The sequence below is a fragment of the Halobacteriovorax sp. DA5 genome, assembly GCF_002903145.1.
Classification (GTDB): domain Bacteria; phylum Bdellovibrionota; class Bacteriovoracia; order Bacteriovoracales; family Bacteriovoracaceae; genus Halobacteriovorax_A.
In genome coordinates, this window is sequence record NZ_PPDJ01000007.1 from 230,687 (window position 1) to 313,749 (window position 83,063).

The 83,063-nt window shown below is 35.2% G+C and carries 81 protein-coding genes (1 of these 81 cut by a window edge); 21 read left to right on the forward strand and 60 right to left on the reverse strand.

From position 1 onward, the window contains the following. Positions 1-16, reverse strand: the 5' portion of a protein-coding gene (locus C0Z22_RS10360; protein WP_103218299.1) for an SAM-dependent methyltransferase. It extends 962 nt beyond the left edge of the window; the window shows 16 of its 978 coding nt (coding positions 1-16); its start codon is at positions 14-16; its stop codon lies beyond the left edge, outside the window. 293 nt (positions 17-309) lie between these two features. Between C0Z22_RS10360 and C0Z22_RS10365 the strand changes: the two genes are divergently transcribed. Then, positions 310-1,542, forward strand: a complete 1,233-nt coding sequence (locus tag C0Z22_RS10365; protein WP_103218300.1) for a hypothetical protein — start codon at positions 310-312, stop codon at positions 1,540-1,542. A gap of 166 nt (positions 1,543-1,708) precedes the next feature. On the opposite strand, the gene C0Z22_RS10370 is transcribed toward C0Z22_RS10365, so the two are convergent. After that, positions 1,709-2,410, reverse strand: coding sequence for a hypothetical protein (locus C0Z22_RS10370; RefSeq protein WP_103218301.1), 702 nt, complete (start codon positions 2,408-2,410; stop codon positions 1,709-1,711). 67 nt (positions 2,411-2,477) lie between these two features. On the opposite strand from C0Z22_RS10370, the gene C0Z22_RS10375 reads away from it, so the two are divergent. Beyond that, complete coding sequence (locus tag C0Z22_RS10375) at positions 2,478-3,377, forward strand: helix-turn-helix domain-containing protein (RefSeq protein WP_103218302.1); 900 nt, start codon at positions 2,478-2,480, stop codon at positions 3,375-3,377. Positions 3,378-3,697: 320 nt separating this feature from the next. Here the strand turns inward: C0Z22_RS10375 and C0Z22_RS10385 are convergent, their stop codons facing one another. The 6 genes from C0Z22_RS10385 to C0Z22_RS10410 all read right to left on the reverse strand — a co-directional run bounded on the left by C0Z22_RS10385 (position 3,698) and on the right by C0Z22_RS10410 (position 12,780). Beyond that, positions 3,698-7,825: a hypothetical protein gene (locus C0Z22_RS10385; protein ID WP_103218304.1), complete on the reverse strand. Its 4,128-nt coding sequence runs from the start codon at positions 7,823-7,825 to the stop codon at positions 3,698-3,700. Beyond that, positions 7,822-9,534: an ankyrin repeat domain-containing protein gene (locus C0Z22_RS10390; protein WP_103218305.1), complete on the reverse strand. Its 1,713-nt coding sequence runs from the start codon at positions 9,532-9,534 to the stop codon at positions 7,822-7,824. Before C0Z22_RS10390 ends, C0Z22_RS10385 begins: the two co-directional genes overlap by 4 nt. Beyond that, complete coding sequence (locus C0Z22_RS10395; protein WP_146037866.1) at positions 9,531-10,373, reverse strand: hypothetical protein; 843 nt, start codon at positions 10,371-10,373, stop codon at positions 9,531-9,533. The genes C0Z22_RS10390 and C0Z22_RS10395 overlap by 4 nt, the downstream gene beginning before the upstream one ends. Positions 10,374-10,447: 74 nt before the next feature. Then, positions 10,448-11,104 (reverse strand): hypothetical protein, encoded by a 657-nt coding sequence (locus C0Z22_RS10400; protein WP_103218307.1) that lies wholly within the window; start codon positions 11,102-11,104, stop codon positions 10,448-10,450. An 18-nt stretch (positions 11,105-11,122) separates the two neighbouring features. Beyond that, complete coding sequence (locus C0Z22_RS10405) at positions 11,123-12,121, reverse strand: hypothetical protein (protein ID WP_103218308.1); 999 nt, start codon at positions 12,119-12,121, stop codon at positions 11,123-11,125. Positions 12,122-12,213: 92 nt separating this feature from the next. Beyond that, on the reverse strand, positions 12,214-12,780 hold the full coding sequence (locus C0Z22_RS10410; protein WP_103218309.1) for an NAD(P)H-dependent oxidoreductase: 567 nt from the start codon (positions 12,778-12,780) through the stop codon (positions 12,214-12,216). An 84-nt stretch (positions 12,781-12,864) separates the two neighbouring features. Between C0Z22_RS10410 and C0Z22_RS10415 the strand changes: the two genes are divergently transcribed. After that, positions 12,865-13,416, forward strand: coding sequence for a TetR/AcrR family transcriptional regulator (locus tag C0Z22_RS10415; RefSeq protein ID WP_103218310.1), 552 nt, complete (start codon positions 12,865-12,867; stop codon positions 13,414-13,416). Between the two features lie 36 nt (positions 13,417-13,452). On the opposite strand, the gene C0Z22_RS16035 is transcribed toward C0Z22_RS10415, so the two are convergent. From C0Z22_RS16035 to C0Z22_RS10425, 3 genes are read right to left on the reverse strand one after another with little or no spacing between them, the layout of a single operon-like run. After that, complete coding sequence (locus C0Z22_RS16035) at positions 13,453-13,605, reverse strand: hypothetical protein (RefSeq protein ID WP_158246893.1); 153 nt, start codon at positions 13,603-13,605, stop codon at positions 13,453-13,455. Next, on the reverse strand, positions 13,605-14,243 hold the full coding sequence (locus C0Z22_RS10420; protein ID WP_103218311.1) for an HD domain-containing protein: 639 nt from the start codon (positions 14,241-14,243) through the stop codon (positions 13,605-13,607). The genes C0Z22_RS16035 and C0Z22_RS10420 overlap by 1 nt, the downstream gene beginning before the upstream one ends. 14 nt (positions 14,244-14,257) lie before the next feature. Further along, positions 14,258-15,421: a LanC-like protein gene (locus C0Z22_RS10425; protein WP_103218312.1), complete on the reverse strand. Its 1,164-nt coding sequence runs from the start codon at positions 15,419-15,421 to the stop codon at positions 14,258-14,260. A 132-nt stretch (positions 15,422-15,553) separates the two neighbouring features. On the opposite strand from C0Z22_RS10425, the gene C0Z22_RS10430 reads away from it, so the two are divergent. Continuing rightward, a complete protein-coding gene (locus tag C0Z22_RS10430) occupies positions 15,554-17,287 on the forward strand; it encodes a PLP-dependent transferase (protein ID WP_103218313.1) in 1,734 nt (577 codons plus the stop codon). 26 nt (positions 17,288-17,313) lie between these two features. On the opposite strand, the gene C0Z22_RS10435 is transcribed toward C0Z22_RS10430, so the two are convergent. Then, entirely contained in the window at positions 17,314-17,691 is a 378-nt protein-coding gene (locus C0Z22_RS10435; protein WP_103218314.1) for a MerR family DNA-binding protein, read from the reverse strand. Between the two features lie 74 nt (positions 17,692-17,765). On the opposite strand from C0Z22_RS10435, the gene C0Z22_RS10440 reads away from it, so the two are divergent. Continuing rightward, positions 17,766-18,233 (forward strand): DUF2938 domain-containing protein, encoded by a 468-nt coding sequence (locus C0Z22_RS10440; protein WP_103218315.1) that lies wholly within the window; start codon positions 17,766-17,768, stop codon positions 18,231-18,233. Between the two features lie 111 nt (positions 18,234-18,344). Here C0Z22_RS10440 and C0Z22_RS10445 read toward each other — a convergent pair whose 3' ends face one another. The 5 genes from C0Z22_RS10445 to C0Z22_RS10465 form a co-directional block, all read right to left on the reverse strand. Further along, the gene (locus tag C0Z22_RS10445; RefSeq protein ID WP_103218316.1) at positions 18,345-18,845 is read right to left on the reverse strand and encodes a hypothetical protein; all 501 of its coding nucleotides are present in this window, start codon (positions 18,843-18,845) and stop codon (positions 18,345-18,347) included. Between the two features lie 176 nt (positions 18,846-19,021). Continuing rightward, entirely contained in the window at positions 19,022-19,444 is a 423-nt protein-coding gene (locus tag C0Z22_RS10450; RefSeq protein ID WP_103218317.1) for a cytochrome b/b6 domain-containing protein, read from the reverse strand. Beyond that, a complete protein-coding gene (locus tag C0Z22_RS10455) occupies positions 19,444-19,713 on the reverse strand; it encodes a PepSY domain-containing protein (RefSeq protein ID WP_103218318.1) in 270 nt (89 codons plus the stop codon). The genes C0Z22_RS10450 and C0Z22_RS10455 overlap by 1 nt, the downstream gene beginning before the upstream one ends. A 410-nt stretch (positions 19,714-20,123) precedes the next feature. Further along, positions 20,124-20,336, reverse strand: a complete 213-nt coding sequence (locus C0Z22_RS10460; RefSeq protein WP_103218319.1) for a hypothetical protein — start codon at positions 20,334-20,336, stop codon at positions 20,124-20,126. 59 nt (positions 20,337-20,395) lie between these two features. Beyond that, positions 20,396-20,668: an RNA-binding protein gene (locus C0Z22_RS10465; RefSeq protein ID WP_103218320.1), complete on the reverse strand. Its 273-nt coding sequence runs from the start codon at positions 20,666-20,668 to the stop codon at positions 20,396-20,398. Between the two features lie 416 nt (positions 20,669-21,084). Between C0Z22_RS10465 and C0Z22_RS10470 the strand changes: the two genes are divergently transcribed. Further along, a complete protein-coding gene (locus C0Z22_RS10470) occupies positions 21,085-21,540 on the forward strand; it encodes a hypothetical protein (protein WP_103218321.1) in 456 nt (151 codons plus the stop codon). 80 nt (positions 21,541-21,620) lie between these two features. On the opposite strand, the gene C0Z22_RS10475 is transcribed toward C0Z22_RS10470, so the two are convergent. After that, positions 21,621-22,298 carry a hypothetical protein gene (locus C0Z22_RS10475; protein ID WP_103218322.1) on the reverse strand — a complete coding sequence of 226 codons (678 nt, stop codon included), beginning with the start codon at positions 22,296-22,298 and terminating at the stop codon, positions 21,621-21,623. Between the two features lie 194 nt (positions 22,299-22,492). Here C0Z22_RS10475 and C0Z22_RS10480 point away from each other — a divergent pair, with 194 nt between their 5' ends. Continuing rightward, positions 22,493-23,506: a S8 family serine peptidase gene (locus C0Z22_RS10480; protein WP_103218323.1), complete on the forward strand. Its 1,014-nt coding sequence runs from the start codon at positions 22,493-22,495 to the stop codon at positions 23,504-23,506. A gap of 4 nt (positions 23,507-23,510) precedes the next feature. Here the strand turns inward: C0Z22_RS10480 and mnhG are convergent, their stop codons facing one another. From mnhG to C0Z22_RS10505, 5 genes are read right to left on the reverse strand one after another with little or no spacing between them, the layout of a single operon-like run. Beyond that, positions 23,511-23,795, reverse strand: coding sequence for a monovalent cation/H(+) antiporter subunit G (gene mnhG, locus C0Z22_RS10485; protein ID WP_103218324.1), 285 nt, complete (start codon positions 23,793-23,795; stop codon positions 23,511-23,513). Then, positions 23,795-24,061 carry a monovalent cation/H+ antiporter complex subunit F gene (locus C0Z22_RS10490; protein ID WP_103218325.1) on the reverse strand — a complete coding sequence of 89 codons (267 nt, stop codon included), beginning with the start codon at positions 24,059-24,061 and terminating at the stop codon, positions 23,795-23,797. The genes mnhG and C0Z22_RS10490 overlap by 1 nt, the downstream gene beginning before the upstream one ends. Continuing rightward, complete coding sequence (locus tag C0Z22_RS10495; protein WP_103218326.1) at positions 24,058-24,405, reverse strand: Na+/H+ antiporter subunit E; 348 nt, start codon at positions 24,403-24,405, stop codon at positions 24,058-24,060. Before C0Z22_RS10495 ends, C0Z22_RS10490 begins: the two co-directional genes overlap by 4 nt. A 12-nt stretch (positions 24,406-24,417) precedes the next feature. Continuing rightward, the gene (locus tag C0Z22_RS10500; protein ID WP_233189722.1) at positions 24,418-26,079 is read right to left on the reverse strand and encodes a complex I subunit 5 family protein; all 1,662 of its coding nucleotides are present in this window, start codon (positions 26,077-26,079) and stop codon (positions 24,418-24,420) included. 5 nt (positions 26,080-26,084) lie between these two features. Then, positions 26,085-26,981: a hypothetical protein gene (locus tag C0Z22_RS10505; protein WP_103218328.1), complete on the reverse strand. Its 897-nt coding sequence runs from the start codon at positions 26,979-26,981 to the stop codon at positions 26,085-26,087. Between the two features lie 420 nt (positions 26,982-27,401). On the opposite strand from C0Z22_RS10505, the gene C0Z22_RS10510 reads away from it, so the two are divergent. Further along, entirely contained in the window at positions 27,402-27,827 is a 426-nt protein-coding gene (locus C0Z22_RS10510) for a PH domain-containing protein (RefSeq protein WP_103218329.1), read from the forward strand. Between the two features lie 427 nt (positions 27,828-28,254). Here C0Z22_RS10510 and C0Z22_RS10520 read toward each other — a convergent pair whose 3' ends face one another. Continuing rightward, positions 28,255-30,735, reverse strand: coding sequence for a cation-transporting P-type ATPase (locus C0Z22_RS10520; protein ID WP_103218331.1), 2,481 nt, complete (start codon positions 30,733-30,735; stop codon positions 28,255-28,257). Between the two features lie 132 nt (positions 30,736-30,867). Here C0Z22_RS10520 and thpR point away from each other — a divergent pair, with 132 nt between their 5' ends. Then, positions 30,868-31,392, forward strand: coding sequence for an RNA 2',3'-cyclic phosphodiesterase (gene thpR / locus C0Z22_RS10525; protein WP_158246895.1), 525 nt, complete (start codon positions 30,868-30,870; stop codon positions 31,390-31,392). Positions 31,393-31,407: 15 nt separating this feature from the next. Next, positions 31,408-31,920, forward strand: a complete 513-nt coding sequence (locus C0Z22_RS10530; protein ID WP_103218333.1) for a M48 family metallopeptidase — start codon at positions 31,408-31,410, stop codon at positions 31,918-31,920. Here C0Z22_RS10530 and C0Z22_RS10535 read toward each other — a convergent pair. Continuing rightward, positions 31,903-32,799: a M14 family metallocarboxypeptidase gene (locus C0Z22_RS10535; protein ID WP_103218334.1), complete on the reverse strand. Its 897-nt coding sequence runs from the start codon at positions 32,797-32,799 to the stop codon at positions 31,903-31,905. The two genes, C0Z22_RS10530 and C0Z22_RS10535, sit on opposite strands and share 18 nt — an antisense overlap. A 2-nt stretch (positions 32,800-32,801) precedes the next feature. Continuing rightward, a complete protein-coding gene (locus tag C0Z22_RS10540; protein ID WP_103218335.1) occupies positions 32,802-34,160 on the reverse strand; it encodes an HD domain-containing phosphohydrolase in 1,359 nt (452 codons plus the stop codon). A gap of 56 nt (positions 34,161-34,216) precedes the next feature. On the opposite strand from C0Z22_RS10540, the gene C0Z22_RS10545 reads away from it, so the two are divergent. Further along, complete coding sequence (locus tag C0Z22_RS10545) at positions 34,217-35,593, forward strand: HD domain-containing protein (protein WP_146037867.1); 1,377 nt, start codon at positions 34,217-34,219, stop codon at positions 35,591-35,593. A gap of 47 nt (positions 35,594-35,640) precedes the next feature. Here the strand turns inward: C0Z22_RS10545 and C0Z22_RS10550 are convergent, their stop codons facing one another. The 6 genes from C0Z22_RS10550 to C0Z22_RS10575 form a co-directional block, all read right to left on the reverse strand. Then, positions 35,641-38,703, reverse strand: a complete 3,063-nt coding sequence (locus C0Z22_RS10550) for an efflux RND transporter permease subunit (RefSeq protein WP_103218337.1) — start codon at positions 38,701-38,703, stop codon at positions 35,641-35,643. 11 nt (positions 38,704-38,714) lie between these two features. Next, positions 38,715-39,944 carry a TolC family protein gene (locus C0Z22_RS10555; RefSeq protein WP_103218338.1) on the reverse strand — a complete coding sequence of 410 codons (1,230 nt, stop codon included), beginning with the start codon at positions 39,942-39,944 and terminating at the stop codon, positions 38,715-38,717. Next, positions 39,941-40,333 (reverse strand): MarR family winged helix-turn-helix transcriptional regulator, encoded by a 393-nt coding sequence (locus tag C0Z22_RS10560; RefSeq protein WP_103218339.1) that lies wholly within the window; start codon positions 40,331-40,333, stop codon positions 39,941-39,943. The genes C0Z22_RS10555 and C0Z22_RS10560 overlap by 4 nt, the downstream gene beginning before the upstream one ends. 138 nt (positions 40,334-40,471) lie before the next feature. Continuing rightward, a complete protein-coding gene (locus C0Z22_RS10565) occupies positions 40,472-41,353 on the reverse strand; it encodes a M14 family metallocarboxypeptidase (RefSeq protein ID WP_103218340.1) in 882 nt (293 codons plus the stop codon). Positions 41,354-41,531: 178 nt separating this feature from the next. Next, positions 41,532-42,377 (reverse strand): NIF family HAD-type phosphatase, encoded by an 846-nt coding sequence (locus C0Z22_RS10570; RefSeq protein ID WP_158246896.1) that lies wholly within the window; start codon positions 42,375-42,377, stop codon positions 41,532-41,534. A 31-nt stretch (positions 42,378-42,408) separates the two neighbouring features. After that, positions 42,409-42,900, reverse strand: a complete 492-nt coding sequence (locus C0Z22_RS10575; RefSeq protein ID WP_103218342.1) for a hypothetical protein — start codon at positions 42,898-42,900, stop codon at positions 42,409-42,411. 76 nt (positions 42,901-42,976) lie between these two features. Between C0Z22_RS10575 and C0Z22_RS10580 the strand changes: the two genes are divergently transcribed. Together C0Z22_RS10580 and C0Z22_RS10585 are read left to right on the forward strand one after the other, a co-directional pair. Beyond that, entirely contained in the window at positions 42,977-44,812 is a 1,836-nt protein-coding gene (locus C0Z22_RS10580; RefSeq protein WP_103218343.1) for a hypothetical protein, read from the forward strand. A 132-nt stretch (positions 44,813-44,944) separates the two neighbouring features. Further along, on the forward strand, positions 44,945-45,379 hold the full coding sequence (locus C0Z22_RS10585; protein ID WP_103218344.1) for a hypothetical protein: 435 nt from the start codon (positions 44,945-44,947) through the stop codon (positions 45,377-45,379). Between the two features lie 20 nt (positions 45,380-45,399). Here the strand turns inward: C0Z22_RS10585 and C0Z22_RS10590 are convergent, their stop codons facing one another. Further along, positions 45,400-45,795 carry a DUF3347 domain-containing protein gene (locus tag C0Z22_RS10590; protein ID WP_158246897.1) on the reverse strand — a complete coding sequence of 132 codons (396 nt, stop codon included), beginning with the start codon at positions 45,793-45,795 and terminating at the stop codon, positions 45,400-45,402. Between the two features lie 93 nt (positions 45,796-45,888). Continuing rightward, on the reverse strand, positions 45,889-47,196 hold the full coding sequence (locus C0Z22_RS10595; RefSeq protein WP_103218346.1) for a hypothetical protein: 1,308 nt from the start codon (positions 47,194-47,196) through the stop codon (positions 45,889-45,891). 163 nt (positions 47,197-47,359) lie between these two features. On the opposite strand from C0Z22_RS10595, the gene C0Z22_RS10600 reads away from it, so the two are divergent. Further along, positions 47,360-48,163 carry a TIGR02147 family protein gene (locus C0Z22_RS10600; protein WP_103218347.1) on the forward strand — a complete coding sequence of 268 codons (804 nt, stop codon included), beginning with the start codon at positions 47,360-47,362 and terminating at the stop codon, positions 48,161-48,163. A gap of 11 nt (positions 48,164-48,174) precedes the next feature. Here the strand turns inward: C0Z22_RS10600 and C0Z22_RS10605 are convergent, their stop codons facing one another. From C0Z22_RS10605 to C0Z22_RS10620, 4 genes are all read right to left on the reverse strand, one after another. Then, on the reverse strand, positions 48,175-48,501 hold the full coding sequence (locus C0Z22_RS10605; RefSeq protein WP_103218348.1) for a hypothetical protein: 327 nt from the start codon (positions 48,499-48,501) through the stop codon (positions 48,175-48,177). A 154-nt stretch (positions 48,502-48,655) separates the two neighbouring features. Further along, on the reverse strand, positions 48,656-50,275 hold the full coding sequence (locus C0Z22_RS10610) for a C1 family peptidase (RefSeq protein WP_103218349.1): 1,620 nt from the start codon (positions 50,273-50,275) through the stop codon (positions 48,656-48,658). 164 nt (positions 50,276-50,439) lie between these two features. Continuing rightward, entirely contained in the window at positions 50,440-50,976 is a 537-nt protein-coding gene (locus C0Z22_RS10615) for a metalloregulator ArsR/SmtB family transcription factor (protein WP_103218350.1), read from the reverse strand. Between the two features lie 3 nt (positions 50,977-50,979). Continuing rightward, on the reverse strand, positions 50,980-51,300 hold the full coding sequence (locus C0Z22_RS10620; protein ID WP_103218351.1) for a hypothetical protein: 321 nt from the start codon (positions 51,298-51,300) through the stop codon (positions 50,980-50,982). Between the two features lie 129 nt (positions 51,301-51,429). On the opposite strand from C0Z22_RS10620, the gene C0Z22_RS10625 reads away from it, so the two are divergent. Then, positions 51,430-52,062, forward strand: a complete 633-nt coding sequence (locus C0Z22_RS10625) for a metallophosphoesterase family protein (RefSeq protein ID WP_103218352.1) — start codon at positions 51,430-51,432, stop codon at positions 52,060-52,062. A 9-nt stretch (positions 52,063-52,071) separates the two neighbouring features. Here C0Z22_RS10625 and C0Z22_RS10630 read toward each other — a convergent pair whose 3' ends face one another. The 3 genes from C0Z22_RS10630 to C0Z22_RS10640 all read right to left on the reverse strand — a co-directional run bounded on the left by C0Z22_RS10630 (position 52,072) and on the right by C0Z22_RS10640 (position 54,643). Beyond that, on the reverse strand, positions 52,072-52,263 hold the full coding sequence (locus C0Z22_RS10630; RefSeq protein ID WP_103218353.1) for a YwbE family protein: 192 nt from the start codon (positions 52,261-52,263) through the stop codon (positions 52,072-52,074). Between the two features lie 183 nt (positions 52,264-52,446). Then, positions 52,447-53,859 (reverse strand): phosphatidylserine/phosphatidylglycerophosphate/cardiolipin synthase family protein, encoded by a 1,413-nt coding sequence (locus C0Z22_RS10635; RefSeq protein WP_158246898.1) that lies wholly within the window; start codon positions 53,857-53,859, stop codon positions 52,447-52,449. Further along, a complete protein-coding gene (locus tag C0Z22_RS10640) occupies positions 53,852-54,643 on the reverse strand; it encodes a hypothetical protein (RefSeq protein WP_103218355.1) in 792 nt (263 codons plus the stop codon). The genes C0Z22_RS10635 and C0Z22_RS10640 overlap by 8 nt, the downstream gene beginning before the upstream one ends. Before the next feature lie 135 nt (positions 54,644-54,778). On the opposite strand from C0Z22_RS10640, the gene C0Z22_RS10645 reads away from it, so the two are divergent. From C0Z22_RS10645 to C0Z22_RS10655, 3 genes are read left to right on the forward strand one after another with little or no spacing between them, the layout of a single operon-like run. Then, positions 54,779-55,393, forward strand: a complete 615-nt coding sequence (locus tag C0Z22_RS10645) for a 1-acyl-sn-glycerol-3-phosphate acyltransferase (RefSeq protein ID WP_103218356.1) — start codon at positions 54,779-54,781, stop codon at positions 55,391-55,393. A gap of 1 nt (position 55,394) precedes the next feature. Continuing rightward, positions 55,395-56,603 (forward strand): sterol desaturase family protein, encoded by a 1,209-nt coding sequence (locus C0Z22_RS10650; protein ID WP_103218357.1) that lies wholly within the window; start codon positions 55,395-55,397, stop codon positions 56,601-56,603. Continuing rightward, positions 56,591-57,772, forward strand: a complete 1,182-nt coding sequence (locus C0Z22_RS10655; RefSeq protein ID WP_103218358.1) for a DCC1-like thiol-disulfide oxidoreductase family protein — start codon at positions 56,591-56,593, stop codon at positions 57,770-57,772. Before C0Z22_RS10650 ends, C0Z22_RS10655 begins: the two co-directional genes overlap by 13 nt. 65 nt (positions 57,773-57,837) lie before the next feature. Here C0Z22_RS10655 and C0Z22_RS10660 read toward each other — a convergent pair whose 3' ends face one another. From C0Z22_RS10660 to C0Z22_RS10710, 11 genes are all read right to left on the reverse strand, one after another. Continuing rightward, positions 57,838-58,563 (reverse strand): hypothetical protein, encoded by a 726-nt coding sequence (locus C0Z22_RS10660; RefSeq protein WP_103218359.1) that lies wholly within the window; start codon positions 58,561-58,563, stop codon positions 57,838-57,840. A 14-nt stretch (positions 58,564-58,577) separates the two neighbouring features. Beyond that, positions 58,578-59,078, reverse strand: a complete 501-nt coding sequence (locus tag C0Z22_RS10665) for a hypothetical protein (protein ID WP_103218360.1) — start codon at positions 59,076-59,078, stop codon at positions 58,578-58,580. Positions 59,079-59,146: 68 nt separating this feature from the next. Further along, complete coding sequence (locus C0Z22_RS10670) at positions 59,147-60,178, reverse strand: hypothetical protein (protein ID WP_103218361.1); 1,032 nt, start codon at positions 60,176-60,178, stop codon at positions 59,147-59,149. Positions 60,179-60,349: 171 nt separating this feature from the next. Continuing rightward, a complete protein-coding gene (locus C0Z22_RS10675) occupies positions 60,350-60,919 on the reverse strand; it encodes a hypothetical protein (RefSeq protein ID WP_103218362.1) in 570 nt (189 codons plus the stop codon). A gap of 42 nt (positions 60,920-60,961) precedes the next feature. Beyond that, complete coding sequence (locus C0Z22_RS10680) at positions 60,962-61,414, reverse strand: hypothetical protein (RefSeq protein WP_233189720.1); 453 nt, start codon at positions 61,412-61,414, stop codon at positions 60,962-60,964. 38 nt (positions 61,415-61,452) lie between these two features. Continuing rightward, a complete protein-coding gene (locus C0Z22_RS10685; protein WP_103218364.1) occupies positions 61,453-65,667 on the reverse strand; it encodes an AAA domain-containing protein in 4,215 nt (1,404 codons plus the stop codon). 131 nt (positions 65,668-65,798) lie between these two features. Next, positions 65,799-66,884: a hypothetical protein gene (locus tag C0Z22_RS10690; protein ID WP_103218365.1), complete on the reverse strand. Its 1,086-nt coding sequence runs from the start codon at positions 66,882-66,884 to the stop codon at positions 65,799-65,801. Positions 66,885-66,889: 5 nt separating this feature from the next. Next, on the reverse strand, positions 66,890-67,600 hold the full coding sequence (locus C0Z22_RS10695; RefSeq protein WP_103218366.1) for a M48 family metallopeptidase: 711 nt from the start codon (positions 67,598-67,600) through the stop codon (positions 66,890-66,892). Continuing rightward, entirely contained in the window at positions 67,600-70,818 is a 3,219-nt protein-coding gene (locus C0Z22_RS10700) for a type I restriction endonuclease subunit R (RefSeq protein WP_103218367.1), read from the reverse strand. Before C0Z22_RS10700 ends, C0Z22_RS10695 begins: the two co-directional genes overlap by 1 nt. Before the next feature lie 12 nt (positions 70,819-70,830). After that, the gene (locus tag C0Z22_RS10705) at positions 70,831-72,060 is read right to left on the reverse strand and encodes a restriction endonuclease subunit S (protein ID WP_103218368.1); all 1,230 of its coding nucleotides are present in this window, start codon (positions 72,058-72,060) and stop codon (positions 70,831-70,833) included. Next, complete coding sequence (locus tag C0Z22_RS10710) at positions 72,053-73,795, reverse strand: type I restriction-modification system subunit M (RefSeq protein ID WP_103218369.1); 1,743 nt, start codon at positions 73,793-73,795, stop codon at positions 72,053-72,055. The genes C0Z22_RS10705 and C0Z22_RS10710 overlap by 8 nt, the downstream gene beginning before the upstream one ends. A 166-nt stretch (positions 73,796-73,961) precedes the next feature. Between C0Z22_RS10710 and C0Z22_RS10715 the strand changes: the two genes are divergently transcribed. Both C0Z22_RS10715 and C0Z22_RS10720 read left to right on the forward strand, forming a co-directional pair. Further along, positions 73,962-74,840 carry a GIY-YIG nuclease family protein gene (locus tag C0Z22_RS10715; protein WP_103218370.1) on the forward strand — a complete coding sequence of 293 codons (879 nt, stop codon included), beginning with the start codon at positions 73,962-73,964 and terminating at the stop codon, positions 74,838-74,840. Continuing rightward, positions 74,837-75,244 carry a hypothetical protein gene (locus C0Z22_RS10720; protein ID WP_103218371.1) on the forward strand — a complete coding sequence of 136 codons (408 nt, stop codon included), beginning with the start codon at positions 74,837-74,839 and terminating at the stop codon, positions 75,242-75,244. Before C0Z22_RS10715 ends, C0Z22_RS10720 begins: the two co-directional genes overlap by 4 nt. 52 nt (positions 75,245-75,296) lie before the next feature. Here C0Z22_RS10720 and C0Z22_RS10725 read toward each other — a convergent pair whose 3' ends face one another. The 3 genes from C0Z22_RS10725 to C0Z22_RS10735 form a co-directional block, all read right to left on the reverse strand. Beyond that, entirely contained in the window at positions 75,297-76,229 is a 933-nt protein-coding gene (locus tag C0Z22_RS10725) for an RES family NAD+ phosphorylase (RefSeq protein WP_103218372.1), read from the reverse strand. Positions 76,230-76,273: 44 nt separating this feature from the next. After that, the gene (locus tag C0Z22_RS10730) at positions 76,274-76,645 is read right to left on the reverse strand and encodes an antitoxin Xre/MbcA/ParS toxin-binding domain-containing protein (RefSeq protein WP_103218373.1); all 372 of its coding nucleotides are present in this window, start codon (positions 76,643-76,645) and stop codon (positions 76,274-76,276) included. A gap of 584 nt (positions 76,646-77,229) precedes the next feature. Next, positions 77,230-77,847 (reverse strand): hypothetical protein, encoded by a 618-nt coding sequence (locus C0Z22_RS10735; protein ID WP_103218374.1) that lies wholly within the window; start codon positions 77,845-77,847, stop codon positions 77,230-77,232. Positions 77,848-77,876: 29 nt separating this feature from the next. Here C0Z22_RS10735 and C0Z22_RS16125 point away from each other — a divergent pair, with 29 nt between their 5' ends. Continuing rightward, complete coding sequence (locus C0Z22_RS16125) at positions 77,877-78,038, forward strand: hypothetical protein (RefSeq protein ID WP_162929520.1); 162 nt, start codon at positions 77,877-77,879, stop codon at positions 78,036-78,038. Here the strand turns inward: C0Z22_RS16125 and C0Z22_RS10740 are convergent. From C0Z22_RS10740 to C0Z22_RS10760, 5 genes are all read right to left on the reverse strand, one after another. After that, a complete protein-coding gene (locus C0Z22_RS10740; RefSeq protein ID WP_103218375.1) occupies positions 78,035-78,880 on the reverse strand; it encodes a cation transporter in 846 nt (281 codons plus the stop codon). The genes C0Z22_RS16125 and C0Z22_RS10740 overlap by 4 nt on opposite strands. Positions 78,881-79,092: 212 nt before the next feature. Next, positions 79,093-79,479, reverse strand: coding sequence for an XRE family transcriptional regulator (locus C0Z22_RS10745; protein ID WP_103218376.1), 387 nt, complete (start codon positions 79,477-79,479; stop codon positions 79,093-79,095). Positions 79,480-79,540: 61 nt separating this feature from the next. Continuing rightward, the gene (locus C0Z22_RS10750; RefSeq protein WP_103218377.1) at positions 79,541-80,386 is read right to left on the reverse strand and encodes a GSU2403 family nucleotidyltransferase fold protein; all 846 of its coding nucleotides are present in this window, start codon (positions 80,384-80,386) and stop codon (positions 79,541-79,543) included. Next, positions 80,374-81,618 (reverse strand): hypothetical protein, encoded by a 1,245-nt coding sequence (locus C0Z22_RS10755; protein WP_146037868.1) that lies wholly within the window; start codon positions 81,616-81,618, stop codon positions 80,374-80,376. Before C0Z22_RS10755 ends, C0Z22_RS10750 begins: the two co-directional genes overlap by 13 nt. 100 nt (positions 81,619-81,718) lie before the next feature. Further along, complete coding sequence (locus tag C0Z22_RS10760) at positions 81,719-82,990, reverse strand: DDE-type integrase/transposase/recombinase (RefSeq protein ID WP_103218379.1); 1,272 nt, start codon at positions 82,988-82,990, stop codon at positions 81,719-81,721. Positions 82,991-83,063: the final 73 nt, after the last annotated feature.

Below are 83,063 nucleotides of genomic sequence, written 5' to 3' on the forward strand. Positions count from 1 at the left end.
ATTGTTGCTGACTCATATGTCTCCTGGACACTTATCGGATGATATACATTTAAAGACCAATCTTATCACATATCTAATTTCATTTAAGTATATATTTATACTACTCAATCCAATATTTATTCTTGTTCTCACTGATATTCCTTACCGGCCCAACCTAGTCTTTATTATTTTTAAAAATCTTCCTGCGAGATAATTGAAATCAAAAGTCGTTTAAACTTTCTTCAAATATACAGAAAATGACACCCCGGCTTTTGTGATTTTAATAACTTAAACCATAACCGTTGGCATTTAAGTTGCTCTATAAATCTCATGTTTATAAGACTATTTAGATATTTACTACTAGCGGCTTTCTTCGCAACGTCGAGCATTGCCTCTGATATAAGTCTTAATGACCTAATTGAATCCCGTGGTAAGGACCTCGTTTCAGGACAAATCATTGAACTTATGAATGGTGAAAAGGTCGAGTTTATCAAAACCCTTGGTGCTGGAAATACAACAACCATCCATGAAGTAAAATCAGGGAATAATATCTACGCCTTAAGAGTGCCAAAATATCACGGAGCATTTAATACATTTTCAAAATATTCAAATTATATCGATGCCTTCTATCTAGGACATGCGAGTCTTGAAAGCCAAGGAGTTTCAATTCCTGAGATCTATGCATATGAGAAAGAGAATTACCTACTCGTTGAAAAATTGAATCTCAAAGATTCTTTTGACCTTGATGCATTCTTCTTAAACAAAGAAACAATAAATCCAGAAGATTTTGCAAAGGCCTTAGATAAACTTCCAGACTTTTTCGAATCGATTGCGGCCTACACATTAGTGAAAGATTTCCACCTCGGTCAACTCGTCTACTCTCCTCATGATGGAAGGTGGATTCTCATGGACTGGACCCACTCACATGAACTATTTAAAGATGGCCAAGACAAGCTTCCATTCACAGTTGATTCGGTAAAAATTCAAGCTGAAAAATATGAGAAGACATTTAAATTAACTGAGGAGTTTAAAGATCTTTTTAAAAGAATTGAATCACGTATGCAGAATAAACGAAATACTATTTTGGATAATGATAAGCTCTTCCTAGAAAGCCTAAGTTCACTTAGTACAGAAGAATTTATGAGTGCAATTCAAAATCCTCCCAAAGGTTACTCAAACAACCTGACACTAGGGATAATCGATCGTCTCTCATTAATGAACGTACCAAATGAATTGCCCGAATATCTTATTGCCAACCATGGAGACTTTAAATACCTCTTGGAGAGATTTCTTGAGCGCACAGACTCAATTGATGATCTTGTGACACTTCTAAATTTGAAAGACAACCTTGGCATGAAGATCGATTGGAATCTTGAAATGAAAATTCAAAAGATCATCACAAATAGTGACTCCAACACACCTATCAATCTTTATAGGAAGCTTCTCGATCATAACTTTGTTACAAGCTATGCAAAGGCGTGGATAAAGCGCGAACGCTTGGACATTGAGACAAGCAATAATTGCGTTGATGTACTTCGCCAACTGGTAAGCAATCCCCTGTGAAAAGGGCGCGGGTACAAATGGAAATTTTAGGTACTTACACGTAATCCCGACCCATTTCACGACAATTATCCATTGAAACTTTAGTAATCTAGCAAATATGGACCCTCAAATGACTTTTAAAGGCATATATAACTCTTCGTAATCTCGAAAAGTACCCGCGCCCCTTCTAGGAGCGCTCCTTGCTTTTCATTTTACCTAAGAAACCTAAATTAATGACTGTAGACAGGTACATATTTGGGTTTTCGTTCATTCTCTTTTTGAGAAGATCAATCATATACGGAATATGACCCTGAGAAGGATACTTAGCATATACTTCAGAATAATTTTTTTCATTCAAGCGATGACTCCACAAATCTGCAACGTCCACACCAGCCCCATAGTGCAGATATTTAAGTTCGTTACTTTTATTCTCTGCATGCCCTATCGCTCCGTGAAGAAGAATCATTTCATGAATAATATCAAGCTGCCTTGGTGTTAAGATATCCTTACAATGAGCACATGCATCATCTGCACCAACAAGCTCAAAAGTCGTACCAGTACAATCCTTGATTAGCCCCAGATCATGCAGAAGCGATCCAATAAAGAAAACTTCGTTATCAACCTTTTCATCATTTAAACTCATTAAAATCTTTCCAAAGGCGTAACTTCTTATTCCATGATTGAAGAGCGGTCCATCATAGAGCTTATCAGCAAGAGCAATAATATTTTGTACCTTTTCGCTCTTTGGAATACTCCACTCAACGGAATTGATATAGCTCGCACTTCTTCTCGTTAACGCCATCTTGCTACGATAAATAGTTTCTTTTAAGTCATATTTGATTAAGCTCTTGATTACCCCACACTTGTGAGGAGGTTTAATTGTGTTCATAGTAACTCCTTAAGTAAACTATACCTAAGTCTTGACTTAAACTACATTGTCACTTATGACATAAACTATGCAAAATACGACAACATTAAATATTCATATTCTAGATTGTAAAGATTCTTTAAAAAGCACAACACAAAACTTTATCGATTACTTTGAAATACTAAGATATATAAATGATAAGGTTATATTTAATATCACTAACCAAATGAACACAAAAATAACAGCAGGAAAAGTAGCGGACTACCTTATCCTTCCCCCTTGCTACAAGCCTCAAAAGGCCACAAAAGAGGAAGCTAGAATAATAAGTGCCCATATATCATCAGAAAAATCAAAAATAGTAGCATGCTGTGGTGGAGCACTAAAACTAGCATCCACAGGAGCACTTGATAGAAGAAAAGCAACAACACATTGGCTATTTGAAAAGAAGTTAAAAACAGAGTATCCAAAAGTTAATGTCGAGGCCCACAGAACAATCATTGAATCAGGAAAGATTATTACGGCAGGCGGAGTTCTTAGTTACCTTGATGTCATTTGCCTAATAATAAAGAAAGAGCTGGGGAAAAAGACAGCCAGAAAGTATAACGAAATTATCCAAGGGCCAGGGATTCGTGAGTATCAAATACCAAAGCAGAAAAGAGATGGTAATCCTGAGTTAAATAATTTGTTTGCAATATACGACAAGCTAAAAGGCGAAGATATTTCCTTAACAAATATTGCACAAGACATGGGTATGTCACCTCGAGCTTTTCAACGCCATCTTAATGAGAAGTACGGAATAACTTTTCGCGACAGCCTAAAAAAATATCGTCTAAAGAAAGTTCAAGAATATATTCTAAAAAATATTCCTATAAAAGAAATCTCTTTCAGACTCGGTTTTATAGATGATATGAGCTTTAGACGTTTCTTTAAGAAGGAAATGAAAATGCCAATTTCTCAATACAGAGACCTTCTCTTATTGAACATATAGATTCTGTTCTACCTAAAACATACTTTTTATAATTGTATAAATATTTTTGTAGAAATTTGCACTGAATAAGAAGTCATAAATAGACTTATCAGTATTCTCCATTGAGAAATAGATAATGATTGGTAATATATAAAATATATTCGTACTTATAATCCTTATCGTTTCGAACTGTGCAGATCCATTTTTCTGCAAATACTTTCCCAAAATGTAGTGAAAACTTAAGTAAACAATAACATAGGGCCACACGAAGTTAGCAAATGTCGATAAATAGAAGAAGTTATAAAAACCAATCAAATACAAGATAATTTTCAAAACTTTAATTAGTCGATTACTAATAGACATAAACTTCCTTTTATCAAATAAGAACTGTCACCATTATTTAGAACTACAGAAGGATTTAACTCTACTGTACTAATCTTCACATCTAGACTTTCGGAAACTTTTTCAGTTATTTGAGATTTACTATAATTACAAACATTCAGAATCTTCAAACTTCTATTTATAATATAAACTGAACCATTGAAATTGGATGTTAACAACATTTCTAATGCTTTGAATTTGAGTCCGGCCTTCACTATTTCAGCTTCACCCTTGAATGATACTCCACTATCGTAAAAATGATAAGAAGATACAATGTTCTTAAACACATTACCATTTTCAACAAACAGTTTTTCATTTAAATCAGAAACAGCTAAACCAAAGATGCCTTCAAAAAGAATCTCTATTGATTTAACTGAAAATAACTTATCAGCACCACTTCCAAAAATGGTTTTTGTTAAATTAACTAATAGCTTAGATGGGATTACATCATCAAAAAAACTTGATAGTTGCCCCTTAAACTGTTTACTAAAAGGAATCGATAATATCACGTCACTCAAACATGAAACGATTCGCGTACCATCTTCAAGAGATGAAGTGTGTATCCCTAAGCGAATGCGGTTGAAATACTCATAACTACATTTAAGCATACCAAGACTTTTTGCAACAACTGGCCCACCTGGAACAGCATGAAGAATAGGATTAGCAATAACAAATATTACATCAATTATCTCTTCAGCTCTTTTTGCATCGTTAATCTGATCGGCCATTTTTAACAGAGAAACAATAATTGAAAGATTTTGATTTTGCTTTAAATCCTCCATTTTAGCATCAGGGTAGATCTTACGAAATCTTGAAATTACTTCTAAAATACGCTCTCTTACGATACCTGTTGAAGTAAGTTCAAAATCTAGTGGAGACTTATCCTCTTCATCTACAGAAATTGGCATTCCTGATTCATCTACAACAAAATCACCATAGCTAGTAAGGATCTTAACTGAAGTAAGTTCACCATCTGTTACCTTTTCAATTGTCACTTTATCCTTTAAAGAACGAATAAATAAATCACGACCTTCAATAGTATAAAGACCCAGAGAGTCCTTCATATTTGTAGCTAAAACATCGAACCACTGACCTAATAATGAAGGAATATTTTCTTTAGAATAAGATTCAAGCGTTTCTAAATTCTCGAAGTTAAGAGATATTGAATTTATTACTAAAGGGGCATATTTATGCTCTTCTTTAACGATCAAAGACTCAACAGTGAGCTCTCTATCGATTCCTAACTCATCTTTTAATTCACTTCGCTCACTAGCATTAACTTCTACCGTCGTTTTTAGAAATTGATTCTTAAAAACTAGTTCCTCAATTGAAATTAGCTCATTTAATACTTGATTATCTGGAGACTTAATCTCTTTTAATTCTTTTGATTTTAAAACTATATCATTACTTATTATTCTGGCCCTATCTAATAAAGAAGCTTCTTGTGTCTTAAGGTTTTCAATTTCAAGGGCCATTTTATCAAGATTATTAACTTGATAACGATATGTATGTTGTGAATCATAAACCGAAGAATAACTTGCATATTTCAATGAAAGGGACATAACTTTATCATTGAAATCTTTTGCGAGCTTAGTACCATTATCAGGAAGTAAAATGCTTGGAGCACACCCCAACATCCCACACCTCATAGCATCCTTTAAAGATGCTATTGAGTTTAGTTTCTGCACAGAAGAATAAAGACTATTCCAAGTATTTTCAACACTAGAAATATCCCCAAAACGCTTCTCTATTTCATTCTTTAAGCCTTCGACTTCTATCCTTACATCATCAAACTCTAGGTCTCTCCCATATTCAAGAGCAGCAAGTTCATTTCTAACATTATTTTCTTTTAATTTGATTTCATTATTAATTTTTGTTCTAAACTCTTGTATTTTCTGACTAGAAAATGCTTTAAATTTTGCATATTCATTCTTTGTAAAATTATAATTCTTTAACATATCGTTAAATATTCGGCTTGATCTTCTACGCTTCTCATTTAAATTTTCAATTTGTTTATCTAATTCTTCAATTCGCTTAACCATTGCCTTACGTTTTGTCGTCCACTGGCAAGTATTTGGGTCATGCCCCGGGTGATTTTCTCTTCTCTTATAATCTTCTTTACTCCTAACAGCAGAAGCTATGTTCGCATTCGCCTGTCGTATTAGCTTGTCATCTTCATCCAGATTTGATTTAGCATGATCTAGCTTACCTTTTTCATGTCGTACATTAGATTCGAGAGATAATAATTCACCACTATAGTAAAACTTAGTTTCTTCAATAGAAGCTAAAAGTTGCTTCTTAGTTTGAGTAAATTCTTGTCTAACGATATCAATTTCAAGAGAGATTTTATCTTTGCCCTCTTTAAATTGCTTAAGAACACCTTCTAGCTCATTACGATGAGAGCTAAACTCTTTCAATTCAAAATTAACATCATTTACAAAGTTGATGATATTACTGAGTTCCCCTTTTAACTGAGAAACACTAGAATTAATCGTTCGATTAAAACCCTCACTATCAAAACCATCTAGACTGGCCTTAAGCTTTTGATAAGATGCGACTGTTTCAATCTTCTTTAGTTTTATAGCATTTAAAGAATTCTGTGTATTTCTCAAATTCGATTTAAGATCTTCAATTTCTTTTAATGCAAAAGAAAAGTCTTCATCTTCAACTGATTTTAATTTTAGGATATGTGATTTAAAATTAGATACTGATTTTGCAATATATGCATCAACGTTATCATTAACAAATCTGTCAAATAAACGATCGCCGATATAAGAGTCGATACTGTTTAAGTCCTTAGCAACTTGGTCAACAGTTTTAATATCAGCATTTAGATTAGGTGTATTTAATTGTGCTGAATCAACTCTAGGTAATTCATTTAAAGTCGCTCCAACCTCTGCAGGATTTGCACGTGGAGTTGTTACGTCTGCTAAGACAACGGCACGGTTTCCGAATTTGTCCACATGTGTGAAATCATACTTTCCTTTCAATTCTTTAAGAATAGAATTTAATAGCTCAGGCTTATACTTAGCAAGTTTAATAACAGCATCAGTACCATCATTATTTTGGACATTGATTAAATCAAGATTGTCCTTTATATAATTTTCGGCATTAGCATTATCAAAATTATCAATTATAAGCATTAATGCTGTATCACCATTTCTATTACGAAGGCTAAGTTTAAGTCCTCTTTTAATCAAAGAATCTACGATTAATGGACGATTTTTGATAATTGCTAGATGTAGGTATGAGTTACCTTCAATATCTTTAATCTTAAGATCTTTTTGTTTCTTAATAATATTTAATAAAATATCATCTGGAGCATCATTTTTAAGCGCAATCTCAAGAAGACTCTCCCCTTTTGGACCACTTACGATATTTGTACGATAATTCGACAATTCTTTATAAGCCTCGAAATTTTTTGTAATAATAAGCTGATAGATAAATCCTGTTTCAAATACATCCAAACCAAGTGATGCAAGATAAGACATTGACCACTTATTAAGAGAATTTGATTTAATCAGAAAATCTAAAACAGAAGTATTATTTATTTTAATATTAATCGTACGGTACTTACTTAGGTACTGCTCAAGTTTTTTTGACTCTCCATTAACAAGAGAACTCTTCAACTCATCTATTTGACTAATTGAAACATCTTGAATTTTTTTATACTCTGCCTTAATAAACTTTTTTATTGATTCATTACTATTCTTTTCTAGATAATAGAAAATATCACGCTGATGCTTATCTTTAACTTTTAGATCAACACCATTTGCCATAAACAGTTCAATTAATTCGAGATCATCAAACTTACTAAGAGCAATCGTTATAGGTGACCTACTAATATAATCTTTTGCATTAACACCTAATTTTCTCGTGATTAAATACTTCGCTACATTTAGTTTTCTTTTATGGAGAGCATAAATTAATGGTGTTTGTCCGGCCCTATCTCTTGAACTACTTGATAGTTCTTCATACTTATGTTTTGCAAGTTTTTCAACACTATCAATATCAATAGCACTTTTAACACTATCAGATATAGCAAGAATATTCAGAGAAAATAAAAATAAAATTAATAATTTACTCATAGAACACCACTTAAGACTTTATTGAGATCCGTGATAGAAGCTATATTATCTTTTAACATTCTTCTTTCACTCTTACTCAAGTGAAAATATTCTTTTTCTAAAGCTGTCTTTACAAGATAGCTAAAATATTCAATATTTTCCTTTTGAGTAACTTGACTCTGATATTCATAGTCATCAAATGTTCTCTCAAACTGGTCATTGAGATTGAATGACTTTGAACTACTTAGTGTTGCACCATTTTCAAGTAATAATCTGATCATCTTCAAGTCTCTTTTATAGACCGCGTAGTCTATTGGAAGCTTTCCTCTAATATCCTTTTCATCGACTCGTGCACCATTTGCGATTAACTTTAATGCTTCACTATAATTTGAACTTCTCACTCTCATCGTCAATAGTGTTTTACCTTGATAAAGAGTATTAATGTCAGCGTTTTTGAAGAGATACTTCTTATCTGAAAAAATCAGCTGTGGACGACATGTCCCTGCGACTTCAATACTCTTTTGATCGAATGATAATTTAAGCGAATCATCACGTACGCTGATATTGTAGTCCCCATATCTTAATACACGACTAGAAGGTGCAGCTTTTTTATACATACCTTCTGAAATCTCATTTTGAACCTTATCAAAGCTAATATTTAAATCTTTTAAAATTCTAAACTCCTGTCCGAGGTCTAATACATACTTTTTAAAGCCAATATTACTATCACTAAAAACATCACTTACATCATATTTATACTTAGTGAAATGATTTTTAGTTAGAGAATAACTAGTTTGTAACATTCTTGTTTTTGGAAAACGGTATGAAATCAAAATTTCAAGAGACTCAAATGACATCTCTTCTTTAATATAGACACTAATTGTTTTACTGATTCTTTCGGCTTGTTTAAAGAGTTTATACTTGGCATCTTCTACATTTATTAATTTTTCGTTAGCTTCATTAAATCTTAAAGTTCCAACACTCGTTACAATTTCTTTAACAGATTCAAATTTATCATTATATTTTATAACAAGATTTAGTTTCATTCCTTCTCTATCATAAGATACAATGACAAACTTATCTTTAGAGATCCCAAAAGCAGAAATAAAGTACTGATCCGCTAGATCAAATGAAACAGGAGTAACCGAATTATCTTTAGTATCTAGTACTTGAAAGCTTCCCTTATCTAAAACAAGAATTGCATCAACTACATTTAATTTTGTATAAATGCTATCTTTAGTGAAGTTTATTTCCTTTTCTTCAACACTAATTAAATCCCTATTTCCATTATCTAAAACATACTTCTTTAATGAAAGACCTCTCCCACATTGAGAACCATCATCAAGTACAAAGATATTATTCATACGAACACTCTTAACTTCACAGTCATGACTGTAAGTCATATTTGTATGACTGACCGTTAAGTCTGGAAATAGATCAACCATATCGATAAGATCTTGTGATAAACCTTGATCAACTTCAACTGAGCTCTTAGCATTGATTAACTTATTTTGAATCTTATCGTCTAAGGAATAAACGAACTCTCCATCTGATGAATAATCGATACCATAAAGATAAATATTTCGACAATAATAGCTTGATGTCCCCTGATTCTCTAAAGTATAAACAGATCTGAATAAGTCGCTATTTGCTGGCTTTCCAGTTACAGCAATTGATTTTCCAAAAGAAAGGTTCGAATAGAGAAGAATTAATAAAGATATCATTCTCATTGCATATCCTTATTGATGATAGAGACATCTCCAACTCGGCCAAAAAAGATATAATCGCCACCACCTCTTAAAGATGTTCCGATTCGTCCTGGCTCACCTGGATTACCACCACTTCGTTTCCACAGTCCGCATCTTACAGAGTCACCACCAGAGCCACCTGCACCACCATTTCCAGGATTGCCAGCAAGTCCCGCGTATTGTCTTACATTTAATCCAAATGGTATTTGTCCTGTTGTAATAAGAGGTAAGTCACTTTGCCATGTGATATTTATTGCACCGACACTTCCAGGGAATCCACCTTGTCCACCATTTCCGCCATGTCCACCGTTGGCACCGCGATTTCTATCACACTCAGCATGGCTACCACCTTGACCGTCTGATCCATTTCCACCATGACCTCCACTTTCTCCAACTAAGACGACATCAAGCTGTCCGAATGAGGCAATATTAATATCTAAATTTAACTCTTTAATTCCACTGATTCCGCTTCGACCATTTTTTCCATCTTTTCCATCACGGCCTTTATCTCCATCACCACTTTTAGCACGCTCATGATTTACACGCTCCCCATCTTTCCCTTTCTCTGCCCTTGGAATTAAATCTTCGAAATACTCTTTTAATCCAACTTCTCCCTTATGACGTACAATATTCACATTGCTTCTTACTGACTGAGCAATATAGCCTTTGCCATGAATATGGAGTTCTTCAATAGTTATTTTTGCTATTTTGTTAGAGAGATCTCTTGGAAGGAATAAAACAGACTCGTTGTTTAGAGTAAGTTTTTTGATGTAGAGAGAGTAAACAGAGTCACTTTCTTTCTTAAATTTTTTTAGATTCAAATAGACTGTTTGATTAGGTTTTACAAAAAGCTCTTCTGCAAAAACAAAAGAGCTTAATAAACAAAAAAATATAGTTATAGTTTTAAATTTTCCCATACTGGCGTCAAATGCTTTTGCGTTTCCTTTAGTTGGTCTAGTGCCATTTGTATTTCAAGTGGCGTGTCTCTTAAGTCTTGTCCGTAGTCAAATAGATACTCTTTCAATTCCTTTACTTCATCAATGCTGTCATATCCGAATTTAGCTTTAACCAATTCAACATCACCTTCTAGGTGTGGAACAAATTTTTCAAGTAATGCTCCCGTTGCTCGCATATTATCAATTTCATTAATGAAGTTTCTTTCCTTTACTGCAATATCTTGGCTAATATTGATTAGCTTTTGGAAATAGAAGTTTTTCTTATTTTGAAAGACGTTATTTCCAATATCAATGATCATCATATCTTCAATTTCTTTAGCTTCCTTCATTTTTGATTTTTTAAAATCTTTCGCACTCTTTTCAAGATTTTCTAACTTATCAAATTGCTTTTGAAGGTTTTGAGCAAAGATCGATAAAGCACTCTTTACATATTTTGGGTTACCTTCTAAACAGCTATATTCTATAAATGGAGCAAAACCAGAATTATTTGATAGAAATTCATCCATCTGTTTTAGGCTTATATCACAATAATTTTGGGCAAAGCTGTTATTACTAAACAAAGCAAGTAGTATGCCAATTACTATTGTTGTTCTCATTCTAAACTCCTGGAATTACTAGTATTTAACTTTGATATAGTTAAGGTCTTTATCAAAAATGTATATTGATTTATCTTCATGTTTACTTGTTAGACACTCTGGGTGCAGGCCTTTTTTAAAGGCCATTGTATATAAAACGCCATTTTCGATTCTCTTTGAAATCATCCCGGTTTTATAATTCATCTCAACGCACTTGTGGCTTAATCCTGTAATAGGGTTTGATGTAACAAAGGCCCCTTTATCAGTTTCGTTAATTACTTTAAACGAAATTTTATTATAATCCTTGTCTAATTCTTCAATATTAAAATCGATTTTAAAGTTTTCACTAAGAGCATTATCAATATTAATAGACTCAATGATTTCAAATTCTTTTCTAGAAATATTGTCACTTGAAACTTCTCTAACCATCTTCAATTCATTATCAAACCAAAACTCATAGGTTCCATTTTGATCGAGATTTCCGACTCGGCGTGCAGCGAGATACTGAATAGGTGCATCTGAAATATGAGCAACATAGTTTTTAAGGTTTTCACTATCATCCCTTCTCTTCAAAATGATTGTCCCATTTTCTAATGATTTTGAATTCGGTGTACTGTCATAAAAGCTATGACGAAGAATACTTTCAGCTTCAATTACATCGAATACTTCAAGAATAAGTTCTTTGTTAGAGCCTTTTTTTCTAAAGACTGGATTAGTCCCAGAGATATCTAATACTTCAATATTAGATAAATCAGAAACACTTAACTGGGCAACTAGTTTAGCTGTATCACGAGTTTTAAAAATTAGATTGCCGTCGCTTAACTCACTAACCAGATTTACAGGACTATAAGATATCGATAAATCGTCGTATTTTACTCGCTTCAAAATATCAATATTTTCCAAATTGAATTTGCTTGTATTCGCAACAGAAGAGACTTCTGTAGAGTTACTTTCATGATTTATACGACTATTTGTCTTATCTTTACATGAAATTAAAAGTGACGGTAAGACTAATGATAAAATGAATAAATGCTTCATTCTAACTCCTAATAGTTAACTATTGCTTAAAGTTAGCATGAATAAATTTTAGTTTGTGTGTTACATGATTATTTACACAGGGTGAATAATGATTAATCAATATACTTCATTTTCTCTATCCAAGACCTCGTCTTGTTTTCATCGAAATTACGTACAGGTCCCACTAAAACCGTTCTCTTAGTTTTAATCCCAGAGAAGCTAAGAATTAAACTTTTAAGCAGCTTTGGCCCTAAATTCCCTTGAACGTACTTGTAATAAAAAGGTGGCGTATCCATTGTCGTAACAATTGTCGCAGTCTTACCACTCAGAAGTTTTGTTTGAAAGCTCTGCCCTGGCTCAAACTTAAAGGCAAATCCTGGCAAGAAAACACGATCAAAGAAACCCTTTAATTTGGAAGGTAGACTCCCCCACCATGTTGGGTAGAAGATAGCGATATGACTGGCTTCTTGTATTGATGCCTGTGCAGAAATAAGCACATCTTCAAGAGGAACAATTTCTTTATATCCTTTGTCTAAAATAGGATTGAATTCAATTTCAGATAGATCAATTAAGCTTACACGATTTCCCTTGGCCTCCTGTGCCTCAAGATAAGACTTGGCAAGAGAGTATGTAAGAGATGTTGAATCAGAATGACCTTGGATAACTAAAATATTTTTCATATGCTCCTCAAATGTTAACACTTGTTCACATAATATAAGTTAACACTTGTTTACTTTCAAGCCAAAAGAAGGCAAAATGAAGAAATGAGAAAAAAATCGGATACTTATCATCATGGGGCACTTAAAGAATCAATCCTATTAAATGCAAGTCAAATCATTGCAGAGAATGGGAGTGTCGATTTCTCAATCAGAGATATTAGCAATGCTTGCAAAGTATCTCCTGCTGCAATTTATAAGCACTTTAAATCAAGAAATGAAATTGCAGTGAAACTTGCTCTTCAAGGAGTAAGTCTTCTTAAAGAAGAGTTTGATCTTATTTCAAACTCAAAGTCCCCTGGCCTTTTGAAATACTGTAAAGCTTATATTAATTTTGCAAAAGAAAACGAGGGACACTTTAGGGCCATTTATTTTAAGAAAATTTGTTCAATGGATGAGTTTCAAGAAGTTGAAAGCATTACAGATCAACTCTATGCATACCTTTTAGAATCAATCGATACAAAGACATCGCTTAAGAAAGATGATTATAAAATAAAGAAAATACTCGCCTGTATCCACGGCGTTTCGTTTCTTATCATAGATAATTGTGCAGAATTTTCTGAAAAGGAAATTGATAAAATCCTAAAAGATATAATTTAATTAGCTCCATGAGAATGGATTCATGGAGCGCAAATTTTATTTCGTTTTATAATATAAGTTGAATGTGTAATCGATTGATGTACCTTTGTGTACTTCTAGAATTTCTTTCGCAATATTTTCAATTTCGTATACACCACTATTATCATGAATATTTGGGGAGTCGTGAAACCCTTTATTTAAATCACTCATTAATTATTCCTTTTATATGTTATTTCTGTTTTAAGTTGATCTAAGAAGGCATGAAAGAAAGCAAGCCTTCTCATTCCTTCTTCTTTTCCTGCTTGCGTGTTAAGACGATCATTTAGCTTTAACAACTTTTTTTCAAAATGATCTAGAGAATATCTCTTGTCATCTAATGAGCGATCTTGTGCCCATGGATCATCAAGATGATAATACTTAGACTTCATCTTAGTTCCACAACTGGCCCATCTCATCACTCCGATTGCACCCATTGCATCGAGCTTGTCCGCATCTTGTAAGATTTCAGATTCTATAGAGCTGGCCTTTAAGTTGGCACTATAAGAATGCTCTAAGATAACTTGTGCAATATGCTCTACTTCATTATCAGTATAATTATATTCACTAAGTAAGGACTTAGCCTTTTGTGCAGCAAGAGCGCTGGCCTTACTACGATGTTCACTATTTTTAGGAATATTAATAATATCGTGTAAATAGGCCGAAGTATTTAAGACTCTTAAATTGACTTCCTGGCCATGAGAAAGTTTTTCACATAAATTTGCAACTCTAATAACATGAGACCAGTCGTGACTCGGATCATCGTGGTCATAGTATGACCTAATCTTATCTAGCAATTCTTTTTTAAACATCTAAGACTCTCCCATCAAATACTATCGAGAAACGGAAAATCACTTCCCTCTTTGATACAATCGATAAGATAAAGAGCAAGTCCCATCTCTCCTGTAAAAAGAGTAGCACGGCCATTTCTTTGAGTTAGTGCATGCATGGCAAATGAACGAGCGCGATCAAGCCATTTCTTATCACCAGTTCTTTTATAGAGTTGTAAGAAAGCATAACCATTTCCATCTGTTCCATGACAAAGAGAAACCCCTTTATCAAGTGGCCCAGCTTGCCAGATAACCTCAGCTGATTTTAAAAGGCAATCATCAACAAATTCATCGCCAGGATAATTTACAAGTGAAGTTACTACCCCAGGAGCTCCATGACACCATTGTGTTAACTGCTTTATTTGCGGCATTGGTGGATAGACAACTTCATAATTCATCATCTCACCTTCTTCCTTGCTAACAGCTTTCATAACTTTTTTAACGTGAGCAAGGAGATAATCCCTATCACCTTGAGAGAGAAGATTAATCTCTTTTAAGATTCCAAAAATATTTCCAAAGTAGCCGTGACCTGCTCCAATATAGCGAACCTTCTTGCCATACATATCTTGTTCCCAAACAAGCTCACCTTTGGCCTCTTCTTCTTTCAGTTTTTTAATTAAAAAATCGACATTTTTTAGGAAGAGTTTCGCCCAACGCTCTTCTTTTGTTTCTCGATAAAGAAAAGAAGCTGCAAGCATAGTTCCAGGAGCACCCCATAGGGCCTCAATGGTTGCATTTTCGATATTAGACTCAACTAACTCAAATATTTTATCTTGAGTTACTTTTGCAGGAGAAAACTGGTTTTGAACGAGAAGAATCCCGACTTCTCCAAGAAAAAGAGAAGGAACTACATTTTTAGTATCTGGGCGACGAAGATAGTCCTCATGAATTTGATTTAATAATTCTACTTTATTGAAAGGGAGGTCACGATTAAGAAATTTTGAAACTTTATTCAACGCCCAAACAGTACCTGCAGCGCCATAATAAATCGTCTTATTACTTTCGATTTGCGCATCTTCATTCTTGTCTGCAATCCAATACTTTTTAGCATCAAAATTTCTCAGAGTGTCATTAAAGATTAACTCAATAACTTCGTTTACTTTCTCTAAATTCCATCCAGCATCGATCAAAGTTTCGTGCTTTGTTGGTTCAAACAACATAATTATCCCTATCACTGTATTATTAGGATAATTTTAACATTGTGTTCAAAAAAAATCCTCTGCCAAAGGCCGACATCTGATATTTTATATCGTAGAATCTCACTAAATATTGAATCAATTACGGAGTTCCATATGGACACAAATATAAAAGAAAGACTAACGCAAATCGTAAATAATATGCCGACAGACTGGCTGCGCTTAACGACACACAGACTTGATATCTATAATGAGTCACTTGCCAAAGTTGAATTTCTTCAAAAATTAGAAGCTGGAGTTGAGCTAGAAGAACTTCCAACTGCATATGATTATATTCGTCTTGGTCATCCACTTTCATGTGTTCTTGAGTGGGCCATTGCAAAAGAAGCGGGACTAAATGCTGAAAGTGTTATTTCATTTTCATCTGAAATAATGCCAATCCTCGCCGTTCTTCGCGCAAATAAGTTTCTAGGAAAGCGCACTCTAATCGTTAGTGAAAGGCCATTATCAGAATTATTTCAATCAGTTTATCAGTACGACTTTATTCAATCACAACAACTGGATAAGGATTTTGACGGTACTACAATTGTAATCGATGGAAGTGAAAAAGCTGATATCAATGTTGCTCGTTATCCAAAGCTAGGAAGTATCATAACTGTAAATAGTAATGATGAAGCATATATTAAAGAGATTCAACACGTAAGACGTCGTGAATCGATTGCCATGACTCCGCAAAACTGTCTTACAGTTATTAAGGCAATGCTTGGAGAAAGTCCAAGTGAGATGAATACTGTTGATACAACAGAGCTAACAAAAACAATTCAGGATATCACAAACTCTAAGACACAAGTTGCATTTAGTAACTGCGGTCTATCCGCACAATATGCAATCATGATGGGACAAGTGCACTTTGCTAATGTAAACCATCCTGGAAAAGATATTAAGTTCATTGTACCGCCGAATTGTTACGGTGGAACAAATGACCAAGCAAGACGTGTAGCTGCTTGTATTGATAACGTCGAAATTATTGACCTTCCAGTTGATAGTGGAAAAGATATGGTAACAGAACTTGAGCGTATTCTAACAGACGTTGCTCATGCGGATGGTGTTCCATATATTATTGGTGAGATTCCAACTAACCCACGTGTTGAAATCCCAGACTTAATTAAACTGCGTGAAACTCTTAAGAAGCCAAGATTTACTGATGATGGAGCAACTGCAGTTGGTGCAGTTTTCAATCTCGATCAAACTTTTTGCCCAAATGTAAAATTCTTTGGGGATCACGGCTACCTAAATGACGTGAAAGTTATTTCATATGTAAGTGGATCAAAATTTCCAAGTGGTGGCCTTTGTACTGCAGGCTATGCAGTTGCAAGTGATAGTGCTGCTGAGTATATGAGCTATATTGAAAATCATCTGAAACTTTGTGATAACGTAGCAACTAATCTACAACTTCAAATTTTAACTCGTGAAATGCCAGGTATGAATGAAAGGATCGCTAAGGCCTATGCAAATACACGTGGGCTTGTTGACTATATTCAGAAACATCTTCCAAAGGCAAAGATCAATTTTGTTTCGCATGAACTTGCAGATGCAACTTTTACTCCTTCTGTTTTCTCACTAGACCTTCCAGCGACTAGTGAAGAGCATAAACGTGAACTTAACCACAAACTTATCCGAATGATGATTGAAGCAATCCCTGAAGAAAGTAAGCATTGTGTAAGCTACGGCCAATTAAAAGGCTGTTACTGGACAGTTCCTGCAACCTCAACTCAAGGGACGACAAAAGAGAGCGACAAAGACTATATCGTTCGCGTCTCTGTTGCTGCTGACTTTGATCTAAAAAAACACCAGGAAGTCTTTAAGAGATTTGTAAAAGAAGCTTACTAATAGTACGCGCCTAGCGCGTACTTCTCCTATAAGGCATCCTTCAATAACTTTTGAAAATTTGCACACTCAAAATGATCTTTTTCCTTACAATTATTCAAGTGTTCTAGGCTATTCTTCATTTTCTTTAGTTTCTCAATCTGCTCATCAATTTCATTAATCTTCTTTGTAAAAAGTGATCGTCTAACTTTAAACTTTCCGTTAGCTGTAAGCATTGAGGAAATCTCCTCTAGACTTAGGCCACAAGATTGTGCCAATGAAATAAATGAGAGATTATGAATAACACCCTTTGGAAACACTCGCTTTAGGCCATGCCTACCTATCGACTTTATTAGACCAATCTTCTCGTAATAACGAATCTTAGATGAAGCAAGAGATTTAACTTTTGATAATTCACTTATATCCATATTAATCCTTGATAACACTACTTGACTTGAAGTTAACTTTAACTTGTAGAGTGAATATAACAAAGGAATATTTTATGAAAATTATAATACTAGGAATTCTCGCTACTTTATTTATGGATTTATGGGCATATATGATGAAAATTACCTTTAATATTAAAGGACTTGATTACAAGCTCGTTGGCCGTTGGGCATATTATATAACCCAAGGTACTTTTTTCCACCAAACAATTATTCAAACAAAGCCTGCTCCAAATGAATCACTCATTGGCTGGAGTATTCACTATTTAATCGGAATATTTTTTGCAATTGTCTTAATTATAATTTTCGGAAGTGATTGGCTTGTTGCCCCTCAATTAATTCCTGCTCTTATCGTTGGTTTAATTACATTACTGGCCCCTTTTTATATCATGCAACCAGCTTTTGGATTTGGTGTCGCAGCATCTCTAACCCCGGCTCCTTTTCAGACACGAGTAAAGAGCATTATGGCACATACCTCATATGGAGTAGGTTTATACTTAGCAGGACTTACTTTATCTCTTTAAAAATTTAAGGAAGCTTAAAAGCAAGAGCAGACACACTTTCAGGATTTTTTCAACAGAACGAATTTCGCACCTATCCTAGTTTAATTATTACTTAGAATAGGTGCGAATGTATTAAAATTCTCTTTCACAACCAACTTCTCGAGCACCAGAGAAAATAACTTTGTTACTAGTAACCTCTTCAGAGCCTTCAATTACGTATTGTGTTTCCAGTACAAATCGAGAGTAATTTGCACGTTCTTCAAAGCGAACTTCAAACATTAAATTTTTTAGATTAACGACTTCAACCTTATCTGTTTCATGAGGTTGGCCAAATAGTGGATTAGTACGTGTCACAGTAATATTCTCAATATTTCGACAACTGATTAGAAGCCTATCTTCACTGAAACGACATTTAGACTTATCTAGGCTAAAGCTTGTAAGAGCACGAGCTTCCCAGTGATTAAAAAGCTTAAAGACTGTTGCACCTGTTAGACTAATATTTAGACTATTTTCAGTTTCAAGAACTGACATCTTATTATAAGCGAAACTCGAGTCGCGACAATCAAGGTCACTATGAATAACGCCTGCTTGAGTAGTTGCTGCAATTAATAGACCTAATAATAACTTCTTCATCTCTCTCTCCTTGGTTAGGTTCTAGAGAGAATCTATAATTCATATTAAAATAAATAAAATGATTATTATTAATCACTGCAATAAGATTATTTTATACCTAGAGATTATGATTTCAATGAAGTATAAGAGAAAATTAAAAAAAGTAGCACTAAGTTTTTAAAACTTAATGCTACCTACTACTCTTTTTCCCCACTTATCATAACCATCCATGTTCTTCTCTTCATCTTGTAAGCATCAAAAAATACTCCCCCTAAATGAAGTAGAGACAGGAAAATAAGAATATTAGAAAATACTTCGTGAATATCCTCTAATAAGTCATTTCCAAAGAATCGATCAAGTCCCATTAGAAATCCCGTCGTGGCCAATCCTATGATTGCTGTCCACATCAGCCAATAAACATACTTGGCCTTTGGATTATAATGAGTGATTGGATTCTTCTTATGAATTAATAATCTTAGCAAGACGAATGAGACCGCAATGTAGCCGAGATAACGGTGAGCTTGCTTACCTTCTTCAAGAATAAAAGCATTGAGGATGACCGCAATGGCCACCCCCCAATGTAAGACTCTAAAAATAAGTGGGAGTCTTATCTCACCCATTAATGCATCTCTTTCTTAACGATCGATCCATCAATTGGACTAAAATAAATTTCAACTTTATTTTGCTCTTTATCCCATCCGTAAATCTCGTAGCAATTTCCCTCGGTTACTTTAAATTTATTAATTTTGTAACCTTCGGCAACTAACTTTGCTTGAAAATCTTCTTCATTTTGCCATTTACTCTTATCTTCAGTTGTACACTGAGTTTTCTTTGACGAGCATGAAACAAGAGTTAAACCAACTGTTGCTAATAGTAATAATTTTTTCATCTAATACTCCTTTCTAGATTGATATTAATGAAAACATAACTATATAAACCAATAATATATCGGCATATAGAAGACGTTTTCGGATTAAATTGAATTTAAATTTTTGAATTTTATCCTCACTACATGAATTGCAGTGAGTCCTATAGATGGGTACGAGACAACACAGCAATTACAATTAATTACTAGTGCTAGTCTCGTCAACAAGATAATTTCTTGCAGTTACACCGGGGTTTCCCCATTATGTCGACGTAACTTTTGCCTTTTTGGGTGGCAACTGACTACTCCCTAACTATAAAAATTTTAAAGTGATAATTTTATACAGTCAAGGTTCATAAATGAATTCTGGAAAAAAAATTAAGATATTTTAAGCTAATGATAAATCACATTAGCTTCTTGTATAATAAAGATGCTTATAACAAAATGATTGAATTAGAGTAAATACGTATCTCTTCACTTGCTCTCATAATAAAGAATTTTTTGAAATTATTTCTCTCGAATTGAACCTCAAAATAATCAAACACTCCATCATATAGCTTAAATATACTTATAACTTTACCTACTCCAAATTCGTGAGAATATACTTCAGTTTTATTTTCAATATGTTTTTCAAAATCTATAATCATAAGTTTCTCCTAGTAAAATTGTAAAGGCGCCATAAAATGACGCCCGATTTATTCAGAAACTAGTAGCGATCGTGCGATTTTTTCTTTGTAGTTTTGGCCATGTTCACAATTAACGATCTTCCCATAAAGTTTTTATCGTTAAGGTTACTGATCGCCTTTTCAGCATCACTTGCTGTTTCCATTTCAACAAATCCAAACCCTCTTGCTCTGCCTGACTCTTGGTCTCTAATAACATTTACTGCTACAACGTTTCCAACATCAGCAAAAAGCTTTTCAAGATCAGAATTTTCGATATCGTATGATAAATTTCCTACATAAATATTAGATTTCATTTTTACCTCCAAGGTAAATCGCTCTTAACAAGATAGGATCCATGCTAAGAGTATAAAGAGACTACTGTCCCTGCTACACAAGATTGTGTAAGTACATTTTCTTAATAAAATTATTTAAACTGTTGCTAATAGAGAAAATAACCTAGGATCATTTTTATATTAATCCTATAGTCAAAAAGATATTTATTATTCAGTGATTGCCAGCTACGTGGCCATAAAGAACATCTCGACTTTATAAGTATAGCCTATCAATGCGTTATTAGCAAATAGAGTAATCTTTGTGTAAATACACAGGCTTAAATGATAATTATTAGAAAATAATAAAATAACTCAAGTAATAAAAATTAATTTACATACTTTTAATAGAATGATAGTTAACCAAAAATAATTTTAACAATAATTCATAGGTATTTTTAATGAAACAACTAGCTATCATTTTCTCGTTACTATTCTCTTTAAACTCATTTTCATCAGTTAGTTATAATCAATTCTACGAACTATACGATCAGTTAGACTATTATACACCAACAGGCTTTAGAAATAATGACGATAACTACAGCAATACAGTGAATGATATTGATGTATGTGTAATTCAACTTAAAAGCTCACAAGAGTTATATTACTGGACTTCAAAACAAGAAGTAACGATCTACCTAGGAAATGGCGGATATAGAACTGAAGTACAAGACAGTGGTTATGGTTACTACGGCCTAGCAATTTATTTCGATTCAAATGAAGTTACGTACACAAAATACGAAGATGGTGATGTCGATACAAAGAAACGTTCTCACTACATCCTATGGTACAGAAGCTCATCAAGTGCAAAGACAGCGAAGAGAACGCTGAGAGAGCTAGAAAACCTTTGCAAATAAAATAATAAATTCTAATCATATTGGGGAAGTCTAAGTACTGATACCAAGGCTTCCCTAAATTTCTTTGATAACTTTATTTTCTATTGTCGTACAACTCTTTTCATCTCTTCTCCTCCAAAACATCTCATATATAAGTGATAAGATGCACCGTTGTGAACTTTTGGCGATAAGTGAAGTTGGTAGCGAATCGTTACACTACGCTTTGTATGATCTGTTGTTAGGCCAACAAAATTTCTGTCATTAACAAGATAACTATAATTATCAATCCCTGTATCTCTTGCGTATAGCTTATCAAAATCAACATATGACTCGAAGTAATCGACATCATCCAAAGGAGCACTATATTCTTCGTCAACAAGTGATTTGATAAGAGAAACTAATAGCTGCTTGCCTTCACTCTCTGAGTAAGGTTTTTTAAAGTTACTTAAAGGAAGTCCTGCAAAGAATGTATATAGACTTGGAGCAGTTTGATAGACAAAACGTTGATATAAATATTTATAATCAGCAAGAGGAAGCTCCACATTCTCAGGAGTAAAGCCTCTGTCTAAGTGAAGAACTTCAACAGGCCCTAGTCTAGTTTTAGTGTATACGAAATTATTACGAAAAGAGAGTTTCTTATCCTTAAAAAGAGTCTCGTAAGTAAAGATATCTTGGTAAGAAGCAGTGAATTCACATCCACCTTTATATCTCTTGTAGTCCATTGCATAAGTATTAAGACCAAGAGCTAGCAATAAAATTGAAAGTGATAATTTTCTCATAATAATCCCTAAATAAATAATGTCTTGAAAGTTTTGTCTTTATAGCAGATCTAATATTAAAGACATCCAAATTGTAAAATCTTTAGGATAATGCACTTTTCAAAGCGTGTCATTATTACCACCTAGCTTGTTCCAAGTGATTAAAAATACTATAAATCGGCTTGAATTCAATTTAGAAGCGACAAGGAATATCAATGAAGAAAATTTCAATTCTTCTTACTCTTTTCACATTAAATACCGCTCTTGCAAATGACCCACTAGAAAAAGATCAGTGGCATCTGAAATATAACGCTAAAAATAAGGGTGCAAACATTGAAAAGGCCTGGAAAATTCTCGAGTCAAATTATCAACCCGTTATTGCAATTATCGATGCTGGATTTGATATTGATCATGAAGATTTAAAAGACAGTATTCTTATTAATAAAGAGGAAATTCCAAACAATGGGATTGATGACGATAATAACGGCTATACAGATGATTATTATGGTTATAATGCGAAGAAGAAAAATGGTGATCTTTCAGGAGATTATGACTTTCAAACAAAACACGGCACTGCTGTAGCAGGCGTCATTGCAGCAAAGCATGACAATGGCCTCGGTATCAAGGGCGTTGCAAAAGGTATAAAGATCATTCCTATCGTTAAACCAGAGCCTATGGCAAAGAGAAAGGATAAGCTTCCACACCTTATAGAGGCAATGAGATACGCAATGGAGAGAGGAGCAGATATTATAAGCTTTTCTGCGAGGCTTAAAGTAACGTCACCGGCATTTAAGAAAGTACTCAGAGAACTAAATGACAAAGGGATTCTCGTCATTGCCTCTTCTGGAAATGTTGGAGTTGAAAACTCGACGAATCGATACCCAGGTGCTTATGCAGAGGAATTTTCAAATATTATTGTCGTGGGCTCAAATGATAAGAATGGTAATAGAGTAAAGTCTTCTAATTATGGAGATCAATCAGTTCACCTCTTTGCCCCTGGTGATAAAATTCTAACAACACACCTATCAAATACCTATGGTCCATCGAGTGGTACAAGCTTTTCAACACCACTAGTTGCAGCAGTTGCGGCCATGGTTTTGGCAACACATGGGCCGCAGTCGAGATGGACAATGAGAGAGCGACTAATTAAGACAAGTCGTCCACTAAAAAGCCTTGAAGGCCTGAGTGTATCTGGTGGAATTGTAGATGCCTATGAGGCACTTAAATAACAAATTATGAAGTTTCATTTTTCTTAGTATAAGCATAGGCCATTGCATGTGTTGCAATCGGTGTCGTAATCAATAAGAATATAAAAAGAAAGAAGTTAGTTATTACGATATTAAGATTAGCAAATATCATTGCTGTTCCTAACAAGATTAAACCTGCTCCAAATGCACTGGCCTTACTTGCGGCTTGAAGCTTCATATAAAAGTCCGGCATTTTCATAAATCCCACGACAGCAAGGAAAACAAAGATAGATCCTAAAAAGATTAAAACTTCACCGATAAGATTTATCATTAATTCTCCTTACTCATATCAGATAAATAAACTGCAAATACAAATGCTGTTACAAAGCCAACGACAGCGAATAACAAGGCAATATTATAAAAAAAGAGATCTCCGTATAATGTATAAAGAATTAGAAAAAGGCTAACACCAGAGATTCCAATTAAGTCAAAAGCAAGGACCTTAACAAGAACTTCCTTTTCTCTTTTTGCTTCTAGAATGAGAAGAAAGAAGGTCAAGACAACAAGGCCAATAGAGATCATTAGCAGAACACTCATTTAACTCCTCCATTTGAAGCTCCCCTTAGAATTCTTAAAACACGACTCTCAATAACTTCTTTGAATTCCTTAATTGCCTCCTCTTCATTTTCTAAAAACATCATGTGAATAAAGAGATGTTTTTTATCTGCATCCAAATCAATAACCATGGTCCCAGGAGAGAAAGTAATGAGATTTGATAACAAAGCAATTTCAAAATCACTCTGTACTTCTAGTGGAAATTTGATAATTCCTGGAGTTGATAAGTTCTGAGGTGTCACTACATCTTGAGCGACTCTAAGAGCACCTAGAGTAAGATCCCACAAATAAAGAACGATAAATTCTAAAATGTACCATAACCTCATAGACAAAACTCCCTAATAAATTAGTCCGACCTTACCAACTTCTTGAGCTAGTTTAAAAATTAGAAGCGGATTAAAGCTAATAATTAAAGTAAAGATACAAAGCAAGATACAGGAGATATAAGATCGAATAATAGAGACCTTTGAAAAAGACACAATAAACTCATGATACTCACCCCAAAACACTCCACTCCAAATTTTTACCATACTATATAAAGTAAAAAAGCTTCCTATAATCATTGGAATAATGATCCAAATAAGACGGCTCTCAGTTGCTATTTTAAAGAGACCTAATTTTGCCCAAAACCCAGAAAATGGTGGTATTCCAATAAGACTAGCAGCAGGAATCATAAAGAGAATAGCAATAACAGGAGATGTTTTTAGTAGTCCACCTAACCTAGAGATCTTCTCTGTATATGCAAAGTTTCTGATCAGGCCAGAAACGAAGAATAGATTTGTTTTAACTAAAATGTGATGAAAGATATAAAAAAGAGAACAAGAGAAACCAAGTTTCTTTATTGCCAAATCAGGGTGAAGACAAAAACTAACACCAACACCAATAAAACCAACCTGACTAATAATATGATAGCTTAAGATCTCTCTTAATTTGTTTTGAACAACTGCAAACCAAACACCGACAAGAAGAGTAAGAATCGCTAAAATTAGAATTGTCCAAAACAATTGAAGATCAGAAGGAAAAACCTGACCGAAGACTCTAATCATTGCATAAAGGCCAAGTTTTGTTAGAAGTCCCGCCAAGACTCCGCTAAGTCCAGCTGAAAGTTTTGGATAACTTTCTGGCAGCCAGAAAAATAATGGAAAAAATGCTGACTTAATTGCAAAAGCACCAAAGAGACAGATCGCAAGAGAGCGAACAAGGCCTGGGTCACTAGCGTATAATTGTGCCAATCTTTCGCTTAAAACCTTAAAGTCTAATGTATTTGTAAACTTATAAATGAGAGCAATTGAAATCAAGAAAATAAGTCCACTAATGAAATTTAGGAGTATATACTTAAGACCGCTTTTAAGTCTTTTACGAGATGAATCAAGGACAACAAGTACATAACTACTCATTAGCGTAATTTCAAACCACACAAATAAATTAAAAAGATCGCGAGTAAGAAAGGCACCAGTCAATCCCAGAAAGAGTGTATTGTACAAGAAGTGATAAATGCTTTTTTTCTCAACAGTAACACCTGGATAAGCGTAAAGCACACCAGTGAAGTATATTGCGCCGACAACGAAAATCATAACTCCTGAAAAAATATCATAACTTAAAGATATTCCAATTCCACTTTCCCAGCTTCCTACTACAAATGTTGATGTTTGTTTAAATGAAAAAAGGAATAATCCAGAAATTATAAAATATAGAAGTGCAAATAAATTTGAAAAGAATAAGATCAACTTGTCTGACTCCTTAAACAAGAGAGAAAAGGCAGCTGAAACAAGCGGTAGTATAAGAAAGACGATAAAAAAGTTCTGATGTATCACTACGCCTTCCCCTATTAAGCTTAGGCTTTCAATTCTATTTTTAAGCCTTGATACATCATCAATCTCCTTTCTCTTCCTTTTCAAATTGTTTATAAAGTCATTTTTACAAACATCTAACAATTCTTTTCTCACTATCATTGGCTCCTTGTTTAGAACATCTAATACTTTTTTAAGTTCAGTACCCATCACTACTAACTCCTCCTTTTTATTGCCAAAAAGCATTCAAATTTTAATAGTTGTAGCTTAAGAAACAATTTCCAGAAACTAATTACCCCATCAAACAGATCTCCTGTAATGACAATATCTTGTTTACTAAAATCACTTAAATTTGAAACAAAATAGCTATCATAAAATGAATCACCTACTATCTTCATCCCTTCAATACTATCTTTGAAACCCATTTCCACTTTACTAGTTTCAACAATTGGAAATCCATTGTATAAGACTGCATTAGAAAAATTTGGTTTTATGTAATAGTTGAAAATATTAGTTCTAATTTGCTTTGAATATTTAGACTCTATCCCTCTTATTGGATAGCAAGATTTGTTAAAAATTGGCTCTAAAGAATGCAATGTTCTTGGACAATTTAACATACAAGTTCCATACAACCTCCCTGTTCTCTGCCATGCAATCCTAGAAAAATAGCTTAAGTATGTAATCCCTAAAATTTTCATAGTTTTTCCATTTAATTTATTTTTTGTGTTCCCCATAGAAATACCAAAAACTAGTGTAGAAATATCCTCACTATTAATAAGCATACTAGCATTGAATGCAATAGCTTCTCCTTGGTATACTAGGATAGTTATCACACCTCCATTTTTCATAAAATCAGTGAAACACTCTTTGGAGCCAAGAAATTTATAATTAAAGTTTTCTCCATTCCTTTCCAGCACAATACATCTAACTACTGTAACTAAGTATCTGGAAGCATCAAAAACAGTTTGTATACTTTTTTCATCAAAGACATAGACTTCAGCATCCATAAATCTTTCCTTATAGATATAAGCAAAATTCTTAGCAACTAATTCTTCTAGGTACATCATTTTCAAATCTTTCAAGTTATTCTTTGTACTAATTTCAAAAGGCACAAGCATCTCCTTTCTCAGAAACTGAGATTAATAGATTTTAAAATTGAAATAATTAAATTGAACTAGCTAGTTATGAAAATTGGGTATAATACCAAAGTAAATTACAAAAATATTATGACAACAGAATGTTGCTTAATCTTTTTTTGAATAGATCCCATGAATTAATTATACTAAAAAACTTGACTACTCGCAACGACGATTAATAGCTACGAACAGACAAATTGATCAATTGCGAGCAATTACAACCAATTAAGAAAATTGAAAAAAAGTTATTAAAAAAAATAATAAGTTGAAAAATTGTTATTAAAAAATATCGCATTAAATTTTACGAAAACATAAAAAAATAAAGAAAGCTTGAGTTAATTTAAGTATAAAAAGTCCCGAAATTAATTAAGTCAATAACACCATTGGGAGGATAAAATGGAAAAAGACTTAAGAAATGGAGAGGTACTAATTGCATCAAGAGAAATTCCTATTACATTTTGGATTGGTGAAGCGATAAGATGTTTTACAATTATTGGTATTCCATTCGCATTAATGAATGTACTTCGAGTACTTACAAACTCTTTTGATGTCACAAACAAAAGAGTATTTGGAAAAGTTGGGCTATTTGGAACAAATGAATACGATGTTGCACTGGATAAAATTAACAGTGTTATGTCAGCCCAGGGTATTTTTCAAAAAATATTAAATTATGGGTACCTAGTAGTTTTAGACAATTCGGGTACAGAATTCGCTGTTCTTTGTGCATCACCAACGACATTAAAGAAGCAAGTTTTCTCAGTACAAGATAAGTTCAAAGAAGAACAACTTCAAAATATGGCAAAGGCAATTAAGTCAGCATAATAGTTCTGGCCTCAGATAAAAATGAGGCCAACTTAACTATCCTTAAGTATGAAAAAACATGATTTAGGTTTCACAGAGTCATTTCTTGAAGAAATGCAAGACGAACAAAACAATGTAAGATTGGCCAATAAAAAGGCCATATGGGGGGAGCTTGCCTCCTATATTCTTTTCGTCTCTGAAGTTATCAAAAATATTCTTTTCTATATTAAGTTTTTCAAAATAAGTAACTATGACGTTAGAGAGTTATTTTTTATAACAGCAATTATCGGACTTATATCTTTACTAATCATTATTGTGAATTATATACGGATAGAAAGATTATTAAACAACAAAAAGCTAGCAACACATAACTATCTAATCATACTAGGTTACCTAATATATGGTTCGTATTCAAATATACTACTAAATATATTTTTTTATTTCTTAACTATTGAAAGTTTTTTTTCAATAAGATAAGAACAAAACCAAAAATAATTGCACAAACTTTTGCCCAATCCACAAGATGCAAAGGTGTCAGATGAAGTACCTTATCCATTAATGAACTGTGAATGAGGACAATAGTCATAATTGTAGTCATTACGATGATAAGCTTTGCTGTAATAGTTCTTCCTCCTGTTAAGGCAACAACGATCCCAGCACTCCAAAGAGAAAGTAATGCCATCACCTTAGCACGGCCGTGAGCGACATTTTCGCCCTCAGCGACTGCGCTAATATAGAAGATAACAAGGATGATTGTTAAACCAAGCCCGATGCCCAAGATGATTACTAAGTCTCTTCGATTAAAAAAGGATTTTCGAGTCGTGAGTTCCTGACGACGAGGGCCCTGCTTAGCATCTTGCTGAAATGCAAATAGAGCTATTGGATGAATGATAAGTTCGAGCCATACCACGTGGATCGGTAAATAAAGCAGAGGGTAACCTAGTAACGGAATAATTGCGGCCGTAAGAACAAATGGCATATGAATAAGTAAAAGATACTTGAAGCTCATTCTTAGGTTTTCAAAAAGTTGCTTTCCTTCTCGAATTGCATTAACGATCGTACTAAAATTATCGTCTGTGAGGATGATTGAAGAGACTTCCCTTGCACTTCTTGTTCCTCTTAGTCCCATTGCCACTCCAATATCGGCGGCCTTAAGAGCAGGGACATCGTTTACTCCATCACCAGTAACGACAACTAACTCACCAACTCTCTTTAAACTCTCGACGATTCTAAGTTTTTGAATAGGATTACACCTTGCTACAATATCGACACTCTTAAAAAAGTTCGGATTCTTTAATATCCACTTATCTTCGAGTTTTTCTGGTTCAAGTTCGGCCGAAACGATAATGGGTTTAGAATCAATCAATCCCACATCTTTTGCAATTGCACCTGCAGTGTCGGGGTGATCACCGGTTATCATAAGCACTTTAATTGCATTATCCTTACAATAATTTATTGCTTCTTTCACTTCTGGTCGCGCTGGATCTTCAAATGCAAGGATTCCATAAAGTGTGATTCCGCCTTCTGGCTCTAAGCAAGATTCCACACCTGCTTGCGACACCAGAGTGGCGCCAACAGCTAACACTTTATGTCCCCCCTTCGCTAGATTCTCAACTTCTTTTATCCACTTAAGTTTTTCATTTTGTGAAAGGTCTGACTTTGACAAGACAACCTCAGGCGAGCCCTTAATGGCACAAATTAAATCATTATCGTAAAGAAAGAACCCAGACTCACGCTTTCGATCTTCTGTAAATGGAATAACATTTAATCTCTTAGGGATATTGATCCCTCTAAGTTTTGCTTCACTTATCAGAGCGATATCGACAGGATCACTGCCTTCAGCATTAGATGCCGCTAAGGCCATTAGCAAAATTTGAGTTTGAGAAAAGTTATCTGATGTAACAAAGTGGGCCAACTCGAGCTTACCAATGGTTATGGTACCGGTCTTATCGGTACAGATTTGAGTGACACGACCGATATTTTCAACGGATACGGCCCTTCTAACGAGAGCATGGTGCTTTGCTAATCGGTAAACACCAACACCTAAAAAGAATGAGAACACGACAGGAAACTCTTCAGGCAAAGCGGCCACGGCCAGGACTGCAGCACTTAAGAGTGCGTCGAGCCATCCATGTCCTTGATAAAATCTGATTGCAGCAATGGCCAAACATAGAACGACAGAAGCATAGACCAATAAACGTGTGAGTTCTAAAATTGCTGACTGAAGAGGTGTTCTTTCGTGAGAAATTTTAACAACAGACTGAACAATTTCACCATAGGAAGTACTCTTGCCAGTAGATAATACCCTTAAGATTCCCTTGCCTGTTAAGACCCTTGTTCCAGCAAAGCCTAAAACACTTGTCTCTACGAAGGCCTCTCCACTCGTGACAAAGGGGTCAAATTCAATCGAAGATTTTTTTACGGGAAATGCCTCTCCTGTTAAGACTGACTCATCAACCTGTAACGAGTCCACTTCTTCCCAATAACCATCGGCCGGTAAGAAGAGATTCTTACTTGAGAGCACAACGAGGTCTCCCGGAACAATATCAAGAGAGTCCACGATAACCACCTTGCCTTCCCTGAGGAGCGTAACTTTTGAAGAGAGCTGACTTCTAAGCCCAGCAGTTGATGCTTGCGTTCGAAAGTGAAGAAAAGCATCCATGAAGATAAGTGGCAATGTAGCTAGAATTAAAATAAGGGATTCGCTAAATTCCCCAATAAAGTAGAAAACTGCAGAGATGCTGACAAGGAACCAAACCATAGGGTCCTTCAGCGTATCCACAATAAGCTCAAGCCACGGACTGCCTACTCGTTCGACAATTTCATTTGTTCCAAATTTTGAGCGCTGCTTTGTGACTTCCTTCTCATCTAGTCCAGAGGAGCGACCGATGAGGCTGACTATATTACGAAATGAGATTTTCCTTTGCATAAGCTCTATAAGTTTAGAACACAAAAGTAATATAGAGGACTAAAGAGGACTAAAGAAGCCTTAATCTAATTTCCAGAATAATTAGGCCTTCATTCATAAATGATTCAAATATAATTTTATATGGGAATTATTATGAGAGTTTTTGTCGCCATTGATTTACCCAAAGACGCAAAGGAAAAATTGAAGAATGTGAAGATGGTCCATGCTAAATTTCACCGCTATCCTGCGGAAAATCTCCACTTAACCTTGAAATTCATTGGCGAGGTTTCAGATGAATTATTAGAACAAATCAAAGAGCAGCTTGATACAATTAACTTCTCATCTTTTCCATTGAGCTTCAAGGCCTTGGGCCACTTTCATCCTCATCGTCGCGGTACTCCCATTTGGATGGGTGTCGAAAATAATGAAGAGCTAATGAAGCTACAGGCAAAAATAGAAGAGGTTCTCCAAGACCTAGAACTAAAAATGGATAAGATGAAATTCACCCCTCACCTCACTTTGGGCAGAATGGAGCGAGGAACTAGTGAGGATGAAGTAGAAGAGTTTATTCAAACACTTCACATACCTGAATTTAGTATTGAAACTAAAGAGTTTATCTTATTTCATAGTCATTCAACCAAAAATGGTGTTGAATACCTTCCATTAGAAACTTTCTAACTAATCGGAGTGGGTATGCCTATTGAAAAGTACTTTCGACATTATCCGGAACATTTGAAACAGCAAATCCAGGATTTGATTGCCAGTGGTAATCTTAGGTCATACCTCTTAAATAAGTACCCACATCCGCATGAAATCAACTCTGACAAATTACTCTACAAGTATGCAAATGAGCTTAAGGACAAGTACATGCGTAATGTCCCTCAATTGAGTAAGGTCATCTATGAAAAACAAAAAGACCTCGTTAACGATGCTCTTGGTACCCACACTTATATTAGTCGAAATCATGGTGGTAAGTTAAAGAAGAAGCACGAGATGAGAATCTCACGCACTCTAAAAGATGCTCCTCGAGAGATGCTTGAAATGCTTGTTGTTCACGAACTGGCCCACTTTAAGGAAAAGGACCATAACAAGGCCTTTTATAAACTTTGTGAGTATATGCAGCCTAATTATCATCAAGTTGAGTTCGACCTGCGCCTTTATCTTGTTCTGTTAGATCAGGGGATGACTCTATATTCTAGAGATTAAATAATCAAGCCCACCAACAATAGCTGCGACCTGTGCATTTACACAATCCTCGTCGGTAACCTTTGGACTATCGGGATAGACTTCAGTCGTTGTACAAAACTTTGCATTGGAAAAAGATGCACAGAGATGAAGTTTCTTTAGGGCATAATTGATAACCCCCTCTTGTTCAACAGCAGATCCTATAATCTTGCCACTTTCATCAGCAGGAGCAATATGTGTGACCTTGCGAACTGAATCAATGATCGCCTTTTGAAACTCAGGAGTAGGATTATCACTATCATCAACAAGATAGAATCCATCAGGGATATCCCAAACATCTTGAGGAATTCCATCCCTCTTCTCTAGGGCCGGCCTAAAGATAGTATTGTCAGTATCTGTCGTCTCATGAAGATCAAAATGGGCAAAGATCTCAACACCTAAATCAGAAATGGCCTTCATAACGAGGTTACACTCTGGTGCTGGCCCATTTACATAGAAGGAGCGATTTGGATCAACTGTCTTTGGGTTCCAACGATTGATGGTCTCATACCCCCAGGGGCTGATACATGGAGTAACGATGAAGTTAAATGAATCAATATAATTTAAAGCTTCTCTTTCTAGAAAACCAAGGGCACCGTGAACTCCACTAGTTTCATAACCATGGACACCACCAGTAATCAGAACCGTTCTTTTATCTGGTGAAGAGTTCTTACTTTTAATGATAAAAAGTGGATACTTTTCTTCATCATATGGAAGAGCGCCATATTGTAAAATTTCAAAATGCTCTTCTAACTTTTTGATCTTTGAAACGACTTCTTCAAGATACGATCTCTTGATCGTTTGTTCTTTGAACCACTTTTCTTTTTCGCTTTCGCCCCATGGGACTATTTTCGTTGTCATTCTTAGGCCAATTTCTTAGTTAACATTTTAAAAGGCTCTTTAAATGGTACATACGCATATTTTTCTTCTAAAACTTCTGCAGCTTTTCTCAGTACCGACCTCTTTAGGCCTCTTTGAATTATATAAGAAGCAAGATCATTACAAAGAATAAAAATTGCAGAAATTAAAGTTATTTTCTTTCCACGAAGACCAACAGGAAAACCACTTCCATCAGGCTGTTCATGATGCTGATGAAGAATAAAATCAACCTCTGGGTATTTAGTAAATAAACTTGCTAACTCACCTTCTCTCACAGGGTGAATCTTAAACTCTTCCTGTTCATCTTCAGAAAACATTCTTAGATTTGGATCTTTAACTGAATTTATCTTACACAAGTCATCATTTTCTAATGTTGAATCACACAAGAGTGCACTGAGTATAATTTTAGATCTTGTCCCACTTGCCTTATAATTGATGGATTCTAGGATACTACATCCAAATAGAGATGTAAGAATGCTCTTTTCAGCAACGTCTCCCGCGCTAAATGGAAACTTTCCAAGCAGGGCCAATAAATCCGGCTCCTTTTCAATTACGTACTCACATTTTTCAATCACCTTATCAACTAGAGATAAAACAGCATCCCCAGTACCAATCCATCTTAAGTACGAATGGATGATACCAACTGATCGAATTAGGTTCTCAAGCAATACTTTTGTATCCTTATACTTATCAAGCGTAATATACATCTCTGTAATAGCATCTTCTAGAACTTGTAGCTGATCACTTTTATAGAGATATACAAACTTAACTTTTCTTTTAACAAAACTTTGAATTAAAGCTTCAGTGATAAGAGTATTTTTCTTAATCACTTTCATAAATTTATTTGAAGAAAATTTAATATATGCATCCGCTGGTATTGATTTAAATAAATATAAACTTCGAAGCTTTAATGGAGCAAATTCAGATTCATCGATTTCAATCAAGGCCGCACTTTCTTCAATTCTTTTATATTTTAATATGATATCCATAAACACATTTTCTAGTGCGTCTTCATTAAAAGGATATTCAAGGTGATGGGCCACGGCCATCATCTCTTCATCGAGTTGGGATTCTACATTTCCAGCATATAGCGATGAGTTTCCAAAGAATACAAAATCAATACTATCGACAAGTTCACTATATGCAGTCATTAGATCAAGCGCTTCTATATCCTTATTTTCAACATCAATTAAAGCAATATGAAATGGACCTTTACTCAATACTTGATCGATAGCCTCATCTTTAGAGTTCACCTTTACTATCTCGATTTCTTTAGGAAGGTTACTTCTTAGATAATTGTCTTTATTGATATCTTCATCAGTAATATATAATGCTCTTATCATTTCTGATCTCCTAACAACTTTAGCTTAATTAAATTAAATAATAGTATATAATACATATGAATTATTACGATGGGAATTATATGCGATCTAGAGTTTTGATTATTTCTGATGAAAATATCTTAAGTTCCGTTTATGCTGCGAACTTAAGTGCATACGTCGGTTTAAAAGTAATCGTTGCAAAAACAAAAAGTGAAATTCAAAACTACTTAGGTCGTAGAGATTACGTAAATCTAATTGTTTGTGCAAACTTTCTTGAAGATTTCCCAAATATTTCTGATGAAATATTAAACCTCATTTCTTCTGTGAAATTGAAGTCTAATATTATTATGTTTAATAATTTAACTGAACAAAATTCAACAGTCGCAATCCCACCATCTGTTATTTACATTCCTAATCGATATGATATTAAATCAATCGTTAGATCATCAGCAAAGCTAATGAATGTTACGGCAAAGGATATGGTTGCATTAGATGTTGGAGATTTTTACCCACTTCCACTAGATCTACTTAAATTAACTGATCAGGCCTTCTGTGATATTTATCTTCGAAAAGAACAAAAAGATGAAGATGAATTTGAATTAGTATATTCAAAGGATGATAAGATTAATGAAAAAGACATAAGTGCAGAAGATGATCAAGTCTATGTGAGGTCAGAAAAAAGACTTCAGTGTATCAACTTTTTAACGATGCAATTAATCATGCACTTAAAAACAACAGCTACGCCAGAAGAAAAGCTTAAGGCCGTTGAAGTCTCATTAGAATCTCTTGCTTCTGTACTCTTAAGCGATGAAGCAAACCTCGAAGAGGTATCAAAAGTAAGCCAAACTTGTATAAAAATCATCAAGGAAGTTATTGAAGAATCGAGTGAACTTGAAAAATTATTAGCATATCTTCTTGCAAATAAATCATCATATCTTTATACCCACTCTATTCTTGCAACATATGTAAGTCAGTTTATCTTAAAACAAGTTTCGTGGGGTAACTCTGCTCAAGAAGAGAAGATGGCCTGCGCTTTCTTCTTTCATGATATTTACCTAGCACCAGTCTACAAAGAACATCCTGATGCATTTGAAGTTGAAGATCTTGCATATAAACTTGATGTTAGTGAACAGAACTTAAATTATATTTTAATGCATGCCAAGCTAGCAGCAGAGCAAGTCTCAAAGCTTAAGAAGCTTCCTAATGGTGTTGATCAGATTATCCTGCAACACCACGGTACACGAAATGGAGAAGGCTTTGCCATGGATCCAGGAGATGATATCTCCCCTCTTTCAAAAGTTATGATGATCTCAGAGTCATTTGTGAACTTCTTCTTTGAAACAAAGGATAAGGGACAAAACTTTTCAAATGAACAATTAATTACTTTTCTAAACCAACAATATACTAATAAAAGTTATCATAAGCTTATTGCGATCTTAAAAGACCTAAAATAAATAAAATATACCAGAGGATCCATGAAAAGATCCTCCGGTATTTATATTTATGATTCAACTTCTTCTAAAATTTTTCTTCGAGGTCTTGCTATTAGTGAATAGAAGCAAGGAACAACAACTAGAGTAAAAATAGTTGAAAGAAAAACCCCACCAATAATAACGAGGGCCATAGGTCTTCTTGTTTCAGAGCCCGCTCCCACAATGACGGCCGCTGGAACAGCAGATGCAAGAGTTGTAAAAGTAGTCATAATGATAGGTCTAAAGCGTGTTTCACAAGCCTCTAAGATGGCATTCTTTAACTCTTTGCCTTCATCTCTTAGTTGATTTGAAAATTCAACGATAAGAATAGAAGTTTTCTTAACAATCCCCATTGTGAGTAAGATACCAATCATCGAGTAGATATTTAGAGTACTTCCAGACAACCATAGTGCGATGAATGAGCCAGCTAATCCAAATGGTATCGCCAGAAAGACAGTTAGTGGATCTGAAAAAGAATTAAACTGACTGGCCAGAACCATATAGGCAATAACAAGTCCTAAAACCATGATCATTAAAACACTAAAGAGTGATTCATTTAGATCTTTTGAAAACTTTAAGTAATAGCCCTTTGGCAATACTTTCTCACCAAGTTCTTTGATATAATCAATTGCCCTACTTTGAGCAACACCAGTTTTTAAATTGGCATCAACTCGAATCCCTCTGGCCCTATTTTCACGATAAATAGACTGTGGTCCAAATGCATCTTCGATCTTTACAACATCATTTAGAGTTACAAATTCTCCGCGATTATTTTGAAGTAGTAGTGACGAGATATTTTCGCGTGTACGATCTTCCTCTGCTAATTGAACAAATACATCGTAACGTCTACCACGCTCCGTATACTTTGTTGCGGCCGAACCAGCAACTCCAACATTAAGAGCAGTTGCAATAGTATTAACTTCAACACCACGTTGTTGTGCTTTAATTCGATCAGGAATAATGTGAACTTCAGGAAGCTGTCCGATATCATCGGAACGAATTCCAACCATTAGATCAGATTCTTTCATCCCCTTTTCAAGTTGTTCATATAATTGTGCTTGAATTGCGGCATCTGGCCCCGTAATTGTAAACTCAATTGGACTTCCTCTTCGGCCACCAATGGCAGATCCCATACGATCTCTAATGATGATCTTTAGACCTTTTATAACAGATAATTCTTTTCTCAACTGAGCTGCAACTTCAAATTGAGAGAGCTTTCTCTGATCGCGGTCTTTAAGAATTAAAACACCAAAACCACGGTTTCCAGAAGTAGCACCTCGTCCACCACCAACTGCAACAATCATTCTTTGAATATTTTCATTTTTAGAAACGATTTCTTCGTACTCTTTAACTTTCTCATTTGTGTAATCTAAGCTCTTTCCATCTGGAGCGATGAAAATTACAAACATGAAGCTACGATCAGACTCAGGTGCAAATTCCTTATCGATATGATTAAGAGATAAGAAAGCGACAAGAATCAGTGCAGTCGATACAAGAAGAACTTTAATTCTATGACCTAGTGCGAACTTAAGAATTCCCATGTAAACTTTATTTCCAAACTCTACGGCCCTATCAACCCAAACGTGAACAAAGATTCCTTTTGAAGCAACATTTAAGAATTGTGAACATCTCATTGGTGCTAGAGTCAGGGCCTCTAGAGAAGATAGAGATACAGCAATACAGATTGTTAAAGCAAACTCTTTAAAGAACCTTCCTTCAATTCCAGGCATTAGTGTAATAGGTGCAAAGATAGCAACAAGAACAGCGGTCGTGGCAAGAACAGCAAATGCAATCTCACGACTTCCTTTAAAAGCTGCCTGTACCTTATCATGTCCCTTCTTGGCGTAGCGAACAATATTTTCCAACATAACAATAGCATCATCAACGACAATACCGATTGCTAAGGTTAGTCCAAGAAGAGAGAATGTATTTAATGAGAATCCCATTAAGTACATAAAAGAAAACGTTCCAATAATGGCAGTAGGAATGGCCAGAAGAATATTTATGGTTGCCGACATTGAGTTCAAAAATAGCCAACATACTAAAGAAGTTAAGATTACTGATAGCACAAGGTTTTGAAGAAGTTCATCAATTGATAACCTAATAAAAGATGTTCTATCGAAGTTTACAGAAAGATTTGTCCCCTCAGGCAAGTTCTTAGAAATCTCTTCAACTCTCGCCTTAACTCTATCCGCAACATCAACTGCGTTAACACCTCTTTGCTTGTAAATTGGCATCGATAGCGATGGTTTTTGATTAACACGTGAGATACGCGTACGATTTTCAACACCAGCGTAAATATTTGCAACTTCAGAAAGTCTTATCGGTACGTAATTAGCTTGGCCACCACGTCGATTGATAATCATATTCTTGAAGTCTTCAACTGTTCGTCCTTCACCTAAGACTCTTAAACTCTTCTCATTTGAAACCGTCTCAAACTTACCAGCAGGTAGCTCAACACTTTCTCGTTGGAGTGTAAGAACAATATCAGAGAGAGTTAATTGATACGCTTCTAGCTTATCAGCGATAACATCAATTCTCATCATAGGCTCTCTCGCACCAAAAGCACGAACTTCAGAGACCCCCTCGATTGTAGTCAGCTGATCAATAACACCATCTTTAAACAAAATATTAAGTTCTCTTTCAGACAAAGTATCTGAAACAAGAGCTAAATAGAGAATTGGATCATCAGCTGCGTTGGACTTTGTCACTGTTGGAGTTTCGACATCGTCAGGAAGCTGTCTTTGAGCACGTCCTAGAAGAGTTTGAACTTCCTGAAGTGCGAAATCAATATCCTTATCAAGTGTAAATTCTAAATCAATTCGCCCTTGCCCACGTCCAGCAGTAGATGTCATATCTTTAATCCCTTGCATTGAAACAAGAATAGATTCGGCCGGCTCTAATACGTCTTTTTCCACAACTTCTGGAGTTGCCCCTTCATATTGGTAGGCAATTGAAATTGATGGGTAATCAACATCTGGGTTTTCATTAATTCCTAATTCTCTAAATCCTAAGATTCCAAAGAGAATGAGAGAGAACATTAACATCCATGCAAATACAGGATTTCTTATCGATAATGATGATAAACTCATATATAACCTTCTTAATTTTTAGGGATATTACCTAAGTAAGCATTCGCTTGATAATATAAAGACTTAACTTCAAGAGACGATCTAATCGCTAACTTCTCAAGATCAATAACATCATCTAGTGACCTAATAACTTCAATCTGTGTAACAAGGCCTTTATTTAGATCTTTCAACTGCTCTTGATACGAAGCACGACTTCGAAACAATGCTTTTCTAAGTGTTTTTAATTCATTTTTCTTATATTCAAAATTTTGAACAAATGCATTCCAACGATTTTTCGTATTACGTCTACTGAAATCAATTTGGGCCTTGTTGATTTGTGAAGCGATTCTCTTACTTACAACTCGAGACTTTCTTTCACCAAAGTCTAATAAGTTTAAAGAGACATTGAGACTTACACCCCAATCACGCTCTCCAATCTCGTTCTTATCAATATTGTAATTGGCCCTAAGATCAACCTGGGGATAATATGCGGCCTTTTCGATCTTTGCTTCTGCAATAGAAGCTTCATAATCATACTTCAAACTTTTAAGTTCAGGTGTGTTCTCAAGATCGACATTTAATGAAAGCGTTAACTTTAATGGATCAACACTATCTTTCACTTCAGCAATATTATCGAGTCCAGAAAAATTCATAAGATCAGTCATCGAAGTCTTTACCTGTGCCTTACTTTGTACAAGTCCTGCTTCGAGGCGATGTAGTTGAGACTCTAGAGCAAATAGATCGGCCTTGCGATCTCGTCCAATTTTTGTTCTACCTCTAACAATACTAACCCTCTTTCTTAGGTTCTCTAATAATGCATCGACTCTTTCTTTTTCTTCAATAGCGGAAGACATTTGAAAAAATAGCGACGTGAATTGAGAGTAGTACTCTGCAAGACTTCTATCAGTAAGAGCTTTAGCTTGCTTTGGTACAATTTTATTATAGTCATATAGAGCAAACTCAGCTCCACCTTGAAATAGTTTCTGATTTAAAGAAAGGAAAACTTCTGAATCAACTTCATTATTACGAGTTGTAACATTGCGATACTCTTCACTATAAGTGTTAGTATTTACAATATCAACTGACGGATAAAGTGTTGACTCTACAGTTTCAAGGTCTGAAATAGTTTTCTTCTCTGTAAGATCGAATACTTCAACTTGTTTTGACTTTTTTAAAGATTTTAAATAAAGATCCTCAACTGAAGCGCTACTTAAGCAAGGAACAAGTGTAAAAAACAATAATCCAATTTTATAAAACTTCAAGAATTAGTCTCCTGTATATTTTTAACAAAATTTTCAATTACCAGTAGTGCATCTGTTACTTTTTTAACCTCAGATGAATCAATATCATCTAGGTTTTCTAAAAAGCGACAGCTAGCAGCACTTCTGACTTTTTCAAATTTCTTTTTGCCTTTTGATGTAATTTTTAGATTCGTGATTCTTCGATCTGTTTTACAAGTCTCACGAGATATATATTTATCGTTGACCAAAGTATCTACTAATTTTGAAATGGCCGCACAAGATACACACATGACTTCAGCTAGGTCACTTACTGAACATGTGCCATTATCAACTCTTGCAAGGATTCGATATTTTGGAAAGCTAAGCTCTGACTCACTAGCACTTTTAATATACGATCTAATAATGCCCATGGATGATGGGATGACTTCGATAAATTTACGAGATAATGAATCTTTAATAATACGTAACCTTGTTAATATTTAACTTTGTTAAGTATTCTACAAAGATATCTTAAGATTTCAAATATAATTCATTAGAAAAATTTCAGCTTATTTAATCGAGTTAACTAAAAAACCCATACCACCAATAATTGCGGCCACTTGTGCATCCACACAATTTTCAGCACTAACCCTTGGGCTATCTGGATACACCTCTGTTGTCGTACAAAATTTTGCATCAGAAAAAGATGCACAAAGATGAAGCTTCTTTAAAGGATAATTAATCACACCCTCTTGTTCTAGCTTCTCTCCAATAATATTCCCATTTATATCAGCTGGTGCGATATGTGTAACTTTACGAACAGATTCAATAATTGCTTTTTGAAATTCAGGTGTTGGATTCTCACTATCTCCCACCAGATAGAAACCATCTGGAATATCCCAAATATCTTGAGGTATTCCATCTCTTTTTTCGAGGGCCGGCCTAAAGACAGTATTATCAGTATCCGTTGTCTCATGAAGATCGAAATGAGCAAAAATCTCAAGGTTTAATTCAGAAATGGCCTTCATGAAAAGGTTGCATTCGGGCGCAGGACCATCATTGAAGAATGAACGATTAGGATCGACGGTCATTGGATTCCAACGATTAATTGTTTCATAACCCCAAGGACTAATACATGGAGCAACAATAATATTAAAATCGTTTGTGTAGTTTAAAGCTTGTGTTTCTAAAAAAGCGAGAGCTCCATGAACACCACTAGTTTCATAACCATGAACACCACCAGTAATTAGAATCGTTTTATTCTCAGGTAAGAAATTTTTGCTTTTTATTAAGAACAGCGGATACCTATTCTCATCGTACGGAAGTGCTCCATACTGAGAGATATCAAAGAGAGCTTCTAGATTCTTAATCTTTGTTACGACTTCTTCTCGATACGATCTTTTTATCTCTTGTTCTTCAAACCAAATATTCTTTTGTTCGTCATTCCACATAAGTGCCTCATACTAAACTTCAAAACAAAAAGATTTTGGCACTATTTTTTTATTTCTTCAATATCTTGAATCTCAATTAGAATTTTACCAATTGTCTTTGATTACACGTATCGAGGATTTGTTGTCTGGGCAACTTCGCTTATTTTCATATAACCAATTCCTTGCATACATATCATTTCTATCGGATTTGAAGAAAACTACCAAGCGCCGAGGAACAAGACTCCGGCGCAAAACGTATTCCAAAGGTATGAACTCGATCTTTTAAATTCTCAAGACTTCCAGATCTTTGCTCATCTAGATGCTTGAGATGAATTCTCATTGATTCCACAAAGACTTCATCGTTATCCAAAGCCTCTTCAATGGCGCTTCCAACAAGGGCAAGTTTATTGCGATTCATCCACCAGTCTTTATATGATGGAGGAAGTCTGAAGCCCTTAGCATCTCCAATTCTTTTCCTGTAATCTTCCACATCTGAATAGCTTTCAAAATTATTAAACCACTCTCCTAACCATGCTGTATTGTTTTTTTGACCTTGATAGTAGAAGTCTTTATGATCATCCACGAGAATGATTGAATCAAGATCATCACTAACAAGGGAGATATCTTTCTTCCACTTATGAACAAAGCGAGAATCTTCGGGGACATTTTTTCTATTATCGTAAAGGTGGCGCTTTGAAAGAATGCGATAAGAAATATCATGAAAACTTTTATCACTTCCGTCTGAAAGTTTGAGCGATTTTAACAATTCAAGATTTCGATCCTCGCTCCCACCACTAAAAAAAGAAATTGAAACATCTTCTCGTTTTGATAACTCAGTGATGAGTTCCTGGGCGTATGGAATAATCCTATAGTGAATGCCTTGGATGGTAATAGTTCTTTTCGGATTAAATGTTTCACCCTCTTCTATTTCGGCCACGAGCGTGTGGTCCAGATCAAAGACAATATGCTTCTGCTTTAGCTGAGCTGGGCCCCTAAGGACTTTAGAGCATGAAATGAATATTAGGATGAAAATAAGGTATCTCACTGATATCTTATCGACCATTTTAGTCAAATACTTAAAAAATTACTGAAACCTCTTCTAGAAGGGCCGCATGCTTATTTCTAAGCTCAATCGGATCATCAAAACTCATAGACGTTGTCTTTTCAAAGAGAATTAAACTCTCTCCATTTGGCAGCAAGCAGGTGATATGAGCAGAGCATTCATTCTTATGCTCCCCTAGCATTTTCGTCACTAAACTTAGATTAACTCTAAGCTCTTTAGAGGCTTTTCCTGGATACTTCTTACATAAATCGATAAGGGATTTCTTAAGCTCTGGATTATCCCACTTAAGGGCCTCAATGATTGATGGCTCAGTTGATTTGACTTGATAGAGCTCACCATCAACAACACACTTAATTCCTTTATCAGTCGATGTTTCAAGGTAGCGATAAGCGAAGTTTTCGAGATTATGAATGAAGAGCGCTGAAACACCATCAGACTCAATTAGCCATTCACGATTCTTAGAATTCATTTCTTCTGTTAGCTTTTCTTTATCAATTTTCGTCATATATACATAATACTTGCTAAATCTAAGCAGTAAAGTAATTCTATAATTATAACTAAATAATAACTGGAGAAAGTTTATGAGTAATGCTAACGAACCATCGTTAAAATCGAAAAGAGCTGGAATTGTCTTCGGCTTCGTCATCTCCTTTGTTCTCGGATCAGCATTTGTCTTTTCAGCACTAAAGGCTGGAATTACACCGGGGATCAGTCCCCTCGTCGTTTTGTTTGGCTGGGTCGCAATGGGTACCTTCTTTAAAGACGATATGAAAGGCTTTCTTGCCATGGCCCAAGTAACAGGCTCAGCAGGAGTTGCCGTAACAGCAGGTGTCGCATTTGTTGCACCAATCGTTCAAATCTTAGCAGCAGAACTTGGAGTAGCTGTTCCACCAGTCGATATTTTATCTCTCATTTTAGCTTCAGCTGCAGGATGTTTCCTAGGTTGGGGATTTGTTGGCCTTGCAACACAGAGATTCTTAACTGATCCAAAACTTCCAGCGCCAGAGGCCGTTGCCTGTGACCGTCTAATTCAGACAGCAGCAGAAAATCCTCAGGCACGACCACCTTTAAAATTTTCACTTATTCCAGGGCTAGCATTTGGATTTGTCATGGCCTTCCTAAGTCAAATTAAAGTTTTAAAGGCAAGTATATATGACCTAAAGTTCACACTAAGTGGCGTTGAAACAAAACTTCCACTTCCAATTAACCCCCTATACTTTGGTATTGGAGCACTTCTAACTGTTCCTACTGCAATCCTAATCTTCTTTGGAGGACTTTTAAATGCAGTTGTTAAAGGAATGTCGGCCGCTCAAAATATGCCAGGAACAACTTTTCGTTGGGTTGGTGGAGCAGCTATGGTTGTTGCAGTTGTTTACTCATTAATTGCTTATATTATAGAAGGTAGAAAAACTCGCAATGCTCTAGCTAATAAAGAAGCAGACTTTGATGCTGAACAATTAGAAATTCCAGCAAGCGTAAGAAAGCAACTTCTAGCATCGATTGGGTTTGGTGCATTCTTACTAATTGCGATGATGCTGTATTCAGGAGCAACACTCGTAGGTCTTGTTGCACTTGGAATTGTTGCCCTACTACTCATCTTTTTCCTAAGTGGTCTAGGTGCACTTTTATCACTTCAAGTTGGATCATCTGCTTCACCTGTTAGTGGAACTGTTTTTATGGGAATGCTAGTTCTAAGTTTGGTTGGACTAGCAATTGGTCTTGAAGGTATTGAAGGTGTTTACTTCTTAGTACCAATCATCGTTGCTGCTTGTGTTGCCATTTGTGCTTCTAACGACTCATCTCAAGATTATAAGACAATGCAATTTAATGGCCTTAAGGTTTCAAGCTCTTTCATCGGACAACTTGTTGGTCTTCTTGGTGGTGCGATCTCTGTACCTCTAGCGGTTTACGTTGCTCATGAAACAGGAACACTTGGAAGTGAGGCCCTTCCTGCACCACAGGCGGCTTTCTTTGCAACAGTTCTAAAATCACTATTTATTCAAAGTGATATTCCAATGATGCCAGTACTTGCCGGAGCAGGCCTTGGACTTTTAGCTGTGATCATTGAAATCATCGGAAAGCGTAAAGGTATTATTCTAAGCTCACTTGCTTTTGCAGTTGGAATCTATCTTCCTTCATATATCGGTACAGGAATTCTTCTGGGATCGCTTGCAAGACTTTCTGGAACAAAGTCTGTGACAAAGATCACTCACCGAGGAATCTTAACTGCCGCAGGACTTATCACAGGAGACGCTTTATTTGCTCTTCTTTTTGGAATCCTTGCCATTGGTGGAATGGAGATCGCTGGAGTTGAAGGCTTTAATTACCAAACAAGCCTAAGCGTCTTATTCTTTGTTGGGCTTCTGCTTACAACAGCGATTAACTACGCTAAGACATCTTCAATCGAAAAGAACTAAGATAAGATCTAATAATTCCGGGAACTTCTAACGAGGTTCCTGGATTCTTCCTTTTCAAACCTTGTTAAAAGTACAATCTCTGACTCAATATATTGAATTTGGTGTATAAAGTAGAAATATTAAGGAGATTTTATGAAATTAATCAGTCTAGCTGTATTACTACAACTTTCTGCGATGGCCTTTCACCACTCTAATGACGGTGCCCTTTACTGCGGGAAACACGAGTCTCATATTAAGATCTATTACAAAGAAAGTTCTAAGCTTTACTACTATATCGACAATACTGATTTGAGAAATCTAAAAGAATACAAATGTGTCGAGTTCACGCCAGAACTTCCATTCTACGATGAAGTTCAAAGCGCCTATCTTGAGGCACAAAAAGATGTTGAACAATTTAGCTCGGCATCTACTGCTGTTTATCGACTCGAACACGACAAGCGCTACTATTGTGGAAATCCACAATCAGGTGGACTCTACGTTGCTTACACAAAGAGATATTCGGAAGCACTCTATCTTTACGATATCGAGTCTCAAACTTTTGATACTTACCGTTGTATACACTTATAAAAAATTTAGATGCTTACTTCTTATGATTCTACTTCACCACAAGTAAGCATCTTCTTTCCGTAATATGGATTCTTAACAGAAGATCCTTTTTGAATCCAACGGGCCTTTGCCATTGGGCATTTCACGATCTTCAGGTCGCTATTTTCAAGTGATTTTCCATTCTTGATGTAAATTTCAGAAAGAAGTTTAAATGAATCTCTTAAAGCACTTACACTTTTTATATTCTTATCACAGTCACCGTATTTATAATCTTTAGCATAGTGGCCAAGTTCTTTCTTACACATCGTTTTCCAAGACTTTAGGCCCTGGTCGAGATTTCCCTCAACTAATGACTTCTGAAGACTTAGGTAATTTTGATATTCTAACTCATGGCAAAAAACGTTAAAAGATAATATAAAAGCTATAAATAATTTCATAATTTCTCCTATGGGTAGCATGATATTACACATACCCCCCTAGGGTATATCGTAAAAACTATAAAATCAAATTAATACTTATTATCTCTAGAACTAGTAAGCTTCAATTAAGGCACCTCTCTCAAGTAGCTTTTTATGTCGCTGTTTTAGTTTCTGAATTTCATTTAAAAATTGAAGGCGCTCCTTCACTTGATAGAATTCATAAGGAATCTTACCACTTTCAATATAATCAATTATTAAGCTCTCACTTATTGTTTCTAGACTGATAATTGAGTTCATTGATCGAATAGCATCCGTTAACTCTAAGGCAGGCCGTGAAGCTTTTACACGAAGTTGACTAGCAATGACTTCGTGAATACCACTAGAGAGATCAAGTAAGAGATTTGCCTTCTTATCTTCAAATGTTACTTCATAAAGTTTATCAAGGGTCGCTACGCTCTCCATTAGAACTTTAGAGTTATCAATATTATCGATGCTATTTTGAATAATAGAAAGGAGCTCAGGATCGTTAGTTAATCTCTCATCTAAAATAAGATTTCTTAGTCTTTCTTTGCTTTGAGCAAGCTGATCCTTACTCTTATAATGTAGCGCCGTAATTGAGTCTTTATGATAATAGGCCCTAGAGTCTAGGGTTTCCCCCTCGATAGGTTCAGTAAAGGTAATTCGGTAAGTGATATCATGGATTACTTCTTCACTTAACTTATCACCATAGCTAATACTCATATGTCTTAAAGCTTCATGAATAAGAAGCCCTATTTTTGAAAAGTCACCGACACTATTCCAAACAGGCGTAGAAATCCAAGCGCCTCTATCTCCAGAATAAAAAACTGCACCTTCAAAAATCTCTCCCTCATAAAAGCTTCTAACTCGATGTGGAGTAAATCTCCAATCAGCTTCCTTTAGGGCGGACTTAATCCCATAAGTAATCAAAGGACTACTTTCTTGCCACTTCTCAATTCTCTCTTCTAAAAGTGGATATATTTCCATTTCTTTAATACGATCAAAAGTAAATTTCTCATAACCAAGAACACTGGCATGTTTTTTCAAGACAACTGATGAACCTTGAGAATAATTAAATTCATCAACAAAGTTTTGATCATAAACAGCAAAGTCTAATAAGATAGGTGCACCGACTCCTGTTTTAACAATCGTTCCTCCACCAGAACTCTCAAAACCACCCTCATCTGAATTGTCCTGCACACTCTTTTTTAAAAAAGAATTTAGATCTAGTTTCTGAGGCTTTTCCTTATGAAGATTAAACTTCTTAATATCAAGAAGTGTCTTATACTTTGATAAATCCACTTGAACTTTATGCTTAATATCCAAACTTTCCACACCAAAGGCCTGGTGATTCAAGCATAAGCATAGTCCAATTAGTGAAATAAGTTTTTGTGTCTTCATGGTTTCAATATAGACCAAAAGCAATTTAGCAAAGGGGAAAGTGTTTAATTTATAGGCCCTGTATTTAATAAATACACAACTATGCCGAAGCTAACTAAAAATATGCTAAAGTATTAACTAATACTACGAAGAACAGAACACAAGCTAATAATAACAGGACCTTATGGATATTTTCAGTTATCAAAATTACAAAGATTTCACTATTGATGCTCTTGAAGAGCTTGGAAAACGGGTGCGCGGAACAAGGTCAAGACTTGCTGAAAAACTGGCCTGCCAAACGGCCTATATCTCACAAGTCCTAAACAAAGATGCTCACTTTAGTCTTGAGCAGGCACTGCTCACAGCAGATTTTCTGTCTCTATCAAATAAGCAGACGGAGTTCTATTTAACGCTGGTTAATTATCAGCGCGCTGGAAATAAGAGATTAAGTGACTATTACAAGGTCAAGATAGATGAGCTTGTCAAAGACTCAAAAGATCTCAGTAAACGCCTAACTGATAAGAAAGAGCTAACAAAAGAGCAGCAATACGAATACTACTCAAGCTGGCACTATCTTGCGATCCACGCCTACCTCTCAATCACAAAGCAGTATGACAGAGAGATTATCGCAACAACTTTTTCAATTTCCACAGAGACTGTGGCAAAGGTTATCGACTTCCTTTTGGATGCGGGGCTTATTACTAATGACGGCGATAAAATAAAGCTTACATCAAAAAGTTTTCACCTTGGAAAGAACTCTCCAATGATTGCAAGACATCACTCAAATTGGCGTCTGCGTGCGATGGAAAGTATGGACCGAGCAACTGAAGATGAGCTTCACTATTCCTCTGTTATCACTCTTTCTAAGGAAGATTTGCCAAAGGTTAATGGCATCATGGTAAAGGCCATTGAAGAGATACGTGAGGTAGTAAAGAAGACAACCCAAGAGGATGTCTTCTGTTACACCATGGATCTCTTTAAAGTTTAGTTAAAGTTTAGTTAAGGTCTAGCCGCTAGCATCACTTCATGAAGTAGTGCTGAAAAGATCGCTAACTTATTGGCGAATTCATCATCCATTGTTACTTCAAATCTCTCATCAAGCTCGAGGATATTTGAAAGAATAATTTTTGAATCATCTAAATTATTTAAACTCTCTTCAAAGATTAGCTTAATCTGAGAATCGGCCATAAGCTCATTATCTTCACCAATAAACGTCTCAAGTTGAGTAACGATTTTAACAAGTCTTGAGTTTTCAACCTCTGTAGAAGCAAAAGTGTTTAGTGAAAGAATTAAGCTACTAAGTAAAATCATCATTGTCTTTTTCATTTGTTTTCTCCTTTTTTCTTTTGTTGAAGGAGTTATAGACCAACAGATGACGCACTGATAGATTAAATTAATTAAAAAAATCAGCCTTTCTTAAGCTCAGCTATGAAAAACCATTTAAAACAATATAATTACAGTGACTTATGATAGATCATTTTTAAAACCCTAGCTCACATTTCGTTAGCTGTTGATCCCTATAGTAGCTATCAGTCATTAATCTTGCAGCACTCTTACACTCGTATACGGTGTATTCGTCCTCATAAATGTCCTTGCAATTTTCAAGTTGAGTGTACTTGTCCATGCTCTTAGGAATCGATCTAATGAGACTACTACAATGAGAAAAGTTAGATTGCCCCTTAAGCTCTTTAAAGCAACTAGCAACCTTATCCATATAGATAATATCAAAAAGCGTTGCATGAGATAGACACTCTTGGAGCGTGTAGCTGCCCTTAAACTTATCAAAACATTTTTGCTTGTCAGGATTAGGGCCTGTTTTTGATGCTTCAGAACAGTCTTTGAATGTTTCTACATAAGCGGGAAAAGTGAGCTTATTAAAGGTATAGTCAATATTTTCATCTTCTTTATCACTTACTTTATTAACTAGAGTGAATAGGTAGAGCTCTTCATTTAGCTTCGTGAGTTTATGTCTTACGTTTTTAAAACTCACTTCTTTAATTTCATCTAAATCTAGGCTTCCCGAATCATCGGTTGTTGCATATTGATACAAGTTAATAAAGCTATTATCTAGTGAGACTATTTTTGGTTCACCAGCATCATCAATCCTTACAATTGCAAACTGAATTTTAAACTGTGTTTTTGGTAAGTACTCTACCCTTCCATTGATTTTTATATTTATGTCACTACCAGCAAAATCAATATCTGACTTCACTGATACCTTAGGAGATATAGTTGCTGGAACTTTCGGCTTAATAAGCTTCAATTTCTTCTTTAGCTCGACGGCCATAATTTCAGGGGCCCCATAGAGTTTATTAATATACTCAAAGGAAATTGTTCCATACCCATTACTTCCCCAGCTTTTTCCATAGCTATTTTTGAACTTAAAAGTTTTATCTTTTAGGTTATAACCTGTTATGACGATGGAGTGAGCAAAACACTTATTAGAAATATTGCATTCATCTCTTAGCCTCGTATTATATTTGATCTCTCCATTTTTCGAACTAAGCATTATGTCATCATTAATTACGATATTAACAGATACTGGCCGTTTATTTTTAGCGAGGTATGAAATAATTAGATCAGATCTTTGATTTTCATAATCGTCTATATCAGTGATTTCTAAATTATTCCCTAATGAGATAATTCTATTTTTATCGACAACGCTATTATGGTGGTAGCATTCATAACCAGATGATCTAACAGAGGCGTCTTCCGAGCATGGCATCCCCGGTGAGAACCAGCTTTGCTGGTAAGGTAGATCCTGCTCAAAAGTGATCCCATACTTTTTTGCTGCATAAAGATTCCTAATAACACTAGAGCCTTCTTCTAATTCTCCATAACGAGCATAGCTCTTGGTAGCATAAATCAAAAATTGTTCAGAAATATTTATCTCAATATTTTGCTGTTTAATTATTTCACTTTCTAATAAAGAGGTAGCACTAAAGAATGTACATGCCCCTCGATTTCCTTGATTTTTAACTGAAGACTGAATGCTACTTAAATCCAGTGAAGCCGGAATTACAGACTCACTCGCTATTGCTAAATTGCAAACAGATAACTGCAAGAGCAAAATTGTGAATAAAAATAATGAGTGCTTCATAATTCCAAACTTTAAAAAGAGTTGTATCAGTAATTAGATACAGCAAGAGTGAAGCCAGTTTTTGCTAAGAAGTGGGCATTTGAGGTGTGGATAATCAGTTAGTTATGGGTTGTTGGTTAGGAAAAGTGTTGAAAGAATTGTGAGTGTACAAAAATTGGCCAGCATTAAGCTTTTACGCGGTAGATGCCGGCCTTTCTCTCCATTAGCTTCTCTGCAATGAACTCACGTCTAATGGTACAAAAGTCTTCGTTATACTTTTCAATCCTTTCGTTAACTTCAGCTTCTGTGTAATCACGGCCCTTTTTAAATTCTTGTAAGAGATGCTTTAAAATAACGAGTCGTTTTTTACGTTGTACAGGGATCGACTTAAGCACACCATTTTTAAAAAATGACTTGATGATCTTCTGTTCATATTGAACTTCATTTTCATCTTCGTTTGAAATTGAAACCTCTAAAATTGAACTTAGGATATTCTTATCAAGCATCTTCTTTTGTAGTGAAAAGACTTTGTAGTACTGCTCCTTGCGTGACTTAATGAGTCCTACTGCTTCAAGCTTTTTCAAGTGATGCGTAATCGTTCCAGGAGACAGAGAAAGTCTTTCTGCAAGAACTTCTGCATAGAGATCTTTCTCTGCTAGGCTTCTGATAATACTTAATCTCGCCTCATCACCTAAAACTTTAAATACGTTCGCAAGACTCATCTCTTAACCTTCGCCAAGGGATGCGCGCATTTCTTGCACAGATGGAAGAGATACGATCCACTCAAATGTACTAAGCTTAACCATCGCCTTATCTGCATCTTCATCACGTCCAAATCTGATGTCTTCGCTATAGCTCTGTGACCAATCACGGTACATAAGTTTTGTCGTCTTGATGAAATTAGCAGTCGTAGCATTTCCGTAAAGCTCTTCCATAATTTCAAAAACATTCTCTCTAATCTTTCTTTCAACGTTGATATCGATTTTTCCTCTTGAAAGGTTCGATGCCTGCTTTGAAAGTTCTTTCAATTCATCCAAAAAATTCATTTTTATCTCCTGAATCTGTTTTGATATTTGTCAAAATAGACTCAAGAAATAGAAAGGTCAATATTTATTTTGATATTTATCAAATTAGATTTAAAACCAGTATATTAAAACATATGCTATTATACCTAAATGAAACTAACCTTCTTTTCAGACACTCATAATCGCCATAGCGAAGTTCCCTTCGAATCAGGGGATATCCTCTTTCACACAGGAGACTTCACTCGCCGTGGCTCGCTGGAAGATACGAGAGCATTTGCAGAATTTGTTGCAGGCCTTGACTTCAAACACAAGATCGTCATCGCTGGCAACCACGACTTCTGCTTTGATGATGAAAGAAAGGAAGAGGCCGAAGCAATCTTAAAAGACAACGGCATCATCTACTTAAATGATTCAGGAATTGAAATTGAAGGATTTAAAATCTGGGGCTCTCCAATTCAGCCATGGTTTCATGACTGGGCATTTAACAGGCACCGAGGACCTGAGATTCAAAAACATTGGGACTTAATCCCAAATGATACTGACATCCTCCTCACCCACGGGCCACCTCGCGCCGTTATGGACTTATGTGCAAATGGTGAACGAGTCGGGTGCACAGACCTGCTAAAAACTATCCAGCGAGTACAGCCTCGCGTGCACGCCTTTGGCCATATCCACGAAGGCTACGGCACTGATATTTTTGGTGGAATCATATTTGTAAACTCTTGTAGCTTGGATGAGAGTTATAAGTATAAGAATGCGCCGATTACGTTGGAGTTAAGCTAACAAGAGATGCTAAAGAATCTCTTTTACGCGCCCAACCTCTCCGCTTTCAAGACGAACCTTTATCCCATGCGGATGATAATCTGACTTCGTTAAAATATCTTTTACGATACCTTCCGTTAGCTCACCAGTGCGCTGATCTTTCTTTAAGACGATGCGGACGCGCTCCCCTATTTCGATGTGGTCTCTTACGTTGCCTTCCACTTTATTCCTTTTATAGTCTTGCCTTAGCTTCCCAATAAGTGATTTTAACAGGTTGTACACATAAAAACCTTAATTTATTGGAGAAATTATTAAGTGTTAGCTTTCTAACGGCCTATAAAAATTCTTCAAAATGAATGTAGACAGGTTCCTGGATACTTTTCGGGATGCGCTCCAGCATCCCACCTAAAGCAGAAAGTCTAAGAAATACACTAGCGGCATTGAGAGATAGAACTTAAGCTTCTCCATTGTGCCAGCACCTCTTGTTATGATTTCGTGGCCATGAAGCTCACGAGAGTGGTTCATACGAAGCTTGATATCATCTCGTACCGCCTTTGCTAGTTCTGGATTGTCACGGCAGATGATCACCATCTCAGAGTTTAAATTTGCCGAGCGAGGATCGATATTATAAGTTCCAACGATTGTGTGCTTTCCATCAATGACTGCACGCTTTGAATGTACGCCCCACTTACTATGCTCATTAGTATTTAGAAGTTTATATGACTCATATGAGTTAGTTCCGTTGTAGACAAAGGTCTTAAGCCCTAAATCATGAATCCTTCTAAGATTAAGCGCAAGAGCAGCAGCCGTATAATAGGCATCAGTTGAAAATAAGCTATTTGTAAGAATAGAGAATTCAACACCATTATCAATTGCACTCTTAATAAGATTGGCTCCATCACTACGTAAAACAAGATATGGCGACTCAACGAGAAATTCACTCTTTGCTGATTTTACCAATTCTTCAAGACGACGATAGACCTGGCGATTACTTACCAGCACACCAGGAGAATCTGTAATATAAGTTATGTCATTACACTCAAACTTATTCTCACTTGTGTGAATTTCTTCTTTAACTTTTGTAAGGTAATTCATAAGCCTTGCACTGTCTTTTCCAATATTAAAGAAGTCACTTTGAAGATTTTCGCTCGGAAGCTCCGGCACACTGGCGTAATCAGATTCCCAGTAACTAAAGAAGCTCTGGCGAATATCTTTTACGACTTTTCCTTCAACCGTAATATCAAAATCATGAAAGTTATAATTTTCGCCTAAATCAAAATAGTCATTGGCAATATTGCGACCACCAGTCATGGCAATCTTTCCATCAATGATTAAAAGCTTGCGATGGTTTCTATGCTGAACAGCAATGAAATTTGTATTTGATACTGTATTATAATAGCGAACCTCAATCCCCTTCTCCTTTAAATAATTTGTATATTCGGGAGCGAGCTTAAAAACAGCAATGGAGAAGTCCACAAGAATTCGGACCTGCACTCCTCTCTGCGATGCCTTAATCAACTCACTCGTCACAACTTTACTAGCAAGATCAAGATCGTAGATAAAGAATTCAACTTCAATTGATTCGGCCGCATTTTGAATCATCTCAATACGTTTAATAAAACTATCAACACCATAAGGTATAACTTCAAGCTGATGAGGCGTCTTCATTCGTGAATAGATGGACTTGATATTAGAGACGACTTTAACTTCTTTATTATCCGTATAATAGATATAGGCCAAGAGTACGGCGTACATTGCGGCAATAAGTAAGATGATGCCCGTTATGATTTTTAGGCTTAGTTTGTAGATTCTATTCATGGATACTCTCTTCAAGTTCATCAAGTTGGCTTAAAAAATTTTCTAAGTATTTAAGAGACGGCCCCCAAAGAGTTGGAGCACGCATGGCAGGAGTTACCACGAGCTCATGATAGCGAATATCACTATCAAGGCTCTTAAAGAGTTCGGCCATATTCACTTGAGCATTAAGCTCATATGGAAAGTTCTTTGCTACATTAGTAAGAATCTCATCAAGTGGCAGTCTTTGGTTTAGTTGATTGTCGGTGTAGCGAACTTGCTTTTTAATGTCACTAACACGCTCTTTGAGCTTCTCAATTTGTTCAGAGATAAAGTGCCTCTGGGTCCCAATGAGATTAAGCGGATTGAGCATATGTTCGATTTCAATCTCATAACTTCGAGGAAGTTTCTTTGTCGCCTTACTGATCATATTCTTGATCTTATCTCCATAAGTACAAAGAAAGTGAAACTTAAAGAAGAATGTATCCAGGCGATCAAGAGAACTATAAGAGCTTACCACTCGAAGAGATTCCACAAGCCCAGCTTGGGTCATTTGGTATTCTCGCTCCCCTTGCGCCTTAGAAAGAAGAGCATCGTTTGCGAGTTTTTCCAATAAGCGAATGACTTGTGTATTTTGTAAATCAAGCTGACCATCTTCAAAGAAGCTCGACATCCAATTAGAAAAAAGCCCTGTAAAGAACTTAAACTCTGATGCCCTAAATGGCTTTCCACCATAAGAGGCATGCACGGCCAAAAGTGCGGCGTGAAGATATGCTTCATTAGAATAGCTAAGGGACCCCTTTCTCATAGTTACATTGTAACACATAAATAACCAGCATAAATAACTAATATTACGTTATCAGTAAGCCACTGAGTTACACTGTAACTCCAGACTGGCCATTTCACCTCCAAAATCATCGAAAATGAATTTATAGGAGGACATATGAATAACACTGTCTTTAAAATTGCTAGATTTATTGCAAGAGTTTATCTTCATACGTTTTATCGTTTTAAGAGCCTTGATGCGAAGAAGATTCCTGCGATGGGAAGTGCCATCTTAGTTTGCAATCATATTACATTTCTAGATTGGCTCTTTATTATTGCCCACTCTCCTAGACCTCTTACTTTTGTGATGCACTACCGCTTCACACAGATCCCACTTCTAGGATCTCTTCTTCTAAAGTGTGGCATCATTCCAATTTGTTCACGTAAGGAATGTCCAATCATCTTAGATGAAACATTTAAACAAATTCGCGCAAAGCTTCTTGCAGGAGAGATCATCTGTCTCTTTCCAGAAGGAAGACTAACAAGAGATGGAAAGCTAGGTGTTTTTAAACCAGGTATTGAAAAAATTATAAAAGAAACTCCGGTTCCAGTTATTCCACTAACTCTAACAGGGCTTTGGGGAAGCTTTCTATCATGTTCTGGAAAAGGTGCCTTTACAGGTTTTCTAACAAGACTTCGTCCACAAGTTACTATCACAAGCTTTGATGCTTTTGAACCAAACCTTACTTCGGCCGAGTCTCTGCAAACGTATTTCCAAGAGATGGGGGTTTAATATGAATACAACAATCACAACTTGCTTCATCATTTTTGCGCTTTTCTTTATTGCAGAAAAGCTAGCACCAGCAAGAAAGCTTAAGAGTGTTTCAACTTGGTGTAAGAGAGTACTTCTTATTAATGCCATCCAAGTTGCTATCATTATCTTTGCTGGAATGACTTGGGATAAGCTCTTTATGTCAGCGAGCCTTTTTAAGATCTCTGCATACCTACCAACTTCAGTGACATCTATTATCGCTTACTTCTTTATCACATTTGTTTTCTACTGGTGGCACCGTGCTAGACATGAGTACAACTTCTTCTGGCTTACTTGTCATCAATTGCACCACTCACCGGAGAGACTTGAAACTATCACGTCCTTTTACAAGCACCCACTTGAGATTGCTATCAATTCAATTATGATCTCAGCTATCTGCTACGGCTTCTTTGGCCTCTCTACTGATGCAGCCTCTCTTACCCTAATCCTTACGGCCGTTGGTGAATACTTCTACCACGCCAATATTAGAACTCCGTACTGGCTTGGCTTTTTCATCCAACGACCTGAAATGCACCGAGTTCACCACGAAATGGGAAGTCACCACTATAACTACTCTGACCTTCCTCTATGGGATATGCTCTTTGGAACATTTAAGAATCCAAAAGAAGATACGGTTCCATGTGGTTTTGAAGATAATAAAGAACAAGAGCTTCTTTCAATGCTTACCTTTAAAGACGTCTTTAAAAGATCAACTCTTAAAGGCGAATTTAAATACATCGCTATCGTCTCAATTGGCCTTATTCAAATGTTTGGTTATCTTACAGGACAAGAAAATATTAAGGGACTAGGAACACTTAGTGTCTCTTCACCTCTTCCTATTGTCTTTACGAAATTTAACGGCAATGAAACCTTTAGCCAGAAGTACTATCTCAAGTACACAACAGACACAGGCGAGATCATTGAAAAGGAAATCAGCAAGCACGACTTTGAAAAGATGCGTGCCCCATATAACCTTAGAAATGTCTACGGCTATGCCATGGCCTATGGGCCAAGTGTAAAAAAAGAAAAGATGCTCATTGCTCGAAATGAAATCTTAAACTTCGCTTTTTGCAACAACAAAAGTTCCATGAAGAAGGTTGGAGCTGGCAGCATCAAAGATTGGCAAATCTCAGTTTATTCAAAAGCACAAAACTCTAAAACATTAGAATTGGAGGGATCATGCAAACAATAACAAACTATTCTTCACTACAATTTAAAATGCTAAGAATCGCCCTTGGCACATACCTCTTCTGTCACTTTGCTCACCTTCTAACAGTAGGTACAGAGCTTCTAAGTAGCAGCGGAATCATTCCAAGTGCAAATATGAACTTAAGCTTTCCATTCTTTCCAAATATCCTGTACTTCCTAGATGCACCTATTTGGATCACGGCCTTTCTTGCTACACTTGCACTCTCAAGCCTATGCCTCGTTTTCAATAAGCTTCCACGCTTAAACGCGGCTTTCCTTTGGTACGGCTTTGCGTGTATCTTCCACCGCAATAACTTCATCTCAAACCCTTCTCTCTTCTACATCGGCTGGCTTCTTCTGGCCTTTGTAGTGATTAAGGGAAAAGAGATGCCAAAGCTTCTCTTTGACGGCGCGTGGTTTATCACAGGACTCTCTTATACAATTAGTGGACTCCATAAGCTTACAACCATCAGCTGGCAAAACGGCGAAGCCCTTTATCACCTTCTTGATAATCCCCTTGCTCGAAATAACATGCTTGTCGAAACTCTACTTGATGTCCCAATGCCACTTCTAAAACTTGCCACCTGGTCAGTGCTTCTTCTTGAGATCCTGGCCATTGTCTTTGTCATAGTTCCAAAACTTAGAAAGTATCTATGGCTTGGTCTAACGATGCTTCATCTAGGAATTCTAACAACAGTAAACTTCGCAGACCTCACTCTAGGAATGCTTGTCTTTCAACTCTTCATCTTTGATACGGATTGGTTTAAATCAAAATCTAAACCATCTGATATGATCACGCTCTTCTATGATAGCGACTGTGGCGTATGCAATGGCTTTATTCGCTTCATTATGGACAATAACTCAAAAGAGAATATCTACTTTGCACCTCTTGAATCAAAGCTTGGTGAAAAGATCATTCGTAAATATGGCCTAGAGAATAAAGACACGATGATTGTGAAAAAAGAAGATAGCGTCTTGATTGAGTCACAGGCCGTGCTTGAAGTCTTTAGCGAGCTTGACTCTATTTATCCGGTTGTTAGTTGGCTTAGGTTTATGCCTGGGTTTGTGAGAAATGCGGGGTATAGGTTATTTGCGAAGTATAGGCATCGTGTTTTTAAGATGGAGACGTGTGTGTTGTTGGGGGAAAGAGAGCGAGGGAGGTTTATAGGGTGAGTATTACTCACCCTGAATTTAAATGAGAAAACATGAAAAAGATTCGAACCCAGAGCACAATAAAGCTAGAAACATTCTTTAAACATATTTTCTTCAAATTGAGACTCAAGCTCCTGCGGGGTTGTCAAAGTAGATTCAACAGTATCTAATACTGCTGTTACTTTTGCCGGATCATTCCTATACCATCTACCTTTATAAAATGCAGCATAATGAAATAAATGATAAGCATTCATTCTTTTACAAGTCTTCTCATAATCTAAGGGTAATCTTAAAGATTTTATGATATCAAGGACCCTTAGATTACAATCATATTCATGTTCAATCATTCTTTTGTAAGAAGCAAGAACATCTCTCTTCTCGAACTTAGACTTAACCTCAATCCCCATTGCCTCATGAGAATTAGTTATTATTTTATCTACTTCTGTTAAAATTATCTTTCGATTATTAAATATCGCATCAAGCTCTTGTAAGAAATGGCAATATTCATGACATATAAATTCTAGGAGCTCCTCTCTATCCTTTCCTTTCACAGCTAAACAAATAACAAACTCATCATTGAACTGCTCAAAACCACCAATTGTCTCATCACCATCAGAAAATTTTACTCGTTCATCATTAACAATATAGAAATTTAAAGGTGTATTTCTTTTTTTTTGTTTGTTCTCAATCTCTTCAAAAAGATTTACTATTGCTGACTTATGTACTTCGCAATTCCACATATTAATAAACTCGTCTCTCCATTGATTAAATGGTACGATACAACTTTGCTGTTCATTAGAAATTGGATTCAAAATGTCTCCTGTGATTAATCAAAAACTGTTTTCACAAAATCATGTAAACAGATTAAAAAAAATATTGTATTTAAAATTAATTTTTTATCGTCACTAAAGTGATATACAAAAGGAAAATTTGAATTTACATAAATCCCAATATTGAAAAGTATAACTAACACAACAATCGAAACAACAGCTTTCGTTAAACCTTCTTCAGCTCTTAGTTGAACGATTATAAAAGATGGAAGTGAAAGCAGTAAGAACAAGACTGAACTAACGACAATGTATCTCACAATACCTAGAACATCAGGATTGCTTATTTCTGAATTCTTATCACAAAAAAATAAAAATTCTATCAAATGATATAAAATTGAATATGCAACACTACTTTGAGTTACATTAATAAAAACTAACCTATTTACTAACTGATTACCCCAAGTGTTCATTGGTCCATCAAGAGCCGTTAGAATAAAAATACGTCTTACGACAAAAGGCAACAATGCTACAATGAGGTAGAGTATAAAGTTCATCATCTTTAATATCCTTTTTTCTAAATAATTACTCTATTAAGAGGGTGAACTTTAGTATGTTCATCAAACTTTCACTTCGAGACTGTACACCTAACAGGATCTGCTAATATCTCATATAAGCAATGCACATAATTATCATCGTCTACCTCATAGCTATGTACTATTTTTAAAAATTTCACCGGAAGTTCTTGCTTATTGAAAAGATATTCAATTGTTTCTACTCCTTGATCATAAGCAAAAGGCAACGGATTTAATACTCTTGCTAAAATATTACCTTTTTTATCATAAAGATCCATAGACCCTCCTTGACTTCGTTTGACAACCAACCCATGCTGCATAAAGTCAACATCTTCTATTTTTATATTTACACTATACGTCGGACCAGCAACACACTTTATTGTTAATCTATTGTCATCTTCTCTATACTTCTTTGAGAGTAAGAATAATGCATAGTCGGGGTCATATTCTAACGGCCTTTCCATTTCAGTTGATGATATTTGAAGTAATGAGGGTAAATCCGATTTCAATGTATCAAGTTTTTCTTCGATGCTAGCTAATGCACTCTTCTCATCAATCAAAGGACTTTGTCTTACAATTTCACCCGAGTTTTTCAGAGCAATCTTTTTGTGTTCAAGGTTTCTAATTTGTTCAAGAATAATTAACTCCTCTCCGATAACATCTCCCCAGTCATCTATAGATGACCTGACAACATTAGATGCATCATGAACAATAGCCTCTATCACTAATAAGTTCGTTTGATCCGAAGTTTTTGAGGTAGTGAGCATATCTTTAACTGTAGAATGCAAGCGATTATTGATTTTTTCTATATCTTTAATTCTTCTATATGCGCTAATTGCAAATTTCTTCATATTCTTTTCAAAATCTAACTTACTAAATACTCTTGCTGTAAACCAGGAGAAACCTATTGTAATCAAAAACTGTAGAAGATTAAAAAGTGCCGTTTCTGTACCAGTAGTATCTCCCGTACTTAAAACTATTTGAATTGTAAAAAGTGCAATAGAAAGTATACAAAGAGTAATTGATACAATTATCTCAAATACTGTTACGGGATTATTTTTTATGTTCTTTTTTAATTTATACATTTATTCACCTATACTCAAAACTAATTCTTTGATTCAACTAACTTTCTATTCCAAATACGTTACAGGATTTCTTAATAAAACATTGTTTCCAGCTAAATATTTATTGACCATATGTAAAGGTAAAACATCTGGACCAATAAGTTTGCTGACTTAGTATCACATTAATATTACTTAACCCTTCAACCATTTATTTAAAAAATTAATGAGTTGGCTGAGTCGGCTTCTCAGGGGCGTCGCACTTATTACATTATCAATGTCTTCACAAGGTACTACATTCATTTTATCGCTAGAGAAACTTATTATAATGTCATTGTTTTCTTCACAAATAACGTCTTCCTTCCACTCAGTTGAAATAATTATTGCTCTTACACTATTCAACATACTATTGTTCATACTCGCAAGTACTCTATTGTTTCCTGCTACAATTATATATACATTTGGGCAACTAGGATGCTGCTTTAGTTTAATGCAATCATCACCGTGGAGTTGCTTACTTCTATCAGCCCAACCGTTTTCGATACCAGATAAACAAAGAGAGCTATGTCTCTTCCCCACTCCTCCGCCATATTCTTTTTTACGATCATCGGGATTCAACATAAAATAGTTCATATAGCTAGCATGTTCAGTATCTACAATATTTGATACAATTATATCTTGTTCGCCTAACTCTTGACTTTCTTTCCACAAGTGCTCATGATAAAGTGTAGAACCATTTAACAAATCTGAAACCTTCACTCTCATATAAAACTCCTTAATTGTAATTAATCAGAATCGATAAATTAGTTAACTAATTCGAAATAATAAATATGGATCAAATCCATAATATGAACTCTTAATTTTTTCATGTTCTTTGAATTCTTTATAAGCTAGATTTTTTATTTGATCTTTATTTTCGAAATAATAACTCATACCACTAAACCATGAATTCCAAACACTTTCGGGTACAAGGCCAATATTATAAAAAAAATATTCTTCAGCACATAAATTAAAATAGTCGTATATCTTCTGCACTGATAAATTCTCAGTGTTTAGACAGTCATTTAACACATCAAATCTTTTGTTAAACTCATTTGTTATGTAAAACACACTTCTTAAAGCATTTATACGTAAATTTATAAAGAAAGCTAAAAAAGCAATAAAAACAGATGCTGCCTTTAAAACATCAATATTTTTAAAATAAATTAAAAATGCATAAGTCAATGATATGAAAAAAATTGTTTTACCTGGATTGAACAAAGTATAATATTTGAACTTGTAAAATAGTCTACAATTATTCATGATACAGCCTCTATTGAGTTTATGTGCTCTAATAGGTCTTTTATCTTCCTAATCTCACCTTCCCTATCCCTAGACCAGTTCTGTGACCAAACCCTATGAATCTTCCAACCTCTTGCCTCGAGGAGACTCTGTCTTGCCTTATCTCGATCTCGAGCATAATCAGATGAGTGAAAGATTGCTCCGTCGCACTCGATACCTAACATGTAAGTATTCTCAATATTCGGATGTTCAATACCAAGATCAATATAGAAACCACATGTACCAATTTCAGTGTCAACTTTATAACCAAGCTTTTCAATTTCATTTTTTACATCTAAATTAAAACGGCTAGGCTTTCTTTGAGAAGCAACGCCCCCCCTAGGGAACATATCTAATATATTATTAGCTGTAGTTAAGTTTTTATCCGATACCGCTTTTGCAAAATGTAAATAACGAGCAAAACAAGTAACGTCAGGTTTATCTCTAAATGCTTCTTCAGAAGTTTCTAGAACACTCGGATCAAACGAGCAAAATATTTTCATCTTCTTCTTAGCTCTTGTTATTGCAACATTAAGTCTTCTTCCACCACCTTTGGTTGACAACGGTCCAAATGCCTTTCTTAAGACACCTCCAACTTTTGCAGGAGCATAACCAACAGACATAATGATATAATCTCTCTCATCTCCCTGTACGTTCTCAAGATTTTTATTAAAAAAACCAACAAAGGCACCATCTTCTGTATAATTCCAAGCTTGTTCTAATACTTCTGCAAATTTAGAATCTTTCTCCGCTTCTTTATCTAATAGTTTTTCTATAGTTTTTTGTTGTGAAACACCCATTGATATAACACCTATTGATGCTCCAGGGTCTTTCTTTAGTATTTGTACAATTTCATCAACGATTAGCTGTCCTTCAACAGGATTACCTTCTTTACTTGTAAAGTAAGCATCTTCTACGGAAACGAATTCAAGACAGTCGTTGTTTACCAACGTTTGAGGATTTGGAGGTGCTATTAATCGCCCACCATAAAATGCAAAATTTGAAAATGCAATAAGTGCTTCAGCTTGACTCCTGTAATGCCACTCTAGCAATACATCCGGATAAGATTTTAATGCCTGATCTAGTAAGCTTTCCCCAAGCTCTAGATCTTCATCCTCATCATAGTCATCATCAATTTTTGAAGAAAAGAAATTAGTTGGTGGCATTTGTTTGTTATCACCTACAACAATCATATTTTGCGCTCTAAAAATACAGGGTATAGAGTCTTCAATTCTTACCTGACTAGCTTCATCAAAGATAACGACATCGAATAACTCTTTAACATTAGGAAGTACCTGAGAAATACTTAAAGGACTCATAAGCCAACATCGTTTCAAAGAGATCATAGAACTTAAAGCACCACTTTCCATTACTTCTCGAGGTGGTTTTATTTTTCGCTTTTTCTGTGCTTCACGCCCAAGTAAACTTAATGACCCAGGATTAATACTTCTAGTTTCTTCTTTTGCTTTTGCAATATTATTACCTACTGACTTAAATGCTGTTTCACGGTGTCGATCAATTACATCTTTTAAACGATTTAAATTTTTCTCATGTAAGTCAGAATCAAAACGTTGTAACGACTTATCGCTCTGATAAAGTTTTTCATACCAACCTTTTACTGCTTGGCTAAAAGCATATTCATAAAAGCCCATATTAACATTCATATATTCTAGGTATATATTACGAAATGATAGCAATTGTTTGGATCTCTCAATGTCATCTATTACATTATGGAATGACTCTATGGTATTGATATATTCCGAGTCCTTTTCTGTTTCAATTACAAAATCTTTAACTTCACTAAGCTTTACGTTTTGTAGATCAATCTTGAAATTAGAATAACCGACAACTTTATTCACATCTTTAGAAAGCTCCTCAAAAAGTTCTTTTCTTCTATGGACCAGATCTGAAACATAGTTATAATCATCATAGATTGCATCAAATTCATCTGGATTGTATGCACTATCGATTATACGACAACCACCAATTAGATTAATATTTTGGGCCAATTCAGAAGAGTTATTAAAAGCTATATCTAATCTCTCTAAATGATCACTATCTCTAAGACTATCATTAAACCCAACAGCACCGATTGTTTCTAAGCGACTAAGCGTCTCGTTTAAATTATCAAAACATGAGATCCATGACTTGATTTGGTGATTAAGATCTATCCGAGTATCTTTACTTAACAAGTAGCTCTTTAATATTTTTCTATTTCTCCAAAAACTAGCTGTAAAAAAATCTAAAAAGCCACGAGGAACAGAATAGTAAGATGCCAAATCATTCATTACACCATAGTCAGCGGAATCTCTAAAAAGTAAAAACTCAGATAGAGTTTTCTTTATATTATTAAGTTCATTTGATATTGAAGACTTAAACAACTCTAGTTCATCATATGAGTTTTTATAATTCTTCAATAATAGGCGTGTGAAATTTTGGGTTTCCTTATCTAGAATACTCGCTCTACCTTGAATTTTTTCAATCTTTGCACCCGGAAATTTTTCAAGGCATATTCTATCAATATCTATAATTTCATCAATATTCTTATAAATTTTTGAAAAACAATTATTAAGAATTTGTTGATTCATCTCAGTCAGCTGAAACCCTTCTTGCTTATTAAGCCATTTATTTTGTGTCAAGTTTGGCACTTTATCCTTTAAGGTATTTAAATCTTGAATAGAAATTCTTAATTTCTCAAAGTCTTCATACTTCAATGGCCCAAAATAATTCGCTGTATTTAAATCTAAACCGATATGTGAATATTTAGAGTATAGAGCAAATAAATCCCTAATCTCCAAACCAGAGTTTTCATCAATACCTTTAATTGAATCAAAATACTCTTCAACTCTATTCTTATGTTCATCCAGGTCTTTACTTACACGATCCCATTCCAAAGAAACCTGGTTATCATATGGATCATTTATCACCTCGACAAAGGAATTGTAGAATTCACTTCTATCTAAATCAGAACTATGAATAACAACTGACTGTTGATCCAAATTACATTTTTTTAGTCTTTGATAAACAACATCGAGAGCTGTTCTTTTTTCAGCAACAAAAAGAACCTTCTTATTTTCAGCAAGTAGCTGAGCTATTAAATTAGTAATTGTTTGACTCTTACCCGTTCCAGGTGGTCCTTGAATAACGATAGCTTTTTCAGATTTTGCAGAGCTTATGGCTAAATGTTGTGAAGAATCTATATCGACAACGAAGTAATTTTCTTTCTCAGTATATTTATTTAATTCTGAAATTTTACTTTTATCGACAGGAGTTGGCACCTTAGCACCAAGTAGTAGCTCCGTTATTAACGAGTGATCACCTTCTTCTATGATTTTATTATAATCGTTATAAAGTGCCATCTTAGAAGCATCAAGATGATCAACATAAAATATATCCTGAATAATGAAGTTATTATTTTTAATATTTGTATATATTTTTAATTCTTCTTCATTAAAGAATTCATTAATATCAACATTCTTTTTACCAATAATTTCACCATTCTCATCTTTTACTGGCACTGTCCTTGGAGGAACTCTTAAAAGTTCTCTTTGTTCACTATTTGTTTCAATATCAATACTACACTTAGAAAATTCTTCTTTAATTGTCTCTAAAACTTCTCTGTAGTTCATGTCAGCATAAGCTTCCTCTAAATCGATTGAAAATTCATTTTTAAGCATTATTCTTAAAGTTGGATTTATACTGATTTCTTCACTTTCAAGAACTAAGTCGTACTTCTTACCTTTAGCCTTTGTAATATCAACAGGAATTTTAAACAATGGAGAAACGTAGAATTCATCATTTGAGTCATCTTTCTTTTTCCATAATAAAAATGGCCCGAGAAGCCACGCCCCACTTAGACCAAACTCTTTTTGATAACTATTATCTGCTAAGCGTGTTTTATCAATTCTCTTTTCCAAACTTGGATTTAAAAATTGATTTAACAAAAAGTGCTTATCTAGACTCATTTTAGTTTTTGCAAATAAGTCATTAGTTTTATTACTTTCTATTGTTATAGGTTCGAAAGTTTCTTGGTATTCTTCTTTATTTTTGGTTTCTATACTAGTTGCTAACCTAGTTAGAGGAATTGCCTTAGAAGATTCTTTGTAAAAGAGTTCTTTATTTCTTCTAGTAAAATTACAAAGTAAAATTTTATACTTTTCGAGTAGTCTATTGATTAGATTCTTATTTTCCATAACCTTCCACTTTAATAAATTAATGTAATGATTAAGTACTTAATCGACTAAAATGGGGTTAAATATTAAGGAAAATCAATCATTTAGCTAACATTAAGGTTACGTGTATAACTTACTTAAAATACTTAAGTTTATAATTTCAGATTCCTTAGAGCATCCGTCGAAGGGTTATGACTAGAAAAATAGCTTACATTACAGTCAACTATTTTTCTCTTATGAACAATACGGTGTGAAGGCGCTAACGTTTCTTTATAATCAAGATAGGTATTGTATCTTCCATCTAGTTTTGAGATTACCCCCTCTTCAAGCCCTAAGCTTGTAACGTACAATGAGGGCATTTCTTCTCCTTCAAGTAACTTAAGTAATTTAAGATTGTCTTCATCGAATGAGAATCCAAGACAAAAAATATTTTTCGACTTATTTATGAAACTGTAATCAAGCTCCTCATGATCATTTCTAATCAAGGTAATTCCTTCTGCAGAATTAACAAGATCCATGGACTTTACTTGTTCACTAAATATATAGTTTTGTCTTTTAGAACGATTACCTATATTCTTTGGTATACATTTACCAAGCGATCCATATACATATCTAAATGATAACGCCTCTTGCAATTCTTCATACTTATTTTGCCAATCTCCATTCCTGACATTGTCATAATTGTGATAATAATGCTCAACTAAACTTTGTTCTAGCATCCGATCATAATTAAAAGACACAAAGTTGATTTTTGAAATTCGATCTAAGAACTTCTTCTCATCACCATCTTTAGGGTTTAAAAAATTTAGGAGTAATTGTATCCAGTTGTCTTTATAAAACTTTGTTTCTTTGTGAGATCCGGTTGAGCTATTATAGGCTCTGTCTACGGCACAGTATGAATACTTAGTATTTTCATAGCTCTTTTTCTCCAGACTTAACAAAATATTTGCTATAGAGACTTTTCCTATTATATTTATATACTCAGCTTGATTTGATAAAAAACTATCAATTGAAATTGTATTTGCTTCTTTAAACATTTCAAGAAATTCTTCATAATGAGTTTCTTCATAATGTCTTCTTCTTTTATTTAAACAACTATTTAATGCTGAATTCATTTCTGCCGTTGGACGTTTTACCTTGAGCATCATATCTCTTAATTCAGCACCTGTAGGCATCCCAAACGGAACTCCCGCACCAGCACCAATAATGATTGTATTATCTCTTGGTTCAATCTTCACAAGGACTATACCTCAAACAATACTGTTTCTTTCTCGAGCTTCTCTTTCAACTCTTTATACTTTGGACAAACAGTCTTTAAAGTCATAAAAAACTCATCATCATGATTATCATGTAACAAATGCGTTAACTCATGAAAGATCACATACTCGATACACTCGATAGAAGCCGCGACTAGCATAGGATTAAGATTAATAACTCCATCTTTAGTGCAACTCCCCCATCTCTTGGCCATTTTCCTAACTTTAAATACTGGTTCAATTGGAGTTGAGTATCTACCTGTAAAAGCCTCAAGACATTCAGCCGTTTTATATGCAATAAGTGATCTGAACTCATTATCTAGGTATTCAGTCACCTTATCTTCTGCCTCATCTAGGTCTCTGACATAAAAGTTAATACGATTATGGGCCATCTCAATATGATAATCATTCGACTTGATGACTTTTAGATAATACTGCCTACCAAAAAGATATACAGACTCACCTGACACAAATTTACGTTTAGGTTGTATTTGTAGATTATTCTCTTTCTCTTGAACTTTTTCAATTATCCAGTTTTTTCTTTTCTGGATTACTTCTTCGATCTTATTCATTGGAATATAGTCAGGAGCAGTTACAATAACCTGGCCTTTAGCATTTACAGTTATTCCCAGGGTCTTTCTCTTAGACCTCTTTAAACTGTAATTAACTTTTCTGTTACCTAATTCAATACTTTCCATTATCTATAATCCAGCCTTTTTGCGATCAACATTAAATTGTCCGTAATTTCTTTCATCTCATCATCAGTAAATGTAACTTCGAATTTATCTTCTAATGGATAAAATATCTCGACTTCGATCGAGCCAATTATTTTCTTTTCAATGTCTGTGCCAAGGTGCCAATCTTTAACTGCTTGATTTTTAACGATCTCATCCACCTTCAACGCAAAATTTGCAATTTCATCATTACCAATTTCAACTAATTTGCTGGTTAGAGTTTCGATAACTCTGTAATAGGCTTTTGTTGTCTGATGCTCAGCGACTTCCGATGGCACATCAGTTTCTAAATCAATTTCAATACGATCTCGTACATCCTCCATCATCTGAAGGTATTCAGCCTCAGAGATACGACGATTTCTATATTTCTCATAAGCGTCTTCGATTACTTCAGACAACTTTTTGTAAAATATTGGGTCCTCATCAAAATGCTCAGTTATATGAGCAGATGTTAAGCCTCCAATAATATCAGCCCTCGATCCCTTTGACTTACCTTTTGTTTCTTCTTCAAACTTCTCTTTATCAAAAATATTAAACTGTTCGACAATAACTCTAGGAGGATCAGCTTTTAGATTCACATCAACTAGACGTTTAATATCATCTACATAGTCTTTATAATTAATCCCATCAGGATAACGTTCTTTGATTACAGTTCTAAGTTCAGCAAAGTATTTATACTCGTCTTTATACTTCTTCTTATCAGCTTCACTTGTCTCATAAGTCCACTCAGCAAAACCAAGTGCCAATTTATAAATATTGTGAAAATTTCTAAACTTCTGATAGAACTCTTTTCGTAGATTCTCATCAGCGAGGTAGCGACCAATTTCTTCATCATCAGTCATATTAGTAATTGATGAGAAGTGATCTTTTAGTGCCGTAAGCATCTCATCTAACTTTGTAACCTCTCTAGCCTTATCAAATAATGTTCCTTTAATATCTTCTGGATCGTAATCAGCTCCTTCCATTTGACGATAGAAGTCGATGGCATCATTCATATCATCAAAGATACCTCTATAATCAATTACAAGACCTTCAGACTTTCTTGGACAGAGTCTATTAACCCTCGCAATAGCTTGGAGTACATTATGCTCTTTAAGTCTCTTATCAACGTATAAAACGGCATTTCTTGGAGCATCAAAGCCAGTAAGTAGCTTATCAACAACAATTAGAATCTCTGGCTCATCTTCTTTCTTGAAGTTCTTAACGATGGTTTCTTGATACTTTCTCTCTCCACCATATTTAACCATTGCTTCGTCCCAGAACTTAACAATGTCTGAGCGATCATCCTCATCAATAGATTTAGCTCCCTCTCGCATATCTGGAGGAGATATTACTAGCTCAACTTTCATCCCAAACTCTTCAAGGAATTTCTTATAATTTAAAGCCTCTCCTTTAGAATTGGTTGCAAGTTGGCCTTTCATAAAGTCTTTAGTTGGCTCACCCTCAGCTCGGAAATTTTCACGATAGTGGTTCTTTATATCTAGTGAAATAGCCCTAATTCTATCTTCAGCTTTAAGAACTTCCTGCTCCATTGAGAATCGCTTCTTAAGAGCAGCCTTTTGATCATCATTAAGGTCTCTAGTTACACGATCAAACCAGCGATCAAGTTTTTCACGATCACCAGTTAACTCTCCCATTCGCCCTTCATATACGATTGGGCAAACAGCCCCATCATCAAGAGCATTTTCCATAGTGTACTTATGAATAAAGTCACCAAACTGAACTTCAGTGGCTTGATCAACTTCACTTTTAACCATCTTTCTAATAGGAGTACCTGTAAAAGCGATGAAAGCTGCGTTTTTAAAAGTATTCTTCATTAAGGCGTGGTTCTCACCAAATTGTGACCTATGCCCTTCATCAACAAGAACAAAGATATTTTGTGACTCATCTTTAACTTTATATTTCTTAGCTGCTGTTTCAAACTTATCAATGATTGTTGTCAGAACTGTATAGTCTCGTTTTTCGATGCGATCTTTTAAATCTTCACCTGACTTAGCTTTATGAGGCTCTTCACCACAATCTCTAAATGTATCTGAGATTTGCTTATCAAGACTCTTTCTGTCTGTAACAACGACAATTTTAGGATTATCTATTTCAGGATCAGCACTTAAAGCCTTAGCCAGCATAACCATTGTATAAGACTTACCTGAACCTGTAGTATGCCAAATAACCCCACCTTCTCTAGCAGAGTTATCTTTAATCTTCTTAACCCTCTTCAATGCTTGGCCTACAGCAAAATATTGCTGATGACGAGGAGCAATCTTGACCTCATTTTCATAGATAATATAGTTATGAATAATATCTAGAAGTCTTTCAGGCCTAAATATGAAATAAAGAAGCTGGTCTTGAGCTGTGACTTCCCTTGCTCCCTCATTCCATTTTTGCTCCATAATTGCTCGATCAGCAGGATGACGGAACTCAAATATCTTATCCTTTACATTTGATTCAATATTCTTATTAACGAGGCTCTTAAGTTCATCTTCTTTATTTTCAAAATTATCTTCTTTCCAAGTTCCCCAAAACTCCTCGGGAGTTCCTACTGATCCATATCTGGCTCCAGTACTACCAGCCATTGATCCAAGTATTTGTTGGAAAAGATAAAACTTAGTAATACCTTCTCTGTTTTGATTCCTTATGTGCTGCTCAATACCTTTGAGAACTGCATCGTTAAGGCCTGGCTTCTTACATTCAATAGAAGCAAGAGGCATCCCATTAACTAGAATAACAACATCAGGGATATAGTGTTGCTTACGGCCATTTCTTTGAACCTTAAACTCTTCTGTTACTTGAAATGTATTATTTGAAATATCTTTAAAATCAAAGAAGTGAAGATGAGCACTCTTTCGATCACCTTCATGAAGGAATGTAAGTCCCTTTCCATTTATTAGATGATAATAGAGGTCCTTGTTATCTTGTCTCAGATTATTGTTATTCCAATCAACAATCTCCTTAATCGCATCATCAATCAGACCTTCGGGAAGAGGTAATTGCTCACCATTATGAGAAAATGAATTAATCTTCTGGAGAGACTTTTTAAGCGTATCTTTGAGGATTACAGTATTTGTATCACCACGCTCTTCAATACAATCGTTTGGAGTTAAATAGTCATATCCACTATTTATTAGTAGCTTCACTGCTGGTATTTGCGAGGCTATTCTTTCCTTGAATAGAATCGAATTCATATTTATCTCCGTTTAGACTTTCACTCTTACTTTTCCAGTAAGAAGGTCTTGCATTAGTCCTTTCTTCATATTTTTCAATTTTTTTAATTTTTTACTTTTGGCCTGAATCACTTCATCAAATTTTAAAAATTTTATAGCTATTTCAGTTTGTTCTTCAATTCCTGGGATTATTAATGGAAGTCTGTAGAAGTCCCCATGGTTTAAATCTGGAATAGTAGTTGAACCTGCAGCAATTTCAATTTTCAACTGCATAAAGTCACTATTCAGATAATAATACAAATAATCTTTATCAATTTTTTTGCGATTAAAATCAATCAAAAAGAAGTTGTTGTGAAATACACCATGTTCATTGGTCACGACCTGTCCAGTATTACCTGTGCGAGTCATTAAAATATCACTCTTCTCACAAACTACAGATGCTGGTGGTGAATCAATATATTCAGGATTAGCATAGTCCTTTATGAATTTAACAGTGATGTATTTGTACCTATTAGGCCCATCAACTTTGTGTCTATTACTAATTGCTATTTGTAAGCCTTGCCTTACTTTGCAATTATCTTCAAAAGTAGTTACTTCCCAACTCTCTGGAATCTTTCCAATCGGACCATCCTTAAACTTAGTATGCCCAATCCCTTTAGTTAAAAGGTCTTGCATCATTCCTTTTTTAAGGTTTTTTAGTTTTTCTATTTCAATTTCAGTTAACTCAATAACCTTATCTACTGAAGTGAGAATTTCTGCGATTTTCCTTTGTTCATCAATGGAAGATGGTAACTCGCATTTCAAGGAGAGAAAGTCAGGCTTAGTAAATGACGCCTGGTTAACTGCTGGTTTAGTTATTGAGTGTATTCCTGCTCGAATTTGATTAGTCGATAGTAAATAAAATAAGAACTTCTGATCATATTCTGTTTTGGCCCTTATTCTAAACAAATTAGTTGAAAATATTGTGTCTCGCCCAAAAGGGTTAAAAATAGCTGGATAACCAATCTTTGCAAAACTATTAATAAAAGAAAGTAATATATCACCTTCATTTAAAAAATATCTTGAAGTGTCGTCCCCTTGAGGATCATCCCTATACCAATACTTCAAATCTTTACAAGAAAATTTATCACCGATTATGTTTCCGGAGGTTATAAGAGGTAAACCAATATCTTGAGATGATAATTTACGAGACAATCCACTTTGAAGTGTCTTAATCACATCTTTTAATTTTTTTCTTTCCCATCCTTTTAGAGTATCACTCATAACTTAATTCCTGTAAAAATGAGTTCATCTCCTTCTCAGCCTCTATACATTGAGACTCAAGCCCCCTTAAGGCTGTAGAATACTTATCCCACCATCTTTCAAATTGAGAAATAATCGTTTGATCAACATCTCCCATGACTTCACGAATTTTCTCTTTTGAATCTATTTCGTTTTTAAAAACGTAATAGTCTTTGTCCCTTTCATCAAAAACTATTGAAACATCAAAGCCATCGATAATATCCTGGATATAACCGTCCTCTACTTCGTATTTAGGGATTCCACCATTTAGGATCGCCTTAACATCAAAAATTTCAGGTGGTGCTGAAGTATCAGCATAACGGCGAATGTTTAAGTTATAATCGTTCTCTTTAATCTCATCTAATTCAACAACTCTTGAGTAGTGCTTATCCTCATGTCTATAAAGACTTTCTGTTTTAAACTCGACATAATTTGCGACTATATGATTTAAGTCTTGGTCCCTTAACTTGTTTTGATTTTTACCTTCTTGATATTCAAGGTCACCATTAATAAATAAGACCTTGTCTTTTCTATCTGCCGACTTTTTCTTATTAAAAACCATGATTGAAGCTGGAATACCTGTTCCAAAGAATAGACCTGACGGAAGGCCAATGACTGCTTCTAAAAGGTCATCATTGACCAATCCTTCTCTAATTTTCTTTTCTGCTGAGCCTCTAAACAGAACACCATGAGGTAGAACAACGGCACATCGGCCATTTTCATTTAAAGACGCGACCATGTGTTGAACAAAGGCTAACTCTCCATAACTTTTTGGTGGAATACCGTAGTTGAACCTTCCATAAGAATCATTCTTAGCTTCATCAATTCCCCACTTATCTAAACTGAATGGAGGATTGGCCACAACAACATCAAAGGTCATTAGCTCGTCATTTTCAAGATGAATTGGGTTTCTGATAGTATCGCCATTTTCAATGACTGAACGGTCAAACCCATGAAGAAACATATTCATCTTAGCTAAGGCCCAAGTAGCACCAGTAATTTCCTGGCCATATATTTGAAAGTCATTAATTCCATCTTTAGTTAATTGTTCAGCACAACGAATTAATAGTGATCCTGAACCACAAGTAGGGTCATAGATTCTTGATCCTTTCTCTGGTTTAACTAGCATAGCAAGTAACTGAGAAACTTCTGAAGGTGTATAAAACTCTCCAGCCTTCTTTCCAGCTCCAGCAGCGAAATTTGCGATCAAATACTCGTAGGCATTACCAATAACATCCATATTACCAATGTGAGACTTCCTCATGTTAAGTTTTGGATTATTAAAGTCGTCAAGAAGATGCTTGAGCCTCGCGTTTCTACTTTTAGTCTTTCCAAGGTTCGCCTCAGAGTTAAAACTTACGTTTCTGAATACGCTCTCAAGTTTTTCTTTGTTAGCATTTTCAATTTTCTCAAGAGCAACATCAATTATCTCACCAATGTTCTTCTCTTCTTTTTGCTTATAAATATCATCAAAGTGACAGCCATCAGGTAGAACAAAGTTCTCTTTCTCCAAGGCCCTTTTAATTCTCGTTTCATTACCTTTGAACTGTTCACTATATGCTTCGTACTTTTCTTCATATGTATCAGACAAGTACTTGATAAATAGCATCGTTAAAATGTAATTCTTATACTCTCCTGCATCGACGACACCCCTGAATGTGTCACAGGCATCCCATAGAATTTTATTAATCTCTTGTTGAGTTGTACTTTGACTCATATATCCCTCATGGCCTTTAAAATTAAGTATTTATTGTGAATTTTAGATACGTAAATTATGCAGTACACACAGTAGAATGACAAAGGATAACGCCTCGCAAACACTAACTTCTTAATTAAATTTCCAATAACATTTACCGATACGCAGCATACACAAGGAAAGAAATATGAGCGGAAAATCACTACGCGTCTTCGTGACAGGAGACTCGCCTAGATCTCTGAAAAAAGTCACTGAATTTAATTGGTCTGGGTATGCTTTCTATGGAACGAGAGAGCAAATAAGACAATTAGCTAAACGAAATGAGTCAAATAGCACAGGAGTCTACTTCCTTCTTTCAGATATAAATACTGAGATGGTTAGAATGTATGTGGGAGAAACAAACAACTTCCTTTCTAGATTGAAAAGTCATCATCAGAAAAAAGACTGGTGGACGCACTTCATTGTATTTCAATCAAACGGTAACTCACTCAACAAAGCCCATGTTCAATATCTAGAGCATCTATTTTGGGAGAAGGCCAATGAGTCAACTCAAATTGAAGTAATGAATGATCAAGTCATTAAACAACCTTCCCTATCAGAAGAAGATGTAGCAGACCTTGCAATATTTGAAGAAAATATACTTTTTATTCTTGAAGCAATGAACCTTGGATATTTTAGCTCTCATAAAGAAGTTTCATCTTCAACAGACACTGTGGAATATACTAGCAACGTTCCTTACAGCGAATATTCTGCTCAAATGCTACGTATCGAGGATACTTATATTTTAAAGGCTGGTTCTTATCTTAGAACTAAGGCGAGAGCATCATTTGAAAAAAGAAACTCTGGCTATTTCAAAAAATGGCAAGAGATTATCAATTCATCAAATGTTGAGCATATCGATAACGAAGTATGTCGCTTAAATAAAGACCTCGAGTTCTCATCACCTTCTGCCGCGGGAGTTATGGTCAAAGCAGGTGCAACGAATGGCCTTACACAGTGGCGAAATATACAGACAGGAAAAACAATTAAAGAAGAACTCGGAGACATTGAAGAGGAAAACGAATGAAGCTAGAAAAAATAAAATACAAAGACTTAAATAGCAGAGCTAAAGAAACATATAACTTTCAAAAAGTAAGTGCCCTACTCGTTGAATATGGCTTCGCTACCAATTGGTTAAATGTTGATTTTGAGTCAGCAGACTTCATTGCAGTCCACTTTAACGGACTTGATATTTTAAAGGTTCAACTTAAGGGGCGAGTCAATATTGATAAGAAGTATCAAGAAAAAGATATTTGGATGTCTTTCCCTGTTGATGATGATTTCTACCTAGTTCCACACGATGAGTTAATTGAGATAGCAAAGCGAACGACTGGTTGGATTGAGTCCGATTCTTGGAAGATTCATGGTGGTTACTCAGCGGGGAAGCCTAGTGTGAAGATGCTAAAAGCACTTCAGAATTACAAGCTATAACTTGTTCCACTTACTTAAATCCTTAGAAAAGTCCATATATTCAAAACAACTTTCAATCTAAGATAACTTGCTTTTGAATATCTGCAAAATTATTTGAATCTATATAAGATCTTTCTTGTGAAACTTGGCTCCAGTCCAAAGATGATGATAATTTAATTTCGTTATCTGTGTCTTCAAAATTTTCTGTGTAAACGGCTAAGTTAAATCCCTTCGCATCTCTAACAGAGGGATAAACAATTGCAGGGATCCCTAGATCATACACATAATAACCAAACCATTGGGAAGGTGCATACTGATCTACCCATGTATCCCAAGCTTTATATCTTTCAGAAAAAATTGCATTATACAGTTCAGTTTCTTTTAAACAAAGACTCATTGGCTCAACGCCCAGCTGCTTTGCAAGCTCTATATATTCATTTGGTAACTTGATATCTTTAATCACTTTAAAAAAATCACCTATTACATTTTTGTCTCTTAAGTCTAAGTACCTATCTATTTTTGCAGTAACTTTAAAATGTGCAAAATCTCCAATAGATTCATCCTCAGAATGAAAGCATTCCGCAAAAGCTGTGTCATAGTCATTTGCAAGATATAAAGCTTGAAAATAGTTTGTTGTGATTCTTGTGGTCTGTCCGAAGTTAAACCTTCCACCAGGAGGCCTTTTTACACTTCCGATACAACATAGAGGATCTCTATGAAACTTCGCGCGGACAATTCGGGACAAGTTGTCGTACTTGTAGTCTGTTTTTATATGCTTTAGAAATACATCATTAATATCATCTATTCTTTTTTCTCTTTCTCTCTGTAAATAGTTTTCAACTGTATCTGAATAAGCTCTTTCTTTTTCATTATATTCTTCAAACTGTCTTAATTTTTCATCAACAAAGTACTCAGGTATCGCTCTGCGCAAAATGGCGTCTCTTGCAGCTTTACTACGTTTATTTCTTTGTAAAAATCTATCGAATTCCCTTAATCGTTTTGGCACAGATAAAAACTAACATACCTAGTAAATATTAGAAAGGTGAAATACTAATAACCAGACTTTGCAGCATATACAAACTTAGTAACTTTACTAACTCGGCCCTTTAAGATTAAGCTTTTTGGACTTGAACCACCAAAGTTCAAATTTGGAGAATTGATCCACTTCTTAGCCTTGTTAACATCCCCTTCAAAAGTTTCTGCTACAAATTCAATTGCACCAGCTAATTCTTTTAGACGTTCCTTAGTTTTTGCAGCTATTCTATTGGGTCTAATTTTGTCAGCTGTTAGATTAAAAGCTGACGCTAGTTCCGCTCGTGAGATCTCGAGAAATCTACTCATTTCATCAATTTTTAAATCGCCTGTTTCAGTAAAAAAACCCAATACATTAGATATAGCAGAATTTGAAATCGCATTTTCCATACTCAGACCTCCTTGGACACCTTACCGACTTATCGTCAGAAGGTTGCCTGAACATTACCATAATTATACCACAAATCAACCCATATTTCACGAGGGGTAGAATTGACATTATCTTATTGATTACAGATACTTATACTATATTTAAATTTGTTAACTTGTCAAATTCATAAGTTCTAATAAAAAATAAAGAACTAAATGAATTCCTAAATCTCTAATATTATTCACCAAACCTAAACAACTGCATCACGTAGAGTCTTCAGAAAGCTCTGCCACAATTTTACCACATTTGTATAGAGTCATTAAGAGAGATGGTCTCCGCCCATGCATCGCCGACGTTGTAACGTCGCGAATGCACAACGGTAAAGCTGCGTCGTCATAACGCTTACGCGTGATGAACGCGCGCATGGTGGAGGTGCCGACAGACTTGCAACACTTTGTTTTCATTAAGGTCACAAAGCGAAGTGTAGCCAAAATAGCCACGACGGCCCATACTTTCGATAAACGTTATCACTACTCTTTTGTGTAACGTTTGGGTGTGTTCATTTTAATATTAATCATAAGTGTAGGCAAGTCACTGATCGCAATTAAAGACGTCTTGATCTTCTTAGAACATGATTGGGGAGAAATCTTCTTCTAGAATTTATTACTACTTGCTGTCTTCTTCTATTAGCTTCTATTCGGTTAAATAACTGTTTGGAACTTTGAATAAAATTTCTTAGAAAGCTATTAAATTCATCTCTCATTTTTCCTAAATTAAAATCTATAAAGTTTTGTCTACTGAAAGGAACAACGTAAGACCAATCACCTTCTTTAAATGGCAATAACCACCAAATTCTTTGCTCTTCTCCAAAGTCAAAGAACACGGGAACCTTACTACTACTCCATTCATTAAGAATCCTGCTTTCCTCGGTATATATTTTCATCAGCATTGGATTAGGAGTAATCTGTACACCATCTTTTAGAGCATTAAAAAATTGCTCCTTATCTCTTTTCCTACGGAGGCCATCAACGACCCATACCAACTTTGGGTAAAAATTATCTCTTGATAACCTTTCTTCGCTTGTAATGAATGAGTGTTGAAACTCTATTACTGAACCATGTACTGTTTTAACATCTGCGATATGCTTTTCACCATCATCAGCAGTTCTTTCGGGTGTATCACTTGGTGGAAAATGGAATAAAACAACGGTTGGAGACATCATCAACCGCAACCAAAATCAGGAGGCATAGCATGCGTGCGATAATTGAGATATTTCTTGCGATATTATTTACAGTGATTTCAGGAACTACGGTTTTGAATCTATCAAGCCAAACGATAAAGAAAGAAGCCCTTTTGAAAGTTCAAAAGGGACTGCCTTCATTAGAGAGTTTTACAAAAAAAATGACTAATTAATCACAGTTACTTGAACAACATGATTCTTTTATAGGCTCTGCTTTCTTAATTTTTGATAGCTTAATTATGCTAATGCCACCTTTGATTACAACAAGAGAGACAATTCCTCCAATAACAAGGTCAGGAACATTACTCTTAAGAAAATATACCAAAACGCCGGAAAAAATCACTCCGGTATTAACGATTACATCATTAGCAGAAAATATCCAGCTGGCCTTCATGTGAACTTCTCCGTCTTTATGCTTATGAATCAATATAAGACACCAGAGGTTAGCGATAAGTGCAATTACTGAAACCACGATCATATAATTAGACAGTGGCTCACTTCCAAAATAGAATTTTCTACCAACCTCGACCAAGCAAAGCAGGCCAAGAGAGATTTGCATAATTCCGCTAAAATATGCCGCCTTATGCTTCATTGCAATCGACTTTCCAACGGCATAAAGACTTATACCATACACAAATGAATCAGCCAGCATATCTAGCCCATCAGCAAGAAGCCCAGTAGACTCAGCATAAAACCCTAAAATGATCTCAACAACAAACATCGTAAAATTTATACCGAGTAAGTATTTTAGCGTTTTCGCTTCTACACTAGGAGCGATATCTGGAATATCATGATCTAAAACCTCTTGAGAGCTTATTAAATCACCGGGAAGAGAAATAGCCTTTAAAGAGTCCAGTATCTGGTCTTTATCTACACTATGATAAAACTGCACAGTCCTAGACTCTAAATCAAACACCATCTTCGCGCTTGGGTCTAAGTTTTCCATCAATCCTTCGATCATTTTTATTTCAGAAGGACAATCCATTCTTTTTATATTTACAGATGTTTTTTGCATCTATGCCACCCTCTTTGCCAACTTTAGCCGACTCTATATTTGTTAAAAAATAGTGTTAAACACTATCTAAACTTTCGGAATTAATGGATATCTTATTTAATCAATGGCTTTGAATGAACCTAATAGGAAAGAAACTCTTCAAGTACCAAACTTTAACCGTCAGAGAATGAGATCGACAAAACCGATCAAGAACCCCCCCAAAAAGAAACAGATTATTTGCGGATTATTTTTATTAGCTTCCTCGCCTCTGTGGCTTTAAGCGCAGGAACTTCAACGGCCTTCTCTATAAAGACTAAGTACTCCCAAATACGTGGTGAGTGTGCGCCAAGAATCGTTAAGCTCTTTAACAATATATCTATCGAAAACTTTTTGATTTTGTAGTTTGTAATTTCAGATATAAGACTAGCCGAAATGCCTGTTAGATCACTTAAGTCCTTCGGTTTCATTTTCTTCTCATTAGCAAAACGCACAAAGTGTTTACATAGACTCACTTTTACTCTTTCTTCAATCGAGAGAGAGCTTTTGCCAGTGATATGAGTAAGTTCACTTCTTTTAGAATCATGAATTCTTTTTAAAACATCTTCATTTTTATAAGTCATATAATCACCATAAAAATTTCCCTACACAGCGAACAGAGGCAAGGAAGATAATAATACTTAATTATAACTCCTCAAAGAACAGATCAAAAACAGCCTGCACATCTTCAATTTCAATAGAGTCGTAGTCTCGCGCCTTAAGCTCTCTGTGACAACGTAGCGTTCCTTCGGCCAGAGTAGATGCAAAGTATTCTTTAAAGTCTTCTTTAAAGCCTCTCACTTTCCTGTATCCGCCTTTTTGTGTATTCTTCACAACAAGATCGTCGATACACCCTTTAAGTATATCAAAGTTATCTCTAAACTTTAAAAGTAGTTCATAAATATAAAAGCAATCCTTCTGGGCAAAAGCAGGCTTTCTTCTATCCTTGATTATAAACTTTTGAATAAGATATGCTCCAGGGTTTGGAATTTGAATATCTATGTCTATGTCATTTAGTTCAGGAATGTTTTTTGAATTGATGGTCCAAGGATCAAATAAAGCAAGATCAAGATATCTCAAAGGTTGGGCCTTAACACCATCCTGAATTTCCTTAACTAATTGCCTCTTTCCTTCTTTATCGGGATCTCCTCCCTTCATCGGGCAAAGAAATTCAATCTCAAAATTCGTATCAGGCAATGTAAACTTAGTGATTATTTTATCTTCAACAGGTTTAGGGTCAACGACGAAGCCCTGCTCAGTGAGTCCATCAATTATTGATTTATTGAGCATCGTTACTTTGTCAGATGTTAAAACATCGAGGTCTTTTGTTGCAAGAACTCCAAGTCTACTATTTTGGCCATACTCATGATATTGATAAAGTGCATTCGCCAATCCACCAATTATTACAATCTCTTTATTGTAATCTTCAAGACCTACTAGAAGCTTCTTAAAAGCATCATAAAACTCTTTATCGATTTTTAATTCTTCCACCCCATTCTCCTAAAATGCTTCTCCAAAACTCTCTCGTATATATAATCGGCTTGTTCCCTTCCCCTTCCTCCTGAATATTGGACATCTAAAAGAAGTTGGATAGGATCTGCTATATTTAACTCTCTGCGCTCTCTAGCAACTTGTACAACTGGGAACTCGTTTTTATGCAGAATAAGCTTAATTCCATCCTCAGAGCTATCAGATATCCGAAGCTTCATTTTCTTAATGAATCTCTCTAATATGTCTTCTTGGTCTTTTTTTGCATGAAAAATGACAGACTTGTTATTCGACCATGATAAGTCGAGTTCTCGACAAGCTAGATGACCACTCATGATAACGGCTAATTTCTTTTCAATTTGATGGCTTACTTTATGGAAATAATGGAATGCTTCTTCTCTCCATTCTTCCAATGAGATCATTGGCCTTATTGGGGATAAATAAACTTCTTCCTTTCTAGAAGAGGAATAGTTCATCTCCCACATATCAAATAATTTCTTAAGGTCTCTAAACTGATATTCATGGCCATCTATATAAAGATACTCTTGTTCCTGTAAAAGCTTTGCGAAGTTAAAACATGAACTTTCGCTTACGCCTGAAAACTTTGAAAGTATTTTATAATCATGAATTTTTCTTTGAAATTCAAATGGCCAAAGCCTTTCGCTCAATCCATTTAACAATAAACATTTTAACAACCATTGTTGAATAGGAGAAAATGAAAGCTTCTGCTTATATTCTTTTTTATGCAATTCAATTTTACGATTCAACTCTTTATGAATAGACCTTTCTAAAATATGCCCCTCAAAATTTCCTGCGAGTTTTCCAGAGTCATCGATTAATATCCAATTAAACTCTCTACTTTCATAGCGATCAAAAAACTTGAGTGCATTATCTAGGAATGAGTCAGATAGTTTTTTTACTCTAGCAATTAAAAGGATTGGTAGGTCTACTCTCTTACTTCTTGAGTCATGTCTTAAGAAACGCCTTGAAGCAAAGCTTTCAAACATACTAGGAAGTACACTAGCATATCGAAGATCATGATATTTTTTTATTTCAATGAGATAATCCCCTCTATTAGAAGACAGGTATCCATCTACTTTTCCAAGCAACTTATCCTTTTCGGCCTCTTCAATTTCTCTCGCATTGAGATCAAGTCCTCTCAATACGTCTTGAAATGAAAATGGTGATAATAGTTTATTTATTTCTTCTTCATTCACATTCATCTTATCGTTCATTGTACACTAAATATTTAATGTACACAAAACTTTCAATGTACACTAAACAAGATCATGAAAAACCACGATGTAAAATCAGCAATTTATGTAAGCAATGAGCTCAGTTATAAATCTTCTCATTTAACAAGAAGCTCCTCTTACACTCTATGCACCCGCGATGTTCAGCTTTTCGCTTAGCAACTAGCAATTTAAAAAGCTCATGATTATCCCTCGTGTATGATTCATGATCGAAAGTCCCCTTAAAAACTTCTATTGGCAGCGCACCTTTAAGCGACGTGTGAGGAATAATGCGATTGTACTGCGTAACAAATTTGTATACTTGAGAATAAAGACTTCGAAAATTTTTAGACTCTTTTAAATAAAAGCGTTGCTTGAACTGACGAAAGACGGCCTCAACCATGGAGTTTGAAAAGCGAATATCTTTTTTCGCAATAAGTGACTTAATCCCTTTCCCATGGAGTAACCACTTCGGTTTTGAACCCGTATTCTCACTTCCTGCATCCATAACAAAGGCACCCTGAAAAGATGGGGCAAAATGAAAAGACTTTATAATTGTTCTATACGTAAGATCCATAGTCTTTCGATTTGATAACTTCCAAGCGACAATTAATCTTGAATAATTATCTATGACAATCTGTAAATATGCCTTTTCCTTTTCTCCGTACTTTAGTTCTGTGAGATCAATATGCCAGTACTCATTAACCTTCTTTGCTCTTAATCCATTCTTATATTCCTTCTTCTTTCTATTAGGTGTTGTTCTTCTTACAATTCCATGGAGCTTTAAATACTTATACCAAGAGTCTAAAGAACAATGGAGTATACGGTGCCTCTTGCAATAGTGCATGAGACTAACTGTCGAAAACTTTCGAAATTGAGGAAGAGTTGCATACTTTATAAGAGTTTCGACTTCCTTAGATGTTAGCTGATTAGCACGATTCAAATTACATCTCTTATATTTATTTGTCTCACAGCCGTAGGCCTCAACTCTCCATCTGTAATAACTGCTTGGAGAAACTCCAATAGTTTTTAAAATCTCTTTTAAAGTTAGAAAATCGCGAAAGGACTCTATCAGCTCAATGGCCTGTTTCCGTTTCTCTTTACCTTTTAAATTATGAACCTCAACCTCTTCTAAAAACTTATGATACATTTTCTTTAATAGTAAATTCTTTGCCTTTAACTCAAAGTTTTCTTCTTTTAACTTTTGAACTCTATGCTCATATGCGCAATCGCTTTCGACCGTCACTCTCTCCTTACTCTCTTTAAGCCAATAATTAATTGTCGTTCTTGGAATATTCAAGTCAGGAAATAAATTTCGATTTCCACTTTCTATGATCATCTTTTTAACCATAGGATCGTACTTCCTATACGCCATAGAGCCCTCTTTCTTTGTTAATTTTAATGGTCTTATACTGACGAAAATTCGGCTCTTCACACTTGAAGGTGTT

Coding starts and splice junctions, on each gene's coding strand:
- C0Z22_RS10365 (WP_103218300.1), top strand. CDS start 310: ATGTTTATAAGACTATTTAGATATTTACTACTAGCGGCTTTCTTCGCA.
- C0Z22_RS10370 (WP_103218301.1), bottom strand. CDS start 2,410: ATGAACACAATTAAACCTCCTCACAAGTGTGGGGTAATCAAGAGCTTA.
- C0Z22_RS10375 (WP_103218302.1), top strand. CDS start 2,478: ATGCAAAATACGACAACATTAAATATTCATATTCTAGATTGTAAAGAT.
- C0Z22_RS10385 (WP_103218304.1), bottom strand. CDS start 7,825: ATGAGTAAATTATTAATTTTATTTTTATTTTCTCTGAATATTCTTGCT.
- C0Z22_RS10390 (WP_103218305.1), bottom strand. CDS start 9,534: ATGAGAATGATATCTTTATTAATTCTTCTCTATTCGAACCTTTCTTTT.
- C0Z22_RS10400 (WP_103218307.1), bottom strand. CDS start 11,104: ATGAGAACAACAATAGTAATTGGCATACTACTTGCTTTGTTTAGTAAT.
- C0Z22_RS10405 (WP_103218308.1), bottom strand. CDS start 12,121: ATGAAGCATTTATTCATTTTATCATTAGTCTTACCGTCACTTTTAATT.
- C0Z22_RS10410 (WP_103218309.1), bottom strand. CDS start 12,780: ATGAAAAATATTTTAGTTATCCAAGGTCATTCTGATTCAACATCTCTT.
- C0Z22_RS10415 (WP_103218310.1), top strand. CDS start 12,865: ATGAGAAAAAAATCGGATACTTATCATCATGGGGCACTTAAAGAATCA.
- C0Z22_RS16035 (WP_158246893.1), bottom strand. CDS start 13,605: ATGAGTGATTTAAATAAAGGGTTTCACGACTCCCCAAATATTCATGAT.
- C0Z22_RS10420 (WP_103218311.1), bottom strand. CDS start 14,243: ATGTTTAAAAAAGAATTGCTAGATAAGATTAGGTCATACTATGACCAC.
- C0Z22_RS10425 (WP_103218312.1), bottom strand. CDS start 15,421: ATGTTGTTTGAACCAACAAAGCACGAAACTTTGATCGATGCTGGATGG.
- C0Z22_RS10430 (WP_103218313.1), top strand. CDS start 15,554: ATGGACACAAATATAAAAGAAAGACTAACGCAAATCGTAAATAATATG.
- C0Z22_RS10435 (WP_103218314.1), bottom strand. CDS start 17,691: ATGGATATAAGTGAATTATCAAAAGTTAAATCTCTTGCTTCATCTAAG.
- C0Z22_RS10440 (WP_103218315.1), top strand. CDS start 17,766: ATGAAAATTATAATACTAGGAATTCTCGCTACTTTATTTATGGATTTA.
- C0Z22_RS10445 (WP_103218316.1), bottom strand. CDS start 18,845: ATGAAGAAGTTATTATTAGGTCTATTAATTGCAGCAACTACTCAAGCA.
- C0Z22_RS10450 (WP_103218317.1), bottom strand. CDS start 19,444: ATGGGTGAGATAAGACTCCCACTTATTTTTAGAGTCTTACATTGGGGG.
- C0Z22_RS10455 (WP_103218318.1), bottom strand. CDS start 19,713: ATGAAAAAATTATTACTATTAGCAACAGTTGGTTTAACTCTTGTTTCA.
- C0Z22_RS10460 (WP_103218319.1), bottom strand. CDS start 20,336: ATGATTATAGATTTTGAAAAACATATTGAAAATAAAACTGAAGTATAT.
- C0Z22_RS10465 (WP_103218320.1), bottom strand. CDS start 20,668: ATGAAATCTAATATTTATGTAGGAAATTTATCATACGATATCGAAAAT.
- C0Z22_RS10470 (WP_103218321.1), top strand. CDS start 21,085: ATGAAACAACTAGCTATCATTTTCTCGTTACTATTCTCTTTAAACTCA.
- C0Z22_RS10475 (WP_103218322.1), bottom strand. CDS start 22,298: ATGAGAAAATTATCACTTTCAATTTTATTGCTAGCTCTTGGTCTTAAT.
- C0Z22_RS10480 (WP_103218323.1), top strand. CDS start 22,493: ATGAAGAAAATTTCAATTCTTCTTACTCTTTTCACATTAAATACCGCT.
- mnhG (WP_103218324.1), bottom strand. CDS start 23,795: ATGATAAATCTTATCGGTGAAGTTTTAATCTTTTTAGGATCTATCTTT.
- C0Z22_RS10490 (WP_103218325.1), bottom strand. CDS start 24,061: ATGAGTGTTCTGCTAATGATCTCTATTGGCCTTGTTGTCTTGACCTTC.
- C0Z22_RS10495 (WP_103218326.1), bottom strand. CDS start 24,405: ATGAGGTTATGGTACATTTTAGAATTTATCGTTCTTTATTTGTGGGAT.
- C0Z22_RS10500 (WP_233189722.1), bottom strand. CDS start 26,079: ATGGGTACTGAACTTAAAAAAGTATTAGATGTTCTAAACAAGGAGCCA.
- C0Z22_RS10510 (WP_103218329.1), top strand. CDS start 27,402: ATGGAAAAAGACTTAAGAAATGGAGAGGTACTAATTGCATCAAGAGAA.
- C0Z22_RS10520 (WP_103218331.1), bottom strand. CDS start 30,735: ATGCAAAGGAAAATCTCATTTCGTAATATAGTCAGCCTCATCGGTCGC.
- thpR (WP_158246895.1), top strand. CDS start 30,868: ATGAGAGTTTTTGTCGCCATTGATTTACCCAAAGACGCAAAGGAAAAA.
- C0Z22_RS10530 (WP_103218333.1), top strand. CDS start 31,408: ATGCCTATTGAAAAGTACTTTCGACATTATCCGGAACATTTGAAACAG.
- C0Z22_RS10535 (WP_103218334.1), bottom strand. CDS start 32,799: ATGACAACGAAAATAGTCCCATGGGGCGAAAGCGAAAAAGAAAAGTGG.
- C0Z22_RS10540 (WP_103218335.1), bottom strand. CDS start 34,160: ATGATAAGAGCATTATATATTACTGATGAAGATATCAATAAAGACAAT.
- C0Z22_RS10545 (WP_146037867.1), top strand. CDS start 34,217: ATGAATTATTACGATGGGAATTATATGCGATCTAGAGTTTTGATTATT.
- C0Z22_RS10550 (WP_103218337.1), bottom strand. CDS start 38,703: ATGAGTTTATCATCATTATCGATAAGAAATCCTGTATTTGCATGGATG.
- C0Z22_RS10560 (WP_103218339.1), bottom strand. CDS start 40,333: ATGGGCATTATTAGATCGTATATTAAAAGTGCTAGTGAGTCAGAGCTT.
- C0Z22_RS10565 (WP_103218340.1), bottom strand. CDS start 41,353: ATGTGGAATGACGAACAAAAGAATATTTGGTTTGAAGAACAAGAGATA.
- C0Z22_RS10575 (WP_103218342.1), bottom strand. CDS start 42,900: ATGACGAAAATTGATAAAGAAAAGCTAACAGAAGAAATGAATTCTAAG.
- C0Z22_RS10580 (WP_103218343.1), top strand. CDS start 42,977: ATGAGTAATGCTAACGAACCATCGTTAAAATCGAAAAGAGCTGGAATT.
- C0Z22_RS10585 (WP_103218344.1), top strand. CDS start 44,945: ATGAAATTAATCAGTCTAGCTGTATTACTACAACTTTCTGCGATGGCC.
- C0Z22_RS10590 (WP_158246897.1), bottom strand. CDS start 45,795: ATGAAATTATTTATAGCTTTTATATTATCTTTTAACGTTTTTTGCCAT.
- C0Z22_RS10595 (WP_103218346.1), bottom strand. CDS start 47,196: ATGAAGACACAAAAACTTATTTCACTAATTGGACTATGCTTATGCTTG.
- C0Z22_RS10600 (WP_103218347.1), top strand. CDS start 47,360: ATGGATATTTTCAGTTATCAAAATTACAAAGATTTCACTATTGATGCT.
- C0Z22_RS10605 (WP_103218348.1), bottom strand. CDS start 48,501: ATGAAAAAGACAATGATGATTTTACTTAGTAGCTTAATTCTTTCACTA.
- C0Z22_RS10610 (WP_103218349.1), bottom strand. CDS start 50,275: ATGAAGCACTCATTATTTTTATTCACAATTTTGCTCTTGCAGTTATCT.
- C0Z22_RS10615 (WP_103218350.1), bottom strand. CDS start 50,976: ATGAGTCTTGCGAACGTATTTAAAGTTTTAGGTGATGAGGCGAGATTA.
- C0Z22_RS10620 (WP_103218351.1), bottom strand. CDS start 51,300: ATGAATTTTTTGGATGAATTGAAAGAACTTTCAAAGCAGGCATCGAAC.
- C0Z22_RS10625 (WP_103218352.1), top strand. CDS start 51,430: ATGAAACTAACCTTCTTTTCAGACACTCATAATCGCCATAGCGAAGTT.
- C0Z22_RS10635 (WP_158246898.1), bottom strand. CDS start 53,859: ATGAATAGAATCTACAAACTAAGCCTAAAAATCATAACGGGCATCATC.
- C0Z22_RS10640 (WP_103218355.1), bottom strand. CDS start 54,643: ATGAGAAAGGGGTCCCTTAGCTATTCTAATGAAGCATATCTTCACGCC.
- C0Z22_RS10645 (WP_103218356.1), top strand. CDS start 54,779: ATGAATAACACTGTCTTTAAAATTGCTAGATTTATTGCAAGAGTTTAT.
- C0Z22_RS10650 (WP_103218357.1), top strand. CDS start 55,395: ATGAATACAACAATCACAACTTGCTTCATCATTTTTGCGCTTTTCTTT.
- C0Z22_RS10655 (WP_103218358.1), top strand. CDS start 56,591: ATGCAAACAATAACAAACTATTCTTCACTACAATTTAAAATGCTAAGA.
- C0Z22_RS10665 (WP_103218360.1), bottom strand. CDS start 59,078: ATGATGAACTTTATACTCTACCTCATTGTAGCATTGTTGCCTTTTGTC.
- C0Z22_RS10670 (WP_103218361.1), bottom strand. CDS start 60,178: ATGTATAAATTAAAAAAGAACATAAAAAATAATCCCGTAACAGTATTT.
- C0Z22_RS10675 (WP_103218362.1), bottom strand. CDS start 60,919: ATGAGAGTGAAGGTTTCAGATTTGTTAAATGGTTCTACACTTTATCAT.
- C0Z22_RS10685 (WP_103218364.1), bottom strand. CDS start 65,667: ATGGAAAATAAGAATCTAATCAATAGACTACTCGAAAAGTATAAAATT.
- C0Z22_RS10695 (WP_103218366.1), bottom strand. CDS start 67,600: ATGGAAAGTATTGAATTAGGTAACAGAAAAGTTAATTACAGTTTAAAG.
- C0Z22_RS10700 (WP_103218367.1), bottom strand. CDS start 70,818: ATGAATTCGATTCTATTCAAGGAAAGAATAGCCTCGCAAATACCAGCA.
- C0Z22_RS10705 (WP_103218368.1), bottom strand. CDS start 72,060: ATGAGTGATACTCTAAAAGGATGGGAAAGAAAAAAATTAAAAGATGTG.
- C0Z22_RS10710 (WP_103218369.1), bottom strand. CDS start 73,795: ATGAGTCAAAGTACAACTCAACAAGAGATTAATAAAATTCTATGGGAT.
- C0Z22_RS10715 (WP_103218370.1), top strand. CDS start 73,962: ATGAGCGGAAAATCACTACGCGTCTTCGTGACAGGAGACTCGCCTAGA.
- C0Z22_RS10720 (WP_103218371.1), top strand. CDS start 74,837: ATGAAGCTAGAAAAAATAAAATACAAAGACTTAAATAGCAGAGCTAAA.
- C0Z22_RS10730 (WP_103218373.1), bottom strand. CDS start 76,645: ATGGAAAATGCGATTTCAAATTCTGCTATATCTAATGTATTGGGTTTT.
- C0Z22_RS10735 (WP_103218374.1), bottom strand. CDS start 77,847: ATGATGTCTCCAACCGTTGTTTTATTCCATTTTCCACCAAGTGATACA.
- C0Z22_RS16125 (WP_162929520.1), top strand. CDS start 77,877: ATGCGTGCGATAATTGAGATATTTCTTGCGATATTATTTACAGTGATT.
- C0Z22_RS10740 (WP_103218375.1), bottom strand. CDS start 78,880: ATGCAAAAAACATCTGTAAATATAAAAAGAATGGATTGTCCTTCTGAA.
- C0Z22_RS10745 (WP_103218376.1), bottom strand. CDS start 79,479: ATGACTTATAAAAATGAAGATGTTTTAAAAAGAATTCATGATTCTAAA.
- C0Z22_RS10755 (WP_146037868.1), bottom strand. CDS start 81,618: ATGAACGATAAGATGAATGTGAATGAAGAAGAAATAAATAAACTATTA.
- C0Z22_RS10760 (WP_103218379.1), bottom strand. CDS start 82,990: ATGGCGTATAGGAAGTACGATCCTATGGTTAAAAAGATGATCATAGAA.